This window comes from Kocuria tytonicola, assembly GCF_003687175.1.
Classification (GTDB): Bacteria; Actinomycetota; Actinomycetes; order Actinomycetales; family Micrococcaceae; genus Kocuria; species Kocuria tytonicola.
In genome coordinates this window covers 1,597,840-1,713,182 of record NZ_RDEX01000001.1, presented here as the reverse complement: position 1 = coordinate 1,713,182, position 115,343 = coordinate 1,597,840, and the positions used below count along the sequence as shown (strand labels likewise).

Here is a 115,343-nt window from a genome sequence, read left to right as displayed (position 1 = left end):
GCGGCACGGACTGCACGCGCCGAGATCAAGAAGTCCCTGCGGGACGGCTCCATGAGCGTGGCCGAGGTGCTGCGCCGGGGCGAGGAGGACGAGGCGGTCAGCCGCCTCAAGGTCACCGAGCTGCTCGAGGCGACCCCCGGGATCGGGAAGGTCCGCTCGGCGGCGATCATGGAGCAGATCGGGATCGCGGCCACGCGGCGCGTGCGCGGGCTGGGCCAGCACCAGCGGCGCGCCCTGGTGGACTACCTGGACCGCTGACCCGCCACGCGGACCCCGCAGGCCACGGTTGGTACAGTGACGGGCGAGCCCCGTGCTCCACCCGTTCCCGTCTGCCAGGAGGTATCCGTGTCCCCGTCGCCCACCGTGACCGTTCTCGCCGGCCCCACGGCCGTGGGGAAAGGAACGGTGTCCACGTACGTGAGGGACCACTACCCGGACGTGTGGCTGTCCGTCTCCGCAACCACCCGCGCACCTCGCCCCGGGGAGGTGGACGGCGTGCACTACTTCTTCGTGGACGACGCCGAGTTCGACCGGATGGTCGACGAGCACGACCTGTTGGAGTGGGCCGTGGTGCACAACCTCCACCGCTACGGCACGCCCCGGCACAAGGTGGAGGAGGCGCTGGCCGCGGGTCGCAGCGTGCTGCTGGAGATCGATCTGCAGGGTGCGCGCAGCATCCGGCAGGCCATGCCGGAGGCACAGTTCGTGTTCCTGGCCCCGCCGAGCTGGGACGAGATGGTGCACCGGCTCGTGGGCCGCGGCACCGAGACCCCCGAGCAGCAGCAGCGCAGGCTGGAAACGGCTAAACTGGAACTCGCGGCGCAACCCGAGTTCGACCACACGGTCGTCAACGACACCGTGGAGCGCGCCGCCGCAGAGCTTGTGGCCCTCATGGGGCTGCCGGGCGACGCCAAGCGCTGACCGCGCCGTCGCCCCCGCGGGCCGGGACCGGCCCGCTCGAGAACGACCGACACCACCGTCCACCACAGGAGTCAGAGAACACGTGAGCACGAACAACGAAGGCATCGTCAACCCGCCCGTCGATCGGCTGCTCGACAAGACCGACTCCAAGTACGGACTCGTGATCTTCGGTGCCCGCCGTGCCCGCCAGATCAACGCCTACTACTCCCAGCTGCACGAGGGTCTGTTCGAGTACGTGGGTCCGCTCGTGGACACCCAGCTCAACGAGAAGCCGCTGTCCATCGCCTTCCGCGAGATCGACGAGGGCCTGATCGAGGCCGACCACATCGCCCACGCCGGGTTCACCCCCAACGGCCAGCTGATCAGCGACGAGCCCACCGCCACCGACATGTTCACCGGCGACTTCTTCGCCCAGGCCCAGGAGCAGGACGGCACCGCGGTGTTCTCCGACGGCGTGGAGCTGTCCGAGACCGCGACCACCGAGGACGCCGACGCCGTGTCCGCCGAGGCCACCACGGAGACCGCGGCCGAGGAGTCCCCCGAGGCCTCCGCGGAGTCCTCCGAGCAGTGACGCAGCCGGACACCGGCACCGCCCCCGTCCCCTCCCGGCCCGCGCCGCTGCGCCTGGTGCTGGGCGTGGGCGGGGGCATTGCCGCATACAAGGCGTCCCTGCTCTCCCGGCTGTTCTCCGAGGCGGGGCACCACGTGGTGCCCATGCCCACCCGTGCGGCCCTGGAGTTCGTGGGCGCGCCCACGTGGGAGGCGCTCACGGGGGAGCCCGTCTCGGACTCGGTCTTCGACCGCGTGGACACCGTCAACCACGTGGCGCAGGGCCGGGCCGCGGATCTCGTGGTGATCGCCCCGGCCACTGCGGACCTCATGGCGCGGGTGGCGCACGGCCTCGCGGACGACCTGCTCACCACCACGGTGCTCGCCACCTCCGCACCGGTGCTGCTGGCGCCCGCGATGCACACCGAGATGTGGCTCAACCCGGCCACCCAGCGCAACGTGGCCCTGCTGCGCGAGCACGGCCACACCGTGCTGGACCCGGCGACCGGTCGTCTCACGGGCACGGACAGCGGCCCCGGGCGGCTGCCCGAGCCGCAGCAGATCCTCGACGCCGCCCTGGCCCTGGTGGACCGCGACCACCCGGGGAGCGCCGGAGCCGCGGCTCCCGCCCACGACGCCGGGCACCCCGACGCCGCAGCCGGTGAGGCACGCGGCGAGACCGCTCCGCACGGCACCGCAGCGGGCGGTTCCGCGCCCGACGACGCCGCGCACGTACCCTCCTCGCCCGTTGCCGGGCCCCTGACGGGCCGCCGCGTGCTGGTCACGGCCGGCGGCACACGCGAGGCGCTGGACCCGGTGCGCTTCCTGGGCAACCGCTCCTCGGGCAAGCAGGGCGTGGCCCTCGCCGAGGCCGCGCGGGACGCGGGCGCGCAGGTGCACCTGATCGCCGCCCACGTCGAGACCGACCTGCCGCAGGGAGTGGAGACCACCCGGGTGTCCTCGGCTCACGAGCTCGAGGCGGCCACGCTGCGGGCGGCGGGGGACAGCGACGTCGTGGTCATGGCGGCGGCCGTGGCGGACTTCCGCCCGGCGTCCGTGGGGGAGCACAAGATGAAGAAGTCCGAGGACGGCACGGACCCCGTGATCCACCTGGTGCGCAACCCCGACATCCTGCGGGCCGTGGTGGCGCAGCGCGACGAGCGCGGCCTGGCGCAGCTCGTGGTGGGCTTCGCCGCGGAGACCGGGGACGCCGAGCACTCCGTGCTGGACTTCGGCCGGGCCAAGCTGCGGCGGAAGGGGTGCGACCTGCTCGTGCTCAACGAGGTGGGCACGGACAAGGTGTTCGGCCGGGACGAGACCGAGGTGACCGTGCTCTCCGCCCGTTCCGCGGAGGAGCCCGCGGCGCACGGATCCAAACGGGACGTGGCGCGGTTCGTGGTGGAGCGCATTGGCCACGAACTGGGTGTCCGAGCCGACGGGTAGTCTGTTGGGCGTGAGCGCATCGAGTGAACACCTGAGAATCTTCACGTCCGAGTCCGTGACCGAGGGTCACCCGGACAAGATCTGCGACCAGATCTCGGACTCCATCCTGGACGAGCTGCTGCGGGAGGACCCCGACTCCTCCGTGGCGGTGGAGACCATGGTCACCACCGGGCTCGTGCACGTGGCGGGCGAGGTCAAGACGGACGCGTATGTGGAGATCCCGCACATCGTGCGCAAGACCCTGCTGGACATCGGGTACAACTCCGCGGTGCACGGCTTCGACGGGGAGTTCTGCGGCGTGTCCATCAGCGTGGGGGAGCAGTCCCACGAGATCTACGACGGCGTGTTCAACTCCCTCGAGGAGCGCACCGGTGTGGCCAAGGACCCCCGGGACGCCCAGGGTGCCGGGGACCAGGGCATCATGTTCGGCTACGCCTCGGACGAGACCGAGGCACTCATGCCGGCGCCCATCCTGCTGGCCCACCGGCTCTCCGAGCAGCTCACGCGCGTGCGCAAGACCGCCGTGCTGCCCGAGCTGCGCCCGGACGGCAAGACCCAGGTGACCCTGGGCTACGACGGCCACACCCCGGTCTCGGTGGACACCGTAGTCGTCTCCTCCCAGCACGCCGAGAACTACGACCTCGATCAGCTCACCCGGGACATCACCACGTGCGTGATCGACCCCGTGCTCGGGGACTCCGGCCTGGACCTCTCGGGCACCCGGATCATCGTGAACCCCGCGGGCAACTTCGTGCGCGGCGGGCCCGTGGGGGACGCCGGGCTCACCGGGCGCAAGATCATCGTGGACACCTACGGCGGCATGGCCCGCCACGGCGGCGGCGCGTTCTCCGGCAAGGACCCGTCCAAGGTGGACCGCTCCGCGGCCTACGCCATGCGCTGGGTGGCCAAGAACGTGGTGGCCGCCGGTCTCGCGCGCCGCGCGGAGGTGCAGGTGGCCTACGCGATCGGCCAGGCGCACCCCGTGGGTCTGTACGTGGAGACGTTCGGCACCGAGACCGTGGAGCCCGTGCGCATCGAGAAGGCCATCACGGAAGTCTTCGACCTGCGCCCGCTCGCCATCATCGAGGACCTGGACCTGAAACGTCCCATCTACGCCAAGACGGCCGCGCACGGGCACTTCGGCCGCACCGATCCCGACTTCACGTGGGAGCGCACCGACCGGGTGCAGGAGCTGCGTTCCGCCGCGGGGCTGTGAGCCCGGGGGGCGCTCACCCCGAGCCGGGGGAGCAGTCCGGCACCGGCACGCGGCCGTCGGCCCACGCCGCGCCGTCGCCCCGGGGCGAGGACGCCGCACAGGCCCCGGGCCCGGCGGACGGTGGACAGCTGACCCTGAGCGGGTTGCCCGCGGTTCCCGCCCCACGCCCCCGGGCTTCGGGACGAAGCCCACGCCGGGCGTTCGGCTCGGACGGGGTGGCCTCCGCGCTCCCCGTGGCCAAGGTGCTGCTGGAGGCCTACGTCCCGCACCTGGACCGGGTCTTCGACTACCGGGTGACCGCGGCGCTGCACGAGCAGGCCGTGGTGGGCTCGAAGGTGTCCGTGATCTTCTCCGGACGGAAGATGTCCGGGTGGGTTGTGGACCGGGTGGCGCACACCGACGTCCCCGAGGACCGGCTGCTGCCGCTGCGCCGCGTGCTCAGCCCGCTGCCCGTCGCCCGGCCCGAAATCGTGGAGCTCGCGCAGGCCGTGGCGGACCGCTGCGCGGGCACCGCCGCGGACGTGCTGCGGGTGGCCATCGCCCCACGGGTGGCTCGCGTGGACAAGGAGTTCACCACCGAGCCGCAGACCTCCGAGGATCCCGCCACGGGCACCCCCTCCGACGCCGACCTCACGGACAATGACGACGACTCGGGTGCCACGACCTCGACAACGGCGGATGCCCCGGACGTGGCGACGCTGACCGTCCCTGACACGTCGGTGTGGGAGCACTACGAGCGGGGCCCGGAGTTCATCGGCGCCGTGGCCGCAGGCACGGACGCGCGCGCCGTGGTGGAGGTGCTGCCCTCGGCGGAGGACCACGACTGGGCGGTGCTGACCGCGAACGCGATGGCCACGGCGTATGCCGCGGGTCGCGGTGCGGTGGGCGTGGTCGCGGACCACAAGGCCCTGGAGCGGCTCGAGACGGCGCTGCACACGCTCGTGGGCGAGAGCGCCGTCGTCCGGCTGCATGCCGGGGACGGGCCCACGCCGCGCTACCGGGGTTTCCTGGACCTCGCCCTGGGCCGCAAGCGGCTGGCGGTGGGGACCCGCTCGGCGGCCTACGCGCCCGTGCAGGACCTCGCGCTGGTGTGCTGCCACGACGACGGGGACGTGAACTTCGTGGAGCAGCGCGCCCCGTACCAGCACACCCGGGACGTGCTGCTGCTGCGCGCCCGGCAGCAGGGGCTGGCCGCGCTGCTCACCGGGTACGCCGTGAGCCCGGAGGCGCAGCGGCTCGTGGCCACGGGCTGGGCGTGGCGGGTGGCACCCCCGCGCGCGGAGCTGCGCCGGTTCTCCCCGCGCATCGAGGCGACGTCGGACTCCTTCAACACCGAGCGCGACCCCCTGGCGGCCCGGGCACGCCTGCCGCACGAGGCGTTCCGCGTGGCGCGGGCGGGGCTGGAGCGGGGGCCGGTTCTGGTGCAGGTGGCGCGCAAGGGCTACGCGCCGGTGCTCGCGTGCCAGCGCTGCCGCACGCCCGCACGGTGCGCTGCGTGCGACGGGCCGCTCGCCCTGGGGTCCGCGAACGCGGTGCCCGTGTGCACGTGGTGCGGCAAGCAGGCCCACGACTGGCGGTGCGCGGAGTGCGGGTTCACCCGGGTGCGGCTGAGCTCGGTGGGGGCCGGGCGGACGGCCGAGGAGCTGGGCCGCGCGTTCCCCCAGGTGCCCGTGATCTCCTCCAGCGACCGCACGGTGCGCGCGCGGGTGGGTCCTGCGCCGGCACTCGTGGTGGCCACGCCGGGTGCTGAGCCCGTGGCCGAGGGCGGGTACGCGGCGGCCCTGCTGCTGGACGGCAACCAGATGCTCGCCCGGCCCTGGCTCCGGGCCGAGGAGCAGACCCTGCGGCGGTGGTGCAACGCCGCGGCGCTCGTCCGTGCGTCCTCGCGCGGGGGCACGGTGGTGGTCACCGCGGACCAGGACCGCGCGGTCGCCGCCCTCGTGCGCTGGGACCCGGCCGGGCACTCCGCGCGCGAGCTGCAGGAGCGCCACGAACTGGGTCTGCCCCCGGCGGTGCGCACGGCCGCCCTCACGGGGACCCGCGAGGCGGTGGCGGCCACGCTGCGGGATCTGCGGCTGCCGGAGCGCGTGCGCGTGGTGGGCCCTGCACCCGTGGAGATCGCGGCCGGCAACGGCGCGGACCTCGCGGACGCCGACGCCGGGCAGTCACGTGTTGAGACCCTCGACGGGCTCGGTCACACCGTGCCCGACGCCGCGGAGCGCGCGGACGGGGGCCGTCACGGGCCCGGACACGCTGCTGACCGCCCGTACCGCGCACTGCTGTTCTTCGGCTTCGGGATCGCCCCGCACGTCACCGCCGCCCTGCGGGCGGAGAAGGCGCGGGCCTCGGCGCTGCGGGAGCACGCGCCGGTCACCGTGCGCTGCGACGTCGCCGACCTGCTGTGAGCTGACGACTACCGGCAATGGATCGCGAGTTCCGCGCGTCGGGGCTCTCCAGCCCCCGTGGTTGCCCCGGTGGCTGCGTTGCGGGGTCAGGGGAGGGACGCTCAGGTGTGCGCCAGGCCCCAAGTCCGAGCCCTCAAGTCGCTCAGCCGCGCTGGTGGAGTTCCTGGGCCAGGGCCAGCAGTTCCCGGGCCGAGTCCTGCCACGTGTGCTCGCGGATCCGGTGCAGCCCCGCGAGGACACGCTCCCGGGCGAGGGCCGGGTCGGTGAGCTCGCGCACCCGGGCGGCGAACGCGGCGGCGTCGTCCGCGGGGGCGTAGCCGGCGGCGTCCCCGGCGACCTCGCGGAAGATCGGCAGCTCCGAGCACACCACGGGCGCGCCCTGCGCGAAGGCCTCCACGAGCGGCAGCCCGTAGCCCTCGGCGCGGGACGCCGTGACGAGCGCGGCGCACGAGCCCAGCAGCTCGCGGTACTCGTCCTCGGTGACGCCGCGGTGGAAGACCACGCGCGCACCGGGGGGAACCTGCGCCCGCAGCTCGGCCTCGCGTGCGGGAGAGATGCGGGACAGCAGGTGCAGCGTGTGCCCGGGCAGGTGTGCCATGGCGCGCAGCAGGGCCGCCACGTTCTTGTACGGCAGGAACGAGCCCATGTACACGAGGTTCGTGCCGCGCGTCTCGAGCCGGGCGAGCGCCTCCGCCTCGGGGATCCCGGACGACGGCGCCGCATTGGCAATCACCCGCACGTCCCGCGTGGTGAGGCGGTGCGCGAGGATCTGCTCGCGCGAGGTCAGCGAGACCGTGGCCACTGCGTCCGCCCGGTTGAGCGTGAGCCGCTGCGGCCACCACGCGCGGTGGTATGCGCGCCACCCCCACTGCACCGGCAGCGGCAGGTCCCCCGGAGGCTGCGGGTGCTCGTAGTAGATCAGGTCGTGCAGCGTGAGGACCAGGCGGTAGCGCCGCCCCAGGGAGCCCATGGTCTGCATGGGGGAGAACACGACGTCGGGCGCGTACCTGTTCACGTACTGCGCGGCGAGCACCTCCGCGGCAGACGTGACGGACGGGCCCCTCAGCACGGCAACGCCCTCCGGGACGAACGCCCGCTGCGCGGGATCGCTGATCAGCGCGCAGAGCCGCACCCGCGGATCCGCCGCGACCAGCCGGGCGGTGGCCGCGAGCAGCTGGGTGCTGTACCGGCTGATCCCGTCGTGGTGGTCCGTGCGGATGTAGCGCGCGTCGAAGAGCAGCCTCACCGGCGGGACCCCCCGGACTCTTTGGACGTCCCGGGCTCCCCCGACAGGCCCCGGGCGCGGGTCTCCCGCCGGAACTGCCGGGCGCTCGCGGCGCGGTCCACGGCGGGCAGCATGCCGGTGAGCTGGTCCGGGGTGGACTCGGTGGTGTCCGCGAGGGGGAGCGTGTCGTAGCCCTCCAGCGGTTCGGGGGCGGGGGCCCCCAGGAAGTCCTCGATCAGCGCGGCCGCGGTCTCCGGTGCCTCGTAGTGGATGAGGTGGCCCACGGCGGGGATGATCTCCAGGCGGTGGCTGCGGATCCACGAGGCCATGGTGCGCTGGGAGCCCACGGAGCCGAGGTCGTCCAGCTCCCCCACGAGCAGCAGGGTGGGCATGCTCAGGTTCATGGCCACCTCGGCGACGGTGCGGGAGATGGAGGCGTCGTAGGCCTGGGAGAGGACCTCCCGGTTCGCGAAGGTGTTGAAGTACGCCTGATGCTGGCGCAGCGCGTAGTGCTTGACGTCGGGATCGTCGGACTTGACCATCACGTCCGTCATGAGCTTGACCACCGCGTTGGAGGACAGCAACCGGGTGCCCAGGCGGCGGGGCAGCGCGGAGCCGGCACCGTAGTAGAGGCGCGTGAGCTTGGTGAGGCTCTTCTGGTCCCCGGCCAGCGCGGGCTGGGAGATGGGGTTGATGAGCACCAGCCGCTCCACCATGGACGGGTGCTCGGCGGCGAAGTGCGCGGCCAGGATGGAGCCGAAGGAGTGCCCCGCGAGCACCACGCCCGTGCCGGAGTCCGGGGACACGGCGCCGTCGGTCAGGGTGATGAGGAAGTCCCGGACGAAACGCACGTACTCGGCCACGGAGTGCTCCCGGTCCGGGAACGGCTCGGAGCGGCCGAAACCCGGCAGGTCGGGGACCACCACGTGGTACTTCTCGCGCAGTGCCGTGGCGATCAGCTGCAGCCCGTGGTGGTCCCCGCGGAAGCCGTGGAGCATCACCAGCAGGGGCTTGCGCTCCTTGTCCGTGTCGTAGAACCAGTACCGCACGCGGTATCCGTCCAGTTCCACGCTGCGGCGTTCGGCGTAGGGGTTGTCCACGGGTCCTCCATCCATCCGGCATCGGCGCCCCCATGGTAGCGGCGCCCGGTGCACGCGGGCCGGGATGCGGCCTGGTCTAAACTGGGAGGGATCCCCACACATCCACGCGGGGGACCGCGCTGCCGCCTCGACACCCGAGCCCTGGCACCCGCCCGGCCCCGTGAACCCTGAAGGCGAGGCACGTGAGCGAGCAGAGCACCCCGGAGGCGGGCACCGACTACGACGTCCAGCGGATCGAGGCCACCTGGTCCGGCTACTGGGACGAGCACCGCGTCTACACGCCCGCCGACGACGGCTCCGCGCAGCGGCGCTACGTCCTGGACATGTTCCCCTACCCCTCCGGGGACCTGCACATGGGCCACGCGGAGGCGTTCGCCATGGGGGACGTGGTGGCCCGCTACTGGATGCACCGCGGCTACGACGTGATGCACCCCGTGGGCTGGGACTCCTTCGGGCTGCCCGCGGAGAACGCGGCCATCAAGCGCGACGCCCACCCGGCCGAGTGGACCTACCGCAACATCGACACCCAGCGGGAGTCCTTCAAGCGCTACGCCATCAGCGCGGACTGGGACCGGGAGATCCACACCTCGGACCCCGAGTACTACCGGTGGACGCAGTGGCTGTTCCTGCAGTTCTACTCCCACGGCCTCGCGTACCGGAAGGACTCGCCGGTCAACTGGTGCCCCAAGGACCAGACCGTGCTGGCCAACGAGCAGGTGGTCAACGGCGCCTGCGAGCGCTGCCACACCCCGGTGACCAAGAAGTCCCTGAACCAGTGGTACTTCAAGATCACGGACTACGCCCAGCGGCTGCTGGACGACATGGCCGAGCTGGAGGGGCACTGGCCCGAGCGCGTGCTGGCCATGCAGCGCAACTGGATCGGTCGCTCCGAGGGCGCGCACGTGAACTTCGTGATCGAGGGCGCCCCCGCCGAGGGCGCCGACGCCTCGGACACCTCCGGGCGCACCGTCACCGTGTTCACCACCCGCCCGGACACCCTCTACGGCGCCACGTTCTGCGTGGTGGCCGCGGACGCGGCCGTGGCCGAGGAGGTCGTGGCCCCGGAGCAGGCTGAGGCGCTCGCCGCGTACCGGGAGCAGGTCAAGGCGCTGTCGGACATCGAGCGCCAGGCCTCGGACCGGGAGAAGACCGGTGTGTTCCTGGGCCGCCACGCGGTGAACCCGCTGACCGGGGAGAAGCTGCCGGTGTGGGCCTCGGACTACGTGCTCGCGGACTACGGCACGGGCGTGATCATGGCGGTGCCCGCCCACGACCAGCGGGACCTGGACTTCGCCCGGGCGTTCGAGCTGCCCGTGCGCACCGTGCTGGACAGCGGCGAGGAGGACCCCGCGGTCACGGGCGTGGCCGCCACCGGCGACGGCACCCTGGTGAACTCCGGGCCCCTGGACGGCCTGCCCCGGGCCGAGGCGGTGGAGAAGGCCATCGAGATCGTCACGGAGGCCGGCACCGGCGAGCGCCACGTGAACTTCCGGCTGCGGGACTGGTTGCTGTCCCGGCAGCGCTTCTGGGGTGCTCCCATCCCGATCATCCACTGCGCCTCGTGCGGCGAGGTGCCCGTGCCCGAGGACCAGTTGCCCGTGCGGCTGCCCGAGGACCTGCGCGGTGAGCAGCTCGCGCCCAAGGGGCAGAGCCCGCTCGCGGCGGCGTCGGACTGGGTGAACGTCACGTGCCCCGCGTGCGGTGGGGCCGCGAAGCGTGACACGGACACCATGGACACGTTCGTGGACTCGTCCTGGTACTACCTGCGCTACACGTCCCCGCAGGACGACGCCGCGCCGTTCGACCGCGCCGCCGTGGACCGCTGGATGCCGGTGGACCAGTACGTGGGCGGTGTGGAGCACGCGATCCTGCACCTGCTGTACTCGCGGTTCTTCACCAAGGCCCTCTACGACTTCGGCCTGGTGGGCTTCACCGAGCCGTTCAAGGCGCTGCTGAACCAGGGCCAGGTGCTCAACGGCGGCAAGGCGATGTCCAAGTCCCTGGGCAACGGCGTGGACCTGGGCGAGCAGCTGGACGCGTTCGGCGTGGACGCCGTGCGCCTGACCATGGTGTTCGCGTCCCCGCCCGAGGACGACGTGGACTGGGCGGACGTCTCCCCGCAGGGTTCCCAGAAGTTCCTGGCCCGCGCGTGGCGCCTGGCCCAGGACTGCACGGCGGACCCGGCGGCGTCGTTCGCGGACGGGGACAAGGCGCTGCGCAGCGTCACGCACCGCACGGTCGCGGACGCCGAGCAGCTGCTGGACTCCGGGAAGTTCAACGTGGTCATCGCCCGCACCATGGAGCTGGTGAACACGGTGCGCAAGGCCATCGACACGGGCTGCGGGCCCGCGGATCCGGCGGTGCGCGAGGCCGTGGAGGCCGTCGCGATCCTGCTGAGCCTCGTGGCGCCGTACACCGCCGAGGACATGTGGCACCTGATCGGCCACGAGGACACCGTGGTGCGCGCCCCGTGGCCCGCCGTGGATCCCGCGCTGCTCGTGGAGGACACCGTGACCGCCGTGGTGCAGATCAAGGGCAAGGTGCGCGACCGCCTGCAGGTCCCCGCGGACATCACGGATGAGGACCTCGAGGCCGCGGCCATGGGCTCCGAAGTGGTCCAGCGGCTGCTGTCCGAGGCCACGGTGCGCAAGGTCATCGTGCGCGCCCCCAAGCTCGTGAACATCGTGGTCTGATGACCGGCCACGGTTCCCGGAGCCCGTCCGCCCGCTCGCACGAGGGGGAGGGCGGGCTCCGCCCGTTCCCGGCCCGACCCGGCGTGGCGGCCGCCCCGGCCCCCGGGGACGACGACGTCGTCGCCCGCCGCGTGGCCGTGGTCACCGACAGTGCCGCGGCCCTGCCCGACTCCTGGCGGCACGCGTTCGAGACCGCCGGCGGGTTCGCGCTCGTGGACATGCCCGTGCTGATCGGCGGGCAGCTGCACACGGAGGACGAGGCGGACCGGGCCTCCTCCCTGGTGGTCGCGCTCGCGGAGGGTCGGCCCGTGACCACCTCCCGGCCCGCTCCGGGTCGGATGCGTGCCGCGTACCGGGGCTTCGAGGAGGCCGGGTTCGAGGCCGTGGTCTCGGTGCACCTCTCGGGCGAGCTCTCCGGCACGGTGGGGGCCGCGCGGATCGCGCGGCAGGACATCGGGATCCCCGTGCGCATCGTGGACACCGCGAGCGCCGGTCTGGCGCAGGGCCTGGGGGTGCGCGCGGCGCTGGAGGAGGCGGCGTCGGGAGCGGGGATCGACGACGTCGCCCGCGCGGCTCACGAGGCGTCCGCCCGTGCCCAGGTGCTGATCCAGGTGCGCTCCCTCGAGACGCTGCGCCGCGGCGGGCGGGTGAACCCCACCACGGCCAGGGTGGGCTCCGTGCTGCAGATCAAGCCGCTGCTGAGCCTGGCCGAGGGGAAGATCGTCACCGTGGAGCGCCCGGTGTCCCTGTCGCGCGCGCAGCAGCGGTTCATGGTGCTCGCGGGGGAGGCGCTGCGGGACGCGGAGCCCCAGCGCCCGGTGCTGTGCGTGCACCACGTGGCGGATCCGCACGGTGCCCGCGAGATCGGGGAGGTGCTCGTGGACCGGTACCGTCCGGACGCGGAGCTGGTGCTCAGTGAGCTGCCCCCGGTGCTCAGCGCCCACGTGGGGCTGGGGACGAAGGCGGCGGTCGTGGAGGGGCCTACTTCCAGCCCGGTCACGCACGGTGTGAAGGCTCCCCAGTCCGGGGCGTGACGGTTTCCCTGCGTCCGGTCTCCACAGATGCGTCCCGCCCCGCGGTGCCCGGTGAGCGGGCGCGGTGGAGTGGGGTGCATGACTGGGATCGACTTCAGGGGACGGCGCAGGTTCCGGGACAGTGACGCCACCGAGCGGCTGAGCGCGCTGCTGCGGGAGGACCGGGCAGCCGGTGGGTCGCACGCCGCGCGCGGGGGTGAGGCGCGGTCTTACGACACGGAGGCGGATCACTGCGGGGAGCGGGAGCCCCTGTCGCCACCCGAGGATCCCTCCGGCGGTTCGGACCGACCCACCGCCGCGTCCTCCGATCCCGACGCGCACTCCCGGCACCGCGAGGACGTGACGGTGCGCAGGAACCTGAACCGCCCGGCCCTGGTGCTGCTGTGCGTGGTGCTGCTCGTGGCACTGGGGGCGGGATGCGCTGCCCTGCTGAGCGGCGGTGGAGACCAGGACGCCGTGATTGCCTTCGCCGACGCCTCCCCGGCGAGCGGGGCCAACGGTGAGGGGATACGGGGGACCTCGGATGCACCCGGGGGTCACTCCTCAGGAGGCACGGCATCGGGCAGGGTCGGGTCCCCAGCGGGGCCACCCGGCGGTCCTGGTCCCTCGGGATCTGCGGGCCCGTCCTCCGCCGGGTCCACGGGCGGTGTCCTGACCGTGCACGTGGTGGGAGAGGTCAGAGATCCTTCCGTGGTCACCCTCTCGCCCGGGGCGCGGGTCATGGACGCGGTGGAGGCCGCCGGGGGATTCACTCCCGCCGCCGTGAAGGACCGCATCAACCTGGCGGAGAACGTGGCGGACGGCGCCCAGATCGTGATTCCCAACCGGGGCAATGTGGATGAGGTGCTGGCGGCGCGCACCGCTCCCGGCGGCGGGTCCGGAGGAGCCGGTGCCCCCGCCCCGAACGCCGCGAGCAGGCCCGCGGGCGCGACCAACGGTGCCCCCGAGCCGGGTGCTCGGGGCGGCGGCTCCACGGCCGCGGCCCCCGGCGCCCCCGTGAACCTCAACACGGCCACCGAGGCCGAGCTGGAGGCCCTGCCGAAGGTGGGTCCGGTGCTGGCGCAGCGGATCGTGGAGTTCCGCACCCAGCACGGCCCCTTCACCTCACCCGAGCAGCTGGACGACGTCAGCGGTGTGGGACCGGCGATGCTGGAGGCGCTGCTGCCCCTGGTCACGGTATGACCGTCACGTGGGACCTGCGGCTGCTGCCCGTGGCGCTCGCGGTGTGGATCACAGCGGCGGTGACGCTCGCGGGGCAGTGGCAGGCCGGTGCCGTGTGTGCGCTGCTGTGCACGGCCGGACACCTGCTGGTGTGCCTGGCCCCGCACGGGTGGCGGTGGCTGCGGGCCCGTCGCTCGTCTCGCACGCCCGCTTCCGGTAAGGGGATGCCCGGCGCAGGACGGCGGACTCGCGCGCGGCCCTCCCAGCGGGGCACGTGGACGGTTCGCCGCAGCGGCCCGGGCACCGTGCCCCGCCCCCACGCGCGGAACGCCATGGTGACGGGACACCACGGGACAGCAGTCCTGACCCTGGTGGTCCTGCTGGCCGGCGCGGCGGCCCTCGTGAGCACCCTCACGGCCACAGCACCGGCCCGGGCGTTCCTGGTGCAGCACCCGCAGGGATCGGTGGTCCGTCTGGAGGCCACCGTGTCCGGGACGCCGTCCCCCTACACCTCCCACGCGGGCGCGGGGGAGCAGGAGGCCGCGCACGGGGTTGCCGTGACCCTGGACGTGCAGCGCGCGGACGGGGCACCCACCACCGGGGAACTCACAGTGTTCGCCACCCATCCCGGCTGGGACGGTGTGCGGGACGGGGAGCGCGTGGGCGCCGTCGTGACCGTGGCGGACACCGCCGCACCCGCACGGCTGCTCGCCCGAGCGACGTCGCCACCCGTCTCCGCGGGACACGGCGGGCAGGACCCCGGTCTGCTGGAGGCCGTGCGCGCCGACCTCACCCGCGTGGCCGGCGGCTTCGGCGCCGTGAGCGCGGGACTCGTTCCCGGCATGACTGTGGGGGACACCTCCCAGCTGCCCGCCGCCCTCGCCCAGAGCATGAAGGACACCGGACTCACCCACCTGACGGCGGTCTCCGGGTCCAACTGCGCCCTCGTGATGACGCTCACCGGATTCGCCGCCCTCACCCTCGGCGCGGGTCGACGCATGTGCGTGACCGTGGGCCTGGCGGCGCTCGCGGGCTTCGTGCTGCTCGTGGGACCGGATCCCTCCGTGCTCCGCGCCGGGGTCATGGGCGCGCTGGGCGGGGTCGCCATGCTCAGCGGACGCCCCGGGGTGAGCCTCAACGCCCTGTGCGCGGCGGTGACCGGTCTGGTGCTCACCCGCCCGGACCTCGCCGCGGACATGGGCTTCGTGCTCTCCGTCCTGGCCACCGCGGGCATCGTGGTCAGCGCCCGGCCCGTGACCCGCGTGCTCGGCACCCGCCTGCCCACGGTGCTCGCCGTGTGCATCGCCGTGCCGCTCGTGGCCCAGCTGTGGTGCGGGCCCGCCCTGCTCCTGCTCAACCCGGACCTGCCCCTCTACTCCCTGCCCGCGAACATGGCCGCCGCGCCCCTGGTGCCCGTGGTCACGGTGGCCGGTCTGCTCGCGGTGTGCGTGCTGCTCGCAGGGCACCTCCTGGACCCGGCCCTGGCCCTGCTCGTGCCCGGACCTGCGGACCCGGCCGCCGTCACCGCGTGGGACCGCGGGGCGAGCCTGCCCGTGGGTGTCGCCTCCTACCCGGCCCGCGCCCTCGGCTGGATCGCGGACACCTTCGCCGCACTGCCCGGCGCCCACGTCCCCTGGCCACCCGGCCTCCCGGGCGTCCTGCTGCTCACCGTCCTGACCATCCTCGCGCTCGCCGCCCTGCACACCGTGGACGCCCGCATGCGCCGCCCACCGCCGGTCGCGGGCACCGTGGACCCCGCTCCCGCCGCAGCACCGGTGCCCGACGCCGTGCGGCGCGTCCGCGCCCACCGTCTCCGGGGACGACGCCGCCTGCTCGCCGTCACCGCGTCCCTCACCCTGGTCATGCTGCTGGTGACCGCTCTCGTGTGGTGGCTCCGCCCGGCCCCGGCGTGGGAGTCGGTGGTGTGCGACGTGGGCCAGGGGGATGCCGTGCTGCACCGCACGGGCGAGCACCGTGCCGTGCTCGTGGACGGGGGACCGGACCCCCGCGCGCTCACCCGGTGCCTGCGGCAGGCCGACGTCACCCACCTGGACGCGGTGATCGCCACCCACGACCACGCGGACCACGTGGCCGGGTTCGACGGGCTCGCCGAGACCGTGGACGTGGACCGCGTCTGGTACTCCGCCGCCGGAGACACCCCGCCGGACGAACTCCAGCAGTGGACCGGCATCGCCACTCGCCCCGCACCCGGTGAGCAGCTCCACCTGGGACCGCTCACCGTGGAGGTCCTGGCACCCGTGCCGCCGACACCCGTCGAGAGCTCGGCTCCCGGCTCGGCCGGCGGCGCCAGACCACCACGTTCCACGCACCGCAAGGTCACCTCCGAGGACGAGAACAACGCCTCCCTCGTCCTGCTCCTCACCATGGACGGACCCGACGGCCCCACCACCTGGCTGTCCGCCGGAGACCTCGAAACCGACGGGTACCGACGCGAGCTGCCCACCTTCTCCAGTGGCCGCACACCTCACGTGGACGTCCTCAAGGTCTCCCACCACGGCGCCCGCAACGGCGGCACCGACATCGTCCACGACACCCACCCCGCGCTCGCGGTGATCTCCGTCGGGAAGGACAACAGCTACGGCCACCCGCACCCCCAGACCCTGGCGGCACTGCATGAGGTCGGGGCGGCCGTGGCCCGCACCGACCAGAACGGCGCGCTGTGGATCCGCCGGGAGGGCGGCCGCGTGGTGGCCGCCCGCGGGTGACCCGTGCTGCCCCGGAGCAGAAATAACCCCGGCGGCCGATCCGTTGACCGGGAGGAACCACAGGGCGCCCGCCGCAGACCCGGACCCGCTCACCCCGCTAGGGGTGCTGCCCGTCCCCGGTGCGGGCGTCCCCGACCGGAAGGACCCCCATGCACTCCACCCTCTTCGAACCGATCACTCTGCGCGGGCTCACCGTCCGCAACCGGCTCTGGATCCCGCCCATGTGCCAGTACGCAGCCTTCGGGGAGGACGGCGTGCCCACGGACTGGCACCTCGTGCACTACGGATCGCTCGCCGCCGGTGGTGCGGGGGCCGTGATCGTGGAGACGAGCGCCGTCGTGCCCGAGGGACGCATCAGCCCCCGGGACCTGGGCCTGTGGAACGACGAGCAGCGGGACGCCCTCGCGCGCATCGCGGACTTCGCCCACGGCCAGGGCGCGGCCATCGGCGTGCAGCTCGCCCACGCGGGCCGCAAGGCCAGCACCCACGCCGCGTGGGGGACCGAGTACCCCGGCCAGAGCCTGCCCGCCGCCAAGGGCGGCTGGCAGACCGTGGGCCCGTCCGCCGTGGCCTTCCCCGGCCTGGACGCACCCGAGGAACTGGACGCGCGCGGGATCGACGACCTCGTGGCCGCCTTCGCCGCCTCGGCCCGCCGCGCCGTGGAAGCCGGCATGGACTTCGTGGAGCTCCACGGCGCCCACGGCTACCTGCTCCACGAGTTCCTGTCCCCTCTCAGCAACGAGCGCACGGACGAGCACGGCGGCTCCCTGGAGAACCGCGCCCGGCTGCTGCTGCGGGTGACCGACGCCGTGCGGGACGTCATCCCCGGCGACATGCCGCTGCTGGTGCGACTGTCCGCGACCGACTGGACCGACGGCGGCCTCACCGTGGCGGACACCTCCCGCGTGTCCGGATGGCTCGCCGTGCACGGAGCGGACCTCATCGACGTGTCCTCCGCCGCCAACGTGCCCGCCGAGATCCCCGTGGGCCCCGGCTACCAGGTGCCCCTGGCCACCGAGATCAGGAGCACCGCAGGCGTCCCCGTGGCCGCGGTCGGCATGATCGACACCGCCTGGCAGGCCGAGCAGATCGTCGCCACCGGACTCGCGGACGTGGTCCTCATGGGCCGCGAAGCCCTGCGAGACCCCCACGTGGCCCTCACCGCTGCCCACGCCCTCGGCGTTCCCGACGCGCCCGTCCCCGGCCAGTACGAACGCGCCTACCGCCGCCCGCCGCGCACCCGCTGAGAATGGGCGCTCGCCGGGCGACGGCGCCTCCGGGGACCAGAGGGACCACGAGCAGCTGAGCCGGAGCGCTCGGGCCACGAAACTCCGCGGTACCCGGGCTGCCTTCGCGGCGTCCCGTGCCGCGCCGCGGCACCCGCACTTCACAGGCCCCCGGGGGTGTCCCCGCCCGCGGCTAGCATGGGGACGCAGCGACGGCGTGCCCGCCCCGCCCGGCCGAACGTGCCGAGCGCACCCGGGACCGGGCACGGGCGGCGTCGACGCCCGAGCACCCGGCCACGAACGAGGAGCACCATGACCCCGGCACGCACGACCTCCCGCCGACAGGCACCCTCGGCCCCGCAGACGTCGTGGCGCGACGCCACCCCGCAGCCCCTCGTGCTGGCCTCCGGCTCGGACGAGTACATCCTGCAGCGCATCCGGGAGACCCTGCGGGACGCCATCCGCATGGAACGCGGCTCGTGCGAGGTCACGGACATCGCGGCCGGGGACTACCAGCCGGGTCAGCTCGCGGTGGTCACGAGCCCCTCGCTGTTCGACGACCCCAAGTTCGTGTGCGTCCAGGAGCTGGCGAGCATGAACGAGCATTTGCTCGCGGACGCTCTGGCCTACGTGGCCAGCCCGGACCCGGACGTCACGGTCCTGTGGCAGCACTCCGGCGGCAACCGCGGCAAGAAGCTGCTGGACGCGCTCAAGGAGCGCGCCCTCGTCCTGGACTGCACCCCGCCGAAGTCGGACCGGGACAAGTCCGCGTTCGTCCTCGCGGAGTTCCGGGCACAGGGAAAGCGCATCGAGCCCGACGCCGCCCGGGCGCTGGCCGCGGCCGTCGGCACCTCCACGGCGGAGCTGGCCGCCGCGTGCTCCCAGCTGATCGCGGACGGGCCCGTGACCGTGGACCTCGACCTGGTCGAGAAGTACTACGGCGGTCGTGTGGAGGTCACCGCGTTCCGGGTGGCGGACGCGGCCGTGGCCGGCAACGCGGACCAGGCGCTGAAGCTGTGGCGCCAGGCCGTGGACGTGGGTGTGGATCCGGTGCCCATGGTGGCCACGCTGGGCTCGAAGATGCGCCTGATCGCCCTCACCGCGGGGTCCCGCGGGGGAGCGGGGCAGATCGCCAAGGACGTGGGCGTCGCCCCGTGGCAGGTGGAGCGCGCCCAGAACGAGGCGCGTCGGTTCACCGCGCAGGACGTCGCCCGGGCCCTGCAGGCCATTGCGGAGGCGGACGCCCAGGTGAAGGGCGCCTCCCGCTCCCCGTACTTCGCGGTGGAGCGGGCCATCACGGTGATCGCCACCTCCGGGCACCACTGAGCCGACTCCTCGGGGGCTGCGCCGAGAGCTGCCCGCAGGGAGCGCGGAACCACCCCGCGCATGACAACGGGCCCGGCACTCACGAGGAGTACCGGGCCCGTCCAGTCCGTCAGCGCGACGGGGTCAGCCGATTCAGATCTTCGCGACCTTCTTGGCCAGACCGGACTTCTTGTTGGCCGCGGTGTTCTTGTGCAGAACGCCCTTGGACACGGCCTTGTCGAGCTTGCGGGAGGCCTTGCGGAGGGTCTCCGCAGCGGCGTCCTTGTTGCCGGACTCGACGGCCGCGTCCACCTTGCGGATCAGCGTCTTGAGCTCGGACTTGTACGAGTTGTTGCGCAGGCGTGCCTTCTCGTTGGTGAGGTTGCGCTTCTTCTGCGACTTGATGTTGGCCACGGATAGCTCCTAGAACGATTGCGGAAGTAGGTCAGTGAGGGCTCACGGATGGTCATCGACTGAGTTGTGAGAGTGGGGATGCTCGGTGGCAACCATCCGCTGTGCCCGACGACCAGCGCGGACACACAGCGAACCACTTTAGCAGAAACCCGCCCCGGGTGCCCGGAGCGGCGCGGCGCGGCGGTCCCGAGTGAGGGCTGCCCGGGCAGTGCCGCCCCGTCAGCGCCGCCCGGTCAGCTCCGCGGCCACCGCCTCGAACCGCGCTCGGTCCAGCACGGCACCCTCACGCCGCACGTCCTGTGGCCGCACGGGGATGATCCGGTCGACCCGCGCCTCCGAGGGACGCCCGGACCGGTCCCAGCCACCCACGCCCACGTCCACCCAGGAGGGGTCGTCGTGACCCGCGGAGTCGTGGTCCTTGGAGGTGAGCATCACGCACAGCAGGTGCTCGCCGGCCCGGTCCACGATCAGCACGGGCCGGTCCTTCCCGCGCGAGTGGTCCTCCTGGTAGGGCACCCACGTCCACACGACCTCCCCGGGATCCGGACGCCCGTCCGGCTTCGCGGCCCACCGGGGGTTTACCGGCCCCGTCCAGTCCCCGGGGTAGTCCGTGATCCGGCCGGACGACGCCGCCGTGCCCGGCCGCGCGCGCGAGGTGCCGCGCTCGTGCGCCACGGTGGGCGGCGGCGTCGTGCCCCCGGAGCGGGGAGAGCGGGAGGCGGGCCCGCGGGAGCCCGAGTAGCGCTGGTACATGCGGAAGAGGCGCAGCCCCTGGTTCAGGAGTCGAGTGAAGTCGGCCATGGGGACATCGTAGGGGGACCGGTTCGCCCCCGGTCCGGGATCATGGGAAACTGGGGAGTCATCCTGAGAACGAAAGGACCGCCCGTGTCACCGTTGGCCGTCAATCCACCGGCACCTGCCTCGACCGACCCCTCGGTGATCAGGAACTTCTGCATCATCGCCCACATCGACCACGGCAAGTCCACACTCGCGGACCGCATGCTGCAGGCCACCGGGGTGGTGACGCCGCGGCAGATGAAGGCCCAGTACCTGGACCGGATGGACATCGAGCGCGAGCGCGGGATCACCATCAAGTCCCAGGCGGTGCGCATGCCGTGGAACGTGGACGGCACGGACTACGCGCTGAACATGATCGACACGCCCGGGCACGTGGACTTCACGTACGAGGTCTCCCGCTCGCTGGCCGCGTGCGAGGCCACCATCCTGCTGGTGGACGCCGCCCAGGGCATCGAGGCGCAGACGCTGGCGAACCTCTACCTGGCGCTGGAGAACGACCTCACGATCATCCCGGTGCTCAACAAGATCGACCTCCCCGCGGCGCAGCCGGAGAAGTACGCGGCGGAGCTCGCCAACCTCATCGGGGTGGAGCCCGAGGAGGTCCTGAAGGTCTCGGGCAAGACCGGCGAGGGCGTGGAGGAGCTACTGGACCGGATCGTCCGGGACGTGCCCGCGCCCCAGGGGGTGAAGGACGCGCCGTCGCGCGCCATGATCTTCGACTCGGTGTACGACACCTACCGCGGCGTGGTCACCTACGTGCGCGTGGTGGACGGGACCCTGGTCCCGCGTGAGCGGATCGAGATGATGTCCACGGGGGCCACGCACGAGCTGCTGGAGATCGGGGTGATCTCCCCGGAGCCCATCCCGTCCAAGGGGCTGGGGGTGGGGGAGGTGGGCTACCTCATCACGGGTGTGAAGGACGTCCGCCAGTCCCGCGTGGGCGACACCGTGACCAACCAGCAGAAGCCGGCCCAGGAGTCTCTGTGCGGCTACCAGGATCCGAAGCCCATGGTGTTCTCGGGCCTGTTTCCCGTGGAGGGCTCCGACTACCCCGTGCTGCGGGACGCCCTGGAGAAGCTGCAGCTCAACGACGCCGCCCTGGTCTACGAGCCCGAGACCTCCGCGGCACTCGGCTTCGGCTTCCGCTGCGGGTTCCTGGGTCTGCTGCACCTGGAGATCACCCGGGACCGCCTGGAGCGCGAGTTCAACCTGGACCTGATCTCCACCGCACCCTCGGTGTCCTACAACGTGACGCTCGAGGACCACTCCGAGGTGGAGGTCACCAACCCCTCCGAGTTCCCGGAGGGACGCATCCTGGAGATCCGCGAGCCCATGGTCTCGGCCACCATCCTGGTGCCGTCCGAGTTCATCGGCGCCGTCATGGAGCTCTCCCAGTCCAAGCGCGGCGAGATGAGGGGAATGGACTACCTCTCCGAGGATCGCGTGGAGCTGCGCTACCGGCTGCCGCTCGCGGAGATCGTCTTCGACTTCTTCGACCAGCTCAAGTCCAAGACCCGCGGCTACGCGTCCCTGGACTGGAAGGCGGACGGCGAGCAGGCCGCGGAGCTCGTGAAGGTGGACATCCTGCTGCAGGGCGAGCAGGTGGACGCGTTCAGCGCCATCACCCACAAGGACAAGGCCTACTCCTACGGCGTGCTCATGACGGGCAAGCTGCAGAAGCTCATCCCGCGCCAGCAGTACGAGGTGCCCATCCAGGCGGCCATCGGCTCGCGCATCATCGCGCGCGAGAACATCCGCGCGATCCGCAAGGACGTGCTCTCCAAGTGCTACGGCGGTGACATCTCCCGCAAGCGCAAGCTGCTCGAGAAGCAGAAGGAGGGCAAGAAGCGCATGAAGATGGTGGGCCGCGTGGAGGTCCCCCAGGAGGCCTTCGTGGCCGCGCTGTCCTCGGACGAGGACAACGGGAAGGACAAGAAGAAGTAATGCCCACCCAGCCGGAGGGGGACCCCGCCCCGCGCGACGGCGCCCTCCCCGCGGCCTCGGTGGCGCGCGCGGCCGAGCGCACCCTGAGCCTGTACGTCCACGTCCCGTTCTGCGCCGTGCGCTGCGGGTACTGCGACTTCAACACGTACACCATGGACCAGCTCGGGGACGGGGTCTCCCGGGACGACTACCACCGCGACGCCGCAGCAGAGGTCCGCTTCGCCCGTTCCGTGCTCGACGCCGCTTGGGCACCCCCGCGCGCCCTGCACAGCGTGTTCTTCGGCGGGGGCACCCCCACGCTGCTGCCCGCGACCGAGCTCGCCGCGGTGCTCGAGCAGGCCCGGGAGAGCTTCGGGCTCGCCCCGGACGCCGAGGTCACGGTGGAGGCCAACCCGGACTCCGTGACGCCCGAGACCTTCGACGTCCTCGCGGCCGCGGGGGTCACCCGGGTCTCCTTCGGGATGCAGTCCGCGGTCCCGCACGTGCTGGCCGTGCTGGAACGCACGCACACGCCCACGAACGTGCCCCGCGCCGTCGGCTGGGCCAAGGAGCGCGGCCTGGGCGCCAGCGTGGACCTGATCTACGGCACCCCCGGGGAGAGCGTGGCGGACTGGGAGACGTCCCTGGACGCCGCGCTGGAACTGGACCCGGACCACGTCTCCGCGTACTCGCTCATCGTCGAGGACGGCACCAAGCTCGCCGCGCAGATCCGCCGCGGCGAGGTGCCGCAGGTGGACCCCGACGACCAGGCCGAGAAGTACCTGCTCGCGGAGCGCCTGCTCACGGCCGCGGGGTTCGAGTGGTACGAGGTCTCCAACTGGTCCCGGGACGCCCACGGCCGCACCGCGCGGCAGAACCGCAGCGAGCACAACCTCGCCTACTGGCGGGACCAGGACTGGTGGGGGATCGGGCCCGGGGCCCACTCCCACAGCGACGGTGTGCGCTGGTGGAACATCAAGCACCCCCTGCCCTACACCCACCGCGTGCGGGCCGGGGAGTCACCCGCCGTGGGGCGCGAAACCCTCGACGCGGACACCCGCTACGTGGAGCACGTGATGCTGGGCATCCGCATCCGCGAGGGCCTTCCCCTGGCCACGCTGCGCCCGGAGGGCCGCCGCGCCGTCGCCGGGCTGATCGCGGACGGCTGGCTGGACGGACCCGCGGCCCTCACCGGCACGGCGGTGCTCACGGACGCGGGGCGGCTGATGGCCGACGCCGTGACGCGGCGCCTGCTCAACTGGTGAGCCCCGACGGGCCCCGGCGGGGGGGCGGGGTCAGGCGCGGCCGGTGGTGACGCGGTCGTAGAAGTGCGTGCTGAACCGGTACTGGTGGGGCTCGCCGCGGTTCACCTTGATGCCCGCCCGCACGGACGTGACAGCCAGGTACACCCACGTCACGGCGGCGACCACGGAGAACACGCCTCCCGCCACGGGGACCAGGGACAGCACGATGCCCGCCAGGATGATCAGGCTCGGCAGCAGCGTGTGGTTCAGGGCCTCCCGGGACTCCTGCGCCGTGAAGGGGCCGCGGTCCGTGAAGACCCGGTGGATCAGGTAGCTGGGCAGCGCGCCCACCACTCCGCCGAGGTGCGCCAGGGTGGCCCACTGGCGGTCCTGCGCCACGTCCAGGGGCTGGGCCACGGGGGACACGGACTCGAACGGGGTGTCCTCGGTGCGAGCGGACTCGGGAACGGGCGTGGCGGCAACGTCAGTCACAGTGGGGTGTCCCTTTCAGGGGCGGTAGCCGGTGCAGGCAGGATCGCGGGGGCCTGGCACCGTCATTCTACGGTGTGCGGCTGGGAAACCGCCCGGTCGGGCGTCACAGAACGACGTCGTGCGCGTCACCGCGGGCAGGCGGGCCGCCGCAGGCAGGTCGCTCGGCTCACTGCGGGGCGGTGAGGAAGTCGATCAGCTCCTCCACCCGCCCCAGGAGGGCAGGCTCCAGGTCCGCGTAGCTGTTCACGCGCGTGAGGATGGCCTGCCACGCGCGGCCCACGTCCTGGGGCGTGCGGTGGGGGAGTCCGAGCTCCCGCGCCATCCCGGTCTTCCAGTCCTCACCGCGGGGGATCACGGGCCACGCGGGGATGCCGAGCGTGGCGGGCTTCACGGCCTGCCAGATGTCGATGTACGGGTGGCCCAGGACCAGCACGTTGTCCCGTGCTCCGGGAACCTGCAGGGCCTTCTCGGCGATCCGGGACTCCTTGGACCCCGGCACCAGGTGGTCCACGAGGACCCCGAGCCGACGCTTCGGCCCCGGCCGGAACGAGGCGATGGCACCGGGGAGGTCGTCGATGCCGTGCAGGGGCTCCACCACGATCCCCTCCACGGCGAGGTCGTGGCCCCACACCTTCGCCACGAGTTCGGCGTCGTGGTAGCCCTCCACCCAGATCCGGGACTCCTTGGCCACGGAGGCCCGCAGGCCCTCGACCGCCACGGAGCCGGACCGGGTGAGCCGGGGCTTCGAGGGGCCGGCCGCGGCCACGGGTGGAGTAAGCCGCACGGGCTCCCCGTCCAGGAGGAATCCCGGGCCCAGGGGGAAGGTCTTCACGCGGCCGTGGCGGTCCTCCAGGCCCACCACGCGCATGCCCCCGATGACCTCCACGCTCACGACGGCGCCCACCCACCCGGTCTCGACGTCCTCCAGGACCATGTCGCGGGCCACCGGGACCTCACGGGACGTGGGCCCGGAGCGGGACAGCTGGGGGTCGCCGAGGTCCTGCGGGCCCCAGCCCCACCCGGGTGCGTTCACGGCGGTCTCCTCGTTCTGGTGCTGTGGTCTTCCGACGCGCGGCACCCGCGGTGCTCTGGCACGGGACCGGCCGGGCGGCCGAATCAGCCGCGAGCGTACCAAAGGGGGCGGGGGAGACCCGGGCCGCTAGACTCCCCGGATTAGCACTGTGTTCCCATGAGTGCCAAAATTGACCGGACGCAGCGGCCGGACGCAACGGGAGGTGAACGCCGTGGAGCACCCGCGCAGGGCTCAGATCCTGCGGGCCATCGTGGAGGACTACGTCCACTCGCGCGAACCCGTGGGCTCCAAGGCGCTCGTGGAGCGCCACCGGCTCCCCGTGTCCTCCGCCACGGTCCGCAACGACATGGCCGCCCTCGAGGAGGACGGCCTGATCGTCGCCCCCCACACCAGTTCCGGCCGGATCCCCACCGACCGCGGCTACCGCCTGTTCGTGGACCAGATCTCGGCCCTGCAGCCGCTCACCCCGGCCCAGCGCCGGGCCATCCAGGTGTTCCTCGACGGAGCCGACGACCTCGACGACATCATGGAGCGCACCGTGCGCCTGCTGGCCCAGCTGACGCACCAGGCCGCCGTGATCCAGTACCCCGTGCGCACGGGCATCACGGTGCGCCACGTGGAGCTCGTGGACCTCGGTGCGGACACGCTGCTGGTGATCCTCATCCCCACCTCGGGCCGCGTGGTCCAGCGCAGCGTCGCGCTCGCCGCACCCCTGGACGAGGCGCGCGTGCTGGAGCTGCGGTCCCTGCTGCTCGCGCGGCTGCTGGCCGCGCCCCTGGACACGGTGCCCAGCGCCCTCGCAGATCTCGAGGTCGCGGTACCGGAGGCTTTGGGCGACGCCGCCCGGGCCGTGGGCGACGCGCTCACCGTGCTGGCCGCGGCGTCGGACGAGCACCGGCTCGTGCTGGCCGGAACGGCCAACCTGGCACGCTTCAGCGGGGACTTCCCCCAGAGCATCTCCCCGGTGCTCGAGGCCCTCGAGGAACAAGTGACCATGCTGCGCCTGTTGTCCGAGATGCAGCAGGACGAACGGGGCGTGGCCGTGCGCATCGGCTCGGAGCAGGGCGACGACCCCCTGGCCGAGGCCTCCGTGGTGGCCACGGGCTACGGCCCGCACGCCGCCTCCAAGGTGGGGATCGTGGGCCCCACCCGCATGGACTACCCCACCACCATGGCCTCCGTGCGCGCGGTGGCCCGCTACCTGTCCAAGAACCTGGGGGAGTGAGCGCCGCCCCGGCGCCGCCGCCCCCGACCACTGACACCGACACCGACACGAGAGAAGAAGCGACGACATCGTGAGCGACCACTACGAAACCCTCGGCGTGAGCCGTGACGCCAGCGCCGAAGAGATCAAGCGCGCCTACCGCAAGAAGGCCCGCAAGCTGCACCCGGATGTGAACCCCTCCCCGGAGGCCGCCGAGGAGTTCAAGCGCGTGTCCCACGCGAACGACGTCCTCTCGGACCCGGACAAGCGCCGCGTGTACGACGCCACGGGCAACGAGAACGGCACGGACACGGGATTCGGCGGGGGCTTCCCCGGCACCGGGTTCGGGTTCTCGGACATCTTCGAGACGTTCTTCCAGGGCGCGGGCGCCGGGGGCCAGCGCGGCCCGCAGTCCCGTACCCGGCAGGGCCAGGACGCCCTGATCAACGTGCGGATCTCCCTCAAGGACGCGGTGTTCGGCGTGGAGAAGGACATCACCGTGGACACCGCCGTCACGTGCCCCACGTGCGGGGGCTCGTGCTGCCAGCCCGGCACCAGCCCCACCACGTGCAGCATGTGCAAGGGCTCCGGCCACATGCAGTACCAGCGCCAGTCCATCCTGGGCATGGTCACCACGCAGGCGCCCTGCTCGCAGTGCAACGGCTTCGGCACCGTGGTGGAGCACCCGTGCCACGAGTGCTACGGCGAGGGGCGGGTGCGCGACCGCCGCCCCCTGACCGTCAAGATCCCCGCCGGCATCCAGTCCGGCAACCGCATCCGCCTGGGTGGCCAGGGTGAGGCCGGTACCGCCGGCGGCCCCAACGGAGACCTCTTCGTAGAGCTCAAGGTGGACCCCGACCCCACCTTCGTCCGCGAGGGCGACGACCTGCACGCCCGGCTGCGGATCCCCATGACCGCCGCCGCCCTGGGCACCACCGTGACCCTGGAGACCTTCGACGGCACCCGCAGCGTGGAGGTGGAGCCCGGCACCCAGTCCGGAGCCACCGTCACCCTCGACCACCTGGGCGTCACCCATCTGCGCGGCAAGGGCCGTGGGGACCTGCAGGTGCACTTCGAGGTGGAGACCCCGCGCAACCTCACGGGGGAGCAGCGCGAGCTGATGCAGCGTCTGGCCGCACTGCGGGACGAGGAGTCCCACGACGGCACCACCGTGAACACCGCCAGCGCCGGCGGGTTCTTCTCCCGGCTGCGCGGACGGTTCAACGACCTGTGACGAACCCCGTCTTCCACCACGAGGACCTCACCGGGGCGCGCCCCGGCGAGGTCCTCGACGTCGTCGGCCCCGAGGCCAGGCACGCCGTGACCGTGCGGCGGCTGCGGGCGGGCGAGCCCCTGGACCTCGTGGACGGACACGGCACCCGGGCCACCTGCGTCTTCCGGACGGGGGAGCGGGACCGCATGGGCGTGCTCGTCGCGGACGTGCGCCACGAGCACCCGCCTGATCCGCGGCTCACGCTCGTGCAGGCGCTGGCCAAGGGGGACCGGGACCTGCAGGCCGTCGAGTCCGCCACCGAGCTCGGCGTCTCCCGCGTGGTCCCGTGGCAGGCCGACCGCAGCATCGTGCGGCTGCGGGCCGAACGCGCCGCCAAGACCATGGCCAAGTGGGAGTCCTTGCTGGCCACGGCGGCCAAGCAGTCGCGCCGCGCGGCCTGGCCCCGCCTGGAACCCTGGGTGGACACCGCCGGCCTCGCGCGCCTGGTCGCCTCCGAGCCGGAGACCCTGTGGCTCGTGCTGCACGAGAGCGCCCCCACGCGCTGGACCTCCGACGAGGTGGCGGCATGGGGGGAGCGCGGACACGTGGCCGTGGTCGTGGGCCCGGAGGGCGGGATCAGCGAGGACGAGCTGAGGACCCTGCGGGACGCGGGCGCCCGCCCGCTGCGCCTCGGGAGCACCGTGATGCGCTCCTCGACCGCCGGTCCCGCGGCCCTGGCGGCGTTGAGCGCCGTGCTCGGCAGCTGGGACTGACGCCCACGGGGCCGCCACCCGGGGCCGTCGGCCCGTGACAGGGCACGTCGTCAGGAAAGGCCCTCGTGCGAGACGGTCGGCGTCCGCCCGGACCCTCTTCACGCCTTCGGGTGGGCGGCGGCTCGGGCCGACGGCGCCCGCTGGCCTTCTCGTGCCCGGTTCACCCCGCGCGCGGGGTCACTTGCCATCGGCAACGACGATCTCGTGGTCGTCCACGAGCGTGGTCCCGTGGTCGTCCGTGCCACTCACCCGGACCGTGTAGGTGCCGGGATCGAGATCCACGGTGGTGCGGACCTCGGCGCCCGCGGCGGGATCCGTGCCGGGTGTGGCGGCTTTCACGGTGTCCCCCTTGACCCGGCGGTCACCGGTGGTGATCTCCCAGCGCACGTTGTGCACCGTGGGGAGCACCCGGGCGAAGATCGTCAGGGGGCTGGCCGGGTCCGCCGCGGTCTGGGGGTCGATGAGCCAGACGGGTGCCGCCACGGCCGGGTCGCGGGGCAGGGGATCGGTGAGGTCCACGGAGCCGAACGCGCGGTACCCGGTGCGTCCGTCCACGAGGATGCGCACCTCCTTGGCCGTGGACGAGTCCAGCAGACCGGCTGTGACCACCGCGGCGGAGACGGTGTAGACCATCTGCTGCAGGGCCATGCGGGCATCCTGCTCCGGCAGCGGCGTGGCGAACGCCGCGGCGGGCAGGTCCACGGTCACGGTTCCGTCCGGGGACACGGAGGACCCCACGGTGCTCACCGCGGACCACAGGGAGCGGTAGTCGGGGTCGGAGGGCTTCGCGGAGGTCACCATGAGGGCCGCGCGCGCCACCGGGTCCGCGACGTCCTTGCTCTCGGGGGTGCGGAACTCCCGGAACAGGTATCCGGCCTGGTCCCCGGAGCCCACCCAGTACACGGGTGCCTGCTCGGTGGCCACGCCGTCCCCGGAGTCGTCCGTGGAGACCGGTGCGGATCCGATGCCCGGTGCGGCCGCCGAACCGTTGTCCGGGCGGTCCGCGGCATTGCCGCACGCACCGAGCCCGAGGGCGAGCGCGGCGGTGAGCGTCACGGCCACGGTGGCCCGGGCGGTTCCGCCGAGCGCTCGTGTCCGTGGTGCCTGAGCCGCCATGCGCTCTCCCTCCCGTGGCTCCGTGCCGTGCGTTCGTGTCCGGTGCGTTTTCCGGCTTCACAACCTACCCACTGCGACGCGTGTCCGCCGCGCGTGTCGCGCCGGGGGCGGGACCGTTACCGGATCGCAACCGGGGGATCCCTGTCCGGACCTCACGGTACGCTGGGACGTGATGACCGAACGACTCGAGGGGACCGACACCCTGACCACTCCACCCAGTGAATCCACCCGTGTGACCGTGCACCTGCCGGACCGTGACACCGCCGTGCGGTGCCTGGGGCAGGCGGACTCCACCCTGCGCCTGCTGGAGGGCCAGTTCCCCTCCGTGCGCATGACCGTGCGGGACCTGGACGTCTCGCTCGACGGACCCGTGGTGGAGACCCGCCTGGCGGCGTCGCTGCTCGAGGAGCTGCTGGCCATGGCGCTGCGCGGCACGGAGATCACCGAGCGCACCGTCATGCGCGTGTCCCGGATGATGCGCGAGGCCCAGGGCCTGCGCCCCTCCAGCGCCCTGTCCACGAGCATCCTCTCCACGCGGGGCCGCACCATCCGGCCCAAGACCGTGAACCAGAAGGCCTACGTGGACGCGATCGACGAGCACACCGTCGTCTTCGGGATCGGCCCCGCCGGCACCGGAAAGACCTACCTGGCCATGTCCAAGGCCGTGCGCGCCCTGCAGGCCAAGGAGGTCAACCGGATCATCCTCACGCGCCCGGCCGTGGAGGCGGGGGAGCGGCTGGGGTTCCTGCCGGGGTCCCTCAACGACAAGATCGACCCCTACCTGCGGCCCCTCTACGACGCCCTGCACGACATGATGGACCCCGAGTCCATCCCCCGGCTCATGGAGGCCGGCAGCATCGAGGTGGCCCCGCTGGCGTACATGCGCGGGCGCACCCTGAACGACGCCTTCGTGATCCTGGACGAGGCCCAGAACACCACGCCCGAGCAGATGAAGATGTTCCTCACGCGCCTGGGGTTCGGCTCCCGGATCGTGGTCACCGGTGACGTCACCCAGGTGGACCTCCCCGGCTCCACGAAGTCCGGGCTGCGGCAGGTGCAGCACGTGCTGGGCGGCATCGACGACATCGCGTTCTGTGAGCTGACCTCGGCGGACGTCGTGCGCCACGAGCTCGTGGGGGAGATCGTGGCCGCGTACGACCAGTTCGACACCACCAACCGGCACCGCGTGGAGCGGGCCCGCCGGAAGGAGGACCGTCGCGCGGAACGCAGCGCGGGCGGCGTCGGCGAGGCTCAGGGGTCCGGCGCGTGAGCGTGGAGTTCGACCTCCCCTGGGACTCGCAGGAGGAACAGGGAGAGTGGCCCGAGGCGTACCGCGCCGTGGACCGTGCGCAGCTCACCGCGCTCGTGGAGCTGGCCTTCCGCCGCTGGCACGTCCACCCGGACAGTGAGGTCTGCATCGCGGTGGTGGACGAGGACCGGATGGCGCAGCTGCACGAACAGTGGCTGGACCTGCCCGGTGCCACCGACGTGATGTCCTTCCCCATGGACGAGCTGCGCGAGGGCACGCCGGAGGAACCCGCCCTGGGGGTGCTCGGTGACGTGGTGCTGTGCCCCCCGGTGGCCGAGCGCCAGGCGCAGGCCGGGGGCCACAGCACGCGGGACGAGCTCTGCCTGCTCACCGCGCACTCCCTGCTGCACCTGCTCGGGCACGACCACGCCGAGGAGGACGAGCGTGCGCGCATGTTCGCGGCGCAGCGCGCGCTCCTGGAGGAGTTCCTGGGCCGGGACGCGCCCGTGGAGACCATGTCATGACCCCGCCGCACACTCCCGCCCCCTCCCACGCCGCGAGCTGCCGTGCCGCGGCCCGGCGGGGCGGCCACCGCAGCACCCACCGCAGGACCGAGGACCACGCATGAGCCAGGACAGCACCACCACCCCCGAGGACTTCCGCGCCGGTTTCGCCGTGTTCGTGGGCCGCCCCAACGTGGGCAAGTCCACCCTCACGAACGCCCTCGTGGGGCGCAAGGTGGCCATCACCTCCAACCGCCCGCAGACCACGCGGCACACGATCCGCGGCATCGTCCACCGCCCCGACGGCCAGCTCGTCCTCGTGGACACCCCCGGCCTGCACCGGCCCCGCACACTGCTGGGCCAGCGGCTCAACGACGTGGTCGCGGAGACCCTGGGCGAGGTCGACGTGATCGGCTTCTGTGTCCCCGCGGACCAGAAGGTGGGCCCGGGGGACCGGTACATCGCGCAGCAGGTGGTCGCCGCCGTGGGTCGCACCCCGGTGGTCGCCATCGTGACCAAAGCGGACCTCGTCCCGCAGGAGCGGCTCATGGAGCAGCTGCTGGCGGTGAGCGAACTCGGCCGCGAGGTCGTCACCGCCGAGCGCGAGCAGCGGGAGGCCCGACGACGCCGCCGCGACGCCGCGTCGTCGGGCACCGCGCGTCCCGCGCGGGACGGCTCGCAGGACGACTCCGCGGGCTGGGCCCACGTGATCCCGGTGAGCGCGGCGGACGGCTACCAGATGGCGGAGGTGGCGCAGCTGCTCGTCTCGATGATGCCGGTGTCCCCGCCCCTGTACCCGGAGGGTGACCTCACGGACGAGCCCGAGGTCACGATGATGGCCGAGCTCGTGCGCGAGGCCGCCCTGGAGGGCGTGCGGGACGAGCTGCCGCACTCGCTGGCCGTGGTGGTGGACGAGGTCTCCGAGCGCGAGGGCCGCTCGCCCGAGAACCCCATGCTGGACGTCCACGCGAGCCTGTACGTGGAACGGCCCTCGCAGAAGGCCATCGTGATCGGGAAACGGGGAGCGCGCCTGCGCGAGATCGGCACCCGGGCCCGCGGCCAGATCGAGGCGCTGCTCGGCACGCGGATCTACCTGGACCTGCACGTCAAGGTGGCCAAGGAGTGGCAGCGGGACCCCAAGCAGCTCTCGAAGCTGGGGTTCTGAGCCCCGCCCCCGTCCGCCCGCAGACCGCGCGCTGACCGCTCCCGCCCGTGCGGTGCGGTCACCGCGACCCCCGACAGAGCACAGGAGTCACCGGTGGATCCCAGCTCAGCACCGCGTGGTCACCGCCGCGCCCAGGAGCAGACCCCGTGGGCCACGCACCCCGCGCGTCGCACGGACCCCTCTGGCGAGCCGTACGACCTGCGCCAGACCGGGCGCCACCACCGCGCACGCGCGCACGGCTCCTCCGCGAAGAAGGTCGCGGCCATCCTCGCCGTCCTCGCCCTGGTGACCGTGATCGGGATCGGCGGCATCGCGGCTCTGAGGCTCACGGGGAACCTGACCTCGAGCCCCCTGAACCTCTCCGACGGGGCCGCCCCCGCCGAGGACGGTCCGCTGGACATCCTGGTGATGGGCTCGGACACGCGCAGCGGCACGGGCAACACCGAGTACGGCAGCAAGGACGACTCCGAGGGCCGCACGGACGTGATGATGCTCGTGCACGTGACCGAAAAGCGCGACGCCGTGACCGTGGTGTCCTTCCCGCGCGACCTCATCGTGGAGATCCCGCAGTGCACGGACCCGGACACCGGGAAGGTGTACCCCGCGGAGAAGGACATGCTCAACAGCGCGGTGGAGCGCGGCGGCCCGGGGTGCACCGTGGCCGCCATCGACAAGCTCACCGGGGTGCACACCGACCACTTCATGCTCGCGGACTTCAACGCCGTCAAGGAGCTCTCCAGTGCCGTGGGAGGTGTGGAGGTGTGCGTGAACGAGGCCGTGGACGACCCCAAGTCCGGGCTCAGGCTCCCCGCCGGGATCTCCACCGTGGAGGGCGAGCAGGCGCTGGCGTTCCTGCGCTCACGCGCCGCGTTCGGCAACGGCGGCGACGAGGCCCGGATCCGCTCCCAGCAGGCGTTCCTGGCGTCCCTGACCCGCAAGATCCAGGCGGACGGGACCCTCACGAACGTCCCGCAGCTGTACCACATCGCCGAGGTCATGACCCAGAACCTGCACGTGGACCAGGGGCTGACCTCCATCCCCACGCTCGTGCAGATCGCCGGGACCTTCAACGGCATCGACCTCGGACGGATCGCGTTCGTGACCGCCCCCACCGAGCCCTACCCCGCGGACCCCAACCGCCTCCAGCTGGACCAGAAGCCCGCGGACAAGCTGTTCACCACCCTGCGCGAGGACGTGGCGGTCACGGGCGCGGCGGAGTCCGCGGCGCCGTCGTCGGACCCGGCCACTCCCGCACCGGGTGCGTCCGCCGCGAAGAGCGGCGGAGCGTCGTCGCGCCCCTCCGCGAGCCCGAGCCCCACTCGCCCGGCCGTGGACCCAGCCCTCGTGCCGGTGACCGTGACCAACCGCTCGGACACGGGGGGCCGCGACGCCCAGGTGGTGCAGCGGCTGCGCACGGGGGGCTACGACCAGGCCCGCTCCGGGAAGTCCGGGGCGCAGCTGTCCGCCACCCAGATCTTCTACCACCCGGACTGGGCCCTCGCCGCGCAGGACATCGCCGCGCTGCTCGACGCCGCTCCATCTCAGCTGGTGCCGAGCTACGAGGTGGGCGGCGTCCAGGTGGCCGTGGGCCAGGACTTCACGCACGGCGAGCGGATCGACCGCGGACAGGGCCTTCCGGACGACCTCCAGGGTCAGACGGCGGAGCAGGTCACGTGCCAGGCCACCGCGGAGCAGTGAGGGTCGAGTGAGCCGGACCACAGGTGGTAGTTTGGATCGCATGCGGTCCGACGTGCAGCTCCTCCTGCTTACGTGCCGCAGCGGGGCCTGACTCGATCACCCACGGCCGAGCACCCGCTGCGGAGTTCCACCACGCCGGCCACCCGCCACAGCTCGAAAGGCCCCACCCCGTGAAGAACCTGCAGCGCCCCTCCGGCATGCCCGCCCACAAGTACACCCCGTACCACCAGAACTTCCCGTTCGACATGTCCGACCGCACGTGGCCGGACAAGGTGGCCACCACCGCGCCCCGCTGGTGCGCCGTGGACCTGCGGGACGGCAACCAGGCACTGATCGATCCCATGGACTCCGAGCGCAAGCTGCGCATGTTCCAGCTGCTCGTGAAGATGGGGTTCAAGGAGATCGAGGTGGGCTTCCCGTCCGCGTCGCAGACGGACTTCGACTTCGTGCGGACCCTGGTGCAGGGCAACCACATCCCGGAGGACGTCTCCATCCAGGTGCTCACCCAGTCCCGGGAGCACCTGATCGAGCGCACCTACGAGGCCATCGACGGCGCGCCCCGGGCCATCGTCCACCTGTACAACTCCACGTCCACCCTGCAGCGGCGCGTGGTGTTCAACCAGGACATGGACGGCATCGTGGACATCGCCCTGACCGGCGCCCGGCTGTGCCGCAAGTACGAGGAGCAGCTCAGCGGCACCGCCGTGACCTACGAGTACTCCCCGGAGTCCTACACGGGCACCGAGCTGGAGTTCGCGGCCCGGATCTGCAACGAGGTCGCGGAGACCTTCGAGGTGGGCAACGGGCGCTCCATGATCATCAACCTGCCCGCCACGGTGGAGATGGCCACGCCCAACGTGTACGCCGACTCCATCGAGTGGATGGGCCGCCACCTGTACCACCGGGACGACATCGTCCTGTCCCTGCACCCGCACAACGACCGTGGCACGGGTGTGGCCGCCGCCGAGCTGGGCTACCTGGCCGGCGCCGACCGCATCGAGGGCTGCCTGTTCGGCAACGGCGAGCGCACGGGCAACGTGGACCTGGTGACCCTGGGGCTGAACCTGCTCACCCAGGGCGTGGACCCGCAGATCGACTTCTCGGACATCGAGGAGATCCGCCGCACCGTGGAGTACTGCAACCAGCTGCCGGTGCCCGAGCGCAGCCCCTACGGCGGTGACCTGGTGTTCACGGCGTTCTCCGGCTCGCACCAGGACGCCATCAAGAAGGGCTTCGACACCATGCAGCGGGACGCCGAGCAGCAGGGCGTCGGGGTGGACGAGCTGGAGTGGGCCGTCCCCTACCTGCCCATCGACCCCAAGGACGTGGGGCGCAGCTACGAGGCCGTGATCCGCGTGAACTCGCAGTCCGGCAAGGGCGGCGTGGCGTACCTGCTCAAGAGCGAATACGGGATCGACCTGCCGCGCCGTGCACAGATCGAGTTCTCGGGCGCCGTGCAGAAGTACACCGAGACCTCGGGCTCCGAGGTCTCGGCCCAGCAGCTGTGGAAGATCTTCTCGGACGAGTACCTGCCCACCACGGACGGGGACTCGCGCTGGGGCCACTACCGCATCACCTCCATCTCCACCCACGCGCAGGACGAGGGCAACACGGTCCTGGAGGTCGGCCTGGACGTGGGCGGTGAGCATCGTGAGCGCACCGCGCAGGGCACGGGGCCCATCGACGCGCTGGTGAACCTGTTCAACCAGGAGGGCGTGGACGTGCGGCTGCTGGACTACACCGAGCACACGCTCTCGGCCTCGGCCAACGCCCAGGCCGCGAGCTACGTGGAGCTGGCCGTGGGGGACCGCGTGCTGTGGGGCGCGGGGATGGACACCAGCACCACGCGGGCCTCGCTCAAGGCCGTGATCTCCGCCGTGAACCGGGCCGTGCGGGACGCGCAGGCGGACTGATCCCGCGGGGCGGCAAGCTTCGGGCCCCGCTCCTCCCTTCCACGGGAGGAGCGGGGCCGCGTCACGGGCGTGGCGGGGAGGCGGTCCTACGACCCCCGGTGGGAGCCGTGGGGCTGCGCCGCCGCCGGCGAGTGGCACAATGGCGCGGTGCCCCGTTCATCCTTCGCCTCGCGCAGCTACCGCGACGACGCCGTGGTGCTGCGCACCTACAAGCTGGGTGAGGCAGACCGGATCGTGATTCTCCTGACCGCCGAGCACGGCCAGGTGCGGGCGGTGGCCAAGGGGGTTCGCCGCACCACGTCCCGCTTCGGTGCACGGCTGGAGCCCTTCAACGTGGCACAGGTGCAGCTGGTCAACGGCCGCACCCTGGACATCGTGTCCCAGGCCGTGGGCAAGCGGCCGTACGGGGAGGCCATTGCCGCGGACTACGAGCGCTACACCGCCGCTGCCGCCATGGCCGAGACCGCCGAGAAGCTCACGGAGGACGACCACGACACCGCGGCCCAGCACTACCGGCTGCTCGTGGGGGCGCTCTCGGCCGTGGCCCGGGGGCTGCACGAGCCGGGCCGCATCATGGACTCCTACCTCCTGCGGGCGGTCTCGCTGGCCGGGTGGGCGCCGAGCTTCGTGGACTGCGCGCGGTGCGGCGCGCCCGGGCCCCACCGTTCTTTCTCCGCCGCGCTCGGCGGCGCGGTGTGCCCCCAGTGCCGCCCGCCGGGCTCCGCTGCTCCGAGCGAGGCGACGTTCGTTCTGCTCAACGGGCTCCTGCACGGCCACTGGCCCACGATCGACGCCGCCGACGCCCGCACCGCACGCGCTGCAGCGGGTTTCGTGGCCGCGTACATCCAGTGGCACATGGAGCGCACGGTCCGGTCCCTCGCGCTCGTGGAGCGCGCGGAGGGCTGAGGGTTCTCGGAACGCCCCGTGCTGGAGTACCTCGTGCCGGAACGCCCTAGGGTGGAGGCAACAGACCATCCGTCGAGAGGACCGCCCCGTGACTCCCTTCTCCCCGCCGCCCCTGCACCCGAGCGGAGCCACCGCTCCCGCGATCCCCGCGGCCGCCGTCCCTCGGCACGTGGCGCTCGTGATGGACGGCAACGGACGCTGGGCCAACGAACGCGGTCTGCCCCGCACGGAGGGTCACCGGGCGGGGGAGCGAGCCCTGATGGACGTGGTGGCCGGCGCCATTGACCTGGGCATCCCGTACGTCTCCGCCTACGCGTTCTCCACCGAGAACTGGAAGCGCTCTCCTTCAGAGGTGGCCTTCCTCATGAACTTCACGGGTGACGTGATGGAGCGGCAGCTGCCCACGTTCCAGGAGTGGGGCATCCGGGTGCGCTGGGCCGGGCGACGGCCCCGGCTGTGGGGATCGGTGATCAACCGTCTGGAGACGGCCGAACGGGAAACCCGGGACAACGACGTCATCACGCTCACCATGTGCGTCAACTACGGGGGCCGGGCGGAGATCGCGGACGCGGCGGCAGCCATGGCGCGGGACGTGCAGGAGGGACGCCTCAAACCGGGGTCGATCACGGAGGACACCGTGCAGCGGTACCTGGACGAGCCGGATCTGCCGGACGTGGACATGTTCCTGCGCTCCTCGGGGGAGCAGCGGCTGTCCAACTTCATGCTGTGGCAGTCCGCCTACGCCGAGATGGCCTTCCTGGACGTGCTGTGGCCGGACATGGACCGCCGTGTCCTGTGGCGCGCCGTGCAGCAGTACGTGGCACGGGACCGTCGGTACGGCGGGGCCGTGGACAGGGCGGGCAGCGTCAGGTCACCACTGGCCGGGGAGAATGAGAACTGAGAAGCCGACGGTCAAAGAAGGTGCAACTTTCGATTATCAGTTGATGTTCGCACTTCAAGCGCGTCTTTAAACTGCAGGAACAGCGGCCTGCTCTCAGGATCAGCTCAGCTCTCCACGCCCGCACCGCCCGCCCGCCGGTCACGGGCGCCCACCCGCCGGTGTGGAAAGCTGGTGCCATGCGCGTGTACCCCACCTTCTTCAAGGCCGCCTTCTCGTGGATGGACCCCGAGCTCGCCCACACCCTGGGATTCGCCGGCATCCAGCTCGCTCACCGGTGCGGCCTGGGCCGCGTGCTGAGCCGGATGACCGCTGCGGACGGCGGCAGCGAGGTTCACGTCATGGGCCTCACGTTCCCCTCGCCGTTCGGGTTGGCCGCGGGCTTCGACAAGGGGGCCACGGGCACGCACGCCCTCACGGATCTCGGATTTGGGCACGTCGAGATCGGCACGGTCACGGGTCAGGGCCAGCCCGGAAACCCCCGCCCCAGGCTGTTCCGCCTGGTGGCCGACCGGGCCGTGGTCAACCGCATGGGTTTCAACAACGACGGCGCCCGCGCGGTCGCGCCACGGGTGGCATCGGCCCTGCACACGCTGGCGCAGGATGCGGCCCGGACGGGGCGGCGTCGTCCGGTGGTGGGGGTGAACATCGGCAAGACGAAGGCGGTGGGCCTGGAGGACGCGGTGGGGGACTACGTGCTGAGCACGGCCACGCTGGCCCCGTACGCGGACTACCTCGTGGTGAACGTCTCGTCCCCCAACACCCCAGGGCTCCGGCAGCTGCAGGAGCTGGATGCGCTGCGCCCCCTGCTCCGGGCCGTTCGGGCGGAGGCTGACCGCGTCACCACGCGGCGGGTCCCTCTGCTCGTGAAGATCGCGCCGGACCTCGCGGACGAGGACGTCCTGGCTGTCGCGGACCTGGCGCTCGAGCTGGGGCTGGACGGCATCGTGGCCACCAACACCACGATTGCCCGGGACGGACTCGGACTGCGCAGCGACCGCGAGGCCGTGGCGCAGTGCGGTGCCGGCGGCCTCTCGGGCGCCCCGCTGCGTCGTCGTTCGCTCGAGGTGCTGCGCCTGCTCAGGGAGCACGTGGGGGATCGGCTCGTCCTCGTGTCCGTGGGTGGGGTGACCACGGCCGAGGACGTGCTGGAGCGGTTGGACGCGGGAGCGTCCCTGGTCCAGGGGTACACGGCGTTCCTCTACGAGGGACCGTTCTGGGCCGCGCGCATCAACCGCGGACTCCGACGGGCGGCCCGCAGAACCTCCGCCTGAGCCCGACGAGGGCCGGTCCACGGGGTGGACCGGCCCTCGTCGTGTGCTGCGTGGCCTACTCGGGGCGCTCCCCGCGGCGCACCTGGGGCTTGGGCAGCCGCAGCCGCCGGATGGTGAAAGTCCGCATGGCGGCGTACCACCGGGTGCCGCGCTGGACGGTGCCGAACCTGCGGCGCATGGCCGCGTGCATGCGCTGGGTGGTGATGACCGCGTCCAGCACGCACAGGGCGATGTACCCGTAGACCACCCAGATCAGCGTGAGGGCCACGGACTGCACGGGCAGGAAGAGGAAGACGATGATGGCGAGCATGACGACCAGCACGTACTCGCCGATGTTGAAGCGGGAGTCCACCCAGTCGCGCGCGAAACGCCGCTGGGGACCGGCGTCGCGGGGGCCCAGGTAGCGCTCGTCGCCCGCGGCCATGCCGGCCTGGGCCTGCGCCCGGCGCTCCCGCTCCGCCTGCCGGGACTCGGCCTTGGCGGCCTTGCGGTCCGCGGGGATCAGGGGACGACGCCGCGCGGCCTCCTGCTCCTTGCGCGTGGGGGTGGGGCGACCCTTCTTCCCGTCGGGGGTGTGGCCGTCGCGGGCACGCCCGTCCGGCTCGACGGCGGTCACGGCCGTGGCGCGCACGGCGGTGGATCCCGTGGATTCCTCTGACTTCCTGCGTCCAAACACCGGACCAGCCTAGCGGAGAGCGGGCGGGTTCCCGGCCGTGTGTCCGGGCACCGCACAGGCTCCGTGACTAGGCTGGGGCCATGAGTGCTGACTTCACACGCCCCAGTTCCGAGACGGTCGAGGCCCTGCGCGCGCGCGTCACGGACTCCCGCGACACCCTGCTGCGCGAGCTCGGGGAGCTCGTGGCCATCCCCGGCATCGCGTGGGACTCCTTCGACGCCGCCGAGCTGGACCGCAGCGCCCGTGCCGTGGCCGGCCTGCTGGAGGAGCTGCCGTTCGACAGCGTGGAGGTGCTGCGGGTGCCCTCGCAGGACGACGCCGGGCACCCCGCCGTCGTCGCCCGCAAGGCCGCCGCATCCGGGTTCCCGACGATCCTGCTCTACGCCCACCACGACGTGCAGCCCCCCGGCAAGCGGGAGCTCTGGAACTCGGAGCCGTTCGAGGCCGTCGAGAAGGACGGTCGGCTCTGGGGTCGCGGTGCCGCGGACGACAAGGCCGGGGTGATGGCCCACGTGGGTGCCCTCCGTGCGTTCTTCGAGCGGCAGGGTGGCGAGCCCGGCCTCGGTGTCACGGTGTTCGTCGAGGGTGAGGAGGAGGCCGGTTCGCCGGGCTTCGAGGCGTTCCTGGCCGCTCACAGGGACAAGCTGGCTGCCGACGTCATCGTCATCGCCGACTCCGCGAACTGGGAGGTCGGGGTGCCCGCGCTGACCACGAGCCTGCGCGGCGTCGTCGGCGGGATCGTGGAGATCGGCGCGCTGGACCATTCCGTCCACTCCGGCATGTTCGGCGGTCCCGTGCTGGACGCGCCCACGCTGCTGGCACGCCTGATCGCCACCCTGCACGACGACGACGGCGCCGTGGCCGTCCCCGGGCTGCTCAGCGAGGACGACACGGACGTGGACTACGACGAGGCGAGCTTCCGGGTCGACGCCGGAGTGCTCGACGGCGTGCAGCTGGCCGGACGCGGCTCGATCTCCTCCCGGATCTGGACGCAGCCGGCGCTGTCCGTCACGGGGATCGACGTCACGGACGTGGCCACCGCGTCCAACACCATTGCGGCCACTGCCCGCGCGAAGCTCAGCCTGCGCATCGCGCCGGGGCAGGACCCGAAGGAGGCCGCCGAGGCCCTGCGGAAGCACGTGCTGGACAACGCCCCGTTCGGCGCCCACGTGAGCTTCGAGATCGAGGAGACCGGACCGTCGTTCCGCGCCGACACCCAGGCCGCGAGTTCGCAGATCGCCCTGTGGGCGTTCGAGCAGGCGTGGGGGCGTCCCGCCGTGACCGCCGGCATGGGCGGATCCATCCCCTTCACCGCGACCCTCACCGAGGCGTACCCTGAGGCGCAGATCCTGATCACGGGGATCGAGGACCCGGACACGCGGGCGCACAGCGCCAACGAGTCCCTGCACATCGGGGACTTCCTGCACGCGGTGACCGCCGAGGCCCTCATCCTCACCGCCCTCGCCGAGCAGGGCGGACGCACCGCGGAATGATTCGCGCGGGTCGGGCGTTCCACACGCCGAAAGCCCCGACACGCACTCAGGGATGCGACCCCGCGTCGCACGGAAAGCGAGCAGCATGAGCGTCACCACCGACAACGAGACCACCCAGGACCTGCCTGCCCACGAGGTCCTGCTGACCGACACCGCCGCCCAGAAGGTCCGAGACCTGCTGGAGCAGGAGGGCCGCACCGACCTCCGCCTGCGCGTGGCCGTGCAGCCGGGCGGCTGCTCCGGTCTGATCTACCAGCTGTACTTCGACGAGCGCGTCCTCGACGGGGACCACGTCCGCGACTTCGGTGGCGTGGAGGTCATCGTGGACAAGATGAGCGTCCCGTACCTCAGCGGTTCCACCGTGGACTTCGAGGACACCATCTCCAAGCAGGGCTTCTCGATCGACAACCCCAACGCGCAGGGTTCGTGCGCGTGCGGCGACTCCTTCCACTGAGTCGTCGAGCACCGGGAGGGGTGCGCGGTCCTGGGAGGGCACCGCGCACCCCTTTTCGCACGTCCGGGATGTGTGCGGGGTCCGCGGAACGCGGGCCCGGAGAGCTGCGGCGGCGCGGGCCCGGCACGACACGGCGGACTGACACAGTGTCAGCACATCGGGGGGCCGAGGGGTAAGCTTCCGAGGGAGAACCATCAACGGGCAACGTGTTCTCTGTGCCCACGTGCACGAGCTATGCAGAGCCCACATACAGAAGAGGAAGGGCCGTCTGTGAGTTCGCAAACTCGAACCGGCAGCCGCCGCGGCCGGAAGCTGAAGGTCTCGGCCGCAGCAGTCCTGGCGACGATCTCGCTCACCGCTTGCTCCGAGCAGTCGAAGGTGGGCTTCCTGCCCACCCAGCGCGGCACCACCGACAACGCCGACCAGATCATGGATCTGTGGATCGGCTCCTGGGTCGCCGCCCTGTGCGTCGGTCTGCTGGTGTGGGGTCTCATGCTCTGGTGCATGGTGGCCTACCGCCGCCGGAAGAACGAGACGGGCTACCCGCGGCAGCTGGCGTACAACGCGCCGCTCGAGATCTTCTACACGATCGTGCCGATCGCCATGATCGTCTCCCTGTTCTTCTTCTCGTTCCGCGCGCAGACCGAGATCACGGACCGCTTCGAGAACCCCGACACCAAGATCCAGGTGTACGGCAAGCAGTGGGCCTGGGACTTCAACTACCTGGATGAGAACGTCCACTACCAGGGTGTCCAGGCGCACCTCACGGGTGAGCCCGGTGTGGAGAAGACGCTGCCCACCCTCTACCTCCCCGCGGACAGCAAGGTGGAGCTGCAGATCACGTCCCGTGACGTCATCCACTCCTTCTGGGTGCCGGCCTTCCTCGAGAAGATCGACATGATCCCGGACCGCACCAACTACATGAGCTTCACCACCGGCCGCGAGGGCACCTTCGCCGGCAAGTGCGCCGAGCTGTGCGGGGAGTACCACTCCGAGATGCTGTTCAACGTGGCCGTGGTCAGCCAGGAGGAGTACGACGCCCAGATGCAGAAGCTGCGCGACGAGGGCAACACCGGATTCGTCGGCGACGAGTACAACCGCAACCCCAACCTCCACGAAACCTCCAACAACTAGGGGATAGGCAATGTCTACGCTCGAATATTCGCGGGACGACGCGGCTTCGGCCGCACCCCGCGTTGTCCCGCGATCCAAGGGCCGGGTGATCGTCAACTGGCTCACCTCGACCGACCACAAGACGATCGGGTACATGTATCTGATCTCCTCGTTCATCTTCTTCTGCGCGGGCGGCATCATGGCGCTGCTCATCCGCGCCGAGCTCTTCGAGCCCGGAATGCAGATCCTGGAGACGAAGGAGCAGTACAACCAGCTGTTCACCATGCACGGCACGATCATGCTGCTGATGTTCGGCACGCCGCTGTTCGTGGGTTTCGCCAACGTCATCGTGCCCCTGCAGCTCGGCGCCCCGGACGTGGCTTTCCCGCGTCTGAACGCGCTGGCGTTCTGGTTCTTCCTGTTCGGCTCCCTCATCGCGGTGTCCGGCTTCATCTCCCCGCAGGGTGCCGCGTCCTTCGGCTGGTTCGCCTACGCACCTCTGAACAGCACCACCTTCAGTCCGGGGGTCGGCGGTGACCTGTGGGTCTTCGGTCTGGGCCTGCAGGGCTTCGGCACGATCCTTGGTGGCGTGAACTTCATCACGACCATCGTGTGCATGCGTGCGCCCGGCATGACCATGTGGCGCATGTCGATCTTCACCTGGACCACGCTGATCACCTCCATGCTGATCATCATGGTCTTCCCGCCGCTGGCCTCGGCCCTGTTCGCACTGGGCATGGACCGTCGCCTGGGTGGCCACGTGTTCGATCCCGAGAACGGTGGGGCCATCCTGTGGCAGCACCTGTTCTGGTTCTTCGGACACCCTGAGGTGTACGTGCTTGCGCTGCCGTTCTTCGGCATCGTCTCCGAGATCATCCCGGTGTTCTCCCGCAAGCCGATCTTCGGCTACAAGGGCCTGGTGTTCGCCACCATTGCGATCGCTGCCCTCTCGGTGACCGTGTGGGCGCACCACATGTACGTCACCGGCGCCGTGGCCCTCGGGTTCTTCTCCTTCATGACCATGATGATCGCGGTCCCCACGGGCGTGAAGTTCTTCAACTGGATCGGCACCATGTGGCAGGGCTCGCTCACCTTCGAGACGCCCATCCTGTGGGTGCTGGGCTTCCTGTTCACCTTCCTGTTCGGTGGCCTCACCGGCATCATCCTGGCGACGCCGCCGCTGGACTTCCACGTCTCGGACACGTACTTCGTGGTCGCGCACTTCCACTACGTGATCTTCGGGACCATCGTGTTCGGCATGTTCGCGGGCTTCTACTTCTGGTGGCCCAAGTTCACGGGCAAGATGCTCAACGAGCGCATCGGCAAGGTGCACTTCTGGCTCCTGTTCGTCGGCTTCCACATGACGTTCCTCATCCAGCACTGGCTGGGCGTGGACGGCATGCCGCGCCGCTACGCGGACTACCTGCCCGAGGACGGCTTCACCTGGATGAACCAGTTCTCCACTATCGGCTCCATGCTGCTGGGCGTGTCCATGATCCCGTTCTTCTGGAACGTGTACACCACGCACCGCAACGCCAGGAAGGTCGAGGTGGACGATCCCTGGGGCTTCGGTGGCTCCCTGGAGTGGGCCACCTCGTGCCCGCCCCCGCGCCACAACTTCACCTCCCTGCCTCGGATCCGTTCCGAGCGCCCGGCGCTGGATCTGCACCACCCGGAGCTCTCGGCGTTCTCCAGCCAGCAGTATGAGGCCGAGACCCCCCTGGTGGGCGGCAGTGGAAGGAATGGACGATGAGCGCAACTATCAAGACCTTCCTCTTGCTCGGTGTGTTCTGCACCGTGGTGGGATTCATCTACGGATATGTGACGGACTTCCAGGAGTTGGCCGGGTTCCCGGCACTGCTGGCCGTCGCCGCGATGAGCTTCATGCTCGTCGTCTACCTGTGGCTCGTGCAGCGCTCCACCGGGGGAGTTCTCCCGGAGGACCGCGAGGACGGCGAGATCGTGGAGATGGCCGGCGAGTACGGCGCGTTCTCCCCGTGGAGCTGGTGGCCGCTGCTGCTCGGCATCGGTTGCGCGCTCTTCGTGACCGCGCTGGCAATTGGTCCGTGGATCATCGGCCTGGCCGTCCCCGTGGCCCTGCTCGGCCTCCTGGGCCTGATCTTCGAGCACTCCCGAGGAGACCACGCGCACTGACCGTGCATCATTGAGGTTGGGAAGGCCCGCGTCGTTCTTGGACGGCGCGGGCTTTTTCGTGTCCACACGTCATGGCCGCGGGCCTCGCTCAGGGGCCAACGCACGGCCTCCGGGGTACGAGGTGGAGCCTGAGGACTGGACGGATGCGGTCGCTACCGGGACGGGCGAAGAAAGGGGAGGGTTCGGAAGAGGAGAAGGCCGTCCAGCCTGCGAGGAAGGGGCGCGCGAGAGGCCGGATGCCGAGGAATCCGGCTGGCGGCGTGGGGGACGCGCTGAGGGCCGCGCGGGGGCTACTACGGTGGGCCGGGTGGGGTATCAACGAATAAGAGGACACGCTGACCGGACGACACCGCCACCGGGGCCTGGGTCTACACGCAAGCATTCCGGACACCCGGGTATCGCCCGCAGCGGCGTGGGCCCCGTTGCGGCTCGCACGAAAGAGAAGACGGGGGCGCGGACGAAGCGCAGCACGGGAACCCCTGGGTGGGCCAGCGGAACACGGGGAAGCCGCGGGCGTGGTCAGGCACGTGACGGGAAGAAACCCGACCCGGTCGTGAGTACGGTTGGGGAGCCCATCGGGGGGTCTGTCGGCACGCGCTCCAGCATCGGGCGCACCCCGCGGCAGCCCCGGTAGATCGTGGCTCCCGATGCGCTACCGAGGGAAGTCATGTACGGCGAACCCCGCCGGGGTCGGTTCGTCGGGGTGGGATCTGCATCCCTGGTCGCCATGACCTCGACAACGCCGACCAACGAGCCAGCCTGGGTGGCTCGGGCCACCCAGGCCCCCAGAGTGGTACAAGGGGGGCGCGTTCGCGCCCTGTGGGCGGTTCACCAGGAGACGTGTCCCCGGCCGGCGCCTGCGGTCCCACAGCCCTCAACGCCCCCGCCCTGCGTCGGCTGCCGCAGCCGCGACGGTTCCCCGGCCATCCCGGCGGCCACCAGCGACATGGGCAGTCCGGATAGTTCCGCAGTCCCGCGATGTCGACGATCCCAACCGCCCTCCTGCGGGGCTCCTCGAGCTCGGAATCTGCCGGCCCTGCTGACGAGGAGACCGCTCCTAGGTGGTACATGAAAAGCGGGTAGGGCTGTCCGCGCAGGCGGGACCGCCGGTCCGCCTCGTGCGCCTGACCGTCGCGCCCCTCCGGCGATCACATGGGACCCGTTGCGACCCCACGGGGCCGGGGCACAGAGCGTTGTGAGCCCCGGGAAAGGCAGGGGAGTGGTCCGGCTGGCGGGGGGCCCGGTGCGAGCAGGATGACGTGGTCAGGGACGCTACCTCTCCAGACCCCCGGGCCACCGACTCGTGACTGCCCACGAAAACCGTCAGGGAAGCCGGAGACCTTCATGAAGAGGGCGTGCGAAGGGCCCGTGACGATTGGTGGATCGTCACGGGCCCTTCAAGGGGGCAGAGCGCCTGCTCTGCCGACTACTTCTCGAGCTGGGCGGAGTGCGAACCCGCACCCACAGCGACAGGCTCGGCGTCGTGGTGGCCGTGGGCCGCCTCGAGCTCAGCCGGAGTCACCGGTGCCACGCGGTCCTCGAAGAACATGCGGCTCAGGCGGCCGCGCATCTTCTCACTGCCGGTGATCTTGCCCTTGGCGTTCGCCCGGGCAGGCTGGACCTGGTGGTCCTGGAAGTCCACCAGCTTGTAGCGCCGGTACTCGTCCAGGGGCTCGTGGACCTCCACGAACTCGCCGTGGGGCAGGGCCTGGATCCGGCCGGACTCACGCCCGTGGAGCACGATCTCGCGGTCCTTGCGCTGCAGGGACAGGCAGAAGCGACGCACGATGATGAATGCCAGGATGGGGCCCAGGAAGTACAGGGCACGCAGCCAGTAGATGACGTCGTTCACGGCCAGGTGGAAGTGGGTTGCAATGAGGTCGCCGGAGGCGGCAATCATCTGCACCGCGTAGAAGGTGACCCCCGCGGCACCCACCGCCGTCCGGAACGGCGCGTTGCGCGGACGGTCGAGGATGTTGTGCACGCGGTCGTCCCGGGTGACCCAGCGCTCGATCCAGGGCCACGCGAACATCACACCGAACATCCCCGCCATAGGGATCAGCGGCAGCAGGATGGCGAGCGGGATGGCCAGGCCGAACAGGTCGATCTCCCAGGAGAACGGCCAGGAGCCGGGCATGAGGCGCAGACCGCCGTCGGAGAACCCCATGTACCAGTCGGGCTGCGAGCCGGCCTGAACGGGGGAGGGATCGTAGGGACCGTAGTTCCAGATCGCGTTGATCGTGGTGGTGCCTGCAATGGCAGCCAGGATGCCGAACACGATGAAGAAGAAGCCACCGGCCTTCGCCGCGTAGACGGGGCCCACGGGGAAACCCACCACGTTGTTCTCGGTGCGGCCCGGGCCGGCGAACTGGGTGTGCTTGTGGACGACCACCATGAAGAGGTGGACGACGATCATCATGAGGATCAGCGCGGGGATGATCAGCACGTGCACGATGTAGAGACGGCCGATGATCGCGTGGCCGGGGAACTCCCCGCCGAACATGAACATCGAGATGTACGTGCCGACCACGGGGACGGACTTGGCAATCGCGTCCGCGATGCGCAGGCCGTTGCCGGAGAGCACGTCGTCGGGGAGCGAGTAGCCGGAGAAGCCCGCGACGATCGCGAGGATGAAGAGCACGCAGCCCACCACCCAGTTGAGCTCACGCGGGCGGCGGAAGGCCCCCGTGAAGAAGACGCGCAGCATGTGCACGGAGAGCGCCATCACGAACAGCAGCGCTGACCAGTGGTGCAGCTGGCGCAGGAACAGGCCACCGCGGATGTCAAAGGAGATGTTCAGCGTGGAGGCGTAGGCCCCGGACATCTCGACGCCCTGCATGGGCACGTAGTTGCCCTGGTACTCCATGGAGGTCATGGTGGGGTCGAACCACAGTGCCAGGAAGGTGCCGGACAGCAGCAGGATGACGAAGCTGTACAGCGCCACCTCGCCGAACATGAAGGACCAGTGGTCCGGAAAGACCTTGCGGCCGAACTCCTTGACGATGGAGGAGCCACCCACGCGGGTGTCCACGAAGTTGGCAATCCGCCCGGTGCGGGTGGTGGGACGGTATTCGAAGTCACTAGATGTGGACATCACTTAGCCTCATCCTGCATGTCGTTGACGGCGAAGCCGCGCTGCGAGTAGGTGGGGCCCACGGGCTCGTGGAAGTCGCTGCGCGCAACCAGGTAACCGTCGGAGTCGACGGAGATGGGCAGCTGCGGCAGGGGCCGGGAAGCCGGGCCGAAGATGACCTCGCACTCGTTGGTGAGGTCGAACGTGGACTGGTGGCACGGGCACAGCAGGTGATGCGTGTGCTGCTCGTACAGTGCGATGGGGCAGCCCACGTGCGTGCAGACCTTGGAGTAGGCGAAGATCCCGTCCACGTTCCAGTCCTTGCGCTCCTCGGACACGTTGACCTTGTCCGGATCGAGGCGCATCAGCAGAACCACGGCCTTGGCCTTCTCGTTGAGGTAGCCGTCCTCGTGGCTGAGGCTGGTGAGGTTCTCGGGAATCACGTGGAAAGCCGAGCCGAGGGTGACGTCGGACGCCTTGATGGGGGTGCCGGAGGGGTCACGCACGAGACGCACGCCCTGGTCCCACATGCTGTGGCGCAGCACCTTGAGGTCGGTGGGGCCGAGGTCCTTGAGCAGGCCGACGAAAGGCAGCGGCATCAGCACGGCAGCGCCGATGAGCGTGTTGCGCAGCAGGGGCCGGCGCTTCACACCGGACTCGTCGTAGATGGTGTTCAGGATGCCCTGGGCCTCGGAACGCTCGTCCTCGGTGCGAATGTCGTGGCGCTGCTCGACGATCTCGTGGTCCGGCATGAGCGTGCGGGCCCAGTGGACCACGCCCACGCCGATGCCGAACATGCCGAGGGCTATGCCCAGTCCGAGCAGCAGGTTCTGCAACCGCAACCGCGAGGTGGGCTCGGTGTTCACGGCGTCGTAGAGCGGGCCGTCCACGCGGATTCCGAAATAGGCCACGAAGAAGATCACGGAGCCGATCACGGAGAGCAGGAACAGCAGGACCACCTGATGCTCGGCTCGCTTGGCCGCCTTGGGGTCGACGTCCGTCACGCGGGGTCGGTGCGGTGGGAGTCCCGGGTTCGGGAAGTGCTCCATGTCCGCTCCGTCCGAGGTGACAACCGCCCCGCTCTTGGGGGGAGTGCCGTCACGATGGTCGCCCATGTGGTCCCTCATTCTTCTCTTGGTGCTGTGTGAATAGTGTCTAGGGTGCCGGCCAGTGGCCAGCCGGTGCTCTCAGGCGGAGCGGGAGGTCAGCCAGACCGTGAAGCCGATGACTACGACCAGACCGATGGTCCAGATGAACAGACCCTCGGAGACGGGGCCCAGGGAACCGAGGCTGAAACCGCCCACGGTGGTGTTGTTGTCGAGGGTCTTCAGGTACGTGATGACGTCCCGCTTCTCCTCGGGGGTGATGTTCGCGTCGTTGAACACCGGCATGTTCTGCGGGCCGGTCTGCATGGCCTCGTAGATGTGCTCTTCGCTCACGCCCATGAGGGAGGGGGCGAACTTGCCGCGGGTGAGGGCACCGCCCTGCCCGGCGGCGTTGTGGCACATGGCGCAGTTCGCCAGGAACACCTTGGCGCCTTCCGCAGAGTTGCCCTTGGAGATGTCGAGGTCTTCCTCGTCCGGGACGGAGGGACCCGCGCCGAGGGAGGCGACGTAGGCGGAGAGCTGCTTGGTCTGCTCTTCGTTGAACTGCTGGGGCTTGACCTGCGCCTGCGGGCCCTGCATCTGCATCGGCATGCGCCCGGTGCCCACCTGGAAGTCCACGGCGGAGGCGCCCACGCCGATCAGCGACGGGCCGGTCCCGGTGCCCTCCGCCTTCATGCCGTGGCACGTGGAGCAGTTGGACTGGAACAGCTTCTCGCCGTCCTGGATGTCCTGAGCCGAGTAGGTGGTGGTCTCGGCCTTGGCTTCGTTGGTGGTTGTGGCAACTGCGTAGAGTCCACCGGTCAGAAGCAAAGCCATGACCAACAGCGCCAGGGCTGCCATGGGATGGCGGCGCTTTTGTGAGAGTGCCTTCACGTCAAACGTTCCTTTAACTCGGGTCTAGAACTGGAATGGGCGGATGGTCCGGACCCGACTACTTGATGAAGTAGACCAGGATGAAGAGGACGATCCAGACGACGTCGACGAAGTGCCAGTAGTAGGACACCACGATGGCGGACGTGGCCTCGTAGTGCCCGAATCGCTTGGCGACGAAGGCACGGCCGATGATGAAGAGGAAGGCGATGAGGCCGCCGGTCACGTGCAGGGCGTGGAAGCCCGTGGTGATGTAGAAGGCGGAACCGTACGCGCTGGCGGCGATGGTGACCCCTTCGGACACCAGGGAGGCGTACTCGTAGACCTGGACGGACACGAACACGGCACCCATGAGGAACGTGAGGGCGAACCACTCGGTCATGCCCCACTTGGTGATCTGGAAGAGACCCCCGGTGCGCCGGGGCTGGAGCCGCTCCGCCGCGAACACGCCGAACTGGCAGGTCACGGAGCTGAGCACGAGCACCAGGGTGTTGACGGTCGCCATGGGCACGTTGAGCACCTCGGTGTTCTCCGACCAGACCTCGGGAGAGGTGGCGCGGAGGGTGAAGTACATGGCGAAGAGTCCGGCGAAGAACATCACCTCGGAGGACAACCACACGATGGTGCCCACGGAGGTGAGGTTGGGGCGAGTGATGCTCGCGCCCACCGGTTTGGCTGGGGTATGAGTCGCAGTTGTCACAGAGACATTATGTCGCCAAAACTCTCGGCGGACCAACCACCTGGGCGTTCGGGGTCCACCGTGTCGCCGGGCCCGCCCTCCCCGTTCCGCATCGGCGTCGGCGACGGGGGAGGTACCGGGGTGCCCCTCACCCGTGCCGTGGGCAGGTGCGGGGGGCGAGTCGCCCGGTAGAGTCGGGGATGTGAGTACTTCCAGCAGCCCCCGAGCACCGTTCCAGTGGCCCGATCTCCTCACCGCCCTCGCGCAGGGGGAGGACCTCACACGGGACATGGCGTACTGGGCCATGGACAGCATCATGGCGGGTGAGGTTCCGGACGCGGTCATCGGCGGTTTCCTGATGTCCCTGCGGACCAAGGGTGAGAGCGTCGCCGAGCTCAATGGACTGGCGGACGCCATGGTGGCACACGCGCGCCCCGTCTCCGTTCCCGGCCCCGCGCTCGACATCGTGGGCACCGGTGGTGACCGTCTCTCGAGCGTCAACATCTCCACAATGGCTGCCCTGGTCTGCGCCGGCGCGGGGGCGCGCGTGGTCAAGCACGGCAACCGGGCGTCGTCGTCCAAGTCCGGCTCCGCGGATGTCCTGGAGGCCCTGGGCGTGCGGCTGGACATGCCCGTGGACCTGGTGCGGCGCTGCGCCACGGAGGTGGGGATCACCTTCCTGTTCGCCCAGACGTTCCACCCGTCCATGCGCTTCGCCGCCGCCGCGCGCAAGGCCCTGGGAGTACCCACGGCATTCAACTTCCTGGGCCCCATCACCAACCCGGCACGCGTGTCCGCCTCCGCGATCGGCGTGGCCGACGCCGCCTTGGCGCCGCTCATGGCCGGCGTGTTCCAGAACCGGGGGGACCGTGCACTCGTCTTCCGCGGGGGAGACGGGCTCGACGAGCTGACGGTCACGGCGCCGTCGGCCGTGTGGGAGGTCCGCGACGGTGCGATCACGGAGCACACGGTCGAACCGCTGGAGTTCGACATGCCGCGCGCGAGCATTGCCGACCTGCGCGGTGGCGACGCCGCCCACAACGCGGGCGTGGTGCGCGACGTCCTCGACGGCGCCCGCGGTCACGTGCGCAACGCCGTGCTGCTCAACGCCGCCGCGGGTCTCGTGGCGGTTGCGGAGGCCTCCGACCAGCCGTTCGCGGAGCGGTTCGAGGCGGCCGTTACTCGCGCCGCCGACGCCGTGGACTCGGGGGCCGCGCGCGGGGCGCTCGACCGCTGGATCGCCTTCTCGGCCGCCTGACCCGGGGCGCCGGCACCGTTCGGGCCCACGGTTCAGCGCTGCTCCACCCTCACGCCCCCGACACGATGCGGAGCCCGGCTGCACTGGACGACGACGCCGCTCGCCCCGTTGCCGGGGGAGCGGCGGCGTGCTGTTCGGGCTGGTGCGAATCCCTCAGTCGTCGATGCCGAGGGAGAACGCCGCGTCGAGATCGTGGGTGCTGTAGGTGCGGAAGGCGATGTTGGTGCTCGTGGACTCCACGCCCGGGACCTTGGACAGCTCGTCCGCAATGACGTCCGCGAGCTGCTCGTGCTGCTCCACGCGCACCAGGGCGATGAGGTCCCACTCGCCCGTGACCGAGTAGACCTCGGACACACCGCGGATGTCGGAGACCTGCTGCGCAACCTCGGGAATCCGGTCGGAGGAGGTTCTGATGAGGACGATGGCGGTGAACATGGCATTCCTTTCCACGGTGTCGTCCCAGAGTAGCGGTGACAGCCGGGGAAGATGTGGGCGGCTGGTCAGCGCCCGGTGGGCCCGGGGTGGCGGTCGAACAGCACGGGGGAGGGCTGCCGTGTGGGGAGCTTCTGGGCAATTCCGGGTCGCCGGTGATCCGACGGTGTGCCTGGGCAACAAGTGCGCGTTGCTCGCGACGGGGAGGTCGGGGGAATTCCGGCTCAGCGGCCTCGGGAGTGCAGCACTGCCGCGAGGACGAGCCGGTATCCGACCAGGAGGACCCCCAGGACCACGATGCTCACCACGACGAACGCCAGTGCGGTGCCCTGCCCGGTGAACGTTCGCAGCACCATGCCGCCCACCACTGCGCACAGCCACACCGAGACGCCCGTGGGGATCACCGCTGCGGGACGGTTCGCCCCGCGGCACGCGAGCGAACCCACGAGCGCGCCCACCATGAACGGCCACGCCGTGAGCAGCATGCCAGCCACGTCTTCCCCGTGGCTCGCGCGACCGATCGCGGCGAAGACCACCACCAGCACGAGGTCCACGACGAGGAAGATGGGCCAGCGGGACGCTGAGATGCGGGCCGCACGACGCTCGGGGGAGACGGGGTCAACCGCGCGCGATGCGGGGGGAGCAACGGGAGTGGGTTCGGGATGCGTGGACGGCTCGGATGCAGAGGTCATGGGGCTACTTTATCGCGCCCTCTACATGAACTCTGACTTTAAAGTCAAGGTAAAAATCTCGAGTCGGTATGCGTTGTTGAGAACGTCTGGCCGGCTTGGATGGTGGGCCTGGAGGAAGGGGGTGCAAGATGCCACGGTCCGCGGGTGGTCGGTTCCCGGCGGAGCTGCGGCCCCGCATCGGGTCTGAACCAGGTTTTGTACCAGTCCGGACACGAGGGGATGGCCGGGGTGCGAACCTGCGAAGCGAACCGTCGCACGGTACCCGCCTGGGAGGCCTCCGCCGTGCGACCTTCAGCACCTCGCGTGTCTGGAATGAGCAGGAGCAGGGAACGGACCGTCCAGGGACGCGACCCCTGAAAGTCGCTTGAGAACAAGGGGTGGTTGGTGGCAAATCCTGACACCCCCGTGTAACCACGTGACCGATAATGTACATTATGTAAACTATGCGGGGCGAGGCGCTACGGGCCGCCCGTGTGCGCCTCCCCGGCCGTGTAGCCCGTGGCGGTCCGCGCGGCCAGGCCTTTCTGCCCCGCTCTCGGGCTGACCTCACCGGCTGCCGGCTCCTGTGCCTCCCCGGCGGTGCGCTCCGGCTCCGGGACGAGCTTCTCCGGTGGCGGACCGCGCACATCCCGTCCGGGTGCTCCGGTGCGGGGTGCGCGCGGTCCGCCGCTCGATCCGTCAGGCCTCCGCGGGCTGGGCCTGCCTCGGGGCCTCCGGCTTGCCGGTGAGCGAGGACTCGTTGCGGTGGTGACCCAGGAACGTGAGGACGACGCCCAGGGCGAGCCACCCGATCAGCGCCCAGATCTGCGCGGCGATGTTGGCCTCCGGGAAGTACGAGAGGTCACGCAGCACCATTCCGGACAGACCCGGCACGAGCCACTGCCCGATCTCCCCGAACGGCGGCAGGATGAACTCCTTGGGTGAGGTCAGGGCCGAGATCGGGTTGCCGATGAACATGGTCAGGACGGCTCCCACGGCCAGGCCGGCGCGCCCGATCAGTGAGCTCAGGCCCACGATCACGGACGCCGTGGCCGCGATGCCCAGTCCGATGGCCGCCCAGTTGGCGAAGAAGTTGGCCTGCAGGATGCCGAACAGCCCCTGCAGGATGGCCGCCAGGACGAAGCCGCCGAGCACACCGTAGAGACCGAGCGCCAGCAGGTGCTTGCGCACGCCGGTCACCAGGGTGGAGATGAGGATGCCGCCGATCATTCCCCCCATGGTCAGGGGCAGTCCCGCTATGGCCAGCCCGCTCCCCCGCGGATCGTCCTCGGACAGTGGCACCACGTCCGTGGTCTTCACGGTGGGCGGTGTTCCAGCCTGCTGCTGCGAACCCTGCTGCGCCAGCCCCGCCATGCCGGCCGGGCCCTTGGCCAGTGCGCCCTTGATCTTCTCGAGCGCCTGCGTGGTGCCCTCGATGACCTTCTGGTCGATGCCGCGCTGCATGGTCGTCCCCACCGTGGTCAGCATCTGCGACGCCACGGGGCTGGCCGCGCTGGCCGTGAGGATCTCGGGCTGGGATCCGAGGACGATGCCGCCGTACACCTCGCGCGTCCTGATGCCGTTGAGCACGTCCTCGCGATCGGCCACCGGGTGCAGGTCCAGCAGGTTGTCGGGCATCTTCTCCGTGACGGCGTCGATCTGGTCCTGGGTCCCCACCACCGCGACCGGCAGATTTTCCGTCCTGGAGGTGGCCGTGGGCCAGGCGAACGCCAGCAGGACGATCGACACCACTGCCGTGGCGATGAGCGCGGCCTTGATGCTCTTGAGCCAGTCCGGGCGCTGCCGGGGTTCTGGGGTCCTCACGTGAGACATGCGCGTCTCCTCTCACAAAGAATGAATGTTCTTGGAAAGTGTGGACCTCGTCCGGTACCCTGTCAAGAACGGTCATTCGTTTTGGAGGTTGATGTGCCCAAGGTCACTGAAGAGCACAGGGAGCAGATGCGGCGCCGGATCCAGGAGGCCGCCCTGGCGTGCATCGGACGCAAAGGGTTCTCCGCGGTGTCCATGGCGGACATCATTGCGGAGTCGGGGCTCTCCGCCGGCGCCGTGTACGTCTACTACAGGAGCAAGGACGAGCTCTTCCTGGATGCCAGCCGCGGTGTCATGCGGGACCGGCTCGGGACGCTGGGTGCGCTGCACTCCCGGCGCCCGCTCCCCCATCCGGCACGCGCCCTGGCGCTGGTGGTGGAAGACATTCCGGAGCGCGGGACGTTTCCGGGCCTACCGGTGCAGGTGTGGGGCGAGGCGGTGCGCCGTCCGGAGCTGCAGACCTCGGCCCGCGGCATCCTGGCGGAAGCCGCGTCCCACCTGCGTCGCTACCTCGCCGCGTGGCTGGCCGAGGAACGGGGGCTGCCTGAGGACGACGCCGCTCGGGCGGCCGAGCGGCTCTGTCCCGCCTTCATCGGGCTGGTCCAGGGCTACATGGTGCAGGTGAGTCTCTCCCCCGACGCGGAAGAGACCCACGGACGCTACTTGGCCGCGGTGGAGGGCCTGCTGGAGGGGATCCTCGCGGAGATCGGCCCGCGGCAACCGGAGAGCGCCCCGCGCTGAGCTCCTGCCCGCGCCGCCTCCTCCGGTGCGGCACGAGCGGGGCGCATGACGAGAACAGGTCCCTGGAACCAGGCGGTTCCAGGGACCTGTTCACCCGAGTCAGGGTTCGTGGTCTCACAGCACGGAGCGGTAGACCTCCAGCGTCTGCTGCGCAATGGACTCCCACGAGAAGTGCTCCTCCGCGCGGTGCCGGCCGGCTTCTCCCATGCTGCGGGCGCGCTCGGGATCGGAGACCACCTCGGTGAGCGCGGCGGCGAAGTCGTCCACGAACGCCTGGGGGTCCAGGGGGGTTCCCGTGCCGTCGGAGACCTGCGCGATGGGAACGAGGCGCCCTGTCTCACCGTCCACCACGACCTCGGGGATCCCTCCGGTGGCGGATGCGACGACGGCCGCTCCGCACGCCATGGCCTCCAGGTTCACGATGCCCAGCGGCTCGTAGACGGAGGGGCAGGCGAACGCGGTGGCGTGGGAGAGGATCTGGATGACCTCCCGGCGGGGCAGCATCCTCTCGATGAGCACCACGCCATCCCGCTCGCTCCTGAGCTGGTCGATGAGGCCGTTGACCTCCGCGGCGAGCTCCGGGGTGTCCGCGGCGCCGACGCACAGCACGAGCTGGACCTCCGGCGGCAGCTGCAGGGCGGCGCGCAGCAGGTAGGGCACACCTTTCTGCCGGGTCACGCGGCCCACGAAGACCACGGAGGGGCGCGCGGGGTCGATGCCGTACTCGTCCAGCACGTCCGTGCCCTCGTCGCGGTTCCACTGGGAGACGTCGATGCCGTTGTGCACGGTGCGCACCCGCTCGGGGTCCACTGCGGGATAGGAGCGCAGGATGTCCTGGTGCATCCCTTCCGACACGGCGATGATCGCGGCGGCGGCCTCGTAGGAGGTCTGTTCGGAGAAGGAGGAGACGCGGTAGCCGCCGCCGAGCTGCTCCGACTTCCACGGCCGCAGCGGCTCGAGGGAGTGGGCGGAGAGCACATGGGGGATGTCGTACATGAGAGAGGACAGGTGCCCGCCCATGTTGGCGTACCACGTGTGGGAGTGCACCAGGTCCGCACCCGCGACGTCCTGGACCATGCTGAGGTCCACGCCGAGGGTCTGGATCGCGGCGTTGGCATCGCCCAGCTCCGCGGGCACGGGATAGGCCGTCACGCGGGCGCCGTGGAAGTCCGGATCCCGGGGCTCGCCGAAGCAGCGGACGTTGAGGTCAACGAGCGGTGCCAGCACGCGGGACAGCTCGGCCACGTGCACCCCCGCTCCCCCGTAGATGGCGGGCGGGAACTCTTTGCTCAGGATGTCTACTCGCACAGGGCGAGCGTACTGCACCCGGCGGCGGTGCCCCAGGCCTGCGAGCGCCCGGGCCGGGCCCGGGCGCTCGTGGAGGGGGGCGTGGCGGTGGGGCGGCGGCGTCGTGGGGTGGGGAGGGCGAGCGGCACGGTGGTGTGGTGCGGCGGGGAGACTTCCGGCGCAACGTGGGGAGATATTGCGTGCGGCCCGGGCCTGTGGGGGACAATGACGGGTGAGACCAGTCACCGTCGACGCCGCACCGCGGCCCGCGGGGTCGGACGCCCCGAGAAGTGGAGAGCCACCCATGTCACGCCAGAAGAAGGTCCTCGCCATCGTGTTGGCCGGCGGCGAGGGCAAGCGCCTCATGCCGCTCACCGAGGACCGTGCCAAGCCTGCCGTGCCGTTCGCGGGCGGCTACCGCCTGATCGACTTCGCGCTGTCCAACCTGGTGAACTCCGGTTATCTGCAGATCGTGGTGCTCACCCAGTACAAGTCCCACTCGCTGGACCGCCACCTGTCCGAGACGTGGCGGCTGTCCACCCAGCTGGGCAACTACGTGACCTCCGTGCCCGCGCAGCAGCGCCGCGGCAAGGACTGGTTCCTGGGTTCGGCCAACGCCATCTACCAGTCCATGAACCTGATCGACGACGCCGATCCGGACATCGTGGTGGTTGTGGGTGCGGACCATGTGTACCGGATGGACTTCGCGGACATGGTGGAGCGGCACATCGCCTCCGGCGCCAAGGCCACGGTGGCCGGGGTGCGTCAGCCGATGGCCACCGTGAAGTCCTTCGGTGTGATCGAGACGGACCCGCAGGACCCCACCCGGATCACGCGCTTCGTGGAGAAGCCGGACACCACCGCTCCCCTGCCGGACGACCCCGACTCGTTCCTGGCGTCCATGGGCAACTACGTGTTCGACCGGGACGCCCTGGTGGAGGCCCTGCGCACGGACAACGAGAAGGCGGACACCCAGCACGACATGGGCGGGGACATCATGCCCTACTTCGCGCAGCGCGGTGAGGCCGTGGTGTACGACTTCACGCACAACGACGTCCCGGGCTCCACCGAGCGGGACCGGCAGTACTGGCGGGACGTGGGCACCCTGGACTCCTACTACGACTCCCACATGGACCTGATCCGTCCGTTGCCCGTGTTCAACCTCTACAACTACGACTGGCCCATCTACACCCACCAGATCATGGCCCCGCCGGCCAGGACCGTGCGCGGGCCCAACGGGCAGGCCGGCGTGGCCTTCGACTCCATCGTCTCCCCCGGTGTCCTCATCACGGGTGGGCACGTGGGCTCCTCGGTGCTCTCCCCCAAGGTCAAGGTGGAGCACGACGCCCGCGTGACGGAGTCCGTGCTCATGCAGAACGTGCAGATCGGCGCGGGGGCGACCGTGCACCGTTGCATCCTGGACAAGAACGTGGTGGTCCCCCCGGGGTTCACCGTGGGTCTGGACCGGGAGCAGGACCTTGCCCGCGGGCTCACGGTCACGGACTCCGGTCTCACGATCGCCCCGAAGAACTACCGCTTCGAGAAGTAGACGCACGGAGGGGCGGTGTCGCCGTGTGACCGGCGACACCGCGCCCGTGCCTACACTGGGGGCATGGGAGCCAGCCTGACGAGAGAAGAAGCAGCCACACGCGCGGAGCAGATCCGTGTGGAGGACTACCGGGTCACGGTGGACCTGTCCGGGGCGGAGGATCCCGCGAACACCACCTTCGGCTCCGAGGTGACGGTGCGGTTCACCGCCGAGGAGGGCGCGGAGACGTTCATCGACTTCATCCACGAGTCCGTCTCCAGCGTGGAGCTCAACGGCGAGGTCCTGGACGTGGACGACGTCGTGGAGGGCTCCCGGATCCGGCTCCCGGAGCTGGGCCAGGCCAACGAGCTGCGCGTGGTGGGCCGCGCGCTGTACTCCCGCTCGGGTGAGGGACTGCACCGCTACATCGACCCGCAGGACGGGGAGGTGTACATCTACACCCAGTACGAACCCGCGGACTGCCGCCGCGTGTTCGCGGTCTTCGAGCAGCCGGACCTCAAGGCGGTGTACCGATTCACGGTGATCACCCCCGCGCCGTGGCTCGCGGCGTCCAACGGGGAGCTGCTGAGCTCGGAGGCCACGGATTCGTGCGACGTCCCGGGTTCGGTGACCCACGAGTTCGCCCCCACGCAGCGGATCTCCAGCTACATCACCACCATCCTGGCCGGGCCCTACACGCGCGTCACGGACGAGTGGTCCGGCACGGGTTCCCAGGGTGAGGCCCTGACCGTTCCCCTGGCGCTGTACTGCCGCCGGGCGCTCGCGGAGCACATGGACGCCGAGGAGCTGTTCGCCCTCACCAAGCAGGGCCTGGACTTCTTCCCGCAGCTGTTCGGGGTGGCCTACCCGTGGGGCAAGTACGAGCAGGCGTTCGTGCCGGAGTACAACCTGGGGGCCATGGAGAACCCGGGAATGGTCACGTTCACGGAGGACTATCTCTTCCCCTCCGGCGCCACGCGGGCTCAGCTGGCGGGGCGTGCCAACACCCTCATGCACGAGATGTCCCACATGTGGTTCGGGGACCTGGTGACCATGCGTTGGTGGGACGACCTCTGGCTCAAGGAGTCCTTCGCGGAGTTCATGGGCGCGTACGCGTGCGTCCACGCCACGCAGTACACCGATGCCTGGGTCACGTTCGCCCTGGCCCGCAAGGAGTGGGCGTACCGGCAGGACCAGCTGCCCACCACCCACCCGGTCGTCGCGGACATCGTGGACCTCGAGGCCGCGCGCCAGAACTTCGACGGCATCACCTACGCCAAGGGCGCCTCGGTGCTCAAGCAGCTGGTCGCGTTCGTGGGGGAGGACGCCTTCATGGACGCGTGCCGCGCCTACTTCCGCCGCTTCGCGTTCGGCAACACGGACCTGGACGACTTCCTGGGCGTGCTGGACGAGGCGTGCGACCACGACGTCCGTGCCTGGGCGGACCTGTGGCTGCGCACCACGGGCGTCCCGGTCCTGGCCGTCACCGCGCCGGACGACGACGCCGCGCAGCCCGTCCGCGCGTCCCTCACCCAGGACGCCTCTCCCCTGCGCCCCCACGTGCTGACCGCGGGCAGCTATGCCCGGGAACTCGGCGGGGAGGCCGTGGTGAAGACCGCGCGTGTGGAGGTCCGCGTCCCGGCGGAGCCCGGAACCACGGAGCTGGCGGGCCTGGCGCCGAGGTCCGGGCCCGGTGGCACCCGTGGGGTGGGCGCGTCCTCCGGTGAGGGCCCCGACGGTTCGGACACCTCGGAGCCCTCCGAGGGCGCCGGAGCGGTGCTGCTGCTCAACGACACCGACCTCACCTACTGCCTGGCCCACCCGGACCCACGGTCCCTGGCTGGGCTCGTGGAGATCGTGGGAGACATTGCGGACCCGCTGGCCCGCGCCGTCGCCCACTCGCAGCTGTGGGCCGCGGTGCGGGACGGGCGGCTGTGCCCCCGCGAGTACGTGCTCATGGTGGCCCGCCGCTGCACCGCGGAGACCCACGCCGCCATCCTCACCACCGTGCTGGACCACGCCCGTCAGGCGCTGGGCCAGTACGTCCCGGTCACGTACCGGACCACCGTGCGGCGCACGCTGCTGGACGCCCTCGGCGCCTCCATGCTGGCGGCGGAACCCGGTTCCGACGCCCAGCTGATTCTCGCCCGGGCCTTTGCCCGCGAGGCCGCCCGGGACGGCAAGTACGCGCGCCCCATCCAGGAGTGGCTCGGTGGAGCGCAGTCGGTGCCTGGGCTGCAGCTCACCCCGCAGCTGCGCTGGACCATGCTCACCGCCGTGACCGCCACCGGCCACAGCACCGTGTCCGCGCTGGAGCGCGAGCACGCGCAGGACCCCACCCGTGACGGTCACCTGGGCTACCTGGAGGCGGCGGCCGCCATGCGCTCGGACCGTTCCAAGGAGCAGGCGTGGGAGCGGATCGTCTCCGGCACGCTCTCCAACGACGAGCTCAGTGCCACGGTCTCCGGGTTCCAGCTCGCGGCCCCCGCGGTGCTGCACCGCTACGAGGACTCGTACTTCGAGCACCTCTCGGGGTGGTGGGCCGGGCACTCGATGGAGATCGCCACCCGCATGGTCCGCGGACTGTACCCGCGCGCGGTGGACGCGCAGGCGGCGTCGTCGGACCCTGCTGCCGCGGCCGCGGAGCACCCCGTGGTGCGCGCCACCCGGGACTGGCTCGGGCAGAACGCGGACGCCCCCGCAGCCCTGCGGCGCATCGTCACGGAGCTCGGGGACGACGCCGAGCGGGCCGTGCGGCTGCAGGTGATGTGCCTGTCCCGGTGAGCTCCGCGCGCCCGGTGTCCACACACCGGATGAACGTCGATGCACACGGATCAACGGATAGCATGAGAGGCGATGCTGCGGCGGAGCACCCGCCAGCGTGACAGCGAGGGAGAACATGACCGATTACGCGCTCAACGACCGGGGGTCCTTGGACGTCGTCACCGAGAACTTCTACGACGCCGAGATCATGCGGGTGTTCGGTGGTCTCTCCGCGGGTCGTGCGCAGAGCTGGGACGGGATGGCGACGCTCGTCCCCGAACCGGACAACCCCTTCGACCCCCGCACCGTCTCCGTGCGCGTGGGAGAGAACAAGGTGGCGCACCTGCCCTCCGAGGACGCGCACCGGTACTGGCACCCGCTCGCGCGCGTGATCGCCTCGGGCTACAAGCCCGTGGTTCCGCTGCACCTGGAGGCCGAGCTGCTGCGCCAGGACGGCCAGGCGGAGGTGGCCGCCCGGGCGGTCATCGACATCGCTCCCCCGGACCTGCTGTTCCCCCTCAACACGGCGCCCGCGCAGGCCGCCGTGCTGCCCCAGGGCTCCTCCATCAAGGTGCTGGACGAGCAGGACTTCGCCGAGTACCTGCACTCGATCGTCCCCGCGTCCGGGGAGGGCCGGGTGATCCTCACCCTCGAGGTCAACAAGGTGCGCAACTCCCACGGCGTCACCGTGGACACCGTGGACGTGCTGTACGAGCGCAAGCAGGTGGGGCGGCTCTCCACGCAGATGTCCCAGCAGTTCATCCCGATCATCAACCACGCCTTCGAGCACGATCTCCTCACCGCGGTGTGGGGCACCATCCGCGGCTCGTCCTTCGAGGTCTCCATGACCCTGCAGGCCGCGCGTGCCGCCGAGGTCCCCGCGCAGTGGTTCACGGAGCTGCCGAACGACGTCCCCGAGCTGCTCCCGGACGCCGAGGAGTTCGAGGTGCCCCCGGCCTACGTGGCCGTGGAGTCCGACCGCGGGCGCAACGCCAGGAAGTGGCGCCGTGGGTTCTCCGCAGCGCACCCCGAGACCCCCGCCTCCGCCTCCGGCTCCAGCTCCGCGGCCGCCCGCGGATTCGCCGCACGGCTGCGCGGTGACGCCGGGCGCACCGAGGCGCCGCGGGCGGCGACCGCCACCGCGCTCGACGATGCCGCCCCCGTCCGCGGTGGCGGCTCGCCCACCGGGGCGGCCCCCGTTCCGGAGCGCACCGGAGAGGTGCAGAGCGGTGCCCCGGCCCCCGGCGGGGCGGTGTCGCGCCTGGTGAGCGGGCTGCGGCCCGTGGTGACCGCGCTGCTGGTGCTCACCGTGGTCCTGGTGCTCCTGGGAATCATCATGCTGGGTGTGGAACCATTGGTCACCACGCTCGTCCTGATCGTGGCCGTGGCCACCGGATTCATGGCCATGTACCTCCACAGAACGCTGTAAGGGGTTCTTGCACCCGTATGATTTCCCGCCGCGAACGGTTCCTGCAGATCATCGAGGTCCTCACCAAGCACGGCTTCGGATTCGCCCTGGGTGGGCTGAAGCCGCAGTGGCGGGCTCCGCTGGCGCGGGTGAAGCTCATCGACCCGCAGACCATCCACTCCCAGCCGGAGCACCTGCGGATGGCCCTGGAGGAACTGGGGCCCACGTTCGTCAAGCTCGGCCAGCTGGCCTCCACCCGCCCCGACCTGCTGCCGCCGGGCTACTCCGAGGAGCTGCTCAAGCTCCAGGACCACACCCCGCCCATTCCCGTGGAGCAGATCCGCGCGATGATCGAGGCGGAGCCGGACTCCCAGGCGGAGGAGATCCTCACGCACATGGACCCGGACCCCGTGGCCACCGGCTCCATCGGCCAGGCGCACGCCGCCACCTTCCAGGGCCACCAGGTGATCGTCAAGGTGCGCCGCCCGGGAGTCACGGACGAGGTGAACCGGGACCTGGAGATCCTGCAGGACATGGCCAAGTGGGTCTCCCGGTACTGGGTGGCCGCCCAGGACTACGACCTCGAGGGCGTGGTGGAGGAGTTCAGCACCTCCCTGCGGGACGAGCTGGACTTCCTGCAGGAGGCCCGGAACTCGCAGCGCATGGCAGAGAACTTCACGGGCCACCCGCAGATCCACATCCCGCAGATCTACTGGGAGGCCACCACCTCCCGGGTGCTCACCATGGAGCGGATGTTCGGTGTCAAGATCAACGACTATCCCGCGCTCGAGGCGGAGGGGATCAACCGCCACCTGCTGGCCAGGGAGGCCACGGACGCCATCTGCAAGATGGTGTTCGAGGACGGGTTCTTCCACGCGGACCCGCACCCCGGGAACCTGTTCGTGGAGCCGGACGGCCGGATCGCGATCATCGACTTCGGCATGGTGGGCAACCTCACCGAGGATTTCCGGGACCACCTGATCACACTGCTGCTGGGCGTGGTGCAGAACAACCCGAGGCGGGCGGCCACCGGGCTGCTGGGCCTCACGGACAGCGGGCAGCACGACGTCTCCAAGCGTGAGATCGAGAAGGACGTGGCGGTCATGATGCGCCGCTACGCCAACAAGCCCCTGGAAGAGGTGCGAGTGGGCGCCCTCATGGCGGACCTGATCTCCGTGCTGCGCCACCACAAGCTGCAGCTGCCCCGCCAGTCCGCCCTGCTGCTGCGGATGCTCGTCACCGCGGAGTCCATGGGCACGGGCCTGGACCCGAAGTTTGACCTGGTCTCCTCGGTGCAGCCGTACGCGGAACGGTTCATCATCCACCGGCTCTCCCCCGAGATGCTGCTGAACCGCCTGCGCTCCACCGTGGAGGACGCGGTGCAGATGGGCGTGGACGTGCCCGAGTACGTGCGGCGGCTCATCGTGGTGCTCGAGCGCGGCGGCTTCGACGTGCACCTGCGCACGGACGAACTCGACCCGCTCGTGAAGTCCGGCGCGAAGATCGGCCACCACGTGGTGGCCGGCGGGGTGATCGCCGCGACGATCAACGGCACGGCGCACATCATCGCCTCGGACCCCGATCGGTGGAAGAAGTACCACACGCCGCTGATCGTGGGGGGCATGTCCACGGTGGGGGTGCTCAGTGGCTACCTGGCAGTGTCCTCCAATGTGGACCGGGTGCGCAGCGTGGCGCGGATCCTGCGCGGGAACCGTCAGAAGCGCACGGTCCGCTGAGCGCGGTCCCGGCAGACGGCCGCCAGTGCACCCACCGGGTCAGAGCTGCTCCCACACCGTGAACGAGTTGCTGGGCCGAGGCTTGCTGGACCACTGCGCAGAACGGGACTCATCCACCCGGGCGCGGGCCTGTTCCAGCGACCTCAGGTCCAGGGGCAGCTGAGCGCCGTCCGCGAAGTCCCGCAGGGGCCTGCTGGTCGGGATCACGGTGCGCCGCATGTGCTGCACTCCGGGTACCTGCTTGGTGAGCGTGCAGTAGGCCACGCCCGGTTGCTTCTGGTTGGCCACGAGCACTCGAAGGATCTCCACCCCCTCCGGGGAGAGCAGCAGCTCCATCAGCTGCGCCTCCAGGGCCAGGACGGCGGTGCCACCCTGCACGACCTCGTAGTACGGACCGTAGGCACCGTCCACGAACCGCACCTCGGCGTCGGGGTGGTTGGCCAGGAAGCAGCCCACCTCTCCGAGCCCGATCAGGACTTCCGTGAAGGAGTCCAGGATGCCCACAGCCAGCAGCTGGTTCTTGACCGCCGCCCGGCCACGCAGCCTGTTCTGGCGCCGCTTGATGGCACGGATCTCGATCTCGAACGCGGACGGCCCCAACTGCATGATGGTGAAGTCCTGCTCGTACTCTTCCAGAACGTTGTCCGCAGTGCCGAGGATGTGACCGGCGAGCAGTTGCAGACCGGTGAAGCTCTCCCGCATCTGTGCCTGCGGCAGGGGGAGCTGGAGTCCCCGCTCGTCCGTGTAGGTGGCCAGCACCGGGATGCGGGCTCTGCCGGTGGGTGTCGCTGCGGAACGTGCTGCCACAGTGCTCTCCTCGAACTGCCCCGAAAATCGTATTCAATGATGCGCCACCTCATGTGTAGCGCAGAATGTCGGGGAATTCCCGAGGGCGGCACCGTGATTCCCGGGCGTTTATGCAACGGTCAACCTGCATTCATATGCACATAGTGTAGGCCACCTATCCACCGGGCATTATGACTACTGACAAGTACTTCTGTGGTCTCTAAGGGGGACAGGACCGCCCAGTAGCTTGCTCCTCCTTCCGGCCGAGACAGGAGGTTGCGGGTACCTCTTTCGACGAGGAGCGACGGACGCGGCGTGGGCTCGACGACTCCCGCTCGGCGCCACGGCAACGGCGGCGAGACGCCCCGAGCGCGTATCCTGAGGGACGCGAGTACCGTGACGACAAGCCCGCGCCCCGCCCTCTAGGCATCAGGCTCCTGGGGCGGCGCCGTGGGTGCGGCACAAGCGCCAATATCCAGTTCTGGTTGCCCAGGCTGCTCATCTCGACGGAAGGATTCCCCCACAATGCGCATGACGGTGATCGGCACCGGCTATCTCGGGGCCACCCACGCGGTCGCCATGGCCGAACTCGGCCACGAGGTGCTCGGCGTGGACGTGGACCAGGCGAAGATAGATCTTCTCGCCTCCGGCCACGTCCCGTTCCACGAACCCGGTCTGCCCGAGCTGTTGCGCAAACACGTCGCCAGCGGGGCCGTCCGGTTCACGACATCCTATGAGGAGGCCGGTCGTTTCGGGGACGTCCATTTCATCGGTGTCGGCACACCGCAGCAGCACAACGGCAATGCTGCAGACATGAGCTACGTGGACTCGGCAGTGGAACAGATATCCCTCGCCGCCACCCATGATTGCGTCATCGCGGGAAAGTCCACTGTGCCAGTGGGGTCGGCGCAGCGGCTGCAGCATCTGGCGCGCTCCTCCGCCCGTGAGGGCGTGGCCGTGGATCTGGTCTGGAACCCCGAATTTCTGCGGGAGGGTCATGCGGTGGATGACACCCTTCGCCCGGATCGCATGGTGCTGGGACTTGAGCACGACGACACGGGACACCCGACAATTGCCGCGCGGGAGGCCGAAGCGGTGATGCGGGAGGTCTACGCCCAGCAACTTGTGGCGCGCACGCCGCTCATTGTGACCGACTACCAGACGGCCGAACTGGTGAAGGTGGCCGCCAACAGCTTCTTGGCCACCAAGATCAGCTTCATCAACGCGCTCTCCGAGATCACCGAGGCGGTGGGGGGTGACATTCGAACGCTGGCAGACGCGATCGGCATGGACGACCGCATCGGTCGCAAGTTCCTTAACGCGGGCGTCGGTTTCGGCGGCGGTTGCCTCCCCAAGGACATTCGCGCCCTGCGGGCAAGGTCCGCAGAACTCGGTCTTGACCAGTCCCTGCGCTTTCTCGCGGAGGTGGACGACATCAACAGCCGCCGGCGCGAGTACACGGTTCAGCTGACGATGAACGAGTGCGGCGGCTCTTTGAGCGGCTCGCGTGTGGGGGTGCTGGGTGCCACGTTCAAGCCGGAGTCGGACGACGTCCGGGACTCTCCGGCTCTCGACATCGCTGCGCGACTTCACTCCATGGGTGCCGACGTCCGATTGCATGATCCGCAAGGCAATGCGAACGCCGCGAAACGATACCCACGGTTGGAGTACGTGGACTCGGCCGAGGAAGCTGTGACCGGGGCGGAGGTGATCCTGCTGCTGACGGAGTGGCAGCAGTTCCGCGACCTAGATCCGGTGCGGACCGCTGAGCTGGTGGCGCGTCGAACCATCATCGACGGTCGAAATGTCCTCGACCCCGAGGAGTGGATGGGAGCGGGCTGGCGCTACCTGGCCCTCGGCCGACGCCCCATGTGACCGGGTCGACCGCGGCGGCAGCCCCCACGTACCCCCGGTTTCCGTGGCGAGCTGAGGATGACGAGGTCGGGCAGGAGGATGCGCTCCCGACCGACCTCTCTTCCGCAGCTCCCCAGTCCCACAAACGGGAGCGTGGCGGTGTCGCGCTACTGACCGCGCCACGGGGCCCAGGTAACGCGCCACCCGAGCAGGCCTGCACCCACCTGCGCTTGGGGGCTCTGCTCCACCCGTTGCGTCATGACCACGGAACGCAACCCAGGGCGCTTCACCCCGACCAGCGGGAGACGCGAATCGCCCGAGTCTATGACAGTGAGCACGCCCACCGGAACGCGATCGGGGTCCGGGTGAACCACGACAACTATCATCGGCCCCAGACCGCGTGTTCTGATCAGCCCCCGGCCACCGAGGTCCGCACCCGAGTGGCCAACATCATGACCTCATACACCTAATTCTGCCGGGCGGCCTTCTTCGCGTACTGGTCCAGGGTGCCGTCGGAGATGGCCTTGCCGATCTCCTTCATGGCCGCCTCGTCCGCCACGATGATGGACTGCCCGTCCGCGGAGGTCCCCACGCCCTTGTTGGGCACGGTGAACATGTGGATGTCGCTGCTGCCCAGGCCCACGAGCTTCGGGGCCTGCTGGGCGATCCACCCGGCGGTGAGGCCGTCACTGACCGTGAGGTACGGGGAGATGGTCTTGACCACCTCGTTGAGCTTCACCGGGTTGGTCAGGGTGCCCGCGCTGACCAGTTCGTCGATCAAACCCTCGAGGTACGCCCGCTGGTTGCGCACCCGCTGGTAGTCCCCGTCCTGGAACGCGTAGCGCTCGCGCACGAACGTGAGGGCCTGCTCCCCGTCCATCTTCTGGGGCCCGGCCTCGTAGTGCTTGCCCTCACGGGTGGTGAAGGCCACGGGAACGTCCACCGTGACCCCGCCGAGGGCGTTGGTGAGCCCCTCGAAGCCGGCGAAGTCCACCAGGGCCACCTCGTCCACGCGGGTGTCGAAGTTCTCCTCGATGGTGCTCACCATGGTGGGCATCCCGCCCTGGTCCAGGGCCGCGTTGATCTTGGCCTCACCCACCCCGGGAATGTTGACCCAGGTGTCGCGCATGATGGACATCACGTACATCTGCCCTCCGTCTGCGGGGATGTGCAGCAGCATGACGGAGTCCGCGCGGGAGCCCGTGACTCCCGGGTCCACACCATCGGGGCGCTTGTCGGAACCCAGCAGCAGGACGGTGGTGCCACTGTCCTCCGCCGAGCCCTTGGCGGGGCGCCCGGCCTCTTCCGGGAACGCGTTCTGCAGGTTCTGGGCGCCGTTGTCGAAGTTGCGGCCGATGTTCCACACGAACACCCCTGCCACCACAGCCACGACCACCAGGAGCGAGAGCAGGACCAGGATGATGTTGCGCCCGGTGAGCTTCTTCCTCCGGGGTCTGGGCTGCTCTGCCTCGTACTCGCGGTCGAACTCGTTCTGGTCCATGGACACGTGGCACTCCGGGGCTGGGGGGATGACGGACAGCGCGGCCGCGGCCGCACGGCGACTCCGCCGTGTGCCCGGGTCCACCGGTGCGCACCCGGGCGTGGGACGGAGTCGGCGAACCGCTGATTGCTTTCGCACATGGTACCTAGGGCACGCGGTGGGTCCACTCGTCCGTTCCGAACTTGTGCTCCACCAGGTCCCTGGCCGCAGCGAGCTCGCTGTCCGTGACCTTACCAAGCCGGGCCCCGTAGCGGTCCGTGAACGTCCTCGTCAGCGCGGCCATGACGTCCTCCCGGGCCATGCCCGTCTGGCGCCGCAGCGGATCCACCCGCTTCTTGGCCGAGCGGATCCCCTTGTCCGAGATCTTCTCCTTGCCGATCCGCAGCACCTCGGTCATCTTCTCGGCGTCGATGTCGTAGCTCATGGTCACGTGGTGGACCATCCCGCCGTTCGCGAACCGCTTCTGCGCGGCCCCGCCGATCTTGCCCTGCGGGGTGGCGATGTCGTTGAGCGGCACGTAGAACGCCTCAACGCCCAGCTCCGCGAAGCCCTGCATGACCCACGCGTCCAGGAACGGGTAGGACTCCGCGTAGCTCATTCCGTCCACGAGGGTCTGCGGCAGGTACAGGGAGTACGTGATGCAGTTGCCGGCCTCCATGAACATGGCCCCGCCCCCGGACACGCGCCGCACCACCTGCACCCCGTGGCGGCGCGCGCCCTCGGGATCCACCTCGTTGCCCACGGACTGGAAGGAGCCGATCACCACGGCGGGCTCGTCCCAGTCCCAGAAGCGCAGCGTGGGCGGCCGGTGCCCGGCGCCCACCTCACGGGCCAGCACCTCGTCCAGCGCCAGGTTCTCCAGCGTGGGGCGCACCGTCGCCGGGACCACCTCCCACTCGTGGTCCGCCCACCCCGTGGCACGGCCCAGCGCGCGGCGGACCGCGGTGGCCACGGCGCGGGCGTCGAAGCCGAACATGACCGCGTCCTGCGGCAGCGCCGCCTCCAGGCGGGCCACCAGCTCGGAGGGGGCCGTGTCCTCGTGCACACCGGTCAGCGCGCCGTTGAGGTCGGCGAGCGCCTCGTCGGGTTCCAGGAAGAAGTCCCCGTTGACGGACACGTCCGTGAGGTGGTGACCGACCACGGTCAGGTCCGCGACCACCAGTTTTCCGCCGGGGACCTTGTACTCGCCGTGTGCGCGTGCCGTGCTCATGTGCTGTCCTCCGTCTGTCGTCGCTGCTCCGGGCCGGTCCCGCCCGTTCTGGGCCGTCTCGGCTGGAACGGGCGGCGCCCGAGGCTGTGTGCTGCTCCCGTGCGGGGAGCCGAACGGCCCGACGACGCCGCCCCGGTCCTGTGCCACCTCGATGGTAAGCACGGCGCGGTCGAGGTGGGGCCGCGTCCCCGGTCGACCTGCAGGGCGCCGGGGCGTATCATGGTGCGTTGGTGTGCCCACTTCTGGGTGCACCGCATCCGAGCAACGCCGTGCCTGGCAAAATCCAGGCACCTACAGAAGGTTGACACCATGAAGGCTGACATCCACCCGGACTACCACCCGGTCCTCTTCCGCGACCTCGCCTCCGGCAAGGTCGTGCTCACTCGTTCTACCGCCACCTCCTCCAAGACGGAGACGTGGGAGGACGGCAACGAGTACCCGATCATCGAGGTCGAGATCTCCTCCGAGTCCCACCCGTTCTACACGGGCAAGCAGCGCATCATGGACTCCGCCGGCCGCGTGGAGCGCTTCAACCAGCGTTTCGCGAACTTCGGGAAGTCCTCCAAGTAGCACCGGCTCTTCCCGTCACGCCCGGTCCACCCTCACGGTGGGCCGGGCGTTTCTCGTGCCCGGGCCTCGCCGGCCGGTGGACGGTGGCTGGTGGACGCTGGCTGGTGGGCGGGACGCTCGGAACCGGTGCAGGGCCCGGCGCCGAGCCCGGAGTCGCCGTTGCGGGCACCGCCCCCGCGGGACGGGCCACGAGCCCGCTCCACCCGCCCGGTTGGCGACACCTGCCCGCAGACCGTCACCGTTTCGTGATCTTGCCCCTAGGATGAGACTGGCTCTTGTTCCCCCCCCCAGGCCCCGGCACACCCCCTGATCCCGTGCCGTGGCCACGAAAGGTCCCCCCCTCCATGACACTGCGACGTTCCCGCACGCGCTGCGCGCGCCATACTCCCCCCGTTCCGTCCAGCTCCGTTTCCTCCGGGTCGATGTCCCTCGCGGCACCGGCCCACGACGCCGCCGCGGCGCGGCCCCGGAACGTGCTGGGCGCCGTCGTCCGCAGGTCCTGCCTGCCCCTGGCCGTGACGACGGCCCTGGTGCTCACGGCGCAGCCTGCCGCCGCCGCGCCCGCGGAGGCGGCGCCCGACACGCCCGCGACCACGGTCCCCTCGGACCCGCCCACGGAGACCGACCGGGTGATCGTGAAGTTCAAGGACACCGCGGCGCCCGAGACCACCAAGGAGAAGGTGGTGGAGACCGCCGCGGAGGACGCCCTGGACGGGGCCCGCGCCCCGGAGGCCACCGAGCACGTGAAGACCACCGCGGGGCAGGCGGACGTGATCAAGCTGGACCGTGAGCTGGACGAGGGCGAGCAGAAGAAGGTGCTCTCCGAGATCCAGGCGGACCCGGCGGTGGAGTACGCGGAGGCGGACCGGCTCGCCACCACCTCCTGGGTGCCCAACGACACCTACACGAACTTCCAGTGGAGCCTGTGGCCCAACCAGGGTGGTGTGGACTTCACGAGCGCGTGGGACCTCTCCCGCGGCAACGGCCAGACCATCGCGGTGCTGGACACCGGCATCACCTCCCACGGGGACCTGAACTCCAAGGTGGTCCCCGGGCGGGACTTCATCAACGACACGGACCTCTCCCGGGACGGCAACTACCGGGACGCCAATCCCCAGGACGAGGGCGACTGGAGCGGCGCCGGGGAGTGCTCCCCCGCCGCCCGCCCCTCGTCCTGGCACGGCACGCACGTGGCCGGGCTCGCGGCGGGCGTCACCCAGAACGGCGCCGGGATCTCCGGTGCGGCCCCGGGGGCGAAGATCCAGCCCGTGCGCGTGCTCGGCAAGTGCACCAACGGCTGGGTCTCGGACATCGCCGACGGCGTTGCCTGGGCCGCGGGAGCTCCCGTCGACGGTCAGCCCGCGAACCCGAAACCGTCCAGCGTGGTCAACCTGTCCCTGAACTACCCCGGCGAGTGCGGCTGGACCATGCAGAACGCCATCAACACGGCCGTGAACCGCAGGGTTCCCGTGGTGGTGGCCGCCGGGAACTCCGCCGTCAACGCGGGCGGGACCGCACCGGCGAACTGCGAGAACACCATCGTGGTGGGTGCCTCGGACAACAACGGCAACACCGCGGGCTACTCCAACACGGGTGCCGTGGTGGATGTCCTGGCGCCCGGTGGGACCGGACAGTTCCCCATGCTCTCCACCGTCAACGCCGGGACCACCCGGCCCGCCGGTGCCACCTACGGCAACATGTACGGCACCTCCATGGCCACTCCGCTGGTCTCCGGGACCGTGGCGCTCATGAAGCAGCGGGACCCGGCGATCACCCCCGCGCGGGTGGAGCAGATCCTCACGTCCACCGCGAGCGGGCGGCTGGGCTCCCTCAACCTGAACCCCGCAGCCGCCGTGCGTGCGGTGGCGCCCACGAGCTTCAGCGCCTCCGGCGGCATCGGCGCCGCCTGGCGAGCCACCGGCGGCGCCGCCAGGTGGGGCAACCCCGTGATGAACGAGGCGAACGCCGCCGACGGCGGTCGCTACCAGGAGTTCGTGAAGAACGGCCGAAAGGTCACCATCTACTGGCACCGCAGCACCGGGGCGCACATCGTGGAGAACGGCACCGTGGTGGGCAAGAAGTTCATCTCCGGAGGCCGGGAGCGCGGCTACGGCTTCCCCAGCACAGATGAGATGCGGGTCAAGGGCGGGGCCTACCAGGTCCACCGCAAGGGTGCGTCGGTGACCAAGGTGCTGTGGAGCCCCGCCACCGGCGCCCACGCGGTCAAGGAGACCGGGGCCATCGGCGGCGCGTGGAAGCGCGCGGGCTACGAGAAGGGCTGGGGCTGGCCCACCACCGAGGAGTACCGCTCCGGTGGAGAGGTCCAGCAGAAGTTCTCCAACGGCGTGACCGCCCACTGGACCTCCCAGCGCGGGGTGTGGACCACGCGCTGAGTGCTCTCACGGGCCAGAACGCCCGCTGACACGCCGAAGGGCGGCTCCCCGTGCGGGGAGCCGCCCTTCGGCATTCGCACGCACCGGACGACGCCGCCGCGCCCGCCCTCCCGCGGGGGCGGCCCTGCCCGCGGGAGCACCCGTCCCAACGGACATCGACCCGACAGAGCCCGTCCTTGCCCGGAGCAGCCACGGGGCGTCCCCTTGCAGGGCGGGCGCGCTTCAGCGCGGGCGCGTCTCCCAGAACGCCACGGCGCTCGCCGCGGCCACGTTCAGGGAGTCCACCCCGTGGCTCATGGGGATCACCACGTGGCGGTCCGCGCGGTGCAGGGTGGCCGCGCCCAGCCCCTGGCCCTCGGTGCCCAGGATCAGGGCGAGCTTCTCCGGCTGCTCCTGGGCCAGCGCGTCCACGGTCACGGCGTCCTCGCTCAGGGCCAGTGCGGCGGTGAGGAACCCGGCGTCCTTCACCCGTTGCAGGTCCGCGGTCCAGTGCTCCAGGCGCACCCACGGGACTTGGAACACCGTGCCCATGGACACCCGCACCGCACGCCGGTAGAGCGGGTCCGCGCAGCGCGGGGTGACGAGCACGGCATCGACGTCCAGAGCGGCGGCGGAGCGGAAGATCGCCCCCACGTTCGTGTGGTCCACGATGTCCTCCAGGACCGCCACCCGGCGGGACGCCGCGAGCACCTCGTCCAGGTCCAGCGGATCCGGCCGGTGCATGGCCGCCATGGCGCCGCGGTGCAGGTGGAAGCCGGTGATCCGCTCGAGCACGTCGTCCGAGCCCACGTACACGGGCACGTCGAAACGCTCCAGCACGTCCGCGAGGCCGTCGAGCCACTTCTCGGCCATGAAGAACGAGCGTGGGCGGTGCCCGGCGTCCAGGGCACGGCGCAGCACCTTGGAGGACTCCGCCAGGTACAGCCCGCGCTCGGGTTCGAGCTTCCGGCGCAGGGACACGTCCGTGAGGCTCGTGTAGTCGGCCACGCGAGGGTCGGCGGGATCGGTGAGGCGCACGATGCGCCCGGACAGCGGTGCGGGTGAGGTCACGGGATGGTCCTGGGGTGGAGGGACGGGGTGGAAGGGAGCGGGTGTCCGGCGCCGGTGCCGGCGGCACCGAGGTCGAGCCACGGTACCGGCCTGCGGGCAGCGCTCAGAGCAGCTTGGAGACCATGTTCGCCAGCGCCACCAGGCCCAGGACCACGATCACGGTGCGCAGCGCCACCGGGGACATCTTCTTGCCGATCTTCGCCCCCAGCCACGAGCCCACCGTGGAGCTCAGGGCGATGAGCAGCACGACCCACCAGTTGATGCGGTCGAACGCGAGCAGCACGTAGGAGAGGGCCGCCACGATGTTGACGGCCGCCACGAGCGCGTTCTTCACGGCGTTCGCGGACTGCAGCGGTGCGAGCAGGAACACACCCAGGATGCCCACGAGCAGCACGCCCTGCGCCGCCACGAAGTACCCGCCGTAGATCCCGGCGAGGAACACGAGCACGTACAGGATGGCAGGCTGCTTCGAACCGTCCACCTGCGGGGACGACGCCGCCACGCCCGCTTCGCCGGGGACGGCGTCGTCGGCCGCCGTGGCCGGGGAGGGGCCCTGGCGCTCCTTGCGGGCGCGCACCACGGCCTGCAGCCGCGGCTGGAACACCACGAAGGCCAGCGCGACCACGATCAGGACCGGGGCGACCACCTCGAAGACCTCTTCGGGCAGGTGCAGCAGCAGAGCGGCGCCGATCACGCCGCCCGCGACCGAGCACGGCAGCAGCTTGAGTAGCGTGCGCCGCAGACCGCGCAGCTCGCTGCGGTAGCTCCACGCGCCCGTGAGGTTGCCTGCGATCAGGCCCATCGCGTTGGACATGGACGCCGTGACCGGGGGGACGCCCATGGTCACGAGCACGGGGAAGGTCACCAGGGTTCCGGACCCGACGATGGTGTTGATGGTGCCGGCCCACAGCCCGGCCACCAGGATGAGCAGAACCTGCCACCACTCGAATCCCACGGCGCCCCCGGCACCGAAGACCTGGGCGGGCACGGCCGAGGACAGCGCGATCATGCGGGCGGCTCAGCGGGCGAACGCGGCGTAGCGGTCCGCGACCTTCACGAGCTTCAAGGGCATGTCGAACGTCTCGGAGAGGTTCTTCTGGGTCATCACCCGGCCCACCGGCCCCGCGGCCACGATCCGCCCCTCGCGCAGCAGCAGCGCGTGCGTGAAGCCGTCAGGGACCTCCTCGAGGTGGTGGGTGACCATGACCATGGCCGGGGAGGCCTCGTCCCGGGCGAGCTCGTCCAGGCGCTGCACGAGCTTCTCGCGCCCGCCCACGTCCAGGCCCGCAGCGGGCTCGTCCAGCAGCAGCAGCTCCGGATCCGTCATCAGGGCCCGGGCGATCAGCACGCGCTTGCGCTCCCCCTCGGACAGGGTGCCGTACCTGCGGTCCCTCAGTTCCGAGAGGCCCCACGCGTCCAGGAGCTCCTCGGCGCGCTGGACGTCGGCGTCGTCGTACTCCTCGCGCCACCGGCCGGTGACGCCGTACGCGGCCGTGAGCACCACGTTCGCCACGGACTCGGCGTGCGGGATCTGGCCCGCGAGCGGAGCGGAGCTGACACCGATGCGCGGGCGCAGCTCGAAGACGTCCACCGCACCCAGGATCTCGTCCAGGATGTCCACCATCCCCCGGGTGGGGTGCATGCGGGCGGCCGCGATCGACAGCAGCGTGGACTTGCCCGCGCCGTTGGGGCCCAGGATCACCCAGCGCTCGCCGTCCCGCACCGTCCAGTTCACGTCATCCAGCAGGGTCTTCTCCCCGCGCACCACCGTGACGTCCACCAATTCCAGCACTGAACTCATGACGGCAACTCTAGTGCCCCGCGGGGGTCCGTTCCCGCTGCGGCGCACCGTGCCCGGGGACGCCGGGGGCGCGCGAGGTGGTGAGGGATCGGGGCGTCGTGCGCGCGGGGATCCGGGCGGTCACAGCCCCATCAAGAAGCGCAGCGCGTCCAGGTTGGGGATGGACAGCTGGGTGTCCGCCACCTCGCGCAGCGCGGGCTTTGCGCGGTACGCCACCGAGAGACCGGCCACGCGGGCGAGGTCGATGTCGTTGGCGCCGTCCCCCACGACCATCACGTCCTGCGGGGCCACGCCGAGCTCGGCCGCCCACCCCGTGGCGAGCTCCGCCTTGGCCGCGCGGTCCACGACGCGGCCGGTCACCCGGCCCGTGAGCCGACCGTCCACGATCTCCAGGGTGTTGGCGGCCGCCCGGGTGAGGTCCAGGGAGGCGGCGAGGGGCTCGAGCACCTGCTGGAAGCCGCCCGAGACGGCGGCCACCGCGTGGCCCTCACGCAGCAGGGTGCGTACGAGGGTCTGGGCCCCCGGCGAGAGCCGCACGGCGTCCACGACGTCGTCGACCACGGTGGCCGGCAGGCCCTCGAGCACTGCCACGCGCTCACGGAGGGACTCCTCGAAGTCGATCTCCCCGCGCATTGCCCGGTCCGTGACCGCGGCGACCTCCGCCTCGCGCCCCGCGTGCGCGGCGAGCAGCTCGATGACCTCGTGGCGGATCAGCGTGGAGTCCACGTCCAGGACCACCAGCTTGCGCCGCTGGTGGTCCATCCAGCGGGCGTCCACGGCGTTGAGGTCCATGCCGGGAATCACCTGCTGCAGGGGATCCGGGCGCAGCTGCCGGCGCAGCCGGGGCAGGTCCTCGGTCTCCACGTGGACGGTCAGGGCGTTGTAGCCCTCCACGTCCGCGGCCTGGTCGTCCGAGGCCGTGCCGGTGACCCGCACCCAGTTGTGGGACTCCACCACGGCGCCCGCCCGCTCCACGAGGTCCAGGACGGCCCGGGTGGCCTCCTCGTCCGGGGACACGGCAAAGGCGACAACGGCGCGGTGTGGGGACATGGCGGCAGTGTATCGGCCCCCGCGCCGCACGCACAAAGACCGCGGGGACCTGCCCTCACCTCTGCGCGCCTCCCCCGGCGCGGTGCCGACCGGGTGTCCCCACCCGGGAGGGCCACCACGAGCGCGGCCCGATGTCCAGTGCGAGGGCCGGCACGAGCAGGGACCGGACCAGGATGGTGTCCAGCAGCACACCGATCACCACGATCACCGCGAGCTGCACCAGGAACAGGATGGGCAGCACCGCGAGCGCCGCGAAGGTGGCGGCGAGGACGATGCCGGCGGAGGTGATCACACCGCCGGTGGTGACGAGCCCGGCGAGGACTCCGGCGCGGTGGCCGACCGTGGTGACCTCCTCCCGCACACGGCTCATGAGGAAGATGTTGTAGTCGATTCCCAGGGCCACGAGGAACACGAAGCTGAACAGGGGCACGGTGGGATCCGCCTGGTTGATCCCGGCGAGCTGGAACACCCCGGTGGCCAGACCCAGGGCGGCGCCGAAGGAGAGCACCGTGGTGAGGATCAGCAGCACGGGCATCAGGATGCTGCGCAACAGGACCATGAGGATCACCAGGATGACCACGAGGATCAGGGGGATGATCAGGGCACGGTCGTGCTCGGAGGCGGCCACGGTGTCCACCTGCACGGCGGTGGTGCCGCCCACCGCGGCGTCCGGGGAGACGGGGGCCAGTTCCGCCCGCAGCCGCTGGACGGTCTCCTGGGCCTCCTCGGAGTCGGAGGCGTGGGTGAGGGTGGCCTGCAGGAGCACGTCCCCGTTGCTGTCCGTGGGCTCCACCCCCGCGAACGGACCGGCCTGCGGTGCGGGGTACGGGAGCGTGCCGCTGGGAGAGTCCTTCGCGGTGAAGGCGACCGTGGCGACGTCGTCCTGCTCCGCGAGCGTGCGGGCCACCTCCTGGGCGTCCTGGCGCGGTGCAAGCACGTAGACGGGATCCCCGGAGCCGCCCGGGAAGTGGCGTTCGATGGTGGCGAGGCCGTCCCGGGCCTCGGACTTCCCGAGCACGAAGTCCGACTGCGGCACGCCACCGGCGTCCAGCTGGGTGGCTCCGAGTGCGGCGCCACCGAGCAGCACGGTGCACACGATCCACACCGCGCGGGAGCGGCGATCCACCAGGCGGGCCACGGCGGGCCACAGGCCCTTGTGCTCCTCGGGGTTCACGGCCTGCTCGTGGCTCTCGGGGTTCTCCGTGACCCGGGGCGTGCGCGGCCACAGGGCCACCCGTCCGAAGATCGCGAGCAGGGCGGGCAGCAGAGTGAGCCCGGCGAGCACCGCGAAGACGACCCCGAGCGCCGTGGCCGGGCCCACACCGCGGTTGGAGGTCAGCTGGGAGAACAGCAGGCACAGCAGCCCCGCGACCACGGTGGTGCCGGAGGCCAGCACGGCGGGAACCGTGCCCTTCCACGCGGTGCGGGTGGCCTCCCAGCGGGAGTCCGTGCGGTGCAGCGCCTCCCGGAACCGGGCCGTGTAGAGCAGCCCGTAGTCGGTGGCGGCGCCGATCACCACGATGGACATGATGCCCTGCGTCTGACCGCTGAGGTCGATCACCCCGTCCTGCGCGAGCGCGTACACCGCGAGGATCGCCCCGCACAGCGCCGCGACGCTCGTGAGCAGCACCAGGAACGGCAGGACGGGCGAGCGGTAGACGACCACCAGGATCACGAGCACCGCGATCAGCGCGACCCCGAGCAGGAGGCCGTCGATGCCCGCGAAGGCCGCGGAGAGGTCCGCCACGCGCCCCGCGGGTCCCGTCACGGCCGCGGTCAGCCCCTCGGGGGTCGTCCCCGCGAGCTCGTCCCGCAGCTGCTCCACGGTGTCCCCCGTGTCCGCGGCGGAGTCCACGAGCGCCACGACCTCCGCGGCCCTGCCGTCCTCGGACGGGATGGGCGGAGAAACCTCCAGGACGCCGGGCACGTCCTTCAGGCTCTCGGCCGCCGAGCGGATCTCCCCCTGCTGCGCCGGGGTGATGGTCTCCGGGGACTCCAGCACCACGATGGCGGGCACACCGTCCGAGTCCTGGAACTCACCCAGCCGGTCCTGCACGCGCGTGGCCTGGGAGTCCACCGGCAGGAAGTCCGCCTGCGAGTTGGAGGTCACCTCCGAGATCTTCCCGAACGTGGGCCCGCCCACCCCCATGACCCCGAGCCACACCAGGACCAGCGCCACGGGCACGAGCCAGCGCACCCAGCGGTGCCGCCCGCCCTGCTCGGGCACCTTCCGGACGGGGCGGGTCCGCGCGGGCTCGCCCTGCGCGGTGCGGGTCACCCGGGGTGTGCCCGCGGTGGCCTGCTCCCGCTCGACGGGTCGGGGGGCGGGGCTGCTCGGCACGTCTCACCTTCGGGGTCGTGGCACGGGGGTCCAGGGACAGGGGCGACCGCTCCGTGCGCCACGCACCGGCCCCGACGACGACGCCGCGGTGCCGCCTGCGCACCGCTGCTCGCCTGCCGCTCATCGTACGGCGGCGGGAGTCCTGGAACCGTGCCATGACTCCCCGCGGCAGGGACCTTATGGTCAGCGCTGCGGAGGTGGTTGCGGGGCGGTTCACCCGTTGCACCTCCCCATGCCTGGTCGGCGTCCTGTCGACGCTAGAGGGGACAGTCAGGTGACGCGCACCATGCCAGTATGTGTGAACGCAAATACATGCTCATGCAATGGTCCCGTGCCCGACCGGCACACCCCACGAAAGGTGGCCCCGTGGCACACCCTCACTCTCGCTCGCTCCTCCTCTCCGGAACCGCCCTCGCTCTCCTGCTCCTGACAGGATGCGGGGCATCCCACACGGATGCTGCCCCGCAGGGCTGGCAGAGTTCCTCGACCTCTGCGGGCTCCGCGTCACCACACGCGGAGGACTCGTCCGCAGCACCGGCCGCACCCGCCGCGGAGGCAGCGACGACGGAGGGGACCGCCGAGTCCGGTACCGCGGGCTCCGACGGTGTGGGCGTTGCCGGACCGCCCTCGGAGGACCCCGCGACCGGCTCGGCGGACTCCACCGGGGAGAGCCGCGAGCCGGCCGAGGCGCAGGGCCCCGAGGCGTCGGGTGGGGCGTCCGACGAGGCAGGCCAGGCCGGTCACCGCTCCACGAGCGTGTCCCAGGACAGCGCGGTGCGCAAGGCACAGGAGTACCTCTCGTTCTCGGCGTTCTCCCGTTCCGGTCTGATCGAGCAGCTCGAGTTCGAGGGCTTCACCGCGCAGGAGGCCACGGCGGCGGTGGACCAGCTGTCCACCGACTACAACGAGCAGGCCGTGAAGAAGGCGGAGGACTACCTCTCCTTCTCGGCGTTCTCCCGCTCGGGTCTGATCAAGCAGCTCGAGTTCGAGGGCTTCACCCCCGAGCAGGCCGCCCACGGCGTGGACAGCGCCGCGCCCGACTACATGGCCCAGGCGGTCAAGAAGGGCAAGGAGTACCTGGACATGTCCGGGTTCTCCCGGCAGAGCCTGATCGAGCAGCTCACGTTCGAGGGGTTCACCCCCGAGCAGGCCGCCCACGGAGCGGACGCCAACGGACTCTGAGACCGGGGGCGCGCAGGCGCTGAATCGGAAACAGAAAGAACCCCGCTCGACCACTGGTCGAACGGGGTTCTTCTCCGTGCGCGAGGGGGGACTTGAACCCCCACCCTCTAATACGAGGACTAGCACCTCAAGCTAGCGCGTCTGCCTATTCCGCCACCCGCGCAGGTGTCCGGGCCTCAGCGTTCTTCCGGAGAAAAACCGTTGCGGCCCTCGGCAACGACAAGAAACGTACCACAGTTCCGCGGGCCGTTCGAACCGCGCCGGCGCTCCGGTTCGAGCCGCACGGTCCGGGCCGGTCCACCGGAACGATCGCGCGAAGCGGACGACGCCGCCGCACGCGGGCTCGCGTGCGGCGGCGTCGTCCGGGGCTCGAGCCGGGCGCGGTGCCCCACCACGGCAGGGCGGGGCACCAGGGTGCCGTGAGCTACTTGCCGGCCTGCGCGAGGAAGTCCTCGGCGCCGCCCACGAGTTCCACGTGGCCGGACTCGACGTCCGCGGTGACCATGGCGGCGATCTCGTGGGCGAACTCGTTGACCGTGTAGAGCTTGCCGGCGGCTGCGCGGCGCTCGTCCAGGGCGCCGGGGCGGGCCCGGTTGAGCAGGGTGGCGGTCACGGTGCCCTCGATCATGTCCGCGGAGACCACCACGAAGTCCACGCCCTTCTCGGCGAGCTCGGGAACCCGTGCGGTGAGGGTGTCCTCGCCGGCGCGCTTGGACCGGGCCACGGCCTCGTACTCGGGCATGGTCTCCACCTCGTTGATGAAGTGCGCCTGGTGGCTCGTCACGAAGACCACGCGGCCACCCTCGGGCAGCAGTTCCAGCGCCTCGGTCAGGGTGTCGTTCTGCGCGTCCCGGTTGAGCTTGAGCGCGTAGCCCTCCCCCAGCTCCGTCTCCATGCCGCCGGAGGCGTTGAGGATCAGCACGTCCACGCCGCCGAACTCGGAGACGGCGGCCTGGAACAGTCCGCTGCGGGACTCGGGGTCCGTGATGTCCGCCTGCACGGCGATGGCGCGGCCGCCGGCCTCCGTGATCTCCTTGACCATCTTGTTGGCCCGCGGGGCCTTCTGGCGGTAGTTGATCACCACGTTGGCGCCCTCGCCGGCGAGGATCTTGGCGGTGTCCGCACCCACCCCCCGCGAGGACCCGGTGATGACCACGGTCTTGCCGGCAACTGAGCTCATGCGTTCTCTCCTTCGAAGGGGTGTTCCGGGACCAGCAGGCGCGGGATCAGTGCCCCACGCCGAGTCCGCCGTCCACGGGGATGATAGCGCCGGAGACGTAGGCGGCGTCCTCCGAGGCCAAGTACTTCACGGCACCGGCCACCTCCTGGACGTGGCCGAAGCGGGCCGCGGGGATCATGGAGAGGTAGTTGTCCGTGACGTCCTCGGGCAGTTCGTCCGTCATGGCCGTGTGGATGTATCCGGGGGCCACCACGTTCGCCGTGACACCGCGGGATCCGAGCTCGCGGGTGATGGCGCGCGCCATGCCGATCAGCCCGGCCTTGGACGCCGCGTAGTTCGCCTGGCCGGGTGCCCCGGTGTAGCCCACCACGGAGGAGATGAAGATCACGCGGCCCTTCTTCAGGCGCATGAAGCCCTTGGTGGCGCGCTGGACCACGCGGAAGGCACCCGTGAGGTTGGTGTCCACCACGTCCTGGAAGTCCGCCTCCTTCATGCGGACCAGCAGGGCGTCCCTGGTGATGCCGGCGTTGGCCACGAGCACCTCCACGGGACCGAACTCGGCCTCGATCTCCTTGAACGCGGCGTCCACGGACGCGGAGTCGGTCACGTCCGCCTTGACCGTGCGGGCGCCCTCGGGGCCGTCCTCCCCGGAGCGGGAGGTGACCACCACGTTGTCACCGGCCGCCACGAAGGTCTCCGCGATGGCCCGGCCGATGCCGCGGTTGCCTCCCGTGACGAGCACGGTGCGCGCTGCCGAGTTCTGTTCAGACATGGTGGAACCTTCCGTGGAGGGCGGGCGCGGTCGGGGCACCGCACCCGGGGGATCGGGACGTCACAGCATCCTAACCGCCGCCTGACCTGGTGGGCTCCCCCCACTTGGGGCCGGTCCGCAACGGTGCCACAATGGTCAGCACGCTCCCAGTCACCGGTGGCAGGGTGAGCGCTCCGGAACATCCCCAGGAGATTCGTCGAAGGACCGGTTCCCCATCACACGTTCCCAGCACCAGACGCACGGCTCCACCGAGGTCCACTCGATCACCTCGGCGGCGGATCCGCACACCACGGACATGGCCCACCGGATGAAGGTGTACTCCGTGCAGATGGGCCTGCGCATCGTGTGCATCATCGGCGCGGTGCTCATCGACAACCTCTGGGTGCGCGTCCTGCTGATCGCCGGGGCGGCTCTGCTGCCCTGGTTCGCCGTGATGCTCGCCAACCGCGGCGCGGACCGCTCGGAGCGCCCGGGCTCCGCCTACCGCCCGCCCGCGGCCGTGGAGCTGCCCACGGTGGCGGAGACCCAGGACCGGGCCGCCGCTCCCGACACCGTGGTCGTGGACGCGGAGTACACCGTGCACCGGCCCCAGCGGGAGCTGCCCGCCCACAGACCCACGGCCACGCGCCGCAACTGAGGCAGCCCGACCTCTCGCCCGACCACGCAGGAACCTCTGGAGGAACGTCACACGGTGGAACTCGATCTGCTCGGCTCGCTGGACCCGCAGCGCCCGGCCCACTCCCCGGCGCCCGACGAACCGGTGGCGGCGCCGCAGGCCGTGTGCTCGCGCCGGGGCTGCGGGGCCCCGGCCGCCTGGAGCCTGTCCTGGAACAACCCCCGCGTGCACACCCCGGAGCGCCGCAAGGTCTGGCTCGCGTGCGACGAGCACCGCGCGCACCTCGCGGACTTCCTGGGCCAGCGCGGCTTCCTGAAGACGGTGGAGCCCTTCCACCAGCACGACGACGCCGCACGCACCCCGGGCGGGCACGGCGACGTCGTCCGCGGTGCCGGAACGGAGCGCGAGGAATGATGCGCCGTTACGGCTTCCTGAAGACCCCGGCATGGATCGGGTGGTTCGCCCTGACCTGCGTGGCGGCGGTGGTCTGCCTGTACCTGGCGCAGTGGCAGATGTCCCGCAACGACCACCTGGTGGCCGAGAACGCGAAGATCACCGAGAACTACGACGCCCCGGCCTACGACCAGGCCACGGGCGCCCCCCTGTTCGAGGACTACGACGACGCCAAGACCTGGCACCCGGTGCGGCTGCGCGGCACCTACGCGCCCGAGGACACCGTGGTGGTCCGCAACCGTCCGCACGACGGCCGGGTGGGCTACGACGTCCTCGTGCCCCTGCACCTGGACGACGGCACCGTGGTGGCCGTGGACCGCGGCTGGATCCCCACCGACAACTCCGCCAACGGCATGCCCTCGGCCGTGCCGCCTCCACCCGCCGGTGACGTGACCGTCACCGCCCGGCTGCGCCCCTCGGAGGGCGCCGTGGACCGCGGCGCCCCCGAGGGCCAGGCCGCGTCCATCGACCTGCCGGCCCTGAGCGCCTCGTGGGGCGGGCAGCTGGCCACCGGAGGCTACAGTGAGCTCGTCTCCGAGGACCCGGCGGTGCCCGGCACCCCGCAGGCCGGGGAACGACCGGAGGTCGCGTACGGCCCGCACCTGTCCTACTCCATGCAGTGGTACGCGTTCGCGGTCCTGGTGTTCGTGGCCTACGGCTACTCCGCCCGTCAGCACGTGAAGAACGAGGAGTGGGACCGCGCGTACGCCGCGGAGGTCGAGCGCCGCCTCGCCGCCTACTACGACGCCGAGGGCACCTACATCGGGGACATGGACGAGTCCCTCGTGATCCGCCAGCTGCAGATGGCCGACGACATGCCGGCCCACCTCAAGTCCCTCTACCGCCCCAAGCGCACCCGGGCCTCCTCCGGGCCCACCGCCGAGGACGAGGAGGACGCGCTGCTCGACGCGCTCGAGGCGCAGAACCGCCGATGAGCCGCCCGGGCGGCGTCGACCGCCCCGGCCCACCCCACCCCGTGACGAAGGAGTCGCCGTGAAGATCACCGCCGCCGTGCTGGAGCAGAGCGGACTGTCCCGCCCGTACGCCGAGACCCGCCCGCTGACCGTGCAGGAGCTGGAGCTGGACGATCCCGGCCCCGGCGAGCTGCTGATCCGGATCCGGGCGGCCGGGGTGTGCCACTCGGACCTCTCCGTGGTGGACGGCAACCGGGCCCGGCCCCTGCCCATGGTGCTCGGCCACGAGGCCTCCGGGATCGTGGAGCGCGTGGGGGAGGGCGTCACGGACGTGGCCCCCGGGGACCAGGTGACCACCGTGTTCCTCCCCCGGTGCGAGCGGTGCGAGAACTGCGCCACGGACGGCAAGCTGCCGTGCTCCCCCGGGACGGAGACGAACAACGCCGGTGTGCTGCCCGGTTCTGCGCTGCGGCTGCACCGCGGGGAGCAGGACGTCCACCACCACGTGGGGGTCTCGGGCTTCGCGTCCCACGCGGTGGTGAGCCGCCAGTCGGTGGTTCCCGTGGGCGCGGACGTGCCCGCGGAGATCGCCGCCGTGGTGGGCTGCGCCGTGCTCACCGGCGGCGGGGCCGTGCTCAACGCGGGGCGCCCCGCGGACGGGGACACGGTGATGGTCGTGGGTCTGGGCGGGGTGGGAATGGCCGCCCTGCTGACCGCGCTGTCCCTGGAGAAGGGGCCGGTGATCGGCGTGGACGCGAACCCGGAGAAGCTGGCCCGCGCCACGGAGCTGGGCGCCACGGCCGTTTACTCCCCCGACGAGCTCGCGGAGAAGGGCGTGCGTGCCGCCGTGGTGGTGGAGGCCGCGGGTCACCCCCGCGCCTTCGAGACCGCCGTGGCCGCGACCGCACCCGGCGGCACCACCGTGACCGTGGGCCTGCCCTCCCCCGACGCCCGCTCCACGATCGCGCCGCTCGGGTTGACCGCCGAGGCACGCACCGTCGTGGGCTCCTACCTGGGCTCCGCGGTGCCCTCCCGGGACATCCCGGTCTACCTGGACCTGTGGCGCGAGGGGAAGCTGCCCATCGAGGAGCTCATCTCCGAGCGGGTGGCCCTGTCCGAGGTCAACGAGAGCTTCGACCGCCTCGCGGACGGCCGCGCCGTGCGCCAGGTGATCCTCTTCGAGGACTAAGCCCCGACGACGCCGCGCGGGTCCTTTCCCCGTCCGCGGCCCGGCCCCTGCCGCCCTCCCCCGGACGGGCCGGGCGTGCCACGGGAGCAGGTACCGCCCGGCAGGCGGGATGCGGTGGCCCGGGCGGGGGTGCGGCGTCGTCCGCCGCGCGGTGTCAGGTGGGGCGTGGCCTCAGGCCAGGCTGATGAGGTCCTGGTACTCCTGGCTCCAGAGGTCCTCCACGCCGTCCGGGAGCATGACCACGCGCTCGGGCTCCAGCGCCTCCACCGCGCCCTCGTCGTGGGAGACCAGGACCACGGCGCCCTCGTAGCTGTGCAGGGCGTTGAGGATCTCCCGGCGGGAGGCGGGGTCCAGGTTGTTGGTGGGCTCGTCCAGCAGCAGCACGTTCGCCGACGACGCCACCAGCGTGGCCAGTGCCAACCGGGTCTTCTCGCCACCGGAGAGCACCCCGGCGGGCTTGTCCACGTCGTCCCCCTGGAAGAGGAAGGAGCCGAGGATCGTGCGCACCTGGGTGTCCGCGAGCTCAGGGGCCGCGGACTTCATGTTCTCCAGCACGGTGCGGGAGGTGTCCAGGGTGTCGTGCTCCTGCGCGAAGTAGCCCAGCTTCAGCCCGTGGCCCGCCACCACCTCGCCGGTGTCCGGCTCGGCCTGGCCCGCGAGCATGCGCAGCAGGGTGGTCTTGCCCGCACCGTTGAGACCGAGCACCACCACGCGGGAGCCGCGGTCGATCGCGAGGTCCACGTCCGTGAAGATCTCCAGCGAGCCGTAGGACTTGGACAGCCCCCTGGCCGTGAGCGGGGTCTTGCCGCAGTCCGCGGGCTTGGGGAAGCGGATGGCGGCCACCTTGTCCTGGACGCGCTCGCCCTCGATGCCCGCCATGAGCCGCTCGGCGCGCCGGATCATCTGCTGGGCGGCCACGGCCTTGGTGGCCTTCGCGCGCATCTTGTTGGCCTGGTCCATGAGCACGCCGGCCTTCTTCTCGGCGTTCGCGCGCTCGCGCTTGCGGCGGGCCTCGTCCTGCTCGCGCTGCTTGAGGTAGTTCTTCCAGGTCATGTTGTAGACGTCCACCACGCAGCGGTTGGCGTCCAGGTACAGCACCTTGTTGGTCACCATCTCCATGAGCCCCACGTCGTGGGAGATCATGAGCACCCCGCCCTGGTAGGAGCGCAGGAACTCGCGCAGCCACACGATGGAGTCGTGGTCCAGGTGGTTGGTGGGCTCGTCCAGCAGCATGGTGTCCGCGTCCGAGAACAGGATGCGGGCGAGCTCCACGCGCCGGCGCTGACCGCCGGAGAGCGTGTGCAGCGGCTGGTCCAGCACGCGCCCGGGGAGGTTGAGGTTGTTGGTGATGGTCGCGGCCTCGGACTCCGCCGCGTAGCCGCCGCCTGCGAGAAACTCGGACTCCAGGCGGTCGTAGCGGCGCATGGCCTTCGCGCGCACGGCGTCGTCCTCGGAGGCCATCTCCTCCTCGGTGCGGCGCAGCTTGGAGATCACGCCCGCGAGGTTGCGCGCGGAGAGGATCCGGTCCCGCGCGAGCTGGTTCATGTCCTCCACCTTGGGGTCCTGGGGCAGGTACCCGATGGAACCCGTGCGCGTGACCTCGCCCGCGGCGGGCAGGCTCAGCCCGGCCAGCACCTTGGTCATGGTGGTCTTGCCGGCGCCGTTGCGGCCCACCAGGCCCACCTTGTCGCCCCTGTCCACACGGAAGTTCACCTCGTCCATGAGCAGGCGCGCGCCCGCGCGCAGTTCGAGGTTCGTCACGGTGATCAACGGAGCAGGGCCTTTCGTGGGACGGTCGCACCACCGGTTCCGGGGCGTCCCGTGGGGCGACGCCGCGCGCGGCGGGCAGGGGCCGGACGGTGTCCGGGCAGGTGGGTGCCCCGTGTCAGCGGGGAACCTGCCCAGTCTACCCGGCGGTGCAAGTCGGGCCCCCTGGCCCGCCCGCTGCTCCCGGTGCTGCCACCGCGGGACGACGGCGCACGGCCACTAGACTGCACGGCATGACTGAACCCGCGCGCCCCTCCCCCGCCGTCTCCTCGTTCGACCTGGCGAACATCGCCGTCTTCGCCGCCCTGACCTGTGTCCTGGCGCTGGTCCCGGCGGTCCCGGTGGGGCCCCTGGGTGTGCCGATCACCCTGCAGACGCTCGCGGTGTTCCTCACGGGCATGGTGCTGGGTGGCTGGCGCGGTTTCCTGGCGCTCGCCCTCTACGTGGTGGTGGGGCTGCTGGGCGTGCCGGTGTTCGCGGGCTTCACGGGTGGCCCTGCGGTCCTCGTGGGACCGTCCGCGGGCTACCTGCTGTCCTTCCCCTTCGCCGCTGCCCTCGTGGGGTGGCTCTCCCACCGCAGCGTGCGGGTGGAGCGGGTGCGCCGCCGCGAGGGATCCAGCGCGGTGGACCCGGACCGTCGCAGCGCCCTGTGGGTCAAGCTCTTCGGTGCGGGTCTCGCCGGCCTGGTGCTCTCCCACCTCATGGGCATCGTGGGCATGGTGGTCAACGGCGGTCTCGCCCTGCAGGCGGCCGTGGTGGCGGACCTCGCCTTCATCCCCGGTGACGTGCTCAAGGCCCTGGTGGCCGCCCTCGTCGCCGTGGCCGTGCACCGCGCGTTCCCGCGCATGGCCGGGGCGGTCCTCTGAGTGCAGGCCCCGCCGCTGCCCGGGCAGGGGAGCTCGCTCACCTGTGACGGGGTCACCGTCGCGCTGGAGGGCCCCCGCGGTCCCGTGACCGTGCTGGACGGGATCTCGTGCGCGTTCACCGCGCCCCGCACCGCGGTGATCGGTCTCAACGGGTCGGGCAAGTCCACGCTGCTGCGGCTGTTCAACGCTCTGGTTCCTCCCAGCGCCGGGACGGTGCGCACCCACGGGGTGGACCCCGTGGCCGATCCCCGCACCGCCCGCTCCCTCGTGGGCTTCGTGTTCACGGACCCCGCCTCCCAGATCCTCATGCCCACGCCGCTCGAGGACATCGAGCTGTCCCTGCGCCGCGCGGTGGCCGACCGGCGGGAGCGTTCTGCACGGGCCCTGGACTGGCTGCGGCGCATGGGTCTGGCGGAGCGCGGCCACCACAGCGTGTTCGACCTCTCCGGCGGTGAGCGCCAGCTCGTGGCCCTGGCCGCCGTGCTCGCCGTGGAGCCGCGGGTGCTCGTCCTGGACGAACCCACCACCCTGCTGGACCTGCGCAACCGGCTGCGGCTGCGCGAACTCCTGGACTCCCTCCCCCAGCAGCAGCTCATCAGCACCCACGACCTCGATCTCGCCGCCACCGCCCAGCACGTGGCCGTGGTGCACGGCTCACGGATCACTGCGCAGGGACCTCCGGAGGACGTCATCCCCCGCTACCGCCACTGGTGCGCCCACGGCTTCCCGGACGACGCCGCATGAGCGGTTCCCCGGACGTGCGGGCGTCCCGGACCGGCACCGCCACTGCGCACGGTTCCCGCCCCCGCCGTCCTCGACCGCACTGTCCTCGCCCGCGCCGCCACCGTCCGCGCCGCTCTACCGGGCGCCGCGACGACCTGCTCGGCACCTACGTCCCCGGGCACTCCGTCCTGCACCGCTGCCCCCTGTGGCTCAAGGCGCTGCTCCTGCTCGGACTGGGTGCGGCGGTCATGGTGCTCCGGGCGTGGCCCGTGTCCCTGGGCATCCTGGTCCTGACCGCGGTGCTCTCCGCGGGCTGCGGGTTCGGGCTGCGGCGCTGGGCGGTCTCCCTGCGACCCCTGTGGTTCCTGGTGCTCCTGCTCTCGGGCTACCACCTGCTCACGGCAGGGCCGGCCCGCGCGGCGGACGTGGTGCTCTCCCTGCTGGCCGTGGTGGCCCTCTCCCGGCTGCTGCTCACCACCACGGAGCTCCCGCGGCTCGTCGACGGTCTCGTGGTGGTGTGCTCCCCCGTGCGCCTGCTCGGAGCGGACCCCGAGCGGATCGGGCTCGCCGTCTCGCTCATGATCCGCTCGGTCCCCTGGCTCTTCGGTGTCCTCTCCACCCTGCGCGACGCCGCCGCGGCTCGCACCGTGAGTCCCCGGGCCACGCAGCTCGTCACGCCCGCGGTCATCGCCACCGTGGACTACGCCCACCGCACCGGGGAGGCGCTCGCCGCGCGCGGACTCGAGTGAGCACACGACCGGTCACCGGTTGCCGTGCGCCTATGCTTCCCCCATGAGCTTCAACGACAACTCACAGCTGGACGGCGGCCGTGTCGGCACCGGGGGCGGCGGCGGACGCGGCATCGCCGTGGGAGGCGGGCTGGGCGGCGTCGTCATCCTGCTTCTCGCCGGACTGTTCTTCGGCCAGGACGGGATCGACGCGCTGACCGGCGGCACGCAGCAGCAGACCACGGGGACGCAGCAGGTGGACTCCGGTCTGGAGGAGACCTGCCGTACGGGCGCGGACGCCAACTCGGATCCTCGGTGCCGCATGGTGGCCACCGTCCAGTCCCTGGACCAGTTCTGGGGCGGGTACTACCCGCGGGTCACGGGCGAGAAGTACACGCTGCCCGAGGTCATGCTCTTCACCGGCACGGACAGCACCTCGTGCGGCCAGGCGTCCTCCGCCACCGGACCGTTCTACTGCCCTCCGGACTCCACCGTGTACCTGGACACCGGGTTCTTCGAGCAGATGCGCACCGAGTTCGGCGCGGACGCGGACGCCCTGGCCCAGGAGTACGTGATGGCGCACGAGGTGGGCCATCACGTGCAGCACCTGCAGGGCACGCTGGGCCGGGCGCAACAGGACCCCCACGGTGCCAGCTCCGGTGCGGTGCGCACCGAGCTGCAGGCGGACTGCTACGCCGGGATGTGGGCACACCACGCCACGGAGTCCGGCGGGGCGGTGCAGCTGCAGCCGATCACCCGCGCGCAGCTCTCGGACGCCATCGAGGCGGCCGGTGCCATTGGCGACGACCGGATCCAGGAGTCCACCCGCGGCCGCGCCAACCCGGAGTCCTTCACGCACGGCACCTCGGCCCAGCGCCAGGCGTGGTTCCTCACCGGCTACCAGACCGGGGACATCAGGACGTGCAACACGTTCGGCGCGCGGAACCTGGACCACCCGGAGGGGCTCTCCTAGACCCGGCTCCCGCTCTCCCGGCGGCTGGTCTCCTGGTGGCTGGTCTCCGCACGGGGCAGCCATGGCGCACGCATGCACTCCGGGCCGAGGTCCGCGACGGTGGCCGCGCCCATCAGAAGCATGGCGGTGCGGATCTGCTCCTCCAGCAGCTCGATCACGCGGGTGACCCCCTGCTCGCCCCCGGCCATGAGGCCGTAGAGGTACGCGCGGCCGATCAGCACGAAGTCCGCACCCGCGCACAGACCGGTGACCACGTCCGCGCCGGACATGATGCCCGAGTCCAGGATCAGGGGGACGTCCGGGCCCACCTCGTCCCGGATCTCCGGCAGGGCGGTCAGCGCCACCGGAGCGCGGTCCAGTTGCCGGCCACCGTGGTTGGACACCACCAGGCCGTCCGCCCCCACGCCCAGGGCACGACGCGCGTCCTCGCGGGTGAGGATGCCCTTCACGAACAGCTGCCCGTCCCAGTTCTCACGGATCCACGCGAGGTCCTCCAGGTTCAGCCCGGGGTCGAACATCGAGGAAATGAGGTTCGCGAGCGATCCGGAGGTGTCCGAGAGGGACGCGAACTTCAGGGAGTCCGTGGTGAGGAAGTTGAACCACCACTCGGGCCGGTAGGAGGCGTCCAGAACGGTCTTCGGGGTGAGGCGCGGCGGAATGGTCATGCCGTTGCGGGTGTCCCGCAGCCGCTGACCCGCCACGGGCGTGTCCACGGTGACCAGCAGCGTCGTCGTGCCCGCGGCCTTTGCCCGCTGCAGCAGGTCCAGGGACGCCGAATGGTCCTTCCAGAGGTACAGCTGGAACCAGCGCTGGGCATCCGGCGCGGCGTCCCGGACCTCCTCGATGGAGCGCGTGCCCATGGTGGACAGCGAGAACGGGATGCCCGCGCGGGCGGCCGCGCGCACTCCCCCGATCTCCCCCTCGGAGTGCATGAACCGGGTGAACCCGGTGGGTGCGATCCCGAACGGCAACGCGCTGCGGTGCCCGGCAATCTGCATGCTCAGGTCCGCGATGGCCGTTCCGTGCAGGATGCGCGGCAGCAGCTCCACGGACTCGTACGCCTCGCGGCTGCGGCGGTAGGTGAGTTCCTGGCCCGCGGCACCGTCCACGTAGTCGAAGGCCGGCCTGGGCGTGCGACGCCGCGCAATCCGGCGCAGCGCCTCGACGTCCGCGGCCTTCGCGAGCCGCGCCGCACGGCGGTCCGGGTTGAACGAACCGAACTGCATGAGGGGCCGGAGCTCGGAGAGCTGGGGCAGGTGGCGTCGCATGGGTCCTCCGGTGGTCGCCGAACGGGAACATTTGTCACCCTCCACCCTGGCGCGCGAGCGGTCCGAGCGCAATGACGAACGGCACGGCACCGACCGCGGGGTCGTGTGCCGTGCCGTTCGCCAGTGTCCGGGGACGGGACCTCAGATGTTGAAGCCCAGGGCCCGCATCTGGTCGCGGCCGTCCTCCGTGATCCGCTCCGGACCCCACGGGGGCATCCAGATCCAGTTCACGTGCCACTCGTCCACGGCCGGGGACAGGTTCTGGGCCACCTGCTCCTCGATGACGTCCTGCAGCGGGCACGCCGCCGTGGTGAGCGTCATGTCCAGGCGCAGGGAGTCGTCGTCCTGGTACTCCAGGCCGTAGAGCAGGCCCAGGTCCACGATGTTGACGCCCAACTCGGGGTCGATCACGTTCTTCAGCAGGTCCGTGACCTCCTCGACCGAGGCCTGGCCCCGGGGGCCGGTCTCCGCCGTGGCGGTGTCGGTGGAATCGCTCATGGCGTTCTCCTCGGAGTGTGGTGTGCGCCGGACGCCTACTTGGCGGCGGCCTGCACGTAGCGGTCGTAGCCCTCGTTCTCCAGGCGCTCGGCCAGCTCGGGGCCACCCTGGTCCACGACGCGGCCGTCGGAGAACACGTGCACGAACTGCGGCTTGATGTAGCGCAGGATGCGCGTGTAGTGGGTGATGAGCATGATGCCGGTGTTGTCCTCGGCCAGGGCACGGTTGACGCCCTCGGACACGATCTTCAGGGCATCCACGTCCAGGCCGGAGTCGGTCTCGTCCAGCAGCGCGATCTTCGGCTTGAGGATCTCGAGCTGAAGGATCTCGTGGCGCTTCTTCTCACCGCCGGAGAAGCCCTCGTTCACGTTGCGCTGCAGCATGTCGTTGTCGATCTTCAGCTTGTCCATGGCCGCGCGGACATCCTTGGTCCACGTGCGCAGCGAGGGGGCCTCGCCGTCCACCGCGGTCTTCGCGGAGCGCAGGAAGTTGGAGGTGGTCACGCCGGGGATCTCCACGGGGTACTGCATGGCCAGGAAGAGACCCGCGCGGGCGCGCTCGTCCACGGACATCTCCAGCACGTCCTGCCCGTCCAGCGTCACGGACCCGGAGTCCACCTGGTACTTGGGGTGGCCGGCGATCGTCGACGCCAGGGTGGACTTGCCCGAGCCGTTGGGGCCCATGATCGCGTGCACCTCACCGGAGTTGATGGTGAGGTCCACGCCCTTGAGGATGGGCTTGGTGGACTCGTCGTCCAGGATGACGGACGCGTGGAGGTCCTTGATCTCCAGAGTTGACATGCGGTGCTTCTCCTTGGGTTTCGTGGGCACCGGCCCGCTCTCGGGCGCGGTGCGGAATTCTCTGTCTCGGGGACGACGGCGCTGGGCCGGTTCTCAGTTCTCGGTGCGGGCGAGCTCGTCCTCCAGGGACGCGCGCAGCTGCTCCTCGAGCGCCTCGACGCCCACCTGCTGGATGATCTCGAACAGGAAGCCACGGACCACCAGGCGGCGGGCCTGGTCCTCCGGGATCCCGCGGGACATCAGGTAGTACAGGTGCTCGTCGTCCAGCTGCCCCGTGGTGGAGGCGTGCCCGGCGCCGGCGATCAGACCGGTCTCGATCTCGAGGTTCGGCACCGAGTCCATGCGCGGACCGTCGTTGAGGATCAGGTTCCGGTTGAGTTCGTAGGTGTCGGTGCCCTCGGCCTCGGCACGGATGAGGACGTCCCCCACCCACACGCCGTGGGCGTTCTCGCCCTGCAGCGCGGACTTGTAGGTCACGCGGGAGCGGCAGCGCGGCACGGAGTGGTCCACGAACAGCCGCGACTCCAGGTGCTGGCCGTCGTCCACGAACGTGAGGCCGTACATCTCCACGTCGCCGCCGGGAGCGGTGAAGCGGGTGGACGGGGTGACCCGCACGAGGTCACCGCCCAGGCTCACGAGCACGTGCTTGAACGTGGCGTCACGGCCCAGCTGCGCCTGCTGCGAGGAGGCGTGCACGGAGTCGTCCGTCCACTCCTGCAGGGACACCACCGTGAGGTTGGCCCCGTCCGCCACGGCGAACTCGACGTTCTGGGCCAGCACCGCCGTGCCCTGGTGGCGCAGCACCACGAGGGCACGGGAGTTGGTTCCCGCCTCCACGACGACGTGCTGGGCCGCAGGCTCCTCGGAGTCGCCGGTGATCGTCACGATCACGGGCTCCGCCACCTGGGCGTCGGCCGGGACCGAGACCACGGTGGCCTCGGAGAACGAGGACCACGCGTTCGCGGCCACCCGGTCCTCGGGAATCCCCGCCGAGCCCACGCGCGAGTCGTCGCGCGGCACCGAGGTGACCTGCACGGCGTCGTCCCCGGAGACGGAGACGGTGGGCGCGGGGCCCTGCAGTGCGGCCTCGTCGAGCCCGCGCAGGCGCTTGATGGGCGTGAAGCGCCAGTCCTCGAGCTTGGTGCTCAGCGGCGGGAAGTCCGCGACGTCGAAGGAGCGGGTGCGGCCGGCGCGGGAGGAGTCCGGAGCCGCCGAGCCGTCACCGTTCACGGCACCCTTGAACTCGGGCTCACCGGCCTGGTTGCGGCCCTCCTGGAGGGTCTCGCCCTCCTGGCTCATGCCCGGGATGGCCACGCGGTCCTCACCCGTGGGGACCCCGTTCACCTGCTCGTCGGCGTCCTGTGCGTTGCGGGCGCTCTGTTCAGTGGTGGACATATCAGCCAACGGATCCTTCCATTTGCAGTTCGATGAGACGGTTCAGCTCGAGCGCGTACTCCATGGGCAGCTCGCGGGCGATCGGCTCCACGAAGCCGCGCACGATCATGGCCATGGCCTCGTCCTCGGGCATGCCGCGCTGCATCAGGTAGAACAGCTGCTCCTCCGACACGCGGGAGACCGTGGCCTCGTGGCCCATGGTGACGTCGTCCTCGCGGATGTCCACGTACGGGTACGTGTCCGAGCGGGAGATCGTGTCCACCAGCAGGGCGTCGCACACCACGTTGGACTTGGAGTGCGTGGCACCCTCGCGGACCTGGACCAGGCCGCGGTACGCGGAGCGGCCGCCGTTGCGGGCCACGGACTTGGAGACGATCGAGGAGGACGTGTTCGGGGCGATGTGCACCATCTTGGACCCGGTGTCCTGGTGCTGGCCCTCACCGGCGAAGGCGATGGAGAGGGTCTCACCGCGGGCGTGCTCGCCGGTCATGTAGACCGCCGGGTACTTCTGGGTGACCTTGGAGCCGATGTTGCCGTCCACCCACTCCATGGTGGCGCCCTCGTGGGCGATGGCGCGCTTGGTCACCAGGTTGTACACGTTGTTGGACCAGTTCTGGATGGTCGTGTAGCGCACGCGGGCGTTCTTCTTGCAGATGATCTCCACCACGGCGGAGTGCAGCGAGTCCGTCTTGTAGATCGGCGCGGTGCAGCCCTCGATGTAGTGGACGTAGGAGTCCTCGTCCGCGATGATCAGCGTGCGCTCGAACTGGCCCATGTTCTCCGTGTTGATGCGGAAGTACGCTTGCAGCGGGATGTCCACGTGCACGCCCTTGGGCACGTACACGAAGGAGCCGCCGGACCACACGGCCGTGTTCAGCGCGGCGAACTTGTTGTCGCCCACGGGGATCACGGTGCCGAAGTACTCCTCGAAGAACTCGGGGTGCTCCTTCAGCGCGGTGTCCGTGTCCATGAAGATCACACCCTGGGCCTCCAGGTCCTCGCGGATCTGGTGGTACACCACCTCGGACTCGTACTGGGCGGCCACGCCGGCCACCAGGCGGTTGCGCTCCGCCTCGGGGATGCCGAGCTTCTCGTACGTGTTGCGGATGTCCTCCGGCAGCTCCTCCCAGGAGCCCGCCTGCTGCTCCGTGGAGCGCACGAAGTACTTGATGTTGTCGAAGTCGATCCCGGAGAGGTCCGCGCCCCACGTGGGCATGGGCTTGCGGTCGAAGAACTTCAGGCCCTTCAGACGCAGCTGCGTCATCCAGTCCGGCTCGCTCTTCTTGGCCGAGATGTCCCGGACCACTTCCTCGTTCACGCCGCGGCGCGCGGAGGCGCCGGCGTCGTTCTTGTCGGCCCAGCCGTACTGGTACTGGCCGATCCCCTCGAGCTCCGGGTTCATCTCCAGGATCTCGGAAATCGTGGTGTCGCCTGTCATGCTGCCCGCGTTCTCCGCGGGCACGATGCGCTCGGTCATGACAACCCTCCCTGTCGTGCGGTTGTGTGGTTGGTGGAGTTCGTGTGGCCCGCGCGCAGCTGCAACGGGACGTGTGTGGTGCAGACGTGGGCGCCGGCCGCCATGGTGGACAGCCTGCGGACATCCACGTCCAGCAGCTGCGAGATCAGCTCGGTCTCCTGCTCGCAGAACTCGGGGTACTCGTTCGCGATGTCCTGGATGGGGCAGTGCCCCTGGCACAGCTGCGCCGAGCGCAGGGCCACGCCCTTGGGACCTCGCGGGGTCACGGTGGTGTGGGAGGCCACGAAGCCGTCCCGGCTCATGGCGGCGCTCAGCGCGTTGAGCCGGGCCTCGACGTCGGACCCCGCCGCCTCCACCTGGGGGAGGTAGCGCTCGCGCCAGCGTCCGATCTCCTCGGAGACGAACCTGCTCACGAGCTCGTCGCCGCCCGCGCGGCCCATGGTGGCCAGCGCCCGGCTGGCGAGGCCGCTGTAGTCGTGCCCGAGCTGCTCGTGCCCCCCGGGGGCCACCACGTAGCGTCGTGCCGGGCGACCTGCTCCGGACCGAGAGCCGCGGACCATGGAGACCTCCACGATCTGCTCCGCCTCCAGGGCGTCGAGGTGGCGGCGCACCGCGGCGGGCGTCAACCCGAGGTCCTTCGCGATCTGGGCGGCGGAGATGGGCCCGTGGGCCAGCACCAGCGAGAGCACCCGCGAACGGGTGGTGTCATCCTGGTCCGTGCGGCCCGCGGCGGCGCGGTCCGTGGCAGGTGAACTCATGCTCAGTGCAACATCCTTCGGCGGCGTGTGCGGGTGAGAGGGAATGGAGCGGCGGCTGCCGGTCGTTCCCGGTCCTGCCCCGGAGGTGTCTCCGCGAGCTGGGACGCAATACATAACGAGGGTATGCCGTTATCCATTCCCGGCCAAACGGTCCTCCGCCGGGAACGGGGGCTGGGAGAGCCCTGGCAACTGGGCCGTCGTACCGGGTCCCGGCGGGTGCGTGCGTTCTAGACTGTCCGGGTGCCCACGCAGTCCGAGTCCCAGACCTCCCGCACCAGGCCCCCCGATCCCGACGCCGCGGCGCTGCGCGTCAGCGACCTCGTCAAGACCTTCGAGGGGCGGGGCGAACCGGTCCACGCGGTGCGCGGGCTGAGCCTGGCGGCGCACGCCGGGCGGATCACGGCCCTGCTCGGGGCCAACGGCGCGGGCAAGACCACCACGCTGCAGTGCGCCCAGGGGCTCCAGCGCCCCACCTCCGGCACCGTGCGGCTGCTCGACGCGGATCCGTGGCGCGCCTCTCCGGACCTGCGCGCGCGCGTGGGCGTCATGCTGCAGGACGGCGGACTCCCCCAGGCCGTCCGCCCCGGTGAGTTGCTACGGCACGTGAGCCGCCTCTACGCGGACCCGGCCCCGGTGGACGAGCTCGTGGGCGTCCTGGGCATCGGATCGTTCCTCGGCACCCCCGTGCGGCGCCTGTCCGGCGGACAGAAGCAGCGGGTGGCGCTCGCGGCGGCCCTCGTGGGCCGCCCCGAGGTGCTCTTCCTGGACGAGCCGTCCGCGGGGCTGGACCCCCGCTCGCGGCAGCTGGTCTTCGACCTGGTGCAGCGGCTGCGGGACCAGGGCACGTGCATCATCCTCACCACCCACCTCATGGACGACGCCGCCCGGCTCGCCGACTACGTCTACATCGTGGACCGGGGAACGGTGGCCGTCCAGGGAACCGTGGCGGAGCTCGTGAGCGCCCAGCGGGATGCCCCCCTCGTGATGAGCGTGACCCTTGCCCCGCAGCACGCGGCCGCCCTGCGGGCGGACCCGCCGTGGCGCAGCCCCGGCTTCGCGGGGGTCGAGTGGACCGTGAAGGACCGCACCGTGACCCTCAGCGGTCCCCTGACCCCGGAGCTCGTGCGTGAGATGACCGCGTGGGCCACCCGGGACGACACCCTGCCGGAGGCGATGAGCGTGCAACCCCGATCACTGGAGGACGTGTTCCTGGAGGTCTCCGGGCGGGATGCCCGATGAGCGCCCCGGCGCAGACCGCGGCGTCCGGCCCCGAGCCCGCGGGGCGGCGTCGTGCCGCGTCCCTGGCCCGGCGCGTGCTGGCACAGGCACGCTTCGAGACCATGACCATGGTGCGCAACGGGGAGCAGCTGCTGCTGCTCGTGATCCTGCCGGTCCTGGCGCTCGTGGCACTGACCGCCACGGACCTGCTGGATCCCTACCGCACGGGAGACGCCTCACGGGCGGACGTGGCCGTGCCCGGCATCCTGGTGCTGTGTGTGCTCTCCAGCGCGTTCTCCGGGCAGGGCATCCAGACCGGGTTCGACCGGCGCTACGGCGTGCTGAGGTACCTCTCCACCACTCCCCTGGGGCGCGGCGGGCTGATCGCGGGCAAGCTGCTCGCGATCCTCGCGGTGCTCGCCCTGCAGTACCTCCTGGTGGCCGCCGTGGCCCTGTGGCTCGGCTGGGACCCGTCCCCCGGCGCCGTGCTGAGCTCCCTGCCCCTGCTGGTCCTCGTGGCGCTCACCTTCACGGGGCTGGGGCTGCTCATCGCCGGGACCCTGCGCGCCGAGGCCACCCTGGCCGTGCTCAACGTCGTCTGGGTCGCACTCGCGGCCGGTGGCGGCGTGATCTTCCCCGCCGCCTCCCTGCCCGGCTGGCTCTCGTGGCTCGTGGGCTGGCTGCCGTCCGCCGCGGCCGGGGACGCGCTGCGGGCGTGCTTCCTGGAGGGCACCGTGCCGGTCGCGTCCGTGATCGTGCTGGCCGTGTGGGCCGGGCTCAGCTGGGCGGCCACGGTCAAGTGCTTCAAGTGGGTGTGAGGCCCGCCTCCTGCCCGGTTTCCCAGGGGATTCGCACGCGCACGTCGCTACACTGGGAGGGTCCCGTCCCGACTGCCCCTGGATGCTCCGCCATGTCTGACACCGCACCCCGTCTCGCCACCGATTCCTTCTGGTGGCCGCGCACCGTGACCCCGTGGGTGCGCGGACTCGCGATCGCGTCCCTGCTGGCGAACACGCTGCTCGTCTTCACGGGGGGGCTCGTGCGGCTCACCGGCTCCGGTCTGGGCTGCCCCACGTGGCCGCGCTGCACGGCGGACTCCTGGACCAACACCTCCGAGATGGGCATCCACGGCGTCATCGAGTTCGGCAACCGGCTGCTGACCTTCGTGCTCACGGTCGTGGCGGTGCTGACGTTCGTGTCCGTGCTGCGGCTGCGCCACTCGCACCCCAAGCTCTTCCGGCTCGCCCTGTACCTGCTGATCGGCATCCCCGTCCAGGCCGTGGTGGGCGGCGTGCTCGTGCACCTGGACCTGCACCCCCTCCTCGTGGGCATGCACTACTTCCTCTCCGCGATCATGATCAGCCTCTCCACCCTGCTCGTGCTCAACACGCGGCGCGAGGGTCTCTCCGTGGTGGCCCACGACCAGCGCCCCGGTCAGCTCCACGGCCAGGAGAAGCTCGTCCGTGCGCTCGCCGTGGTCACCGGTCTGATCTCCGCCGTGATCCTCTACCTGGGCACGCTCGTCACGGGCACCGGCCCCCACGCCGGGGACCAGGACAGCGCGCGCCTCGCGTTCGACTCCGTGGACATCGCGCGCGCCCACGCCGTGCCCGTCTACCTGCTCACGATCACCGTGGTCGCGGGGATTGTGCTCTGCACCGTGAAGTCCCTGCCGCGTGTGCTGCGCACCGCGTACGCGGTCATGGCGCTGGTGATCGTGGCGCAGGGTGCCGTGGGCTACTACCAGTACCTGCACCAGGTCCCGGTGCCCGCGGTCTCCCTCCACATGGTGCTCTCCGCGGCCCTCATCTGGGCGGCCACGCGCGTGGTGTCCATCAGCTTCTACCTGGCCGCCGACTCGCACGAGCACGCCGCTCCCGTGGATCTGGGCGGCGCCGCCACGGCTCCACTGGGAGACGTCCAGCCCGTTCGCTGACGACGCCGCGCTCCCCCGCCAGACGCCGTCCGTCACCCCCGGCAGGCCCCGGCGACTGCTGTGGCCCCGGAGGGTGCCACGGCCCCGGTGACCGCTACGGCACCGGCGGGTGCTGCGGCCCCGGCACGTGCTGGGGCGAGGACGACGGCGCCGCGTCCCGCAGCCGGGCCACGGCCTCCGCGAGTGCCCGCTTCCCGTGCGAGGGGATCGGGAGCAGCGGCCGTCGCGGCGCCCCGGTGCGCACACCGCAGACCTCCGCCAGGGCGTAGAGCACCGACAGGGGCCGCTCCCGGCCCATGAGCTGCATGAGCGGCCGCAGGGCCTCCGCCCACGCGACGGCCTCCGCCTCGCGTCCCTCGAGCACCGCACGGTGGTACGCCACGAACTGCGGAGCGAGCAGGGCCGCCATGCCGCTGTGCCACGCGGCCACGGGGTGCTCGTCCACGATCAGCTGGTCCCGGCTCACGCCGTGCACGGTCCCCGGCTCCGCCTGCTGGGCGAACAGCAGCTGCCGGGAGTGGAACAGGCGCCCCGAGCTCGCGGTGTCCTTGAACGCCACGACGCTGTCCAACCAGGAGAGCTCCGCCGCGAGCTCCACGGGATAGGTGAAGCCGGTGGTGGAGGGGTTGTTGTAGAGGCACAGCGGGAGCGAGACCGCCGAGGCCACGGTCTCCACCTGGTCCGCGATCTCCGGGGACACCAGCGGCACGTAGCTCACCGGGCTCAGCACGAGACCGTCCGCGCCGTTGTTCTCCGCGGAGTAGGCGAGCTGCAGCACCTCTCGGGTGGTGACCGCCGAGATCCCCACCCCCACCGGTGTGCCGGAGCCCGCGGCCGCCCGTACTGCGGTGCGCACCACCTCGGCCCGCTCGTTGGCGTCGAGGTACGCGAAGAGCCCCGAGGTCCCGAGCACCACGATCCCGTCCACCCCGCTGCGCGCGAGGGTGGCCACGCTGCGCTCGAGGCTGTCCAGATCGAGGGCCCCGCCCGGGAGGAGCGGGGTCACGGGGTAGGCGGTGACGCCGGAGAAGGTCATGGCGAGCATGACCACCAGTTTAGGTGACCCTTACCCGCGGGGCGGACCGGGCGGCGTCGTGCGCCCCCACGCGGCCACGTGTCAGAGGAGGGGACCGCCCACGAACGGGTCCAGGGCCACGCCCACGAAGACGAAGGTGATGTAGGCGATGGACGCGTGGAACACGTACATGGCCTGCTTCAGCGTGGGCCGCCCCGTGCGGGCGAGGCCGTGGAGCTTGTGGCAGTGGTAGGTGAACCAGGCCCCGGAGACCAGCGCGATCACCGCGTAGACCCAGCCCGCGCCACCCACGGGAACGAGCAGCAGGGAGCAGATCACGGTGGCCCACGCGTAGAGCACCACCTGGGCGCCCACCGTGCGGGCGGTGTCCACCGCACCCAGCATGGGGACGCCGGCGCGGGAGTAGTCCTCCGCGTACTTCATGGACAGGGGCCAGTAGTGCGGCGGGGTCCACAGGAAGATGAACGCGAACAGCACGAGCGCGGGCCACTCCAGGGTGCCGCGGACGGCGGCCCAGCCGATGAGCACGGGCATGCAGCCGGCGATCCCGCCCCACACGATGTTCTGGGCGGTCCGGCGCTTGAGGATGATCGAGTAGAACACGGCGTAGAGGGCGATGGCCACGACGCCCAGGACGCCGCACAGCACGCTCACCCCCAGGGTGAGCCATGCCACGGCCACCACGGAGAGCACCCACGCGAACACGAGGGCCTCGCGGTCGCTGACCTCGCCCGTGACGAGGGGCCGCTTGGCGGTGCGCCGCATGAGCCGGTCCTCGTTGCGGTCGATGTAGCAGTTGAACGCCCCCGCGGCCCCCGCCGCGAGGGCGCCGCCCACCAGCGTGTTGAGCACGAGCCACAGGGCCGGGACGCCCTGCTGGGCGAAGAACATGGTGGGGATCGTGGAGACGAGCAGCAGCTCGATGATCCGGGGCTTCGTGAGCGCCACGTACGCCCTGACCTTGCGGCCCGCCGTCATGGGCCCCTCGTACCCCACCGGGGCGACCTCCGCGATCCGCGTTCCGGTCACTCCGTGCCGGTGCGACGCGGGGGACCCGGAGGACTCCGGGTGCGTGGCGGTGTCGAGGTGGTTCACGGAATCAGTGCTCCAAAGAACGTGGGTGGCCCGCGCCGGCCGCGGGAGTGTCCGGGGTGGGACGAGCCGTGCCCGCGCCGACACCCGGTCACCAGTATAGCCGCCGACCCCCGCCGGCAGCGGCGGGTGCAGGCGTGCGCGTGCCGGTGCCCGCCCCGGGAGTCTCGTGCGCCACTCGTCCCTGACGCGCACCGCCCACCGGGACTAAGGTTGAGCGCGGAACCCGCGTTCCGGATCCGCCGCGCGGCGGCGGCCGGGCGCACCGCACACCCCACACCCAGGAAAGGGGCTCGCCACCGTGCCGAACCTTGATCAACCGTTGAACTGGACCGAGCAGGACGCGCGCGCGGTGGACACCGCCCGCGTGCTCGCCGCGGACGCCGTGCAGAAGGTGGGCAACGGCCACCCCGGCACCGCCATGTCCCTGGCACCCGTGGCGTACCTGCTGTTCCAGAAGGTCATGCGGCACGATCCCTCGGACGACCGCTGGACGGGCCGCGACCGCTTCATCCTCTCCCCCGGCCACACGTCCCTGACCCTGTACCTGCAGCTGTTCTTCTCCGGCTACGGCCTGGAGATGTCGGACCTCGAGTCCCTGCGCACGTGGGGCTCCAAGGTTCCCGGCCACCCCGAGTACCGCCACACCACGGGCGTGGAGATCACCACGGGTCCGCTGGGCCAGGGCCTCGCCTCCTCGGTGGGCTTCGCGTACGCCCAGCGCTACACCCGCGGTCTCTTCGACGCCGACGCCGCCCAGGGCACCTCCCCGTTCGACCACCACGTCTTCGTCATCGCCTCCGACGGCGACCTGCAGGAGGGCATCACCTCCGAGGCGTCCTCCCTCGCGGGCACGCAGCAGCTCGGCAACCTCGTGGTGATCTACGACGACAACAAGATCTCCATCGAGGACGACACCAACGTCGCGTTCAACGAGGACGTCCTGGCGCGCTACGAGGCGTACGGCTGGCACACCGCCCGCGTGGACTGGCGCAACGGGGGCGAGTACAAGGAGGACGTGGAGGCGCTGTACGACGCCGTCGTGGCGGCCACCAGGGTCACCGACAAGCCCTCGCTCATCGCGCTCAGCACCATCATCGGCTGGCCGTCCCCCAACAAGCAGAACACCGGCGGCGTCCACGGCTCCGCCCTCGGCGCGGACGAGGTCGCGGCCACCAAGGAGATTCTCGGCTTCGACCCCGAGAAGTCGTTCCAGATCGAGCCCGAGATCCTCGCCCACGTGCGCGAAGTGGCCGAGCGCGGCAAGCAGGAGCGTGCCGAGTGGGAGAAGTCCTTCGAGCAGTGGCGCGGCACCCACCCGGAGAACGCGGAGCTCTACGACCGCATCAAGAACCAGGAGCTGCCCGAGGGCTACGCGGACGCCTTCCCCACGTTCCCGGCTGGCAAGGCCGTGGCCACCCGCAAGGCCTCCGGCCAGGTGATCAACGCCATTGCGGACACCTTCCCGGAGCTGTGGGGCGGATCCTGCGACCTGGCGGGGTCCAACAACACCACGATCGACAGTGCGGACTCGTTCATCCCTGAGGACCGTTCCACCGCCAAGTGGACCGGTTCCCCCTACGGCCGCGTGCTGCACTTCGGCATCCGCGAGCACGCCGCGGCAGCCATCGTCAACGGCATCGTGATGAGCAGCCAGACCCGGGCCTACTCGGGCACGTTCCTCATCTTCTCGGACTACCAGCGCCCGGCGGTGCGCCTGGGTGCGCTCATGAAGGTGCCCTCCATCTACGTGTGGACCCACGACTCGATCGGCCTGGGCGAGGACGGCCCCACGCACCAGCCCGTGGAGCAGCTGTCCTCCCTGCGCGCGATCCCGGGGCTCGACGTCGTGCGCCCCGCGGACGCCAACGAGACCTCCGTGGCGTGGCGGACCATGATGGAGAACCACGAGCACCCGGCGGGCATCGCGCTCACGCGCCAGGACCTGCCCACGCTCGCACGTGCGGACCTGCACCAGGACGCCGAGGGCGAGAAGTTCGCCTCCGCCGAGGGCGTGGCCCGCGGCGGCTACGTGCTCGCGGACACCGAGGGAACCCCGGACGTCGTCCTCATCGGCACCGGCTCCGAGGTCCACCTGGCGCTGGAGGCGCGCGAGCAGCTCAGGGCCCAGGGCGTGGCCGCCCGCGTGGTGTCCATGCCGTGCCGCGAGTGGTTCGACGCCCAGGACGCGCAGTACCGGGAGTCCGTGATCCCCGCGGCCGTGAAGGCCCGCGTGAGCGTGGAGGCCGGCATCCGGATGTCCTGGAACGACCTCCTGGGCGATGCCGGACGAGCCGTCTCCCTCGAGCACTTCGGGGAGTCCGCGGACTACGAGACGCTGTACCGCGAGTTCGGCATCACCGCCGAGGCCGTGGCGGAGGCCGCGCAGGAGTCCATCGCGGCCGCCCGCTGACCCACTGGAACCATCCCGCGGGCGGGGGCGCACGTCCCCGCCCGCGGGTGCCACACCTTCCCCGCTGCGGCACACGCGCCGCGCGACACCCTCAACCGGAGGCACACATGACCACTCCCACCCAGAAGCTCTCGGACGCCGGCGTCTCCATCTGGCTCGACGACCTGTCCCGCCAACGGCTGACCAGCGGCAACCTGCAGGAACTGATCGACACCAAGAACGTGGTGGGTGTGACCACCAACCCCACGATCTTCGCGGCCGCGCTCGCGGACGGCGAGTCCTACCGCGAGCAGGTGGCGGAGCTGGCCGCGGCCGGGACCTCCGTGGACGACGCCGTCTTGCGCATCACCACGGACGACGTCCGTGACGCGTGCGACCTCTTCGCCCCCGTGGCCGAGGCCACCCAGGGAGTGGACGGCCGGGTGTCCATCGAGGTGGACCCGCGCCTGGCCCAGGACGCGGACGCCACCTCCGCGATGGCGCAGAAGCTCTCGCAGACGATCGACCGCCCGAACGCGCTCATCAAGATCCCCGCCACGGAGAAGGGCCTGCCCTCGATCGCCGCCACCATCGCGGAGGGCATCTCCGTGAACGTGACCCTGATCTTCTCCCTGGACCGCTACCGCGGCGTGGTCAACGCGTACATGGAGGGCCTGGAGCAGGCGCTCGAGAACGGCAAGGACCTCTCCACCATCCACTCCGTGGCATCCTTCTTCGTCTCCCGCGTGGACACCGAGTTCGACAAGCGCCTGGACGCCGTGGGCACGGACGAGGCCGCGGCGCTCAAGGGTCGCTCGGGGCTCGCGAACGCCCGTCTGGCCTACCAGGTCTACGAGCAGTCCCTGCAGACCGAGCGCTGGAAGCGCCTCGCGGCCGCCGGGGCCAACCCGCAGCGTCCGCTGTGGGCCTCCACGGGCGTCAAGGACCCGAACCTCCCGGACACCCTCTACGTGACCGAGCTCGTGGCACCCAACACGGTGAACACCATGCCGGAGAAGACCCTGGACGCGACCTTCGACCACGCGGAGGTCACCGGGGACACGGTCACGGGCACGTACGAGGACGCCACCGCCGTGCTCAACGCCGTGGCCGAGCAGGGCGTGTCCTACCAGGAGGTCGTGGAGCAGCTGGAGGCCGAGGGGCTGCAGAAGTTCGACGCCTCGTGGGACGAGCTGCTGGCCACCGTGCGCACCGCGCTCGACGAGGCCCGCTGAGCCCACACCCACCGAGCACCACCCGCTGCCCGGCAGGCAGCACCGCGCCGGGGTCCGCCCCCGAGAACACCACTCGAGGCTCCCGGGCCCCGGCGCCCCGCACCACCGTCCACACCGTCAGTCCGAGGAGGCTCACCGTGAGCTCATTGTCATTGCAGGCGTCCGGTTCCGCGCGCGAGGCCGTCGACACCCACGTGCCGCGCCTGGTCACCGAGAAGTTCGCGTCGAAGCTCTTCGACCAGGACCCCACCCTGTGGGGCCCGGCCGCGGAGGAGGAGGCTGCCGTGCGCCTCGGATGGACCGAGGCTGCGACCGTGTCCCGGCCGCTGGTGCCCGAGATCATGGAGCTGCGTGACGACTTCGCCCGGGAGGGTGTCACCCGCTTCGTGCTCGCGGGCATGGGCGGTTCCTCCCTGGCCCCCGAGGTGATCACCCGCAGCGCAGGGGTGGAGCTGTTCGTGCTGGACTCCACGGACCCGGAGATGGTGTCCAAGGCCCTCACGGACCTGGAGCACACCGCACTGGTGGTGTCCTCCAAGTCCGGGTCCACGGTGGAGACGGACTCCGCCCGTCGCGTCTTCCTGGAGGCGTTCGAGAAGGCCGGGATCGACGCGCCCTCCCGCATCGTGGTGGTCACGGACCCCGGATCCCCCATGGACACGGCCTCACGCGAGGCGGGCTACCGGAAGACCTTCAACGCCGACCCGAACGTGGGTGGCCGGTTCTCCGCGCTCACCGCCTTCGGGCTCGTGCCCTCCGGCCTCGCCGGGGTGGACATCGCGGCCCTGCTCGACCACGCCGAGGAGGCCGCCGAGATGCTGCGCGAGGACGACGAGAACAACATGGGACTGCAGCTCGGCGCGGCGCTGGGCGGCACCGATCCCCTGCGGGACAAGATCGTCCTGGTGAACCAGGGCGCGCCCTTCGTGGGCTTCGCGGACTGGGCGGAGCAGCTGATCGCCGAGTCCACGGGCAAGTCCGGCACCGGTGTGCTGCCCGTGGTCGTGGACGGGTCCGCGCCCGAGCTCACCTCGGATGCGTCCGACGTGCTCGTGGTCTCCCTCGTGGACGAGGACGCCATGGACCTCACCGCAGAGCAGGGCGTGCGCGTGGCGGGCTCGCTGAGCGGGCTGATGCTCGCCTTCGAGGTGGCCATCGCCGTGTCCGGGCGGCTGCTCGGCATCGACCCCTACAACCAGCCGGACGTGGAGTCCGCGAAGGCCGCCACGCGCGAGCTGCTCGCGGCCTCGCCCGAGCCCTCCCCCGCAGCCGCCACGGACGGCGCGATCGAGATCCGCGGTGACGAGGCGCTGCTGGGCGGTGCCACCACCGTGCGGGACGCCCTCGCGTCGCTGCTCTCCCGGCTGCCGGAGGACGGCTACGTGAGCGTCCAGGCGTACTTCGACCGGCTGGGCTGGCCCCAGCTCGAGTCCGTGCGGGACGAGCTCGCGCGGCGCACGGGACGTCCCGTGACCTTCGGGTGGGGGCCGCGCTTCCTGCACTCCACGGGCCAGTACCACAAGGGCGGCCCCGCGCAGGGCGTGTACCTGCAGATCACGGCCGCGACCGGCACGGACGTGGACATCCCCGGCATCCCTTTCACGTTCGGCGAGCTGATCGGCGCGCAGGCGGACGGCGACGCCGCGGTGCTGGCGGAGCACGACCGTCCCGTGCTGCGGCTGCGCCTCACGGACCGGGCGGCCGGGGTGGCACAGCTGCTCGAGGTCGCCCCGGCGCTCTGAGCCCTCCTCCACCGAACTGCGACCGGACAGGAACCCCGTGCCCGACACCTCACACCAGAACCCCCTGCGGGACCCGAACGACAGGCGCCTGACCCGCGTGGCCGCACCCTCGGCGCTGGTCCTGTTCGGGGTCACCGGCGACCTCGCCAAGAAGAAGCTGCTGCCGGCCATGTACGACCTCGCGAACCGCAGCCTGCTGCCCCCGGCGTTCTCGCTGGTGGGCTTCGGGCGGCGGGACTGGGACGACGCCCAGTTCGCGGAGTACGTCAAGGAGAACGTCACCCAGCACGCCCGCACGCCCTACAACGAGGACCTGTGGAACCAGTTCGCCTCGGGGCTGCGGTTCGTGCACGGCGAGTTCGACGACGACGACGCGTACGACCGCCTCGCGCAGACCCTCGACGAGCTGGACCGGGACCGCGGGACGCGTGGCAACCACGCGTTCTACCTGTCCATCCCGCCCAAGGCGTTCGAGGTGGTGTGCCAGCAGCTTGCCGACCACGACCTCGCGGACAGTGAGGACTGCACGGGCTGGCGCCGCGTGGTCATCGAGAAGCCTTTCGGCCACGACCTCGAGTCCGCCCGGGAGCTCAACGCGATCGTGGAGCGGGTGTTCCGCGCCGACAGCGTGTTCCGCATCGACCACTACCTGGGCAAGGAGACGGTGCAGAACATCCTGGCGCTGCGCTTCGCCAACCAGATGTTCGAGCCCCTGTGGAACGCCCGGTACGTGGACCACGTGCAGATCACCATGGCGGAGGAGATCGGCATCGGCTCCCGCGCCGGGTACTACGACGGTGTGGGAGCGGCCCGGGACGTGATCCAGAACCACCTGCTGCAGCTGCTCGCGCTCACGGCCATGGAGGAGCCCGCGTCCTTCTCCGCCCACCACCTGCGCCGGGAGAAGGCCAAGGTGCTGGAGTCCGTGGTGCTGCCCGAGGACCTCGGCGAGCACTCGGCGCTCGGCCAGTACACGTCCGGGCTGCAGGGCGGCGAGTTCGTGAAGGGCTTCCACGAGGAGAGCGATATCCCCGCTGACTCCCGGACGGAGACGTTCGCCGCGTTGCGCGTGGACATCAACAACCGCCGGTGGGCCGGGGTGCCGTTCTACCTGCGCGCCGGCAAACGGCTGGGGCGGCGCGTCACGGAGATCGCCGTGGCGTTCAAGAAGTCCCCCAACCTGCTGTTCCGGGACACGGACCACGGGGAGTTCGGGCAGAACGCGATCGTGATCCGGATCCAGCCGGACGAGGGAGTGACCATCCGCTTCGGCTCCAAGGTTCCCGGCACGCAGTCCGAGATCCGGGACGTCACCATGGACTTCGGCTACGGCCACGCGTTCACGGAGTCCAGCCCGGAGGCCTACGAGCGGCTCATCTTCGACGTGCTGCTCGGCGAGCCCCCACTGTTCCCGGACCACTCCGAGGTGGAGCAGTCCTGGAAGATCCTGGACCCCTTCGAGCAGTACTGGGCCGAGCACCGGATCGTGCCCGAACCCTACGAACCAGGGTCCTGGGGACCCGCAGCCGCCCACGAGCTCATGGCCCGTGACGGACGTGTCTGGAGGCGACCGTGATAGTCGACATGGAGAACACCACCGCGGCCAGGATCGAGAAGAAGCTCAACCAGCTGCGGGACGAGAACGGCGTGGTGACCCTGGGACGCGTGCTCACGCTCGTGATCCTGGCACGGGCCGGACACTCCGAGATGGCGGTGGAGGCCGCCAACTACGCGAGCCACGAGCACCCGTGCCGGATCATCGTGCACGTGGCGCACTCTGCCACGGACGAGACCCGTCTGGACGCCCAGCTGCGCATGGGCGGGGACGCCGGGGCCTCCGAGGTCATCCTGCTGCACGGCTACGGCGATCTCGCCGAGCCCAAGGAAACCCTGGTCTCCGCCCTGCTGCTGCCGGACGCGCCCATCGTGGCGTGGTGGCCGCACGACTTCCCCGAGAACCCCAGCGGCAGCTCCATCGGCCGGATCGCGCACCGCCGCATCACGGACTCGGCCCGCGCCGATGATCCGTTCGCCTCGCTCGCCCAGCTGTCCCGGCAGTACACCCCCGGTGACACGGACCTGGCATGGACGCGGGTCACCAACTGGCGCGTGCAGCTCGCCGCCGTGCTGGACCAGGTGGGCCCGGTGGCCGTCCGCGAGATCGTGCTGGAGGGCGCCGCCGTGGCCCCGTCCATGCTGCTGCTGGGCGTGTGGCTGTCCAGCAAGCTCGACGCCCCCGCAACCATCGTGGGTGACGAGTCCCGCCGCGCCCTGGACCGCGTGGCGCTCGTGACGGACGACGGCGTGGTGGAGCTCGACCGCCCCGGACGCACCGTCGCGGTGCTGACCCAGCCGGGGCAGCCCGAGCAGCAGATCGCCATGCCCGTGCGGGACCTCAACGCCTGCCTCGCGGAGGAGCTGCGGCGCCTGGACGCGGACGAGGTCTACGGCGAGGTGATCACGAGCGGTCTCGCCAGCGCACGGATCACCACCCGCTCGGCCGACGGCACGGAGGTCACCACGTCCCTCGACGAGGCCCTGTCCGCGGCCGGGGACCGTGCCCAGGACTCGCCCGCCGTGCCGGACGAGGAGCCGGGCGCCATGCGGCGCGCCCAGCCCGGCTGCGTCGTGGGATCCGGCGCCGGAGAGGACGGCGCGTGAACGGCCGGGAGCGTCCCGAACCCCGTCTCGTGCCCCACGACGGCGCCGAGCGGCTCGCACGCGACACGGCGCGCCGCGTCCTGGAGGTTCTCGAGAGCGCGCAGGACGAGCGCGGTGAGGCCACCCTGCTGCTCACGGGCGGCAGCATGGGCACCAGAGTGGTCGAGGAGCTCGCCCGGCAGCCGGAGGTCCAGGCCGTGGACTGGTCCCGCGTGAACGTGTGGTGGTCCGACGAACGCTTCCTGCCCGGGGCGGACTCCGAGCGCAATGGCGTGCAGGCCGCGGACGCGTGGGACGACTCCCTGGAGCTGGACTGGGACCGCGTGCACCCCGTGGCCGGGTCGGACGAGATCGACACGGCTGCGGCGGCCGCCGAGGACTACCGGGAGGAGCTCGCCGCGGCCGCCGAGATGGAGGGCACCCCCGGCGCACTGCCCCGCTTCGACGTGGCCCTGCTGAGCCTCGGGCCGGACACGCACGTGGCGTCCCTCTTCCCGGGACGGCAGGACGTGCTGCGCTCGGACCGGACCGTGTTCGCCGTGGCGGACTCCCCCAAGCCGCCGCCCACGCGCGTGACACTGTCGCTGCCGGCCATCAACTCCGCCGACCGCGTGTGGCTGCTGGTCTCCGGGACCGCCAAGGCGGGGGCCCTCGCCGCGGTGCGGCGTCCCGGTGCGACCCCGGTGGAAGCACCCGGAAGCGCCGTGCGCGGTGTCCACGAGACGTTGTGGCTCGTCACCGAGGACGCCCTGCCCGGGGTGCCCGAGGATCCGACGCCGAACTGAGCACCCCCCCGTCACGACGACGCCGCCCCCGACCGTTCCCGGTCGGGGGCGGCGTTGTCGTGCCACCGGTCCGGTGCGCTCAGGCCACCGGTGCGCTGAAGCGCAGGAGCAGGGCGTAGCCCACGATGGACAGCGCCCACACGATGGCCAGCACGGTGGTGATCCGCACCACGTTCTTCTGCGCGGCCCCCGAAGTGTTCAGCGACTGGGTCATGCCGCCGCCGAACATGTCGGAGAGACCGCCGCCCTTGCCCTTGTTGAGCAGGACGAACATGATGCACAGGATGCTGGTGACCACGATGAGCACCTGCAGGACGATCTGGAGGATCTCCACGAATTGCCTCGATTCACGGGTTCTCGGAGAAGCTGACGGGGCCGCGGCCCAGCACCGGGACGTGCCCGGGCGGTGCCACGACGGAGGAATCTGCCACCAGTTTACAGCCCGAGCCCGGACGCCCGCGGCAGGCCCCTCGGTGCGTGCTGCCGCGGGGAGACTCCGGGCGGGGACACGGGGCGGCACCCGCCCCGGAGAACACCGCCGCCCCGCGCCGTGGGGAGTGCCACGGGGCGGGGCGGCAGCGCTGTGCTGAAGCGGTCTGGAATCAGCCGGTGACCAGGTGCTGCTCGAACCGGGCGATCTTGGCGAACTCCTCGGCGTCGAGGCTCGCGCCGCCCACCAGGGCGCCGTCCACGTCCGCGCCGGAGAGGATGGAGGCCACGTTGGAGGACTTCACGGAGCCGCCGTAGAGGATGCGGGTGACCCGAGCGAAGTCCTCGCCGTACAGGGAGCCCAGTTCCTCGCGGATGGCGTGGCACATCTCCTGGGCGTCCTCCGGACCGGCCACCTCGCCGGTGCCGATGGCCCACACGGGCTCGTAGGCCACCACGAGACCCTCGAGCTCCCCCGCGGAGAGCTCGTCGAGGCTTCCCCGCAGCTGCTCGAGGGTGTAGCTCACGTGGTTGCCGGCCTGGCGCTCGTCGAGCCCCTCGCCCACGCACAGCATGGGGGTCAGGCTGTGCCGGACGGCCGCGCGGACCTTGTCCCGGCACAACCGGTCCGACTCCTCGTGGATGCTGCGGCGCTCCGAGTGGCCCACGAGCGCGTAGGTGCACCCGAGCTTGGCGAGGAACTGACCGGAGACGTCCCCGGTGTAGGCACCCGAGTCCTGGTCGGAGAGGTCCTGTGCCCCGTAGCGGATCTGCAGCCCGTCCCCCTCCACAAGGGACTGCACCGAGCGCAGGTCCGTGAACGGCGGGAACACCGCGACCTCCACACGGGAGAAGTCGTGCTTGGCGTCCTTCAGGGTCCACGCGAGCTTCTGCAGCAGCGCGATCCCCTGCGTGTGGTCCATGTTCATCTTCCAGTTGCCCGCGATCAGGGGCGTGCGGTCGAAAGCACCGTTGGTCTGCGTGGTCATGCTCGTCCTCCTCGGTTCGGCGTGTGGTTCAGGTGGCGGACTCAGGCCCCCAGCGCGACGACGCCGGGCAGCTCCTTGCCTTCGATGAACTCGAGCGATGCGCCGCCGCCGGTGGAGATGTGGCCGAACTGTTCGTCGCGGTAGCCCAGGTTGCGCACGGCGGAGGCGGAGTCGCCGCCGCCGATCACGCTCATGGCGTCGGACGTGGCCAAGGCCTCGGCCACGGCCCTGGTGCCCCCGGCGAACGCCGCCATCTCGAACACGCCCACGGGGCCGTTCCAGAACACGGTCTTCGCGCCGGCGATCCTCTCGGCGAAAATCGTGGCGGACTCGGGTCCGATGTCCAGGCCCAGCCCGGATTCGCCGATCTCCCCGCCCTCGATGTCCGCGACGGGGCGCACCTCGTGCTCGGCGTCCTCGGCGAAGCGCGCGGCGTAGACCACGTCCACGGGCAGCACGATCTCCGTGCCCGCGCTCTCGGCGCGGTCCAGGTAGCCCTTCACGGTCTCGATCTGGTCCTGCTCCAGCAGGGAGGAGCCCACGGAGTAGCCCTGGGCGGCGAGGAACGTGAACACCATGCCGCCGCCGATCAGCAGGGAGTCCGCCTTGCCGATCAGGTTGTCGATCACCGCGAGCTTGTCGGAGACCTTGGAGCCCCCCATGACCACCACGAACGGGCGCTCGGGATCGGAGATGACCTTGCTCAGGACGTCCACCTCGGTCTTCACGAGGTCACCCAGGTAGCCGGGCAGCACGCGCGCGACGTCGTAGACGGACGCGTGCTTGCGGTGCACGGCGCCAAAGGCGTCGTCCACGTAGGCGCCGTTCTCACCGGTGAGCGCCGCGAGCTCGCGCGCGAAAGCCTCGCGTTCGGCGTCGTCCTTGGAGGTCTCGCGGGGGTCGTAGCGCACGTTCTCCAGGACCAGGATCTGGCCGTCCTGCAGCGCCTCGGCCTTGGCCTGCGCGTCCTCGCCCACCACGTCGGTGGCGACGACGACCGGCACGTCCGCGAGCTCGGCCAGCCGGTCCGCGGCGGGCTTGATGGAGTACTTGGGGTCCACGGTGCCCTTGGGGCGCCCGAGGTGCGCCATCACGATGACCCGTGCGCCGGCGTGGGCGAGCTTCTCCAGGACCGGCAGGGACGCGCGCACGCGCCCGTCATCGGTCACGGTGGAACCGTCCAGAGGCACGTTGAGGTCCGAGCGCACGAGAACGCGGCGCCCCGCAACCCCCTCGGCAATGAGATCGTCCAGCGACTTGGCCATATCCGTCATCCCTTCCCTGTGGTGAACGCGTACCGACGACAATGGCGCCGGCGCCCTGGGGCACCGGCGCCACTGAACGGTCTGTGTCAGAGCTTATCCGCAACGTAGGAGACGAAGTCCACGAGCCGGATGGTGTAGCCCCACTCGTTGTCGTACCACGCGATGACCTTGACCTGGTTGTCGATCACCTTGGTCAGCGGCGCGTCGAACACGGTGGAGACGTCGTAGCCCTCGATGTCCTTGGAGACCAGGGCCTCCTCGGAGTACTCGATGATGCCCTTGAAGTCACCCTCGGCGGCCTTCTTCACGGCGGCGTTCACGGATTCCACCGTGACGTCCTCGCGCACGTCCACGGTGAGGTCCACGAGCGAGCCGGTGGGAACCGGGACGCGCACGGCGAAGCCGTCCAGCTTGCCCTTGAGCTCGGGGAGCACGAGACCCACGGCAGCGGCGGCACCGGTGGTGGTGGGGATCATGCTCAGGGCGGCGGCACGGGCGCGGCGCAGGTCCTTGTGCGGGGCGTCGTGCAGGCGCTGGTCACCCGTGTAGGCGTGGATGGTGGTCATCAGCCCGCGCTCGATGCCGAACTCGTCGTTGATGACCTTCGCCAGCGGCGCCAGGCAGTTGGTGGTGCAGGAGGCCGCGGAGACCAGGTTCATGGTGGCGGGGTCGTAGGACTCGTGGTTCACGCCGTACACGAAGGTGCCGTCCACCTCCTTGCCCGGTGCGGACAGGACGACCTTCTTGGCGCCGGCATCCAGGTGGGCCTGCATCTTGGGGCCCGTGGTGAACTTGCCGGTGGACTCCACCACGATGTCCACGCCCAGCTCGCCCCAGGGCAGCTTGGAGGGGTCGGCCTCGGCGAAGAACTTCACCTCGTGGCCGTCCACGGACATGACGTCGCCGTCCAGGGAGACGTCCGCGTTCAGACGGCCCATCACGGAGTCGAACTCGAAGAGGTGCTTGAGCGTCTCGGGATCGGTGAGGTCGTTCACGGCGACCAGCTCGATGTCGTGGCCGTGGTGGGTGTACAGCGCCCGCGCGAAGTTGCGGCCGATGCGACCGAATCCGTTGATGGCAACCTTGACTGTCACTGCGATCTCCTCTGCGTGTCGGGGTGCGGTGGACACCCGCCCGCCGGAATGTGGGAACGGAACCAATCGGCAGCAATCCCACACCCGACGTTCGTGGCGGACGGTGGCCCTCCGTCGTCTTTCAGGTCCATTCTAGCGAGAATCGGGGCCCGATGACAGTGCATTCCGAGGTGAATCGCACCTCACACGTTGATCCCACATAAACCAACATTCACCGGTCCGTCACCGCGCCCTGCTACGATCCGCGCCGCTGCTCCTGTCCGGCCTGCGCCGCGAACTCCGAGGTGGTGGCCACTCCCAGCTCCTCGGCCTTGCGGTCCGCCATGGCGAGCAGCCGCCGGATCCGGCCGGCAATTGCGTCCTTGGTGAGCGGCGGGTCCGAGAGCCGCCCGAGCTCGTCCAGGCTCGCCTGCTTGTTCGCCACGCGCAGCCACCCCGCGGCACGCAGGTGCTCCGGGGCGTCGTCGCCCAGGACGTCCAGGGCGCGCTCCACCTTGGCCCCGGCCGTGACGGCCGCCTGCGCGGAGCGGCGGAGGTTGGCGTCGTCGAAGTTGGCGAGCCGGTTGGCCGTGGCCCGCACCTCCTTGCGCATGCGGCGGTCCTCCCACTGCAGCAGTGCGCGGTGGGCCCCCAGCCGGGTGAGCAGGGCGGCAATCGTGTCCCCGTCCCGCACGACGACGCGGTCCACGCCGCGCACCTGGCGCGCCTTGGCGAGCACGTCCAGACGGCGGGCGGAGCCCACGAGCGCCAGCGCGGCCTCGGGCCCGGGGCACGTGAACTCCATGGCGGCCGCACGGCCCGGCTCCGTGAGCGAGCCGTGGGCCAGGAACGCGCCGCGGATCACTGCAGCGGACTCCTCGGTGCTGCCGTTGACCACCGTGGGCGGCAGACCACGCACCGGGCGCCCGTGGGCGTCAAGCAGCCCCGTGCGCCGCGCGAGGGCCTCGCCGTCACGGGCGACCCGGACCACCCACGAGCGGTCACGCCGCAGACCGCCGCCGCTGATCACGCCGAGCTCGCAGTCGTGGCCGAAGACCTCCCCCACCGTGCGCGCCGCGCGCCGGGCCACGGATTCCGTGTCGAGCTCCGCCTCCACCACGATGCGTCCGCCCACGATGTGCAGTCCTCCCGCGAAGCGCAGCAGCGCGGACAGCTCCGCCGCCCGCACCGCGGACTTGCGCACCTGCAGGTGGGCGAGTTCTTCCTTGACCGAGGCGGTCAATGCCATAGACGTCGATCTCCTTGCCGAGTACGGGCGGTGC

97 protein-coding genes and 1 tRNA gene (1 of these 98 running past the window's edge) are annotated in these 115,343 nt (G+C 71.0%); 57 read left to right on the top strand and 41 right to left on the bottom strand.

What is annotated here, in order from left to right:
- The 6 genes from mihF to EAE32_RS07705 form a co-directional block, all read left to right on the top strand.
- Positions 1-258 carry the 3' portion of an integration host factor, actinobacterial type gene (mihF, locus tag EAE32_RS07730; RefSeq protein WP_121845924.1) on the top strand. Its footprint begins 57 nt before the window's first position, so 258 of the gene's 315 nt are visible here — the last part of the coding sequence; its start codon lies off the left edge, out of view; its stop codon occupies positions 256-258.
- An 87-nt stretch (positions 259-345) separates the two neighbouring features.
- A complete protein-coding gene (gene gmk / locus EAE32_RS07725) occupies positions 346-921 on the top strand; it encodes a guanylate kinase (RefSeq protein WP_121845923.1) in 576 nt (191 codons plus the stop codon).
- 82 nt (positions 922-1,003) lie between these two features.
- A complete protein-coding gene (gene rpoZ, locus EAE32_RS07720; RefSeq protein WP_121845922.1) occupies positions 1,004-1,492 on the top strand; it encodes a DNA-directed RNA polymerase subunit omega in 489 nt (162 codons plus the stop codon).
- A gap of 47 nt (positions 1,493-1,539) precedes the next feature.
- Positions 1,540-2,913, top strand: a complete 1,374-nt coding sequence (locus tag EAE32_RS07715; RefSeq protein ID WP_121864844.1) for a bifunctional phosphopantothenoylcysteine decarboxylase/phosphopantothenate synthase — start codon at positions 1,540-1,542, stop codon at positions 2,911-2,913.
- Positions 2,914-2,923: 10 nt separating this feature from the next.
- Positions 2,924-4,129, top strand: a complete 1,206-nt coding sequence (metK, locus tag EAE32_RS07710; protein WP_121864666.1) for a methionine adenosyltransferase — start codon at positions 2,924-2,926, stop codon at positions 4,127-4,129.
- Positions 4,130-4,344: 215 nt separating this feature from the next.
- On the top strand, positions 4,345-6,534 hold the full coding sequence (locus EAE32_RS07705; protein WP_243635623.1) for a primosomal protein N' family DNA-binding protein: 2,190 nt from the start codon (positions 4,345-4,347) through the stop codon (positions 6,532-6,534).
- Positions 6,535-6,676: 142 nt separating this feature from the next.
- Here the strand turns inward: EAE32_RS07705 and EAE32_RS07700 are convergent, their stop codons facing one another.
- Positions 6,677-7,780: a glycosyltransferase gene (locus EAE32_RS07700; protein ID WP_121864665.1), complete on the bottom strand. Its 1,104-nt coding sequence runs from the start codon at positions 7,778-7,780 to the stop codon at positions 6,677-6,679.
- Positions 7,777-8,859, bottom strand: coding sequence for an alpha/beta fold hydrolase (locus EAE32_RS07695; RefSeq protein WP_121864664.1), 1,083 nt, complete (start codon positions 8,857-8,859; stop codon positions 7,777-7,779). Before EAE32_RS07695 ends, EAE32_RS07700 begins: the two co-directional genes overlap by 4 nt.
- 182 nt (positions 8,860-9,041) lie before the next feature.
- Here EAE32_RS07695 and leuS point away from each other — a divergent pair, with 182 nt between their 5' ends.
- The 6 genes from leuS (at position 9,042) to holA (ending at position 19,025) form a co-directional block, all read left to right on the top strand.
- Complete coding sequence (gene leuS, locus EAE32_RS07690) at positions 9,042-11,552, top strand: leucine--tRNA ligase (protein WP_121864663.1); 2,511 nt, start codon at positions 9,042-9,044, stop codon at positions 11,550-11,552.
- Positions 11,552-12,586: a DegV family protein gene (locus EAE32_RS07685; RefSeq protein WP_121864662.1), complete on the top strand. Its 1,035-nt coding sequence runs from the start codon at positions 11,552-11,554 to the stop codon at positions 12,584-12,586. Before leuS ends, EAE32_RS07685 begins: the two co-directional genes overlap by 1 nt.
- A gap of 78 nt (positions 12,587-12,664) precedes the next feature.
- Entirely contained in the window at positions 12,665-13,768 is a 1,104-nt protein-coding gene (locus EAE32_RS07680; protein ID WP_165860464.1) for a ComEA family DNA-binding protein, read from the top strand.
- On the top strand, positions 13,765-16,473 hold the full coding sequence (locus tag EAE32_RS07675; RefSeq protein ID WP_121864660.1) for a ComEC/Rec2 family competence protein: 2,709 nt from the start codon (positions 13,765-13,767) through the stop codon (positions 16,471-16,473). Before EAE32_RS07680 ends, EAE32_RS07675 begins: the two co-directional genes overlap by 4 nt.
- 149 nt (positions 16,474-16,622) lie before the next feature.
- The gene (locus EAE32_RS07670) at positions 16,623-17,720 is read left to right on the top strand and encodes an NADH:flavin oxidoreductase/NADH oxidase (protein WP_121864659.1); all 1,098 of its coding nucleotides are present in this window, start codon (positions 16,623-16,625) and stop codon (positions 17,718-17,720) included.
- 291 nt (positions 17,721-18,011) lie between these two features.
- Positions 18,012-19,025, top strand: coding sequence for a DNA polymerase III subunit delta (gene holA, locus EAE32_RS07665; protein ID WP_121864658.1), 1,014 nt, complete (start codon positions 18,012-18,014; stop codon positions 19,023-19,025).
- Between the two features lie 132 nt (positions 19,026-19,157).
- On the opposite strand, the gene rpsT is transcribed toward holA, so the two are convergent.
- Entirely contained in the window at positions 19,158-19,418 is a 261-nt protein-coding gene (gene rpsT, locus EAE32_RS07660; RefSeq protein WP_121846632.1) for a 30S ribosomal protein S20, read from the bottom strand.
- Positions 19,419-19,637: 219 nt separating this feature from the next.
- On the bottom strand, positions 19,638-20,219 hold the full coding sequence (locus EAE32_RS07655; protein WP_121864657.1) for a type II toxin-antitoxin system PemK/MazF family toxin: 582 nt from the start codon (positions 20,217-20,219) through the stop codon (positions 19,638-19,640).
- A gap of 84 nt (positions 20,220-20,303) precedes the next feature.
- On the opposite strand from EAE32_RS07655, the gene lepA reads away from it, so the two are divergent.
- Both lepA and hemW read left to right on the top strand, forming a co-directional pair.
- Positions 20,304-22,160, top strand: coding sequence for a translation elongation factor 4 (gene lepA / locus EAE32_RS07650; protein ID WP_121864656.1), 1,857 nt, complete (start codon positions 20,304-20,306; stop codon positions 22,158-22,160).
- Entirely contained in the window at positions 22,160-23,404 is a 1,245-nt protein-coding gene (gene hemW / locus EAE32_RS07645; RefSeq protein ID WP_121864655.1) for a radical SAM family heme chaperone HemW, read from the top strand. Before lepA ends, hemW begins: the two co-directional genes overlap by 1 nt.
- 30 nt (positions 23,405-23,434) lie before the next feature.
- On the opposite strand, the gene EAE32_RS07640 is transcribed toward hemW, so the two are convergent.
- Positions 23,435-23,875, bottom strand: a complete 441-nt coding sequence (locus EAE32_RS07640; protein WP_121864654.1) for a DUF4870 domain-containing protein — start codon at positions 23,873-23,875, stop codon at positions 23,435-23,437.
- Positions 23,876-24,041: 166 nt separating this feature from the next.
- A complete protein-coding gene (locus EAE32_RS07635) occupies positions 24,042-24,908 on the bottom strand; it encodes a DUF3097 domain-containing protein (RefSeq protein ID WP_121846367.1) in 867 nt (288 codons plus the stop codon).
- Positions 24,909-25,119: 211 nt separating this feature from the next.
- Between EAE32_RS07635 and hrcA the strand changes: the two genes are divergently transcribed.
- From hrcA to EAE32_RS07620, 3 genes are all read left to right on the top strand, one after another.
- Positions 25,120-26,133 (top strand): heat-inducible transcriptional repressor HrcA, encoded by a 1,014-nt coding sequence (gene hrcA, locus EAE32_RS07630; protein ID WP_121864843.1) that lies wholly within the window; start codon positions 25,120-25,122, stop codon positions 26,131-26,133.
- Positions 26,134-26,203: 70 nt separating this feature from the next.
- The gene (dnaJ, locus tag EAE32_RS07625; protein ID WP_121864653.1) at positions 26,204-27,346 is read left to right on the top strand and encodes a molecular chaperone DnaJ; all 1,143 of its coding nucleotides are present in this window, start codon (positions 26,204-26,206) and stop codon (positions 27,344-27,346) included.
- Entirely contained in the window at positions 27,343-28,098 is a 756-nt protein-coding gene (locus EAE32_RS07620) for a 16S rRNA (uracil(1498)-N(3))-methyltransferase (RefSeq protein WP_121864652.1), read from the top strand. The genes dnaJ and EAE32_RS07620 overlap by 4 nt, the downstream gene beginning before the upstream one ends.
- 177 nt (positions 28,099-28,275) lie before the next feature.
- Here EAE32_RS07620 and EAE32_RS07615 read toward each other — a convergent pair whose 3' ends face one another.
- Entirely contained in the window at positions 28,276-29,214 is a 939-nt protein-coding gene (locus EAE32_RS07615) for a GerMN domain-containing protein (RefSeq protein WP_121864651.1), read from the bottom strand.
- A gap of 172 nt (positions 29,215-29,386) precedes the next feature.
- Here EAE32_RS07615 and EAE32_RS07610 point away from each other — a divergent pair, with 172 nt between their 5' ends.
- From EAE32_RS07610 to EAE32_RS07575, 8 genes are all read left to right on the top strand, one after another.
- Complete coding sequence (locus EAE32_RS07610; RefSeq protein ID WP_121864650.1) at positions 29,387-30,484, top strand: PhoH family protein; 1,098 nt, start codon at positions 29,387-29,389, stop codon at positions 30,482-30,484.
- Between the two features lie 68 nt (positions 30,485-30,552).
- Positions 30,553-30,987, top strand: a complete 435-nt coding sequence (gene ybeY / locus EAE32_RS07605) for an rRNA maturation RNase YbeY (protein WP_240625180.1) — start codon at positions 30,553-30,555, stop codon at positions 30,985-30,987.
- Positions 30,988-31,087: 100 nt separating this feature from the next.
- Positions 31,088-32,131 carry a GTPase Era gene (locus tag EAE32_RS07600; protein ID WP_121864649.1) on the top strand — a complete coding sequence of 348 codons (1,044 nt, stop codon included), beginning with the start codon at positions 31,088-31,090 and terminating at the stop codon, positions 32,129-32,131.
- Between the two features lie 93 nt (positions 32,132-32,224).
- Positions 32,225-33,829, top strand: coding sequence for an LCP family protein (locus EAE32_RS07595; RefSeq protein ID WP_121864648.1), 1,605 nt, complete (start codon positions 32,225-32,227; stop codon positions 33,827-33,829).
- 170 nt (positions 33,830-33,999) lie between these two features.
- Positions 34,000-35,742, top strand: coding sequence for a 2-isopropylmalate synthase (leuA, locus tag EAE32_RS07590; protein ID WP_121864647.1), 1,743 nt, complete (start codon positions 34,000-34,002; stop codon positions 35,740-35,742).
- Positions 35,743-35,889: 147 nt separating this feature from the next.
- On the top strand, positions 35,890-36,648 hold the full coding sequence (recO, locus tag EAE32_RS07585; RefSeq protein ID WP_121846413.1) for a DNA repair protein RecO: 759 nt from the start codon (positions 35,890-35,892) through the stop codon (positions 36,646-36,648).
- An 88-nt stretch (positions 36,649-36,736) separates the two neighbouring features.
- Entirely contained in the window at positions 36,737-37,549 is an 813-nt protein-coding gene (locus EAE32_RS07580) for an isoprenyl transferase (protein ID WP_121864646.1), read from the top strand.
- A gap of 176 nt (positions 37,550-37,725) precedes the next feature.
- Entirely contained in the window at positions 37,726-38,820 is a 1,095-nt protein-coding gene (locus tag EAE32_RS07575) for a quinone-dependent dihydroorotate dehydrogenase (RefSeq protein ID WP_121846410.1), read from the top strand.
- A gap of 55 nt (positions 38,821-38,875) precedes the next feature.
- Here EAE32_RS07575 and EAE32_RS07570 read toward each other — a convergent pair whose 3' ends face one another.
- Positions 38,876-39,496, bottom strand: coding sequence for a DUF3043 domain-containing protein (locus EAE32_RS07570; RefSeq protein ID WP_121846409.1), 621 nt, complete (start codon positions 39,494-39,496; stop codon positions 38,876-38,878).
- An 80-nt stretch (positions 39,497-39,576) separates the two neighbouring features.
- Between EAE32_RS07570 and EAE32_RS07565 the strand changes: the two genes are divergently transcribed.
- From EAE32_RS07565 to EAE32_RS07545, 5 genes are all read left to right on the top strand, one after another.
- Complete coding sequence (locus tag EAE32_RS07565) at positions 39,577-40,989, top strand: dipeptidase (protein WP_121864645.1); 1,413 nt, start codon at positions 39,577-39,579, stop codon at positions 40,987-40,989.
- Between the two features lie 85 nt (positions 40,990-41,074).
- Positions 41,075-41,443: a HesB/IscA family protein gene (locus tag EAE32_RS07560; RefSeq protein ID WP_121864644.1), complete on the top strand. Its 369-nt coding sequence runs from the start codon at positions 41,075-41,077 to the stop codon at positions 41,441-41,443.
- Positions 41,444-41,713: 270 nt separating this feature from the next.
- Entirely contained in the window at positions 41,714-42,577 is an 864-nt protein-coding gene (gene ctaC / locus EAE32_RS07555) for an aa3-type cytochrome oxidase subunit II (protein ID WP_121846406.1), read from the top strand.
- Between the two features lie 10 nt (positions 42,578-42,587).
- Positions 42,588-44,309 carry an aa3-type cytochrome oxidase subunit I gene (ctaD, locus tag EAE32_RS07550; protein ID WP_121864643.1) on the top strand — a complete coding sequence of 574 codons (1,722 nt, stop codon included), beginning with the start codon at positions 42,588-42,590 and terminating at the stop codon, positions 44,307-44,309.
- Entirely contained in the window at positions 44,306-44,710 is a 405-nt protein-coding gene (locus EAE32_RS07545; protein ID WP_121846404.1) for a cytochrome c oxidase subunit 4, read from the top strand. Before ctaD ends, EAE32_RS07545 begins: the two co-directional genes overlap by 4 nt.
- Positions 44,711-46,136: 1,426 nt before the next feature.
- Here EAE32_RS07545 and qcrB read toward each other — a convergent pair.
- From qcrB to ctaE, 4 genes are all read right to left on the bottom strand, one after another.
- Complete coding sequence (gene qcrB, locus EAE32_RS07535; RefSeq protein WP_121846425.1) at positions 46,137-47,804, bottom strand: cytochrome bc1 complex cytochrome b subunit; 1,668 nt, start codon at positions 47,802-47,804, stop codon at positions 46,137-46,139.
- The gene (gene qcrA / locus EAE32_RS07530; protein ID WP_207803861.1) at positions 47,804-48,898 is read right to left on the bottom strand and encodes a cytochrome bc1 complex Rieske iron-sulfur subunit; all 1,095 of its coding nucleotides are present in this window, start codon (positions 48,896-48,898) and stop codon (positions 47,804-47,806) included. Before qcrA ends, qcrB begins: the two co-directional genes overlap by 1 nt.
- 72 nt (positions 48,899-48,970) lie before the next feature.
- Positions 48,971-49,762 (bottom strand): cytochrome bc1 complex diheme cytochrome c subunit, encoded by a 792-nt coding sequence (gene qcrC / locus EAE32_RS07525; protein ID WP_121846427.1) that lies wholly within the window; start codon positions 49,760-49,762, stop codon positions 48,971-48,973.
- A 58-nt stretch (positions 49,763-49,820) separates the two neighbouring features.
- A complete protein-coding gene (gene ctaE / locus EAE32_RS07520) occupies positions 49,821-50,459 on the bottom strand; it encodes an aa3-type cytochrome oxidase subunit III (RefSeq protein WP_121864640.1) in 639 nt (212 codons plus the stop codon).
- A gap of 181 nt (positions 50,460-50,640) precedes the next feature.
- On the opposite strand from ctaE, the gene trpD reads away from it, so the two are divergent.
- Positions 50,641-51,696, top strand: a complete 1,056-nt coding sequence (gene trpD / locus EAE32_RS07515) for an anthranilate phosphoribosyltransferase (RefSeq protein WP_121846430.1) — start codon at positions 50,641-50,643, stop codon at positions 51,694-51,696.
- A 153-nt stretch (positions 51,697-51,849) separates the two neighbouring features.
- Here trpD and EAE32_RS07510 read toward each other — a convergent pair whose 3' ends face one another.
- The 3 genes from EAE32_RS07510 to EAE32_RS07500 form a co-directional block, all read right to left on the bottom strand.
- Positions 51,850-52,131: an Lrp/AsnC family transcriptional regulator gene (locus EAE32_RS07510; RefSeq protein ID WP_206059886.1), complete on the bottom strand. Its 282-nt coding sequence runs from the start codon at positions 52,129-52,131 to the stop codon at positions 51,850-51,852.
- Between the two features lie 221 nt (positions 52,132-52,352).
- A complete protein-coding gene (locus tag EAE32_RS07505) occupies positions 52,353-52,820 on the bottom strand; it encodes a DUF3054 domain-containing protein (protein ID WP_121846432.1) in 468 nt (155 codons plus the stop codon).
- Positions 52,821-53,498: 678 nt separating this feature from the next.
- Positions 53,499-54,632: a YhgE/Pip domain-containing protein gene (locus tag EAE32_RS07500; RefSeq protein WP_121864639.1), complete on the bottom strand. Its 1,134-nt coding sequence runs from the start codon at positions 54,630-54,632 to the stop codon at positions 53,499-53,501.
- Positions 54,633-54,725: 93 nt separating this feature from the next.
- On the opposite strand from EAE32_RS07500, the gene EAE32_RS07495 reads away from it, so the two are divergent.
- Positions 54,726-55,370, top strand: coding sequence for a TetR/AcrR family transcriptional regulator (locus EAE32_RS07495; protein WP_240625186.1), 645 nt, complete (start codon positions 54,726-54,728; stop codon positions 55,368-55,370).
- 114 nt (positions 55,371-55,484) lie between these two features.
- Here the strand turns inward: EAE32_RS07495 and glgA are convergent, their stop codons facing one another.
- Positions 55,485-56,678, bottom strand: a complete 1,194-nt coding sequence (gene glgA, locus EAE32_RS07490; RefSeq protein WP_121864638.1) for a glycogen synthase — start codon at positions 56,676-56,678, stop codon at positions 55,485-55,487.
- A gap of 283 nt (positions 56,679-56,961) precedes the next feature.
- Between glgA and glgC the strand changes: the two genes are divergently transcribed.
- From glgC to EAE32_RS07470, 4 genes are all read left to right on the top strand, one after another.
- Positions 56,962-58,206, top strand: a complete 1,245-nt coding sequence (gene glgC, locus EAE32_RS07485) for a glucose-1-phosphate adenylyltransferase (protein WP_121864637.1) — start codon at positions 56,962-56,964, stop codon at positions 58,204-58,206.
- Positions 58,207-58,269: 63 nt separating this feature from the next.
- Positions 58,270-60,969, top strand: coding sequence for an aminopeptidase N (gene pepN / locus EAE32_RS07480; protein ID WP_121864636.1), 2,700 nt, complete (start codon positions 58,270-58,272; stop codon positions 60,967-60,969).
- Between the two features lie 115 nt (positions 60,970-61,084).
- Positions 61,085-62,377, top strand: a complete 1,293-nt coding sequence (locus EAE32_RS07475; protein WP_121864635.1) for a hypothetical protein — start codon at positions 61,085-61,087, stop codon at positions 62,375-62,377.
- Positions 62,378-62,394: 17 nt separating this feature from the next.
- Complete coding sequence (locus EAE32_RS07470) at positions 62,395-64,092, top strand: ABC1 kinase family protein (RefSeq protein ID WP_121864634.1); 1,698 nt, start codon at positions 62,395-62,397, stop codon at positions 64,090-64,092.
- 39 nt (positions 64,093-64,131) lie between these two features.
- On the opposite strand, the gene EAE32_RS07465 is transcribed toward EAE32_RS07470, so the two are convergent.
- Positions 64,132-64,899 (bottom strand): hypothetical protein, encoded by a 768-nt coding sequence (locus EAE32_RS07465; RefSeq protein WP_121864633.1) that lies wholly within the window; start codon positions 64,897-64,899, stop codon positions 64,132-64,134.
- Positions 64,900-65,403: 504 nt separating this feature from the next.
- Here EAE32_RS07465 and EAE32_RS07460 point away from each other — a divergent pair.
- A complete protein-coding gene (locus tag EAE32_RS07460) occupies positions 65,404-66,753 on the top strand; it encodes a UDP-glucose dehydrogenase family protein (protein ID WP_121864632.1) in 1,350 nt (449 codons plus the stop codon).
- Positions 66,754-67,198: 445 nt separating this feature from the next.
- On the opposite strand, the gene EAE32_RS07450 is transcribed toward EAE32_RS07460, so the two are convergent.
- Positions 67,199-68,233 carry an LCP family protein gene (locus EAE32_RS07450; protein ID WP_121864842.1) on the bottom strand — a complete coding sequence of 345 codons (1,035 nt, stop codon included), beginning with the start codon at positions 68,231-68,233 and terminating at the stop codon, positions 67,199-67,201.
- A 145-nt stretch (positions 68,234-68,378) separates the two neighbouring features.
- The gene (gene lplAB / locus EAE32_RS07445; protein ID WP_121864631.1) at positions 68,379-69,443 is read right to left on the bottom strand and encodes a lipoate-protein ligase LplAB; all 1,065 of its coding nucleotides are present in this window, start codon (positions 69,441-69,443) and stop codon (positions 68,379-68,381) included.
- Between the two features lie 309 nt (positions 69,444-69,752).
- Between lplAB and EAE32_RS07440 the strand changes: the two genes are divergently transcribed.
- Entirely contained in the window at positions 69,753-70,013 is a 261-nt protein-coding gene (locus tag EAE32_RS07440; RefSeq protein ID WP_055083062.1) for a type B 50S ribosomal protein L31, read from the top strand.
- Positions 70,014-70,435: 422 nt separating this feature from the next.
- Positions 70,436-72,406, top strand: coding sequence for a S8 family serine peptidase (locus EAE32_RS07435; RefSeq protein WP_243635622.1), 1,971 nt, complete (start codon positions 70,436-70,438; stop codon positions 72,404-72,406).
- A 222-nt stretch (positions 72,407-72,628) separates the two neighbouring features.
- Here EAE32_RS07435 and EAE32_RS07430 read toward each other — a convergent pair whose 3' ends face one another.
- From EAE32_RS07430 to EAE32_RS07410, 5 genes are all read right to left on the bottom strand, one after another.
- Positions 72,629-73,456, bottom strand: a complete 828-nt coding sequence (locus EAE32_RS07430; protein ID WP_121864629.1) for a TrmH family RNA methyltransferase — start codon at positions 73,454-73,456, stop codon at positions 72,629-72,631.
- 103 nt (positions 73,457-73,559) lie between these two features.
- Positions 73,560-74,465, bottom strand: a complete 906-nt coding sequence (locus EAE32_RS07425; RefSeq protein WP_121846783.1) for a sulfite exporter TauE/SafE family protein — start codon at positions 74,463-74,465, stop codon at positions 73,560-73,562.
- Positions 74,466-74,474: 9 nt separating this feature from the next.
- Positions 74,475-75,257 carry an ABC transporter ATP-binding protein gene (locus EAE32_RS07420; protein WP_121864628.1) on the bottom strand — a complete coding sequence of 261 codons (783 nt, stop codon included), beginning with the start codon at positions 75,255-75,257 and terminating at the stop codon, positions 74,475-74,477.
- Positions 75,258-75,377: 120 nt separating this feature from the next.
- A complete protein-coding gene (gene serB, locus EAE32_RS07415) occupies positions 75,378-76,307 on the bottom strand; it encodes a phosphoserine phosphatase SerB (protein WP_121864627.1) in 930 nt (309 codons plus the stop codon).
- 55 nt (positions 76,308-76,362) lie between these two features.
- Entirely contained in the window at positions 76,363-78,648 is a 2,286-nt protein-coding gene (locus EAE32_RS07410; RefSeq protein WP_341537797.1) for an MMPL family transporter, read from the bottom strand.
- 366 nt (positions 78,649-79,014) lie between these two features.
- Between EAE32_RS07410 and EAE32_RS07405 the strand changes: the two genes are divergently transcribed.
- A complete protein-coding gene (locus tag EAE32_RS07405) occupies positions 79,015-79,830 on the top strand; it encodes an Ltp family lipoprotein (RefSeq protein ID WP_243635621.1) in 816 nt (271 codons plus the stop codon).
- A 77-nt stretch (positions 79,831-79,907) separates the two neighbouring features.
- Here the strand turns inward: EAE32_RS07405 and EAE32_RS07400 are convergent.
- The 3 genes from EAE32_RS07400 to EAE32_RS07390 all read right to left on the bottom strand — a co-directional run bounded on the left by EAE32_RS07400 (position 79,908) and on the right by EAE32_RS07390 (position 81,782).
- Positions 79,908-79,993 (bottom strand) — tRNA-Leu (locus EAE32_RS07400).
- Between the two features lie 261 nt (positions 79,994-80,254).
- Positions 80,255-81,010, bottom strand: coding sequence for an SDR family oxidoreductase (locus tag EAE32_RS07395; RefSeq protein WP_121864626.1), 756 nt, complete (start codon positions 81,008-81,010; stop codon positions 80,255-80,257).
- A gap of 46 nt (positions 81,011-81,056) precedes the next feature.
- On the bottom strand, positions 81,057-81,782 hold the full coding sequence (locus tag EAE32_RS07390) for a beta-ketoacyl-ACP reductase (protein ID WP_121846552.1): 726 nt from the start codon (positions 81,780-81,782) through the stop codon (positions 81,057-81,059).
- Positions 81,783-81,996: 214 nt separating this feature from the next.
- Between EAE32_RS07390 and EAE32_RS07385 the strand changes: the two genes are divergently transcribed.
- From EAE32_RS07385 to EAE32_RS07370, 4 genes are read left to right on the top strand one after another with little or no spacing between them, the layout of a single operon-like run.
- The gene (locus EAE32_RS07385; RefSeq protein WP_121864625.1) at positions 81,997-82,419 is read left to right on the top strand and encodes a DUF3099 domain-containing protein; all 423 of its coding nucleotides are present in this window, start codon (positions 81,997-81,999) and stop codon (positions 82,417-82,419) included.
- Positions 82,420-82,473: 54 nt separating this feature from the next.
- Positions 82,474-82,812 (top strand): hypothetical protein, encoded by a 339-nt coding sequence (locus tag EAE32_RS12010; protein ID WP_338067541.1) that lies wholly within the window; start codon positions 82,474-82,476, stop codon positions 82,810-82,812.
- Entirely contained in the window at positions 82,809-83,786 is a 978-nt protein-coding gene (locus EAE32_RS07375; protein WP_243635619.1) for an SURF1 family cytochrome oxidase biogenesis protein, read from the top strand. Before EAE32_RS12010 ends, EAE32_RS07375 begins: the two co-directional genes overlap by 4 nt.
- A gap of 58 nt (positions 83,787-83,844) precedes the next feature.
- Positions 83,845-84,954: an alcohol dehydrogenase catalytic domain-containing protein gene (locus EAE32_RS07370; protein ID WP_121864623.1), complete on the top strand. Its 1,110-nt coding sequence runs from the start codon at positions 83,845-83,847 to the stop codon at positions 84,952-84,954.
- Positions 84,955-85,125: 171 nt separating this feature from the next.
- Here the strand turns inward: EAE32_RS07370 and EAE32_RS07365 are convergent, their stop codons facing one another.
- Positions 85,126-86,724 (bottom strand): ABC-F family ATP-binding cassette domain-containing protein, encoded by a 1,599-nt coding sequence (locus EAE32_RS07365; protein ID WP_121845439.1) that lies wholly within the window; start codon positions 86,722-86,724, stop codon positions 85,126-85,128.
- Between the two features lie 230 nt (positions 86,725-86,954).
- On the opposite strand from EAE32_RS07365, the gene EAE32_RS07360 reads away from it, so the two are divergent.
- From EAE32_RS07360 to ypfJ, 4 genes are read left to right on the top strand one after another with little or no spacing between them, the layout of a single operon-like run.
- Complete coding sequence (locus tag EAE32_RS07360) at positions 86,955-87,587, top strand: biotin transporter BioY (protein ID WP_121864622.1); 633 nt, start codon at positions 86,955-86,957, stop codon at positions 87,585-87,587.
- The gene (locus EAE32_RS07355) at positions 87,588-88,331 is read left to right on the top strand and encodes an energy-coupling factor ABC transporter ATP-binding protein (protein ID WP_243635618.1); all 744 of its coding nucleotides are present in this window, start codon (positions 87,588-87,590) and stop codon (positions 88,329-88,331) included.
- Positions 88,328-89,059, top strand: coding sequence for an energy-coupling factor transporter transmembrane component T family protein (locus EAE32_RS07350; RefSeq protein WP_121845437.1), 732 nt, complete (start codon positions 88,328-88,330; stop codon positions 89,057-89,059). The genes EAE32_RS07355 and EAE32_RS07350 overlap by 4 nt, the downstream gene beginning before the upstream one ends.
- 43 nt (positions 89,060-89,102) lie before the next feature.
- Positions 89,103-90,011: a KPN_02809 family neutral zinc metallopeptidase gene (ypfJ, locus tag EAE32_RS07345; protein ID WP_121845436.1), complete on the top strand. Its 909-nt coding sequence runs from the start codon at positions 89,103-89,105 to the stop codon at positions 90,009-90,011.
- Here ypfJ and EAE32_RS07340 read toward each other — a convergent pair.
- From EAE32_RS07340 to EAE32_RS07315, 6 genes are all read right to left on the bottom strand, one after another.
- Positions 90,008-91,279: an alpha-hydroxy acid oxidase gene (locus EAE32_RS07340; RefSeq protein ID WP_121864621.1), complete on the bottom strand. Its 1,272-nt coding sequence runs from the start codon at positions 91,277-91,279 to the stop codon at positions 90,008-90,010. The genes ypfJ and EAE32_RS07340 overlap by 4 nt on opposite strands.
- 141 nt (positions 91,280-91,420) lie before the next feature.
- The gene (locus EAE32_RS07335) at positions 91,421-91,777 is read right to left on the bottom strand and encodes a metal-sulfur cluster assembly factor (RefSeq protein ID WP_121845434.1); all 357 of its coding nucleotides are present in this window, start codon (positions 91,775-91,777) and stop codon (positions 91,421-91,423) included.
- A 35-nt stretch (positions 91,778-91,812) separates the two neighbouring features.
- On the bottom strand, positions 91,813-92,577 hold the full coding sequence (gene sufC, locus EAE32_RS07330) for a Fe-S cluster assembly ATPase SufC (protein WP_121845433.1): 765 nt from the start codon (positions 92,575-92,577) through the stop codon (positions 91,813-91,815).
- Positions 92,578-92,670: 93 nt separating this feature from the next.
- Positions 92,671-93,972 carry a Fe-S cluster assembly protein SufD gene (sufD, locus tag EAE32_RS07325; RefSeq protein ID WP_121864620.1) on the bottom strand — a complete coding sequence of 434 codons (1,302 nt, stop codon included), beginning with the start codon at positions 93,970-93,972 and terminating at the stop codon, positions 92,671-92,673.
- Between the two features lies 1 nt (position 93,973).
- Entirely contained in the window at positions 93,974-95,449 is a 1,476-nt protein-coding gene (gene sufB / locus EAE32_RS07320; protein WP_121845431.1) for a Fe-S cluster assembly protein SufB, read from the bottom strand.
- Entirely contained in the window at positions 95,446-96,321 is an 876-nt protein-coding gene (locus EAE32_RS07315; protein WP_481269008.1) for a helix-turn-helix transcriptional regulator, read from the bottom strand. The genes sufB and EAE32_RS07315 overlap by 4 nt, the downstream gene beginning before the upstream one ends.
- A gap of 126 nt (positions 96,322-96,447) precedes the next feature.
- Here EAE32_RS07315 and EAE32_RS07310 point away from each other — a divergent pair, with 126 nt between their 5' ends.
- From EAE32_RS07310 to EAE32_RS07300, 3 genes are all read left to right on the top strand, one after another.
- On the top strand, positions 96,448-97,446 hold the full coding sequence (locus tag EAE32_RS07310; RefSeq protein ID WP_207803860.1) for an ABC transporter ATP-binding protein: 999 nt from the start codon (positions 96,448-96,450) through the stop codon (positions 97,444-97,446).
- On the top strand, positions 97,443-98,243 hold the full coding sequence (locus EAE32_RS07305; RefSeq protein WP_121864618.1) for an ABC transporter permease: 801 nt from the start codon (positions 97,443-97,445) through the stop codon (positions 98,241-98,243). Before EAE32_RS07310 ends, EAE32_RS07305 begins: the two co-directional genes overlap by 4 nt.
- A 92-nt stretch (positions 98,244-98,335) precedes the next feature.
- The gene (locus tag EAE32_RS07300; RefSeq protein ID WP_121864617.1) at positions 98,336-99,361 is read left to right on the top strand and encodes a COX15/CtaA family protein; all 1,026 of its coding nucleotides are present in this window, start codon (positions 98,336-98,338) and stop codon (positions 99,359-99,361) included.
- A 94-nt stretch (positions 99,362-99,455) separates the two neighbouring features.
- On the opposite strand, the gene EAE32_RS07295 is transcribed toward EAE32_RS07300, so the two are convergent.
- Positions 99,456-100,406, bottom strand: coding sequence for a dihydrodipicolinate synthase family protein (locus EAE32_RS07295; protein WP_121845427.1), 951 nt, complete (start codon positions 100,404-100,406; stop codon positions 99,456-99,458).
- 72 nt (positions 100,407-100,478) lie between these two features.
- Positions 100,479-101,375, bottom strand: a complete 897-nt coding sequence (locus EAE32_RS07290) for a heme o synthase (RefSeq protein WP_121845440.1) — start codon at positions 101,373-101,375, stop codon at positions 100,479-100,481.
- A 415-nt stretch (positions 101,376-101,790) separates the two neighbouring features.
- On the opposite strand from EAE32_RS07290, the gene tkt reads away from it, so the two are divergent.
- The 6 genes from tkt (at position 101,791) to pgl (ending at position 110,304) form a co-directional block, all read left to right on the top strand.
- A complete protein-coding gene (gene tkt / locus EAE32_RS07285) occupies positions 101,791-103,902 on the top strand; it encodes a transketolase (RefSeq protein WP_121864616.1) in 2,112 nt (703 codons plus the stop codon).
- Between the two features lie 107 nt (positions 103,903-104,009).
- Positions 104,010-105,116, top strand: coding sequence for a transaldolase (tal, locus tag EAE32_RS07280; protein ID WP_121864615.1), 1,107 nt, complete (start codon positions 104,010-104,012; stop codon positions 105,114-105,116).
- Between the two features lie 137 nt (positions 105,117-105,253).
- Complete coding sequence (locus tag EAE32_RS07275; RefSeq protein ID WP_121864614.1) at positions 105,254-106,858, top strand: glucose-6-phosphate isomerase; 1,605 nt, start codon at positions 105,254-105,256, stop codon at positions 106,856-106,858.
- Between the two features lie 37 nt (positions 106,859-106,895).
- Positions 106,896-108,434 (top strand): glucose-6-phosphate dehydrogenase, encoded by a 1,539-nt coding sequence (zwf, locus tag EAE32_RS07270; protein WP_121845423.1) that lies wholly within the window; start codon positions 106,896-106,898, stop codon positions 108,432-108,434.
- Positions 108,431-109,519: a glucose-6-phosphate dehydrogenase assembly protein OpcA gene (locus tag EAE32_RS07265; RefSeq protein WP_243635617.1), complete on the top strand. Its 1,089-nt coding sequence runs from the start codon at positions 108,431-108,433 to the stop codon at positions 109,517-109,519. Before zwf ends, EAE32_RS07265 begins: the two co-directional genes overlap by 4 nt.
- Positions 109,516-110,304, top strand: coding sequence for a 6-phosphogluconolactonase (gene pgl / locus EAE32_RS07260; RefSeq protein ID WP_121864612.1), 789 nt, complete (start codon positions 109,516-109,518; stop codon positions 110,302-110,304). The genes EAE32_RS07265 and pgl overlap by 4 nt, the downstream gene beginning before the upstream one ends.
- 79 nt (positions 110,305-110,383) lie before the next feature.
- Here pgl and secG read toward each other — a convergent pair whose 3' ends face one another.
- The 5 genes from secG to whiA all read right to left on the bottom strand — a co-directional run bounded on the left by secG (position 110,384) and on the right by whiA (position 115,309).
- Positions 110,384-110,638, bottom strand: a complete 255-nt coding sequence (gene secG / locus EAE32_RS07255; RefSeq protein WP_121845420.1) for a preprotein translocase subunit SecG — start codon at positions 110,636-110,638, stop codon at positions 110,384-110,386.
- Between the two features lie 268 nt (positions 110,639-110,906).
- Positions 110,907-111,722 carry a triose-phosphate isomerase gene (tpiA, locus tag EAE32_RS07250; protein WP_121864611.1) on the bottom strand — a complete coding sequence of 272 codons (816 nt, stop codon included), beginning with the start codon at positions 111,720-111,722 and terminating at the stop codon, positions 110,907-110,909.
- Positions 111,723-111,763: 41 nt separating this feature from the next.
- Positions 111,764-112,987 carry a phosphoglycerate kinase gene (locus EAE32_RS07245; RefSeq protein ID WP_121864610.1) on the bottom strand — a complete coding sequence of 408 codons (1,224 nt, stop codon included), beginning with the start codon at positions 112,985-112,987 and terminating at the stop codon, positions 111,764-111,766.
- Positions 112,988-113,073: 86 nt separating this feature from the next.
- Positions 113,074-114,081, bottom strand: a complete 1,008-nt coding sequence (gap, locus tag EAE32_RS07240) for a type I glyceraldehyde-3-phosphate dehydrogenase (RefSeq protein ID WP_121864609.1) — start codon at positions 114,079-114,081, stop codon at positions 113,074-113,076.
- A 235-nt stretch (positions 114,082-114,316) separates the two neighbouring features.
- Entirely contained in the window at positions 114,317-115,309 is a 993-nt protein-coding gene (gene whiA, locus EAE32_RS07235; protein WP_121864608.1) for a DNA-binding protein WhiA, read from the bottom strand.
- Between the last annotated feature and the right edge of the window lie 34 nt (positions 115,310-115,343).

Excerpts from the sequence above, each read along its gene's own strand:
- EAE32_RS07685 (WP_121864662.1), top strand. The coding sequence starts at position 11,552 with ATGACCGGCCACGGTTCCCGGAGCCCGTCCGCCCGCTCGCACGAGGGG.
- EAE32_RS07680 (WP_165860464.1), top strand. The coding sequence starts at position 12,665 with ATGACTGGGATCGACTTCAGGGGACGGCGCAGGTTCCGGGACAGTGAC.
- EAE32_RS07675 (WP_121864660.1), top strand. The coding sequence starts at position 13,765 with ATGACCGTCACGTGGGACCTGCGGCTGCTGCCCGTGGCGCTCGCGGTG.
- EAE32_RS07670 (WP_121864659.1), top strand. The coding sequence starts at position 16,623 with ATGCACTCCACCCTCTTCGAACCGATCACTCTGCGCGGGCTCACCGTC.
- holA (WP_121864658.1), top strand. The coding sequence starts at position 18,012 with ATGACCCCGGCACGCACGACCTCCCGCCGACAGGCACCCTCGGCCCCG.
- EAE32_RS07655 (WP_121864657.1), bottom strand. The coding sequence starts at position 20,219 with ATGGCCGACTTCACTCGACTCCTGAACCAGGGGCTGCGCCTCTTCCGC.
- hemW (WP_121864655.1), top strand. The coding sequence starts at position 22,160 with ATGCCCACCCAGCCGGAGGGGGACCCCGCCCCGCGCGACGGCGCCCTC.
- EAE32_RS07615 (WP_121864651.1), bottom strand. The coding sequence starts at position 29,214 with ATGGCGGCTCAGGCACCACGGACACGAGCGCTCGGCGGAACCGCCCGG.
- EAE32_RS07610 (WP_121864650.1), top strand. The coding sequence starts at position 29,387 with ATGACCGAACGACTCGAGGGGACCGACACCCTGACCACTCCACCCAGT.
- EAE32_RS07600 (WP_121864649.1), top strand. The coding sequence starts at position 31,088 with ATGAGCCAGGACAGCACCACCACCCCCGAGGACTTCCGCGCCGGTTTC.
- EAE32_RS07575 (WP_121846410.1), top strand. The coding sequence starts at position 37,726 with ATGCGCGTGTACCCCACCTTCTTCAAGGCCGCCTTCTCGTGGATGGAC.
- EAE32_RS07565 (WP_121864645.1), top strand. The coding sequence starts at position 39,577 with ATGAGTGCTGACTTCACACGCCCCAGTTCCGAGACGGTCGAGGCCCTG.
- EAE32_RS07560 (WP_121864644.1), top strand. The coding sequence starts at position 41,075 with ATGAGCGTCACCACCGACAACGAGACCACCCAGGACCTGCCTGCCCAC.
- ctaD (WP_121864643.1), top strand. The coding sequence starts at position 42,588 with ATGTCTACGCTCGAATATTCGCGGGACGACGCGGCTTCGGCCGCACCC.
- EAE32_RS07545 (WP_121846404.1), top strand. The coding sequence starts at position 44,306 with ATGAGCGCAACTATCAAGACCTTCCTCTTGCTCGGTGTGTTCTGCACC.
- qcrB (WP_121846425.1), bottom strand. The coding sequence starts at position 47,804 with ATGTCCACATCTAGTGACTTCGAATACCGTCCCACCACCCGCACCGGG.
- qcrA (WP_207803861.1), bottom strand. The coding sequence starts at position 48,898 with ATGGGCGACCATCGTGACGGCACTCCCCCCAAGAGCGGGGCGGTTGTC.
- EAE32_RS07510 (WP_206059886.1), bottom strand. The coding sequence starts at position 52,131 with ATGTTCACCGCCATCGTCCTCATCAGAACCTCCTCCGACCGGATTCCC.
- EAE32_RS07505 (WP_121846432.1), bottom strand. The coding sequence starts at position 52,820 with ATGACCTCTGCATCCGAGCCGTCCACGCATCCCGAACCCACTCCCGTT.
- EAE32_RS07500 (WP_121864639.1), bottom strand. The coding sequence starts at position 54,632 with ATGTCTCACGTGAGGACCCCAGAACCCCGGCAGCGCCCGGACTGGCTC.
- glgC (WP_121864637.1), top strand. The coding sequence starts at position 56,962 with ATGTCACGCCAGAAGAAGGTCCTCGCCATCGTGTTGGCCGGCGGCGAG.
- pepN (WP_121864636.1), top strand. The coding sequence starts at position 58,270 with ATGGGAGCCAGCCTGACGAGAGAAGAAGCAGCCACACGCGCGGAGCAG.
- EAE32_RS07475 (WP_121864635.1), top strand. The coding sequence starts at position 61,085 with ATGACCGATTACGCGCTCAACGACCGGGGGTCCTTGGACGTCGTCACC.
- EAE32_RS07470 (WP_121864634.1), top strand. The coding sequence starts at position 62,395 with ATGATTTCCCGCCGCGAACGGTTCCTGCAGATCATCGAGGTCCTCACC.
- EAE32_RS07460 (WP_121864632.1), top strand. The coding sequence starts at position 65,404 with ATGCGCATGACGGTGATCGGCACCGGCTATCTCGGGGCCACCCACGCG.
- EAE32_RS07450 (WP_121864842.1), bottom strand. The coding sequence starts at position 68,233 with ATGGACCAGAACGAGTTCGACCGCGAGTACGAGGCAGAGCAGCCCAGA.
- lplAB (WP_121864631.1), bottom strand. The coding sequence starts at position 69,443 with ATGAGCACGGCACGCGCACACGGCGAGTACAAGGTCCCCGGCGGAAAA.
- EAE32_RS07440 (WP_055083062.1), top strand. The coding sequence starts at position 69,753 with ATGAAGGCTGACATCCACCCGGACTACCACCCGGTCCTCTTCCGCGAC.
- EAE32_RS07435 (WP_243635622.1), top strand. The coding sequence starts at position 70,436 with ATGTCCCTCGCGGCACCGGCCCACGACGCCGCCGCGGCGCGGCCCCGG.
- EAE32_RS07425 (WP_121846783.1), bottom strand. The coding sequence starts at position 74,465 with ATGATCGCGCTGTCCTCGGCCGTGCCCGCCCAGGTCTTCGGTGCCGGG.
- EAE32_RS07420 (WP_121864628.1), bottom strand. The coding sequence starts at position 75,257 with ATGAGTTCAGTGCTGGAATTGGTGGACGTCACGGTGGTGCGCGGGGAG.
- serB (WP_121864627.1), bottom strand. The coding sequence starts at position 76,307 with ATGTCCCCACACCGCGCCGTTGTCGCCTTTGCCGTGTCCCCGGACGAG.
- EAE32_RS07395 (WP_121864626.1), bottom strand. The coding sequence starts at position 81,010 with ATGAGCTCAGTTGCCGGCAAGACCGTGGTCATCACCGGGTCCTCGCGG.
- EAE32_RS07390 (WP_121846552.1), bottom strand. The coding sequence starts at position 81,782 with ATGTCTGAACAGAACTCGGCAGCGCGCACCGTGCTCGTCACGGGAGGC.
- EAE32_RS07375 (WP_243635619.1), top strand. The coding sequence starts at position 82,809 with ATGATGCGCCGTTACGGCTTCCTGAAGACCCCGGCATGGATCGGGTGG.
- EAE32_RS07360 (WP_121864622.1), top strand. The coding sequence starts at position 86,955 with ATGACTGAACCCGCGCGCCCCTCCCCCGCCGTCTCCTCGTTCGACCTG.
- EAE32_RS07350 (WP_121845437.1), top strand. The coding sequence starts at position 88,328 with ATGAGCGGTTCCCCGGACGTGCGGGCGTCCCGGACCGGCACCGCCACT.
- ypfJ (WP_121845436.1), top strand. The coding sequence starts at position 89,103 with ATGAGCTTCAACGACAACTCACAGCTGGACGGCGGCCGTGTCGGCACC.
- EAE32_RS07340 (WP_121864621.1), bottom strand. The coding sequence starts at position 91,279 with ATGCGACGCCACCTGCCCCAGCTCTCCGAGCTCCGGCCCCTCATGCAG.
- EAE32_RS07335 (WP_121845434.1), bottom strand. The coding sequence starts at position 91,777 with ATGAGCGATTCCACCGACACCGCCACGGCGGAGACCGGCCCCCGGGGC.
- sufC (WP_121845433.1), bottom strand. The coding sequence starts at position 92,577 with ATGTCAACTCTGGAGATCAAGGACCTCCACGCGTCCGTCATCCTGGAC.
- sufD (WP_121864620.1), bottom strand. The coding sequence starts at position 93,972 with ATGTCCACCACTGAACAGAGCGCCCGCAACGCACAGGACGCCGACGAG.
- sufB (WP_121845431.1), bottom strand. The coding sequence starts at position 95,449 with ATGACCGAGCGCATCGTGCCCGCGGAGAACGCGGGCAGCATGACAGGC.
- EAE32_RS07315 (WP_481269008.1), bottom strand. The coding sequence starts at position 96,321 with ATGTATTGCGTCCCAGCTCGCGGAGACACCTCCGGGGCAGGACCGGGA.
- EAE32_RS07305 (WP_121864618.1), top strand. The coding sequence starts at position 97,443 with ATGAGCGCCCCGGCGCAGACCGCGGCGTCCGGCCCCGAGCCCGCGGGG.
- EAE32_RS07300 (WP_121864617.1), top strand. The coding sequence starts at position 98,336 with ATGTCTGACACCGCACCCCGTCTCGCCACCGATTCCTTCTGGTGGCCG.
- EAE32_RS07295 (WP_121845427.1), bottom strand. The coding sequence starts at position 100,406 with ATGCTCGCCATGACCTTCTCCGGCGTCACCGCCTACCCCGTGACCCCG.
- EAE32_RS07290 (WP_121845440.1), bottom strand. The coding sequence starts at position 101,375 with ATGACGGCGGGCCGCAAGGTCAGGGCGTACGTGGCGCTCACGAAGCCC.
- tal (WP_121864615.1), top strand. The coding sequence starts at position 104,010 with ATGACCACTCCCACCCAGAAGCTCTCGGACGCCGGCGTCTCCATCTGG.
- tpiA (WP_121864611.1), bottom strand. The coding sequence starts at position 111,722 with ATGACCACGCAGACCAACGGTGCTTTCGACCGCACGCCCCTGATCGCG.
- EAE32_RS07245 (WP_121864610.1), bottom strand. The coding sequence starts at position 112,987 with ATGGCCAAGTCGCTGGACGATCTCATTGCCGAGGGGGTTGCGGGGCGC.
- whiA (WP_121864608.1), bottom strand. The coding sequence starts at position 115,309 with ATGGCATTGACCGCCTCGGTCAAGGAAGAACTCGCCCACCTGCAGGTG.